Origin of the sequence: uncultured Limimaricola sp. (assembly GCF_964022235.1) — a bacterium.
Taxonomy (GTDB): domain Bacteria; phylum Pseudomonadota; class Alphaproteobacteria; order Rhodobacterales; family Rhodobacteraceae; genus Limimaricola.
In genome coordinates, this window is record NZ_CAXHZL010000011.1 from 54,288 (window position 1) to 155,237 (window position 100,950).

The window sequence follows — 100,950 nt, forward strand, 5'->3', positions numbered from 1 at the left end:
GCTAGGTTGATCCCACTACCAACGCGTGTGCCGCAGTTTGCGAAACGCCTGTTTTTAAAGCCGTCGCCTCGCGTTGCCGCAGCGACACGGCAGTGCAGAAACAAGGTGACAGGAGGTGACGCAGGGAGTAGGAGAGCGGCATATAAGGGGTACGCCGGTCGCGGGGTGGATTTGGGGACCCGGCGCTGGCCCTTCAACGGGAGCACACATGAAAGCCGAGTCATTTCTTACTGACGACTACCGGCCCGCCGAGACCGAGCCGTTCATGAACGAACGTCAGCTTGAGTATTTTCGCCGCAAGCTGCTGGCTTGGAAGGGCGAGCTTCTCTCCGACAGCCGTGACACCATCGAAGGCATGAAGGACGCGACGCGCAACATTCCCGACATCGCCGACCGTGCCAGCGAAGAGACCGATCGCTCGCTCGAACTGCGCACGCGGGACCGTCAGCGCAAGCTCGTCTCCAAGATCGACGCCGCGCTGCGCCGCATCGACGAGGGCGAGTATGGCTATTGCGAGATCACCGGCGAGCCGATTTCGCTGCGCCGTCTCGACGCGCGGCCGATCGCCACGATGAGCCTCGAGGCGCAGGAGCGCCACGAGCGCCGCGAGCGCGTCCACCGCGACGACTGACCTTCTCGTGACGTCCACGCCACCCCGCTTGGCGATCGCCATCGCCGGCGCGGGGATCGGCGGGCTCTGCGCCGGGCTGTGTCTGGCGCGTGCCGGGCATCGGGTCGAGATCTTCGAACGCGCGCCCGCGCTGCGCGAGATAGGCGCGGGCATCCAGATCACCCCGAACGGCGCCGCCGTGCTCGAACGGCTCGGCCTCGGGGCCGCGCTCGACGCAATCTCGATCCGTGCCCATGCCGTGCAGCCGACCGATGGCACCTCGGGCCGCGCCATTGCGCGCTTCCCTCTGGACCGGGGCTCTCACCCCTACCGATTCCTGCATCGCGCCGCCTTGATCGAGCTGTTGGCCAAGGCCGCGCAGGCCTCTGGCGCGCGGGTCACCACCGGACGATGCGTTGTGGGGGCGGACCCCGACGCCGGAATCCTTGCGTTCGACACGGGCCACCCCGCGCAGGCCGACCTGATCGTGGCCGCCGACGGGCTGCGCTCGGTGCTGCGCCCGTTGGTTGCCCAGCCGGAAGCCGCGCAATTCACGGGGCAGGTGGCATGGCGCACGGTGCTGGGCGGCATCGAGGCCGACGCCGACGCCGAGGCGCGAATCTGGATGCTGCCCAACCGACACGTGGTAACCTACCCGCTGCCCGGCAACCGGCTCAACCTCGTGGCGGTACGCGAGCAGTTGGACTGGGCACCGGAGGGCTGGGACCATGCAGAGGACCCGGCCCAACTGCGCGCGGTTTTTGCCGATGCTGCGCCCGAGCTTCGCCGGATGTTGGAGCGGGTGGAGGAGCTGCGGCTTTGGGGGCTGTTCCGCCACCCCGTGCCGACCCGCTGGCACAAGGGGCGGGTGACGCTCCTTGGCGATGCCGCGCATCCGACGCTGCCGTTTCTGGCGCAGGGCGCAAACCTCGCGATCGAGGATGGCTGGGTGCTGGCGCGGGCGTTGGAGGCGTCACCCGATCTCGATGCGGCATTGGACCTCTTCGCGGCGACGCGGGGCCCACGGGTGCGCCGCGCCATCGCCGCGGCGCAGGCTAACGCCCGCAATTATCACCTGTCGGGTCCGGCCCGCCGGATCGCGCATGCCGGGCTCGGGGCCATTGGCCGTCTGGCCCCCGATCGCTTCACGGCCCGCATGGCCTGGCTGCATGCGCATGACGTCACATGCGAAATGCCCGCCGCCTGAAGGGCGACGGGCAAAGCCGGGGAGGGCTTTGACGGGGCGGGACTGGAGACCCGCGCCCGTCTTATCGGATCACTCGACGACGCGGAGCAGTTTGGTCGCGGTCACTTCGCCATCGGCGTCATAGAGCACGGCGAAGACGTGGCTGCGGAACGGCTTGTGCTCGAGGTCGATGCGGACGTCGCTCTCGAGGCCGGCGCGGACATCTTCGCTGCCCAGCAGGGCACCGGTGGCGAGGCTGGAGCCGTCGCGGATCTCGACGCGGCCATCGGTGCTCGAACGCACGATGTCGAGGTCGACATGGGCGGCGCTGGTGACGCTACGCTGGTTGCTGAAGCCGTCGGTGGCGGCCATCGCGGGCATGGCGGTGGCGGCGATCAGGGCGGCGGCGATTGCGAATTTTTTCATGGTTCGTCCTTTCAAGGTGTGCCCCGGGGAGGTGGGGCGAAGTATTTGTCGTGGCGGCCGCCTCTGGCTGCGCGCCTTGCACAAGAGTTAGGGGCCGGGGCCGGGCGCTACCATCGCGGCATTGTCGCGATCTGTCGCAGCACCCGGTCCCGTTACATCCCGCTACAACTTCGCAGTGGCCGGAGCGCGGAACGGCACGAAGCCTGTGCTCCTAAGGCCCGTCTGGTGAAGTCGTGGTGCGAAGTGCATCGGGTGATCCGGTTTGTCTCGTTGCGATGAACAGGAGATAGGGTGGATCTTTCGTAAACTGAACAGTTCAGTATGTGCACCTGTGCCATCGGTGCTGTGCGCAAGGGCGGGCTTGCAACCGGCAGCCTCGGAATCGCGAGGTCCAGGGCCATGAAACAAAGGGCGCGCGGTCGGCACCGCGCGCCCATCGATCCGTCTAGATCCTTGTGATCAGGCGTCGAGTTCGATCCAGACCGGCACGTGATCGGAGGGTTTTTCGCGGCCGCGCACCTCGCGGTCGATCCATGCGTCGCGCAGAAGGTCGGCGGCTTGCGGCGTCAGGAGCAGATGATCGATGCGGATGCCGTTATTGCGCTCCCACGAATTGGCTTGGTAGTCCCAGAAGGAATAATGCCCCGGCCCCTGCACCCGCGCGCGGAAGGCGTCGGTGAAGCCGAGGGTCTCGATCCGGCGATAGGCAGCGCGGGTCTCGGGCAGGAACAGCGCGTCCTCGCGCCATGCATCCGGGCGGGCCGCATCCTCGGCCTGCGGGATCACGTTCCAGTCGCCGGCGAGCAGCGCCGGTTCCTCCAGCGCCAGAAGCGCCTGCGCGCGGGCATGCAGACGCTCCATCCAAGCCAGCTTGTAGTCGTATTTCGGCCCCGGCACCGGGTTGCCGTTGGGCAAATAGAGGCAGCCCATGCGCACGGGCCGCGTCTCGCCGATCACGGTGGCTTCGATATAGCGGGCCTGTTCGTCGCTGTCGTCGCTGGGCAGGCCACGCGTGATATCCTCGAGCGGCAGGCGCGACAGGATCGCGACGCCGTTGAAGCCCTTTTGCCCGTGGGTTTCGACGGTATAGCCCATGTCCTCGAAGTGCTGGCGCGGAAAGCCCTCGTCGACCGACTTGATCTCTTGGAGCAGCGCCACGTCGGGCTGCTTTTCGGCGAGCCAGTCAGACAGCGCGCCGATCCGCGCCTTGACGCCGTTGATGTTGAACGTGGCGAGTTTCATCCGCGCCTCCCTGGGCCAAGCTTGCCCCCGGCTTGTAACAGCCGGGGGCGGGCGGGCAAGCCGCCTAGCGGGTGCAAAGCTTGCGCGGGCCGGAGTAGGGCTGGAAGCTGCAGTCCGAGGCGCGGAACGAGCGATAGGCGCGCGAGCAGGCGCGGACGTCGCAGGAGGCCTGGCCCTGACCTTGGGCCGCGGCTTGACGCAGCCGGTCGCCATTGGTCGTGGTCACCTCGGTACCGCGACGCACCCGCACCGGCGTCTGGCTCTCGGCAGTGGGGGCCTGCTTCGCGCCCGCACCACCCCCCGCCAGCACCACTTCGCGCCAGATCTCCGCCGGAAGGCTGCCGCCGGTGACCGCGTCCATCGGGGAGTTGTCGTCATTGCCGATCCAGACGCCGACCACGAGCTTGTCGGTGAAGCCGATGAACCACGCGTCGCGGCTGTTCTGGCTGGTGCCGGTCTTGCCCGCGGCAAAGCCGTCGATCGCCGCGCGCTTGCCGGTGCCGTCGGTCACGACCGAGCGCAGCATCGAGATCATCGGATCGCGGGTGCGGTTGAGCTCGACCGCGTTCGGATCGGCCCCCGACACCGACAGCGCCACGCCGGTCTCGCCCAGTTTGAGGCTGGCGATGCCGGTGGCGTTGATCGGTGCGCGGCCCGCAAGGATCGCGGCATAGGCCTCGGTCATGTCGAGCAGCGACACCTCCGAGGTGCCCAGCGCGAGGCTCGGCGTTTCGGTAAGCTTGCCCTCGATGCCGAGCTGACGCGAGACCTCGATCACCTGATTGATCCCGACCTCTTGGGCCAGACGCACGGTGGCGGCGTTGAGCGATCGTTGGAACGCCTCGCGCAGCGTCACGACACCGGCGTATTGGCCGTTGAAGTTCTCGGGCTTGTAGCCGTCGATGTCGATCGGCTCGTCCGGCAGGCGGGTGTCGGGATCGGCCCCCATCACGAGGGCGGCGAGGAACACCGGCAGCTTGAACGTCGATCCGGGTTGGCGCAGCGCGTCGGTGGCGCGGTTGAACTGGCTTTGGTTGTAATCGACGCCGCCGACCATGGCGCGCACGCGCCCGTCTGGCGTCATCGCCACGATTGCGCCTTGCGTCGCGCCCGCCTCGGCGCCCCGACCCGCGATGGCGTCCTGCAGGATCTTTTCGGCCTTGGCCTGCAACGCGATGTCGAGCGTCGCCGAGACGGTGAGCGGGCCATCGACTGCCCCAGACAGCTCCTGCGCCTCGCCCAGCACCCAGTCGGCAAAGTAGCTGCCGGCGCGGGCGGGGGGCGGCGAGGGCTCGAGGCTTGCCATCTCGGTCTTGGCGGCCTCGTATTCGGCCGCGTCGATCCGCTCCAGATCGCGCATCACCGACAGCACCACCAACCCGCGTTCGCGGGCGCGGCCGAGGTCCGCCTCGGGGTTGATGACCGACGGCGCGCGGATCGTCGCGGCGAGGATCGCGGACTGGGCGAGCGACAGCTCCTGCACAGGCGTGTCGAAGTAGAGCTGTGCGGCGGCGGGCATGCCCCAAGCCCCCGAGCCGAGGTAGGTGGAGTTGAGATACAGCTCCATGATCCGGTCCTTGCCGAGCTGGCGTTCCAGACCCAGCGCGAGGACCATCTCCTGCAGCTTGCGTTTGTAGGTGCGGTCGGGGTCGAGATAGAGCACCTTCACCAGCTGCTGCGTGATGGTCGAGCCGCCCTCGACCACGCCGCCGGAGGACAGGTTGCGCCACATCGCGCGGCCGATGCCTTCGATGTCGACGCCGGGGTGGTCCCAGAAGCGGCGATCCTCGATCGAGGAGACGGCCTGCGGCAGGTAGTCGGGCATTTCGTCGATGGCGACATAGCCCGCGCGGTAGGCGCCACGGGTGAACAGCGTATCGCCTTCCTCGTCCTGCACGGTGAGCGTCGGCTCTTCGAGCGGTGGCAGCATCTCGGCCAGCGGCAGGTCACGCACCGCCCAGACGAGCACGCCGCCCGCGAGCACGATGCCCAAAAGCAGCAAGAAGGCGAGGCCGAAGATCGTGCGCCAGACCCAGCGCGAGGCCCGCACCGTGGCGGCGGGGTGCAGTTTGCGCTCGTCGAGCCGGGCGCGGCGGCGGGCCGAGGCGTTTCGCCAACCCTGAACCGCACGCTGCGTGATGGGCGGGCGCAGGCCGGTCTCGTCGATCTCGGGGTCGGATTCGGTCGCGGCGCGGTGCGCGCGCAGTTTTTCCTGCGCAGCGGCGAGGCCGGCGGTGGTGCCGCTCACGGCGCGCTTGGACAGGCTTTGCGCCGCGGTGCGGCTCTGACCGACGACGCGGGCACTCGCCCGGCCCAGACCGCGACCGCTACGGCCCAAGGCGCGCATCAAGGCCGCCCAGAAGGCGCGCGCCGCCTGCGCGAGATCGCCGTCTTGCGAGGTCGAGGTGGCGATAGGCTCCCGCCCGGCCCCGTCTGGTGATTGATCGGGGCGGTCGGGCGTCTTGTCGTCGGTCATGGTGTTGGAATTCCGGTACTGTCCGCACCGGAGGGTAGGGGCGCGCGGGGGCGCGTCAAGCCGCCGCAGCCGCCCTTAGATCGAGAAGCTGGTGCCGCAGCCGCAGGAGCTTGTGGCGTTGGGGTTCTCGATCACGAAACGCGCGCCGATCAACTCGTCGGAAAAGTCGATCACCGCGTTGGCGAGAAACGGCAGCGACACGCTGTCGACCACCACTTTTTCGCCCGCGCCCTCGAGCACGAGATCGTCGTCTTTCGGCTCATCGAGCGCGATCTCGTACTGAAAACCCGAACAGCCGCCGCCCTCAACCGCCACGCGCAACGCCTTGCCCTGCGCCGTCGCACCGATTTCCGAAAGGCGATCCCAAGCGCGGGGGGTGACAGTGGGGGGCAGCGTCAGCATGTCGGAACCTATCCATGGGCAGGGTCATTGACCGGGTCCGACGCGGGTCATTCGGGCGAATGTCCTGTGCGGGCGGCCTTCAGACCCATATAGGTAAGGTGAATAGTGACGACAAGCTGGCGGACATGATGATGGCTCCCTACGCCTCCGACCCACGCGACACGCGCGGCAGGCTCCACCCCGAGGAAGAGAGCGCCTTCCGCTCGCCCTTTCAACGCGACCGCGACCGCATCATTCATGCGAGCGCGTTTCGCCGCCTCAAGCACAAGACGCAGGTCTTCATCGAGCACGAGGGCGATTATTTCCGCACCCGCCTCACCCATTCGATCGAGGTGGCACAGGTGGCGCGGACCATTTCCGGCGTCCTTGGCCTCAACACCGAGCTGACCGAGGCGGTGGCGCTGGCGCATGATCTGGGCCACCCGCCCTTCGGCCATACCGGCGAGGACGCGCTGAACGCGCTGATGGCACCCTACGGCGGTTTCGACCACAACGCGCAGGCGATCCGCATCGTCACCTCGCTGGAGCGGCACTACGCCGAGTTCGACGGGCTGAACCTGACGTGGGAGACGCTGGAGGGGATCGCCAAGCACAATGGCCCGGTGACGGGGGAGATCCCCCATGCGCTGGCCGGTTACGTCGCCCAGCACGATCTGGAGCTGCATACCCATGCCAGCGCCGAGGCGCAGGTCGCGGCCCTGGCCGACGACATCGCCTACTCTCACCACGACCTGCACGACGGCCTGCGGGCCGAGCTGTTCTCGACCGACGAACTGGCCGAGCTGCCGATACTGCGCGAGTGTTTCGCCGAAGTGGATCGCAAATATCCGGGCCTGAACTACTACCGTCGCCGCCACGAGGCGCTGCGCCGGTTCTTCGGGGTGCTGGTCGAGGACGTGATCGGCGTGGCGCGCGCCAATCTCGCCGAGGCCGCACCCGCCTCGGCCCAGGAGGTACGCGAAGCGGGGCGGATGATGGTGCGGTTTACCGATGGGCTGTGGAGCGATCTCAAGGTGCTGCGCCGCTTCCTGTTTCACCGCATGTACCGCGCCCCCGAGGTGGTGGTGATGCGCGAGCAGGTTACAGGGGTGATCCACGATCTGTTCCCTCTGTTCATGGCGCATCCCGAAAATCTGCCCAAGCAATGGCGAAAAGACGTTGCGGAGGCGGAGGGCGAAACCGCCTTGGCACGGATCGTCGCGGACTACATTGCCGGGATGACCGATCGATTCGCGTTGCAGGAGCACGCGCGGCTGACCGGCTCGGACATACTTGAAACAACGAATGTGGCGGGAGCTTGGAGTGGCGATTGAAACGGCAACGGGACAGGTGGCGGCGCTGAGCCCTATCATGGCTTTCGCGCTGGTGGGCGCGATCGGGGTGGGTTCGCAATGGCTGGCCTGGCGCCTCAGGCTGCCGGCGATCGTGCTAATGCTGGTGGCGGGCCTCGCCATCGGGCCGGGCTTCGGCTGGTTCGTGCCCGATCGCGACATCGGCGCGCTGGTCAGGCCGATGATCTCGATCGCGGTGGCGATCATCCTGTTCGAGGGCGGGCTCACGCTCAATTTCCGCAGCTTGCGCGACGAGGCGAAGGGGGTGAGCCGGCTTGTCCTCATCGGCGCGCCCTTGGGCTGGCTGTTCTCGACGCTTGCGCTGCGCTACGGCGCGGGGCTGAGCTGGGAAAGCTCGGCGGTGTTCGGCGGCATCATGATCGTCACCGGACCCACCGTGATCGCTCCGCTCTTGCGCACCGCGCGGCTGGCGCGTCGCCCGGCCTCGCTGCTGCAATGGGAGGCGATCGTCAACGACCCGATCGGCGCGCTGGCGGCCGTGCTCGCCTTCGAGGTGGTGCTGGTCATGCGCACCTCGGTCACCGTCGGCAGCGCCGTGTGGGAACTGGCGCTCGGCGTCGGCGTGGCGCTGGCGCTCGGCGCGGCGGGCGCGGCGGTCATTGCCTGGGGCTTTCGCAAGGGCAGGGTGCCCGAATACATGAAGGTGCCGGTGCTGTTCGCGCTGCTGCTGGCGGTCTTCGCGGTGTCCGACACGGTGCTGCACGAAAGCGGGCTCCTGGCGGTGACCATCATGGGCATCGGCATCGCCAATGCCGATCTGCCGTCCTACGCCGAACTGCGCCGCTTCAAGGAGCACGCCACCATCCTGCTGGTCTCGGGCGTGTTCATCCTGCTTGCCGCAGCGGTCGAGTTCGACACGCTGACCGCGCTCGACTGGCGTGCGGTGATGTTCGTGCTGGCGGTGGTGCTTCTGGTGCGGCCGCTCACCGTCTACCTGTCGCTGCTGGGCGCGGGTGTGCCTTGGCGCGAACAACTCCTCGTGGCGCTGACCGGGCCGCGCGGCGTGGTGCTGGTCGCGGTGGCGGGCCTGTTCGGCGAGCGGCTCGTCGATCTCGGCGTGGCCGATGGTGCCCTGGTCGCACCGCTGGCCTTCGTCCTCGTGGCCTTTACCGTGGTGGTACATGGCTTCACGCTCGCGCCTTTCGCGCGGATGCTGGGCCTGTCTGGCGGCGCGGTGCCGGGCGTGCTGTTGATCGGCGGTTCCCGTTTCACCCGCGGGCTGGCCGAGGCGCTGGGCAAGGTCGATGTGCCGGTGTTGATGGCCGATCCCAACCACAATAACCTGCGTGCCGCGCGCGCCGAGGGCATCCCCACCTATTCGGGCGATATCCTGTCGGAATCGGCCGAGCACTGGCTCGAACTCGTCAGCTACGACATCGTCGTCGCCGCCACCGAGAACGATGCCTACAACACGCTGGTCGCCACCGATCTCGGCCCGGAATTCGGGCGCGACAACGTCTATCAGATCGCGCGGCAGAAGATGGAGAGCGCGCGACATGCCCTGTCGTCGAGCCTGACGGGGCGCGCGTTCGGCCCCGAAGAAACCTATGGCGGGCTCGAACAGCTGATGCATGAAGGCTGGAGCTTCCGGGTCACGCGTCTGACCGAGGAATACACCCTCAAGGAATGGCGCGAGAAGCGGCCCCATGCCAAGGTCGTCGCCCGCGTCGGCCCGCAAGGCACGACCGAATTCATCCGCGAGGATGACGACATCCGTGCCGCACCGGGCGTGCGCATCATCTCGATGCTGCCGCCGGGCGAGGAAAAGGGCACCGACCCCGAGGCGGGCCACGAGATCGCCAAGCAGGCCGCCAAGAACAACGGGGCCAAGGGCAGCGGTCGTCCCGCCGGCAAGAGCGGCAGCATGGCTGGCGTCAAGGCCCTTGGCGTGAAGGCTTGGGGTCCGAAGCCGGGCGCGGAGCCGACAGGCGGCAAGAAGTCCAAGGGCGAGCCGCCCCGAGCCGCCTAAGCGTGGCTCCAAGACGGTCCCAGAGCGGTGCCGCGCGTTGACGCGCGGCACCGCCGTGGTAAAGGGTCGCGGGCCGATCTCGCGGCACGACTGGCCGAAAGGACTGCGCATGAACCTCTTCACCGACATCCGGGCTCTGGTGCTCGACACGCTGGACGCAATGGCGCGCGATGGCGCGATCCCCCAAGGATTGCAGACCGGCGCCGTGACGGTGGAGCCGCCGCGCGACGCGGCGCATGGCGACATGGCGACCAACGCCGCGATGGTGCTGGCCAAGCCCGCGCAGAAAAAACCCCGCGAGATCGCCGAGGCTCTGGCCGTGCGCCTTGTCGAGGACGACCGGATCGAGAGCGCCGAGGTGGCCGGGCCGGGCTTCATCAACATCCGTCTCGCAGCCTCGCTGTGGCAGGGCATCGTGCGTGCGGCGCTGACCGAGCAGGGCTTCGGCCGCTCGACCATGGGGCAGGGCGAGAAGGTCAACGTCGAATATGTTTCGGCCAACCCAACGGGGCCGATGCACGTGGGCCACGCGCGTGGCGCGGTGTTCGGCGATGCGCTGGCGCGACTTCTGGATTACGCGGGTCACGAGGTGACCAAGGAATACTACGTCAACGACGGCGGCGCGCAGGTCGACGTATTGGCGCGCTCCTCTTTCGAGCGCTACCGCGAGGCCTGCGGCATGACGCCGGAGATCGGCGAGGGGCTTTACCCCGGCGATTACCTCGTGCCGGTGGGCGAAAAGCTCAAGGAGATCTGGGGCAAGGGCAAGCTCAACGCCCCCGAGGAGGAGTGGCTCGAAGAGGCACGCGAGATCGCCACCGAAGCGATGATGGAGATGATCCGCGAAGACCTCGCCGCCCTCGGTGTCACCATGGACGTGTTCTTCTCGGAAAAGGCGCTCTACGGCACCGGCCGGATCGAGGACGCGATCAAGACGCTCGATGAAAAGGGCCTGATCTATCGCGGCACACTGGAGCCGCCCAAGGGCAAGACGCCCGAGGATTGGGAGCCGCGCGAGCAGACGCTGTTCCGCTCAACCGCGCATGGCGACGATGTCGACCGCCCGATCATGAAGTCGGACGGGGCCTGGACCTATTTTGCGCCCGACATCGCCTATCACCACGACAAGGTGACGCGCGGTTTCACCCAGCTCATCGACGTGTTCGGCGCCGATCATGGCGGTTACGTGAAACGGATGAAGGCCGCTGTCTCGGCGCTTTCCGAAGGGCGCGTGCCGCTCGACGTGAAGCTGATCCAACTGGTGAAGCTGTGGAAGAACGGCGAGCCGTTCAAGATGTCCAAGCGCGCCGGCAACTTCGTGACGCTGCGCGATCTGGTGGATCAGGTCGGCTCGGACGCGGTGCGGTTCCACATGCTGACCCGCAAGAACGATGCGCCGCTCGACTTCGATTTCGACAAGGTGCTCGAGCAGAGCCGCGAGAACCCGGTGTTCTACGTGCAATACGCCAACGCGCGCATCAACTCGGTGCTGCGCAAGGCCGACGCCATGGGCATCGTGGTGGATGACGCGACGCTGGCGGGCGCGGATATGACCAAGCTCGACCACGAGGCCGAGGTGGCGCTGATGCGCACGCTCGCCGAATGGCCGCGCCTCGTCGAAATTGCGGCCAAGGGCCACGAGCCGCACCGCGTCGCCTTCTACCTCTACGACCTCGCCTCGGCGCTGCATGCGCTTTGGAACCGGGGCAACGACGAGCCGTCCTTGCGCTTTGTGCAGGAGGGCAACGCGGTCACGACGCAGGGCAAAATTTCGCTCGCCCGCGCGGTCGGCGTTGTGATCGGGGAGGGGCTTGGTATCCTTGGCGTCACCCCTGTCGAGGAGATGCGCTGAGCGCAGCTTCGGGCGAAGAATGGCAGGAGGGGGCGCGCGCCCCTCGCGACAACAGGCGGCAGAGAGGCTGGGAATGGCACAACCGAGCGATCCACAGGGCCCCGGCCGACTGGCGGCCGGGATGGCGCTGGTGTTCCGCTATGCGGGGGCCATCCTGTCGCTTGCCCTCGTGCTCGGCATCGGGGTCTGGGGCTACAAGCTGTGGATGCGCGACGTGACCGGCATCCCGGTGGTGCGCGCCATGCAAGGCCCGATGCGCGAGGCCCCCAAGAACCCGGGCGGCGAGATCGCGCTGCACACCGGTCTTGCCGTCAACGACATCGCCGCGATGGGCGAGGCGGCCGGACCCGAAGAGCGGCTGGTGCTGGCGCCGCAGCCGCCGGGGCTGACCGAGGACGACCTGCTGGTGCAGCCCACGGCCGAAGCGGGCGAGCTGCGCGCCGGTGAGGATCTCGCGCAGGCGCAGCCGGTGTTCGACCCGACCAAGCCGATGTCGGTCGACGACGTGGCGGCGCTGGCCGACAGCCTCGCGGCGGGCGCCGCGCCGCTGGGCGTGATGGAGCCGCCCGCACCGGGCACCGTCGCGGGGCCCGCGCCTTCGGTGATCGCCGCCGCAGATCCCGCGCAAGCGCCCGCCGCCTCCGCCACCTCCGGCGCGCCTGCGCGCCCGGCACTGCGGCCCAACGCGCTGCGCCCCGCCACCGCCATGGCCGCCGCGGCCGCCCCCGCGCCCGAGCGCGAGATCGCGCCCGTGGCGGTCAGCACCAACGAGATCGCGCCGGGCACCAGCCTCGTGCAGCTCGGTGCCTTCGAGAGCCCGGAGGTCGCCGGGCAGGAGTGGGCACGGCTCATGGGTCGCTTTGGCGAGCTGATGGCCGGTCACGACCGGCTGGTGCAGGAGGCCGTGAGCGGCGGGCGCACCTTCTTCCGGCTGCGCGCCACCGGCTTTGCCGATCTGGCCGAGGCACGGCGTTTCTGCTCGGCGCTCGTCGCCGAGGACGCCGCCTGCATCCCCGTGGTGGTGCGATGACCGCCGCCGCGATCCTCGGGCCCGAGGGGCTTCGGCTCGGGCGCGACGAGGCCGCCTTCTTTCGCGACAGCGATCCTTGGGGCTTCATCCTGTTTGCGCGCAACATCGACACGCCCGAACAGCTGCGCCGCCTCACCGGCGATCTGCGCGCCTCGGTGGGCCGCGACGCGCCGATCCTGATCGATCAGGAGGGGGGCCGCGTGCAGCGGATGCGCCCGCCGCATTGGAACGCCTATCTCCCCGCGCTCGACCAGATGCAGCGCGCCTCCGACCCGCTGCGCGCGCAATGGCTGCGCCACAGGCTCATTGCCGCCGAGCTGTTCGAGGTCGGCATCGACGTGAACTGCGCGCCGCTTGCCGATCTGGTGGAGCCGCAGACGCACCATATCCTGCGCAACCGCCTGTATGGCGACACGGTCGAAGGCGTGGTGGCCGCCGCACGCATCGCCGCCGAAGGGCTTTTGGCGGGCGGTGTGCTGCCGGTGCTCAAGCACATCCCCGGCTATGGCCGCGCCAGCGTCGACAGCCACAAGTCGTTGCCGCGCGTCTCCGTGCCGCTCGAGGATCTGCGCGCGCGCGACTTCGCGCCCTTCGCGGCGCTCAAGGACATGGCGATGGGCATGACCGCGCATATCGTGCTCGACGCCGTCGATCCGGATCGGCCTGCCACCACCTCGGCGCGGGCGATGCGGCTGATCCGCGAAGAAATCGGCTTTGACGGGCTGCTGATGACCGACGATCTGTCGATGGAGGCCCTGTCGGGCAGCATCGGCGAACGCGCCGAAAACAGCATCGCGGCGGGCTGCGACGTGGTGCTGCACTGCAACGGCGACCGCGAGGAGATGGCGGCGGTGATCGCGTCTTGCGGCCTCATGGGGCCGGAGACGACGCGCCGCGCCGATGCGGCGTTGGCGCAGCGCCGGATGCCCGAGCTTGCCGATATCGAGGCGCTGCGCGACGAGCTTGGCGCGCTCACCGGCGAGGACACGTGATGGACGGCGCACAGGACATCGCCGCCGCGCAGCCTTCGGTCGAGGAGCGGCGGAGTGCCGAGGCGCTGATCGTCGACGTCGAGGGCTTTGAGGGGCCGCTCGACCTGCTTCTGGTGCTGTCGCGCAGCCAGAAGGTCGACCTGCGGCAGGTTTCGATCCTGGCGCTGGCCGAGCAGTATCTTGGCTTTGTCGAAAAGGCGCGGGCGCTGCGGATCGAATTGGCCGCCGATTACCTCGTGATGGCCGCATGGCTGGCCTTTCTCAAGTCGCGCCTGCTGCTGCCGCCCGACCCCAAGGGCGACGAGCCGTCCGGCGAAGATCTCGCCGCGCATCTGGCGTTTCAGCTCGAGCGGTTGCAGGCGATGCGCGAGGCGGCGGCGTCGCTGATGGCGAGGCCCCGGCTTGGGCAGGACGTGTTCGCGCGAGGGGCCGCCGAGGCCGTGACCGTGCACCGCTCCTCCGTGCATCACGCCAGCCTGCTCGATCTCATGCAGGCCTATGCCCGCGTGAAGACCCGCGACGAATTTCGCCCCTTCGTGATGGACCGGCGCGACCTGATGACCATGGAGCAGGCGCTCGACCGGCTGCGGGTGCTGGTGGGTGAGGCCGCCGACTGGGCCGATATCTCGGCCTATCTGCCCGAGGATTGGCACATCGCCCCCAAGCGCCGCCGCTCTGCCACCGCCGCGACCTTCGCGGCCTCGCTCGAGCTGGCCAAGGAGGGCCGCATCGAGATCCGACAGGACGAAAGCTTTTCCCGCATCGAGATCCGCCGGAAGGACCGCGCATGACCCAAAGCCCTGAACCCGCCCAGTTCGACGCCCCTCCGCGCGTCGAGGCCGCCCGGATGGTCGAGGCGATGCTGTTTGCCAGCGCCGAGCCGCTCGGGGTGGCCGAGATGGCGCGCCGCCTGCCCGAGGGCACCGACCTGTCCGGCGCGCTCGAAGATCTGCGCGCCCGCTATCAAGGTCGCGGCATCGAGCTATGCCGCATCGGCGAGGCCTGGGCCTTTCGCACCGCGCCGGATCTGGGACACCTGCTTGAACGTCACACCGTCGAGATCCGCAAGCTCAGCCGGGCCGCGACCGAGACCTTGGCGATCATCGCCTATCACCAGCCCTGCACCCGCGCCGAGATCGAGGAGATCCGTGGCGTCTCGGTGAGCCGTGGCACCATCGATCAGCTTGTGGAGATGGGCTGGGTGCGGCTGGGGCGGCGCAAGATGACGCCGGGACGCCCGGTCACCTTTGTCGTGACCGAAGGCTTTCTCGACCATTTCGGCCTGTCCAGTGCGCGCGATCTGCCGGGATTGCGCGAGCTGCGCGCGGCGGGGCTGCTCGACAACCGTCCACCGCCCGAGGCGGGCGGGCAGGAGGCACAGGACGAGGCGCAGGACAGCCTGTTCGGCGATTGATCTCGCGCTCGCCGCGCAGGTCGGACCCCGGCCCCTGCGTGCGTAAATGATGCTTTAAACAGATTGGCCCATATTCTGCGGAAACTGGCGAAGGTTGCGTATTGCATCGCGTCGGTGATCAGACCGGGACCAACACTATGCCTCTCGACACGGCCCGACAGTTTTCGGCACGCAATTTTGGCGAGGTGCGCCATGCGATCCGGATCATCCGCCGGTTCGAACGATATCGCTTTCGCCTTGCTGCCGCCGCGGCCGGGATCTGCGGTCTGGCCCTCGCCGGGTATCTGTTGGATCTGCGCGCGCTGTATCTTCCCGTGGCGGAGGGCGGCGGCACGCATCCACTGACCGCGTTGACGGCGCTGATGCTGGCGCTGGCGCGGCTCAGCCCGCATCGCAAGGCGGAATTCGCCTTCGCGCTTCTGGCGATGCTGCTCCTGAGCTTGCGCGGAGCCGAACTGCTTTGGCCGCAGAGCCCGCTGGCGATCGGACACTGGCTTGGTGCGCTATCGCTGAGCCCGGCGCCATCGGAGGCGGCCGCGATGGGCTACAACTCGTTGATCACCCTCTGTGCCATTTCCGTGGCCGTGCTGGTGGAGCGTCGCTCGGCCATGGGCATGGCCGCCCTCGCGGCGGCCTTCGGTGTGTGCAGCACGGTGATCGTGGCCTACAGCTATGCGCTGCACCCGGCCTTTGGTGGCATGTCTCCTATCACCACGCTGATCGCATTGCTGTTGATGCTGGCCACGGTGGGGCGGCACATCGATCCCTTGGCGCTGCGACTGCTGCTGTCGGACAGCGCGGTCTCGCGGCTGCTCCGCCGCCAGCTTTTGCTGGCGCTCAGCGGGTTCTGGATTGGCGGCCTGCTGCTGTTGCAGTTGCAGCCCGCACAATGGACCACCGCCGCGCCGCTGGTCACCACCGTGATGCTGGTGCTGGCGGTGGCGGGGCTGATGTCGACCGTCGCCATGCTCGCCGGCACCGAAAACGCCCGTCAGCTTCAACAGGCAGCGCTCGAGCGGCTTTCGGTCACCGATGCGCTGACGGGGCTCTCGAACCGCTGGGCCTGCGACGTCTTTGCGGGCCGCGCGATCGCCGCCGCGCAGCGCGAGGGCACCGGCCTCGCCGTGGTGCTCATCGACATCGATCGGTTCAAGTCGGTGAACGATCGGTATGGCCATGCCGCTGGAGACCGGCTTCTGCGCGAGGTGGGGCGCCTTTTGCCGCGCTGGCTGCGCCGGTCGGATCTTGCCGCGCGCTGGGGCGGTGAGGAGTTTCTGCTGATCCTCACCACCACCCGTCTCACCGGCGCAATCGCCTTGGCCGAACGGGTGCGGCACTGTTTCGAAGACAGCCTGTCGCTGCCCGATGGCTCCGAGCCGATCACCGCGTCGATCGGTTGCGCCGAACTGCTGACGGGGGAGGACACGCTCGATGCGGCGATCTCGCGGGCCGATGCCGCGCTCTACCGCGCCAAGAACGGCGGTCGCAATCGGGTCGAGCCGCGTCCGCCCACCTTGGGTCCGGTCACCGAACCGGAGGCACCCGAAGACGAGGCCCGGCAGATCGGTCCCCATAACAGGCGTGCCGCCGACGCGACACCCTGAGGCGCGTCAGATGGCGCGGAACTGCTTGGACAGCTTGAGGCCCTGACCTTGGTAGTTCGAGGCGATGCCCGCACCGTAGAGGCGATCGGGGATCTCGGACATGCGCTCGTAGACCAGTCGGCCCACCACCTGACCATGTTCGAGCACGAAGGGCGCCTCGTGGCAGCGCACTTCGAGCACCCCGCGTGAACCCTTGCCCTGCGCTTCGGCATGGCCGAAGCCGGGATCGAAGAAGCCCGCGTAATGCACACGAAATTCCCCCGCCATGGCGAGATAGGGCGCCATTTCGGCGGCATAGGCCGGGGGGATGGTCACCGATTCGCGGCTGACCAGGATGTAGAACGCGCCGGGGTCGAGGATGATCCTTCCCCGCGCGGCGGTGACCACCTCCCAGAACTCGGCCGGATCGTAGTGGTCGATGCGATCGAGGTCGATCACCCCGGTGTGGGGCTTGGCCCGAAAGCCTGCGCAGGAGGCAAGTTCCGGTGACAGATCGACCGAAAACCCGAGGCCCTCGGAGATCAGCGCCGGGCCATCGACCAAGGGCTCCTGCGCGTGCAGATTGGTCAGCTGCGCATCGTCGAGCACCGCCTGTCCCGCACGAAATCGGATCTGGTTGAGCTTCATGCCGGGCCGGACCAGAACCGAAAAGCTGCGCGGACAGATCTCGGCGTAGAGCGGGCCATCATGCCCCGGCGCAACGCGGTCGAACTCGGTGCCGCCATCGGTGATGAGCCGCGTCAGAAGGTCGAGCCGCCCGGTGGAGCTTTTGGCGTTGGCGACGGCCTGAATGCCATCGGGCAGCGACAACCGCTCCATCAAGGGCACCACGTAGACGCAGCCCTTTTCCAGAACCGCGCCATCGTCGAGGTCGATGCGGTGCATCTCGAATTCGGAGATCCGATCGGCGACCCGGCGGCCATCGCCCGTCAGGAACGAGGCGCGCACCCGGTAGGCGACGCGGCCAAGCCGCAGATCGAGGCTGGCAGGCTGGATCTGGGCGGGATCGATCGGTTCGGACGCCGATATGGCTCCGATTTCGATCAACTCGGCGATCCCCTGGCGGGGCAGAACTCCGGTCACGGGCGGCTCCTCCTGACATGACGACGCCCGCCGCTTTGAGGCGGCGGGCGGTCATAAATGGTCGGGCTAGCAGGACTCGAACCTGCGACCTTCCGTCCCCCAGACGGACGCGCTACCAGGCTGCGCTATAGCCCGACTGAGGCTGCTAATGCCTTATACGGCGGACGGGAGCAAGCCGATTTGCACAAAAAATTTCAGGTTTTCAGAGCGGGCGATCGCGCGCGGCGATCATCCGCAGGCGCAGGCTTTCGATGCGGTGCAGCAGCGGCGCGATCCGTGCCGCGCGGGCCATGAGGCGGGCCGGATCGGCGGCCAGAACGGCCGAAAGCGGCGAGGCGGGCTGCGTTCGGGGCGCGGGGTTCGGCGCGGTGTTCGGCGTCGAATCCTCCTCGCGATCAAGCACGAGGACCGCGTCTTCGACGGCGTCGGCCCCGGACGCGATCCGGGGGCGGGGCGGCAGTGGTTCGGAGGCGGGCAGGCCGTGATCGGCGACGTGGCGCGCGCCTTTTTCCCGCAGCAGCTTCTGCACGCCCTTGATGGTCATGCCCTGATCATGCAGCAAGGCCTTGATGCCGCACAGAAGCGCCAGATCCTCGGGACGGTAATAGCGTCGCCCGCCGGCCCGCTTGACCGGACGCACCTGTGCGAACTTGCTCTCCCAGAATCGCAAGACATGCGCAGGCGTGTCGAGCGCCTCGGAGACCTCGCCGATGGTTCGGAAGGCGTGGGCCGATTTCGCCATGAGTTCTGCCTCAGTCCTTGTTGCCCGAGGCGACCTTGTCCTTCATCAGATGCGAGGAGCGGAAGGTAAGCACCCGGCGTGGGTGTATAGGCACCTCTTCGCCGGTCTTGGGGTTGCGCCCGATGCGCGCGGCCTTGTCGCGCACCGAAAACGTGCCGAAGGAGCTGATCTTCACCTGTTCGCCGGCCACCAGCGCGTCCGAGATATGGCCCAGCACCGTCTCGACAAGCTCGGCGCTGTCGTTTCGGGACAGTCCCACCTCTTCGTGCACGGCCTCGGCAAGATCCATCCGCGTCAAAGTCTTGTCCGCCATTTCGATCTCCCTGAACTTCCGCAACCTTAAGGGCAGGGGCAATTTCAAGTCAATCTCAAGTGGATGGATGACACTGTTGCAGCAGCAGAATGCCGATCACCAGCGCAGGACCAGCGACCCCCAGGCAAGCCCACCGCCAATCGCCTCGGTGACCACGAGATCGCCAGGTTTGATCTGGCCCCGGGCGCAGCCGACGGACAGTGCCAGCGGGATCGAGGCCGCCGAGGTGTTGCCGTGATCCTGAACCGTCACCACGACCCGGTCCATGGACAGCCCAAGCTTCTTGGCCGTGGCCTGGATGATGCGGATATTGGCCTGATGCGGCACGACCCAGTCGATGTCATCCGCACCGAGGCCCGCCTTCTCAAGCGACAGATGCGCGGTCTGGGCGAGCTTTTCGACCGCATGGCGAAACACCTCGCGGCCCTCCATGCGAAGATGGCCGGTGGTGCCGGTCGAGACGCCGCCATCGACATAGAGAATTTCACGGTGACGCCCGTCGGAGTTGAGATCGGCCGACAGGATGCCCCGATCGGCAGAGGTGCCCTCGGCTTCCGTGGCCTCGAGCACCAGCGCGCCCGCGCCATCGCCGAACAGCACGCAGGTGGTGCGGTCGGACCAGTCGATGATCCGGCTGAAGGTCTCGGCCCCGATCACCAGCACGCGCTTGGCCTGACCGGTAAGGATCATCGCGTTGGCGGTGGTAAGCGCGTAGACGAAGCCAGCGCAGACCGCCTGGACGTCGAAGGCGAAGCCATGCGTCATGCCCAGTTCGCGCTGCACCATGGTCGCGGCCGACGGGAAGGTGAGGTCGGGGGTCGAGGTGGCGAGGATGATCGCGTCGATCTCGTCGGCCTCGATCCCGGCATTGTCCAGCGCCGCGCGGGCGGCGCGGGTGGCGAGATCCGAGGTCGACTGCCCTTCGGCGGCGATGTGGCGCCGCTCGATGCCCGACCGCGAGCGGATCCATTCGTCGGACGTGTCGACGAAGCTCTCGAACTCGGAGTTCTGCATCACCCGTTCGGGGAGGTAGTGCCCGACACCTTTGACGACCGCGCGAATGGTCATGCCTTGATCTCCTTCGGAGCGTCTTGATGCGGGGCCGATACGCCGGCGATGCGGTGCGCCAGACGTTCGGAGAAATCCGAGCGGGCGAGCCGCGCGGCAAGGCTCAGCGCCGCGCTGACGCCGGTGGCATCGGCCGAGCCGTGGCTCTTGACCACGAGGCCATTGAGCCCGAGGAACACGCCGCCGTTGACCTGTCGCGGGTCGATCCGGGTCTTGAGCCGCGCCATCGCACCGCGCGTGAGCAGCGCCGCGACCTTGGAGGCGACCGAGGACAAGAACGCCTCGCGCAGCAGACCCGAGATCAGCGTGGCGGTGCCTTCGCCGGTCTTGAGCGCAACGTTGCCGGTAAAGCCGTCGGTGACGATCACGTCGACGCGGGCCGACGGAATATCGCCACCCTCGACAAAGCCGACGTATTCGAAGTCGCCCTTGTCGGCAGCCGAGGCGATCATGTCAGAGGCAACCTTGAGCTCGGCGCGGCCCTTGTGCTCTTCGGTGCCGACGTTGAGCAGGCCGATGCGCGGCCGCGTCAGCCCCAGGCCATTGCGTGCGTAGGAGGCACCCATCATCGCATAGGCGAGAAGATCGTCCTGATCGGCGCGGATATCGGCGCCGACGTCGAGCATGACGTTGAACCCCTGCGGATTGCGCGAGGGCCAGAGACAGGCGATGGCAGGGCGGTTGACGCCCTCGGCCTTGCGCAGCCGGATCATCGAGATGGCCATCAGCGCGCCGGTGTTGCCGCAGCTCACGCAGACGCTCGCCCGGCGGTCGCGCAGGGCCTCGACCGAGGACCACATCGAGGTGGCCTTGCCGCTGCGCATCACGTTGCTGGGTTTGTCGGTCATCGCCACCACGTCGGTGGCATGGACGATCTCGACCCGCGAGGCGACGTCCGAGCCCTTGAAAAGCGGCTCGAGGATCTCGCGCTGACCGTGCAGGAGAACCTGCGCGGCGGGGTCGGAGGAAAGGAATTTGGTCACGCCAGCGGCCACGACAGCCGGACCCTGATCGCCGCCCATGGCGTCGACGGATAGCGTGATGGATCGGTCTTGGGACAAGCCCGTCATCGCGGCCCCGATGCTCTGGGCGCGGTCATTTCAGGCGCGCGCCGGTGTCGATGCGGCAGACTTTCGGGCGGTGCCCCGAGGGGCGGCGCGGTCCGGGTCGAAACCCGTCCCGCGCCAAAGCCCGGCGACGGGCTTACGCCGCGTCGTCGTCCAGCTCGGTCTCGGCGGCCTGCGCGATCACTTCGCGATCGGCATAGCTGCCACAGGACGGGCAGACGTGATGGGGGCGCTTGAGCTCCCCACAGTTGGTGCATTCGTTGGGGTTCGCGCCGGTCAGGCCGTCGTGGGCCCGACGCTGGTTGCGGCGCGACTTGGAGATCTTGTTCTGCGGAACGGCCATGTCACAACCTCGAAGGAATCTGGCTCTAGTCTAAGTGGGCGCGGAAAGTGTTTCCGGCCCGGCTGGCGGGTGGGCACATGGCCCCGGTCAGGGGATCCATCCCGCGACGTCCGGCCGCTCTTAGGCGATAAGAACCGGACTGTCGAGCCGTGGAATGGAAAGAGGCCGCGAAAATACTGCGGTCGCGGCGGAAAGCAAGAGAAACGTATCAATCGGCGGTGTCTTCGTCCCCTTTCAGACGGTCGCGCAATCCCTTCAGCCCGGCAAAGGGCTTCACGTCCTCATCGGTGAGCGGCTCCGCCCCCGGCTCGGCCACAGACAGGTCGCCCGTGCCCGCACCCTCGGCGCGCGGATAGTCGGGCAGGGCCAGCGCCAGCGCCTCGATCATCACCGCGGCGATATCGAGCGCCGATGGCAGAGGCTCGATCGTGTCGTCGCCCGACATCTCGACCTCGGCGGCCTCGGGTTCGGTCACGTCGGCGAGATAGCGGCGGGTCACCTTTTCGTCGATCCGCGTCACCACCGGCTCGAGCGTCACCACGCAGTCCTGCACCACGGTCGCGCCGAGATCGGCCTCGAGCCGCCAGCCGCGGCTGTCTTCGGGGGTCAGCACCGCGCGAAACCGCAGCTTGCGGATGCCGCGGATGTCCAGCTTGGCCGCGATGGCGGCGCGGGCAGGCGCATCGGGCTCGATCGACGTCTCGGTGTCGCGGCGTTGCGACAGGTCACCGAGGCGGATCACGTGTCGCGGCAGGGGGGTCGCCTCGGGCATGGTCCGCTTCCTTCCTTGAAGATATGCATGGCATTGTTGTAAGCGGCTTTAGAAGCCGCAAAGGCTTGAGGCAAGAGCAGGGGCAGGCGCAGATGGGCATGGATACCGGCCGTGACAAGATCGGCCGCGGCATTCGCCGCGGCGCAGCCCTCGTGGGGCTTGCGGGGCTCGTGGCCTGTAGCCCGACCGAACGCTACCACGGCTACGTGCCGGGCGATGCGGTTCTCGAGACGATATCGCTCGGCGAAAGCCGCGACGCCGTGATCGAGAAGGCCGGTGAGCCAACCACCGCGGGCGCGCTTGGCGACAACGACGTCTATTACGTGCGTTCGGTGTTTCGCCATTACGGCTTTTTGGCCCCCGAAGAGGTGACCCGCGAGGTCGTGGCGATCAGCTTTTCGCCAGCGGGCGGCGTGTCGAACGTGGAACGCTTCGATCTGAGCGACGGGCGCATCGTGCCGCTGACCCGCCGGGTCACCGAGGACAGCGTCGAAAGCGGCACGTTCCTGCGGCAACTGGCGGGGGCGGCGGGCAACTTCGACCCGAGCGCGCTGATCAACGACGAATGAGCCGGGGCTCAGGCCGCGGTCTCGTCCGAGGTTGCCGGTTTGAACTCCAGCGCCACGCCGTTCATGCAATAGCGCAGGCCGGTGGGCGCGGGGCCGTCGGGGAACACGTGGCCCAAATGCGATTCGCAGGCGGCGCAATGCACCTCCGTGCGCTTCATGAAGAAGCTGCGATCCACCTGCTCCTCGACCGCCTCGGGCGTCAGCGGCGCATAGAAGCTGGGCCAGCCGGTGCCACTGTCGAATTTGGTCCGGGACTCGAACAGCGGTCTGCCGCAGCCCTTGCACGTAAAGGTGCCGGGCGTCTTGGGGAAATCGTCGTGGCTGAAGGCGCGCTCGGTCCCGTGCTTGCGCATCACCTTGTATTCGAGGTCGGACAGCTCTGCCCGCCATTGCTCGTCGGTCTTGTCGATCTTGTCCATCAGGTCCTCCGTGATCTCGTCTCCCTATGTAGTCAGCCCGGCCCGAGTTGCCAGCGGGGGCCGGCATGAGCGTGATCCTGGCGCGGGGGCGCATGGTAGCGCGAGAGGCTTTGGGCGACGCGCGGGAGCGGGCCATGGCGCTGCGCGAACGCTGTTTCGTGACACTGGGTGGGGCCAAGGCCGATGCCGACGAGTTTGACGCCTTGTGCAGCCACGTTCTGATCGAGGATGCGGCGGGCCGGGCGCTCTGCTCGTTTCGCTGGCGCGTGTTCGAGCCGGGCGCGGTTTCGGGCGCGGCCAGCGCCGAGGCCTATGACCTCGCGTCCCTTGCAGAATGGCCGGGGCGGCTGATGGAGATCGGCCGGTTCTGCACCGCGCCAGAGGCGCGCGACGGCGAGGCGCTGCGCCTCGCCATCGCGGTGCTGACGCGGCTGGTGGTCGAGGCGCGCGCGACGCTGCTCTTCGGCTGTGCCTCGTTTCCCGGCACGGACTCTGAACCGCATGGCCCTTCACTCGCATGGCTGGGCGCGCATCACCTTGCGCCTGCGGGGCTAAGGCCGGATCGGCGAGCGGCGGAGACGCGCGGACTTGCCGGGCCGATGACCGATCCGCGCGCCGCCCGCGCCGGGCTGCCGCCCCTGCTGCGCAGCTATCTCGGCATGGGCGGCGTGGTGAGCGACCATGCAGTGATCGACCGCCGCATGAACACGCTGCATGTGCTGTGCATGGTCGATCTCGCCGCGATCCCGCCGGGCCGGGCCCGGGCGCTGCGCGCGCTCGCCTTTGGCCCTTGATAAGCCGCGCGCCGCCCTCTAGCTGGCGGGCATGGCACGTGCACCCCTTCTTCAGCTCACCGACATTTCCCTCACCTTTGGCGGCGACCCCGTCTTCGACGGGTTGTCTCTCGCGGTTCAACAGGGCGACCGCGTCGCCCTCGTGGGCCGCAATGGTTCTGGCAAGTCCACCTTGATGAAGGTGATGGCGGGCCTCGTGGAGCCCGATCGGGGCATCCGCGCCGTCCCGCCGGCGACCACGGTCGGCTATATGGAGCAGGACCCCGATTTCGCGGGCTTTGCCACCTTGGGCGACTGGGCCGCGCAGAACCTCGACATCGGCGAGGAATACAAGCTCGCCGTGGCTGCCGAAGGGCTCAAGTTCGACCCCGAGCGCGATCCGGCCACCGCCTCGGGCGGTGAGCGTCGGCGCGCCGCATTGGCCCGGCTGATGGCCGAGGCGCCCGAATTGATGCTGCTCGACGAGCCGACCAACCACCTCGACATCGAGGCGATCGCTTGGCTGGAAGCGGAGTTGAAGCAGACCCGCGCCGCCTTCGTTCTGATCAGCCACGACCGCGCGTTTCTCAAGGCGCTGACCCGTGCGACGCAGTGGATCGACCGTGGCACGGTGCGGCGGCAGGAGACGGGTTTCGAGGGTTTCGAGGCCTGGCGCGACAAGACCTGGGAAGACGAGGACATGGCGCGCCACAAGCTTGATCGCAAGATCAAGTCCGAGGGTCGCTGGGCGGTCGAGGGGATCTCGGCGCGGCGCAAGCGCAACCAGGGCCGGGTGCGTGCGTTGCAGGAGCTGCGCTCCGAACGCGCGGGCCAGATCCGTCGTCAGGGCACGGCGGCCATGGCGCTCGGCGAAGGGCCGACATCGGGCAAGAAGGTCATCGAAGCCTTCGACCTGTCCAAGGAATACGCGGGCAAGCGCATCGTGAGCGGCTTTGACCTTACCGTCATGCGCGGCGACCGGATCGCCTTCGTCGGCCCAAATGGTGTTGGAAAAACGACGCTTATCAAGATGTTGCTTGACGAAGTTGAACCGGACAATGGCCGCATCAAGCACGGCACCAATCTCGAGATCGCGGTGTTTGATCAGGCCCGTGCCCGGCTCGATCCCGAGGCGACGCTCTGGGACAGCCTGACCAACGACCCGCTGATGGCGGTGTCGGGCAGTTCGGATCAGGTCATGGTGCGCGGCACGCCGCGCCACGTGATCGGCTATCTCAAGGACTTCCTCTTCGACGAAGGACAGGCTCGCGCGCCGGTCAAGTCGCTCTCGGGTGGCGAAAAGGCGCGGCTCCTGCTGGCGCGGATCATGGCGCAGACCTCGAACGTGCTGGTGCTCGATGAACCGACCAACGACCTCGACATCGAGACGCTGGACCTGTTGCAAGACCTGCTCGGGGATTACGACGGCACCGTGCTTATGGTCAGTCACGACCGCGACTTCCTCGACCGGGTGGCGAGCACGACCATCGCCATGGAGGGCGATGGGCAGGCGGTGCTTTATGCGGGTGGCTGGAGCGATTATCAAAGCCAGCGCAAATTCTCCAACAGCGCCGAACCTGTGACCCACGCGCCCGCACCGCGCGGCAGCGCGCCCGCGCCCAGTGCGCCGAAGCCGAAGGCCGAGGCCGCCAAGCCGAGCCTCAGCTTCACCGAAAAGCACCGGCTCGAAGAGCTGCCCGGTGTGATCGAGCGGCTGGGTCAGGAGATCGCCAAGCTCGAGCAACTGCTCGCCGATCCGCAGCTTTTCACCCGCGAGCCGGTGAAATTCCGCAAGGCGACCGAGGCAATGGCTGAGCGTCAGACAGCGCTCGAGGCGGCAGAAACAGAGTGGCTGGAGCTGGAGGAGAAGGCGGGCGCCTGATCTTCAAGACTATATGACAAAACGTAAAAAGCCCGCCTTCGGAACGAAGGCGGGCTTTTTGTTCGCTTGGGCCGATCAGCCGTCGAAGTTCACTTCTTCCATGATCCGCAGCGCCGCCGGGCGGTGGTCGGCGATGGTCGGAAGGTCGGTCTCGTCGGCGGTGAACTCACCCCAGCTCGCCACCAGTTCAGAGGGCGCGACACCGTTCAGGACGGGGTATTCGTTGTTGGCCTCGGCGTAGACGCCCTGCGCCTCGGGGGAGACGAGGAATTCCATGAACTGGATCGCTTCGTCGCGGTTCGGCGCGGCTTGGGTCAGGGCAACGCCGGAGACGTTCACATGCGTGCCGCCGGCTTCGAAGGTCGGGAAGACGATGCGCACGGAGTCGGCCCATTCAGTCTGCTCGGGGTCGGCGACCATCTGGCCCATGTAGTAGGTGTTGCCGAGCGAGATGTCACACTCACCGGCCCAGATTGCCTTGACCTGCGCGCGGTCGTTGCCCTCGGGCTTGCGCGCGAGGTTGGCCTTCACGCCCTCGGCCCACTCTTTGGCGTACTCTTCGCCGTGGTGCTCGATGACGGCGGAGACCAGCGCGAGGTTGTAGTTGTGCAGGCCCGAGCGGGTGCAGATCCGGCCCTTCCACTTGTCCGAGGCGAGGTCCTCGTAGGTGGTGATCTCACCGTCGGCGACGCGTTCCTTGCTGGCATACACAATGCGGGCGCGGGTGGTCAGGGCGAACCAGTCGTTGTTCTCGCCGCGCAGATTGGCGGGAACGGCCTCGGTGAGCACCTCGCTCTCGACGGGCTGGGTCACGCCCGCGTCGACGATCTGGCGCAGGTTGGCGATGTCGACCGTCATCACCAGATCGGCGGGCGAGCGCTTGCCCTCGGCCTCGAGCCGCTCGACCAGCCCGTCCTCGACGAAGGCGAGGTTCACGGCGATGCCGGTGTCGGCGGTGAAGGCATCGACCACCGGCTGGATCAGCTCGGGCTGACGCGTGGTGTAGACGTTCACGTCGGCCACGGCGGTGGTGCCCACGAGGGCTGCGGCAAGTGTGAGGACGGGGCGAAGGGTCATGTGGCGCTCCAAATCAGCGTTTCTGTTGGCGGCGCTTAAACCCGAGTGATTTGCTAGGGTCAATACCCGAGTTTTTCAGTTGGAAGTTTTTTCGGCGCGTCGAACCTCATTCCAGAGCGTGTCCATTTCGTCGAGGTCGCTCTCGATCGGGCGCTTGCCGCGCTTGTGAAGTTCGCCCTCTATGTATTTGAATCGCCGCGTAAACTTGTCGTTGGATCGACGCAGCGCCACCTCCGGGTCGACCCCAAGATGGCGCGAGAGATTGGCCATGACGAACAATAGGTCGCCCATTTCGGCCTCGACCTCATCGGGGCTGAGGCTGTCGCGCGCCTCGACCAACTCGTGTGCCTCCTCGACCAATTTATCGAGCACCTGCGCCGTCTGCGGCCAATCAAAGCCGACCCGCGCGGCACGTTTCTGAAGCTTGGCCGCGCGCATCAGCGCCGGCAGGCCGAGGGCCACGCCGTCGAGCACGCCGGTCTCCGCCTTGCCCGCGCGCTCGGCGGCCTTGATCGCTTCCCACGCGTGGGTCTGTTCTTCGGCGGTGCGATCGCGGCTTTCCTCGCCGAACACATGCGGGTGACGCGCGATCATCTTGTCCGAGATCGCCCGCGCCACGGCGGCAAGGTCGAAGTGCCCGGCCTCGCTGGCCATCTGCGCGTGGTAGACCGATTGCAGTAGCAGGTCGCCCAACTCGCCGCGCAGCTCGGGCCAATCCTCGCGTGCGATGGCATCGGCCACCTCATAGGCTTCTTCGATCGTGTAGGGGGCGATCGAGGCGAAATCCTGCTCGATGTCCCAAGGGCAGCCGCTTTCGGGGTCGCGCAGCGCCCGCATGATGGCAGAGAGCCGGGCCACCTCATGGGCGGCGTCTCGGTCGGTCTGGAGGATCTCGGGCGAGGTCTGGGGCATTGCGAAAGGCTCCTGTCGGTGGCAAGCCGCAGGCTAGGATTTCAAAGCCCGGAGCGCCAGCCATGCCCGTCGTCAACCGCATCGCCGATTTCGCCACCGAGATGACGGCATGGCGGCGCAAGCTGCACAGCATGCCCGAGATCGGCTTTGACTGTCACGAGACGGCCGGCTTCATCGCCGCGCGGCTGCGCGAGTTCGGCGTCGACGAGATCCACGAGGGCATCGCGACCTCGGGCCTCGTGGCGCTGATCCGGGGTCAGGGCGACGGCCCGGTGATCGGGTTGCGCGCCGACATGGACGCGCTGCCGATGAATGAGGAAACCGGCCTGCCGCATGCCTCGGGCAACAAGGGCGCGATGCATGCCTGTGGCCATGACGGCCACACGACGATGCTGCTGGGTGCCGCGAAATACCTCGCCGAGACGCGCAACTTCGCGGGCACGGTCGCGCTGATCTTCCAACCCGCCGAAGAGGGCGGCGCCGGCGCCGGTGTGATGGTCGAAGAGGGCCTGATGGACCGGTTCGGCATCGGCCAGATCTTTGCGCTGCACAACGAGCCGGGGCTGCCCGTCGGCCATTTTCGGACGGCTCCAGGGCCGATCATGGCGGCGGTCGATGATTTCACCATCACCGTGACCGGCAAGGGTGGGCACGGGGCCATGCCACAGGACGCAACCGACCCGGTCGTCGCCGCCTGCGGCATCGTCACCGCGATCCAGACCATCGTGAGCCGCAACCACGACGCGCGTCAGGACCTCGTGATCTCGGTCACGCAGATCCATACCGGTAGCGCCGACAACGTGATCCCGGCAACCGCCTGGATCAACGGCACTGTGCGCAGCTTTGACAAGGGCGTGCAGGGGATGGTGATGCGGCGGATGCGCGAGATCTGCGAGGGGCAGGCCATGGCCTACAGCGTGCGCGCCGATCTCGACTACAACCTCGGCTACCCGGCGACGGTAAACGACGCTGGGAAAGCGGGCTTTGCGGCGCAGGTCGCAGGCGAAGTCGGTCTGGCGAGCGATCCCGACAGCCCGCGCGCCATGGGGGCCGAGGATTTCTCCTTCATGCTCGAAGCCCGACCCGGTGCCTACCTGTTCCTCGGCAATGGCGAGACGGCGGGCGTGCACCACCCAGCCTATGATTTCAACGACGATACCGCCCCTTACGGCGCGTCGTTCTTTGCGCGGCTGGTGGAGCGGGCGCAGCCTGCGCAGGGCTAGATCGGGCACGGAAGATCGGCTCGGGCCGCACCGCGTCCGAACCTTACAAACGGACGACAGGACATTGAAGATCATGAGTATTCTGGCAACGACTGCCCTCATTGCCACCACCGCACCGCTCGCTTGGGTGCGCATCGCGCCGTCGGATGTCGCGCGGTGGCACGTCGATCCGATGCAGGTCACCCGCGCGCCAAAGCCGCCGCACGAGGGCGGCTGGCTCGTGCGTCCGGGTAAGGCCAATGCGGAGCCGACCGTATTTGCCATGAACCCTGACGCGCTGCTCTCGGCCTTCGACGAGGTCGCGCGCGCCACGCCGCGCACCAAGTTGCTTGCCGGTGGCCCGGACGAGGGACAGGCCACATATATCAGTCGCAGTACGGTGATCGGCTTTCCCGATTATACCAGCGTCAGGGCGATTCCCGATAAGGACGGGGCCGCGCTCGTGATCTGGGCGCGCAACCGTTTTGGCAAAAGCGACTTCGGCGCGAACCGCGCCCGTGTCGAGGATTGGCTCGCTCGGATCGAGACGCACTTGCAGGTGCGTTGAGCCTCCACTTGACGCGTCAAAGGTGATGAAGGATGGGTGATCCATGATCGCACAGGACAAGATCGACCAGATCACCGCCCGCTTCCAGTTTTTGGAGGCGAAGATGTCGTCCGGCGCCTCAGGCTCCGAGATCGCCGATCTGGGCCGCGAGTATTCCGAGCTGAAGCCGGTGGTCGAAACCGCCGCCGAGCACGCGCGCCTCGCCGCCGAGATCGCCGAGGCGCAGGCGATGCTGAAAGACCCCGAGATGCGCGACCTCGCCGAGGAGGAGCTTCCGGGGCTGAAGGCCAAGCTGGAGGCCGCCGAGACAGCGCTGCGCCTTGCGCTGTTGCCTCGCGACGCCGCCGACGCGCGCCCCGCGATGATCGAGATCCGGCCCGGCACCGGCGGCGATGAGGCGGCGCTCTTTGCCGCCGATCTGCTGCGCATGTACCAGCGCTATGCCGACGCGCGCGGCTGGCGGTTCGAGATCATCGAGGAGCAGGCGACCGAACTTGGCGGCATCAAGGAGGTCGTGGCGCGGGTCGAGGGCGAGGGTGTCTTTGCCCGGTTGAAATATGAAAGCGGCGTGCACCGTGTGCAGCGCGTGCCCGAGACCGAGAGCGGCGGGCGTATCCATACCTCTGCCGCCACCGTCGCGGTTCTGCCCGAGGCCGAGGCAGTCGACGTGAAGATCGATCCCAATGACATCCGCATCGACACGATGCGCGCTAGCGGTGCTGGCGGTCAGCACGTGAACACCACCGACTCGGCGGTGCGGATTACGCATATTCCTTCGGGCATCGTCGTGACCTCGAGCCAGAAGTCGCAGCATCGCAACCGCGAGCTGGCCATGGATGTGCTGCGCTCGCGGCTTTTCGACGCCGAGCGGATGCGCATCGACGGCGCGCGTTCGGCCGACCGCCGCGCGCAGGTGGGCTCCGGCGACCGCTCCGAGCGCATTCGCACCTATAATTTCCCGCAGGGCCGCATGACCGACCATCGCATCAACCTCACGCTCTACCGGCTCGACGCGGTGATGGGCGGCGATCTCGACGAGATCGTCGAGGCGCTGACGGCGGAGGCGCAAGCGGCCCTTCTGGCGGAGATGGAAGCATGAGCCCGCTGCCCTCCGGCCCTCTCACCGGTGCGGCGGCGCTGGTCGCGGCGACGCGCCGCCTGGCCGAGGCGGGGGTGCCCGATCCGGGGCGCGATGCGCGGCGGTTGTTTTCGCATACCATCGGCGTGGAGCCGGGACGTCTGACGCTGGTGCTGCCCGAGCCGGTGGATGGCGAGAAACTCGCGATCTTCGAAGCACTTATCGAGCGGCGCGCGGCGCGCGAACCGGTGTCGCATCTGACCGGCAGCCGCGCCTTTTATGGCCGCCGCTTCAAGGTGACGCGCGACGTGCTCGACCCGCGCCCCGAGACCGAGACGCTGATCGAGGCGGCCTTGTCCGAACCCTTTGGCCATGTGCTCGACCTTGGCGTGGGCTCGGGCTGCATCCTGCTGACCTTGCTCGCGGAAATGCCGGATGCCCGCGGTATCGGTGTCGACGTCTCCGAAGCCGCCTGCGCCGTGGCGCGTGAGAATGCCCATGCGCTGGGACTGGATGATCGGGTGCATATCTCGGTTTCGGACTGGATGAGCCGCGTCGAAGGGGTGTTTGACCTCGTGGTGTCGAACCCGCCCTATATCGCACGATCCGAGATGGCCGATCTTGCCCCTGAGGTGCGCGACTGGGAGCCCGCAGGCGCGCTTACCGACGGGGCAGACGGTTTGTCGTGCTACCGCGCGATCCTCGACGGGGCGACCGATGTGCTGGCCCCCGGCGGGCGGCTGGTGATGGAGCTTGGCGCGGGGCAGGCCGAAGCCGTCGGCACGCTGGCCGTGGCGCGTGGTTTCGCGCCGATCGCCCTGATCCCCGATCTCGACGGGCGCGACCGAGTGATCGTGCTGGGGTTGCCGCAGTCGGGCTTTTAGGGACGGAAAAACCCACTTCCGTGGCGTTTTTCACAGTTTCTGCTTGCCCGGAGGCCACGCGCATGGTTAGTCCTTGGCATCGGACGGAGGAAGGCGTGCGCGCCCTCCCGCCCCGACACGCTGCCAGATCATCGCAGGCCCCCTCGTCGCAGCAGCGCGCATCGCGCGCGCAGACCGGGGCACAAGCGCAACGCCTGAGCCAGGCCGGAACCGAAGAATCACATGAGATCATCGAAGTCACGCTCGCGCGGCAACAAGAACCGCAACAACAACCGTCCCACGGGTGGCAACATCGTCAACCGCGTGTTCGACAGCTCGGGCCCGGACGGCAAGGTGCGCGGAACGCCGCAGCAGATCATCGAGAAGTACACGCAGCTGCACCGTGATGCGCAGCTGTCGGGCGACCGCGTCGCCGCCGAGAACTTTGCCCAGCACGCCGAGCATTACCTGCGGATGCTGGCCGAGGCGCAAAAGGAAATCGACGCCAAGCGCGACGAGGTCGAGGCCCAGAACCGCGAGCGTCAGGCCGAGCGGGATCGTCAGGCCGAGCGCGATCGTGAACGGGCCGCGCGTCTACGGGCGCAAGAGGAGGCGGTGCAGCCGCAGTCCGAGCCCCAGCGCGACACGCAGCGGGATGCCCAGCGCGACGCCCAGCGCGACACGCAGCGGGATGCCCAGCGCGACGCCCAGCCGCCGCGCGAGACACGCCAGGACGCCCCCGAAAGCGATCTGGTTGATACGCCGGAGAACCGCGACACCGCCCGCGAGATCCCCGCGCAGCCGGCCGAGGCGCAGCCCGAAGCCGACAAGCCCAAGCGGACCCGCAAGCCGCGCGTGAAGCGCGACACGCCCGAGGGCGAAAAGCCCGCGCCGCGTGCCCGCAAGCCGCGCGCTGAAAAGCCGGCCGATGCCGGATCGGCCACGGGATCGGCCACGGGATCGGCCACCGGATCGGCCGAGGCCGCCGAATAAGCGATCACAGGGTTTGACCTGAAAAGGGCGGCACCATTCGATGCCGCCCTTTTGCTATCTGGCCGCTTCGACCGACCGGGCCAGCGCGCACCATGCCTCGAGCCCGATCTGCTCGGCTCGTTCGGTGGGCGGAATGCCCGCGGCGGCGAGGTGGTCCTCGATCCCCGGTGCCACGCCCTTGAGCGAGGCGCGCAGCATCTTGCGGCGCTGGTTGAAGCCCGCCGCGACGACGCGGCTCAGCACCGCTGGATCGGCGGGAAAGCGCGGCTCGGGCAAGGCGGTGAGGTGGACGACGGCCGAGGACACCTTGGGGGCGGGCACGAAGGCCTGCGGCGGCAGGTCGAGCACGATGCGGGCGCTCGCGCGCCACTGCGCGAGGATGGCGAGGCGCCCGTAGGCCTTGGAGCCCGGCACAGCGACGATCCGCTCGGCCACTTCGCGCTGGAACATCAGCGTCAGGCTTTCCCAGAACGGCGGCCATTCGGGTGGCGTCAGCCAGCGCACCAGAAGCTCGGTACCGACGTTGTAGGGCAGGTTCGCCGCGACGCGGATGGGCGGCGTCAGATGCTCCAGCGGATCGACCTTGAGCGCGTCGCCCTCGATGAGCTGCAGCCGTCCCGGATAGCGCGCGGCGATCTCGCCCAACGCGGGCATGCAGCGCGGGTCCTTCTCGATGGCGAGCACGCGGCGCGCACCCTCGGCCAGAAGCCCGCGCGTCAGCCCGCCCGGTCCGGGCCCGATTTCCAGGATGTCGGAGCCCGCCAGATCGCCCGCCGCCCGCGCGATGCGCGCGGTGAGGTTGAGATCGAGAAGGAAGTTCTGCCCCAGCGCCTTCTTGGCCTGCAGCCCATGGGTGGCGATGACCTCGCGCAGTGGCGGCAGATCGTCGATGGCGGCCATTGGCGTGTCCTACTTTGCTCTGAAAATACTCATGGCGCGCGGGTCAGGGCGCGCATCGCGCAAACGGTTTAGCGCGCTTCGCGGGCCGTGGCCATGCGTGCCGCCATGCGGATCGCGGCAATCATCGACGACGGATCGGCCAGCCCCTTGCCCGCGATGCCGAAGGCGGTGCCGTGGTCGGGCGAGGTGCGGATGAACGGCAGGCCAAGCGTGACGTTGACGCCGCCCGAGAAATCGATGGTCTTGATCGGGATCAGCGCCTGATCGTGATACATGCAGATCGCGGCATCATAGCCGGTTCGCGCCGCCGCATGGAACATGGTATCGGCCGACATCGGCCCCACGAGGTCGAACCCTTCGGCCCGCAGCCGGTCGAGGAGCGGCGTGATCATGGCGATCTCTTCGCCGCCCATCTTGCCGTCCTCGCCCGCATGCGGGTTCAGCCCGGCGATGGCAAGGCGCGGCGCGGCGAGGCCGAAATCGCGGATCAGCGCCGCGTGGGTGATGCGGATGGTGGCCTCGAGCAGTTCGGGCGTGAGGCGGGCGGGCACCTCGGCCAGCGGCACATGGATCGTCGCGGGCACCACGCGCAGCGCCTCGCAGGCGAGCATCATCACTACATCCTCGACGCCCGCCAGCGCCGCGAGATATTCGGTATGGCCGGGATAGGCGAATTTCGCCCCGTCGATCAGCGCCGCCTTGTGGATGGGCGCGGTACACAGCGCCGCGCAGTCGCCGCTCTTCACCAGACCCACGCCGTCGCGGATCGCGTCGATCACACCCTGCGCATGGGCCGGGTTCGGCTGGCCAGGCACCGCAGGCGGCCCGAAGTCGCGCGACAGCACCGGCAATGCCTCGGCCGAGATGGCTTCGGCCTCGGCGGGGTCCGTCACCGCCTGCCATGGCACGAAGCCGGGCAGGTGGCGCGGATCGCCCAGCCAGAGAAGCGGGATCTCGCCGCGCAGGCTTTCCCAAGCGCGGGCCGCGATCTCGGGGCCGATGCCCGCAGGCTCGCCACAGGAGATCGCGATGGGGGTCACGGCGCGATGCGCGCCTGTGCGCGCAGCTCGGCGAGCAGGATGTCGGCGCGCGCGGTCAGCTTGCGCCCGGTGATCTGGTTGCGTGCGGCCTCCCTGTCGGCATCGGCCACCGCCGCGGCCGGGGTGCGGGCACATAGCATGGTGAAGAGCAGCGTGCCGTTGTTGGAGAGGTTCCACGACGCTTCGTTGCGGTCGAGCCGTGCCAGTTCGAGCCCCAGATCCTGCGGTACGGCCGAAGGGGCGACGCTTTGGCGCACGAGGCGTTCGGCGGGCAGGCCCTTGGCGACGCCGTACAGATCGTCGCAGGTGTCGGTCAGGGCGGCAACGCGCGCGGCCTCGGCCAGCGCTTCGGCCGTGCCTGCGCCCGGAATGGCGAACTGGGCATAGTCGATCTCGGCGATCGCGGCGGGGGCCTGCGGCGCTTCGCGAATGTCGCGCAGCTGGAACAGGGCGACGCCGTTCTGGATCGGGATCGGCGGCGTCACCTCGCCCGGTTCGAGCGACAGCAGCAGCCCGTGCAGCCCGGCGGGATAGTTGGTGAGCGGCACCCAATCGAGACGCCCGCCCTGCGTGCGCGACGGCAGCGCCGAAACCTCGCGCGCCTCGGCCTCGAAGGCGGCGGTGGAGCGCAGCTTGGAGATTGCCTCGGCGCGGGCCAGCGCGGCCTGCGCGCGCGGCGGCGGCGCGGCGATGATGATCTCGTTGAGCAGAAGCTCGACCGATTCCGGCCCGCCGGTCTGCGCCAACGCCGCGTCGATCTCGGCCTCGGAGACCTCGATGCCGGAGTTGTAGCGGCGACGGATGTAGTCGCGCCACGAGGTGTTGACCTTCACGAAGTCGCGCAGCGTTTCGCGGGCGACGCCCTGGCTCGCCAGACTTGCCACGAAGGCGTCGAGCGACAGGTTGGTGCGCTGCGCGAACTCCTCCATCGCCGTGGCGAGCCCCTCGTCGGTCAGCTCCATTCCGGCGCGGGCGAGCTCCTGCAGCTTGAGCTTGTCCTCGACCAGCTGCTCGCGCGCCAGCGCGGCGGGATCGCCGGGCGTGTTGAAGGCCGCGAGCAGCTTGACGCGCTGGTCCAGCTCGTAATTGGTGACGGCGCTGCCGTTCACGGTGATGGCGGGTGCGAACAGCCCCTGCGCCACGGCGCCCATCGGCGCGGCCAGAGCGATGGCCAATGCCGCCGCCCCCACGAAATCCAAAGCCCGCATTCCGGCTCCCATCCTCGTCAGATCGTCAGGTCTCATCCCTCGCAATCCCGCGCCGCGGGCACGGCCTGCCGAGCGGCGGAAAAGCCGTTCAGATTGACCGAAAGCCCGAAGCTCGTGGAGGGGTCCACGTCATCGGTATCGGTGTAGCGGCGCGATGCGGAAAGGTCCACCGTGACACATTCGTTGTGCCAGCCGGCGCCGATCTGGGCGCGCACCGGCGCGTCGGCGGCGATGTCATAGCGGGCCTGCGCCACAAGGCTCCAGCGCGGGCCGAGATCCAGCGCCGCGTCGAACGAGACCTCGCTGATCGCTTCCAGATCGGTGCTGCCGGTTTCGGCCTGCAGCCACAGATAGGCCGCCGAGAGGTCGAGGCCGCCGCGATCGAGGCCAAGCCGGGCCTCGGCGCTCGAGACATCCAGCTGATTGTCGAAGGTCGCATAGGCGTTGAAGCCGAGATCCTCTCCGAGATCGGCACGTGCCGACACGAGCCAGTCCGAGCGCGTCTGCCCAAGCCCCGCGCCCTCGGCCAGATCTTCGAGCTCGTCATCGCGCAGAAGCTGGCCCGCCAGCACCGACAGGGTGCGCCCGTCGGTCGTGGTGCGGCTCCAGCGCAGGCCGAGCCCGGCGCTGAACCCGGTTTCCTGCAGATCCTCGCCGGGCAGCCGATCAAGCGTGTGCAGGCTGGTCGAGCCGAACTCGGGCAGGCGCGAATCCTCGTTGGCGGGGGCCGTGCCCTGTTGCGTCGCATAGGACAGGCTCGCCACGGGTTCGATCACCTGCGTGGCGTCGCTGCCCGCTTCGTGGCGGATCAGTGGCCAGCGCAGCGTCACGCCCGCGGCCTCCCAGGCGCGCGGCGACAGCGTATCGCGCGCGGGGTCGTCGGTGACCACATAGGCGTCGACGCGGCTTTGCAGCTCGGTGCCGAGGATCAGCCCGGGGCCGATGAGCCTGTCCTGCCGCCAGCCGGCAGAGATCCCCGCGCGCACCACGTCGCGGGCCTCGGGCGGCGTCGGGCCGTCGCGCCACAGCGCATCGGCATCCGCGCGCAGCGTCAGCTGGCCGCCGAAGGGGCCGGGACGCAGCACCGTCTCGCGTTCGAGCCGCGCCACCAGCGGCGGCAGCGAGGTGCTGGATTCGCCGTCGCGCAGGCTTTCGTAATAGGTGATCTGCCCCAGCGCATAGCCGCCGTCCTGCAGCCGGTAGGCGCGCAGGCGGCTGTCGAGACGGTCGGCGTCCGACAGGTCGTAATCAAGCAGGAAGGCCGCGTCCGAGACCGCCTCGAGATCGAATTCGAGACGCACGTCGCGCGGCAGGGAAAATGCGCCTTCGCCCAGAATGGCGTAGCGCAGACCCTCGGTTGCGTCGTCCTCGGCCAGATGCGTGTCGAGCTTGACCCAGCCGCTGCGCCAGGCCTGACGATAGCCCAGTTCGAGGTTGCGCGCCTTGGTGGCGATCCACGGCGTCACCGTGAGGTCGCGGCGGCCGCCGAGCCGCACGAAATAGGGCAACTTCAGCCCAAACCCGAGCGCGTCGGAGGAGAACAGCTGCGGCACCAGAAGCCCCGAGGCGCGCTCCAGCGTCGGGTCGGGCAGGCGCATCCGGGGCAGCCAGATCACCGGCACGCCGCGAATGCGGAACGTCGCATTGTCGAAATAGAGCTGCTGCTCCACCTCGTCATGCACCACCCGGTCGGCGCGGATTTCCCACAAAGGAGGGTTGTCGCCGCAGACCTGGCACGAGGTGGCGGCGGTGCGGGTCAGCGCGGTAAGTCCGCTGTCGGTGCGGTCGATGCGCGAAGCGGCAATCTGAAGCTGGCGGTCGAGCACCAGCCGCGCGCCGCGCAGCAGCCCCGATTCGAGCTTGGGGTCGATCGCGGCGGCTTCGGCGGTGAACACCTCGCCGTCGGGGGTGGTGATCAGGATCGGCCCGGTGACGGTGAGCCGATCGAGGCCGCGGTCATAGGCGATCTCGGAGGCGGTGAGGCGGGTGCCGTCGTAGAAGGCCTCGACATGACCGCGCGCCACCAGCGTCTCCTGCGCGGTGACGGTGACGCTGTCGGCCACGAGCTGGGCGAGGCCCTGCGCCGCGCCGACGCCGGGCAGGAGACACAAAAGCGCCGAGAGCAGGCGGATCATCCGTCCTCCAGGTGAAGCAACAGGCCAAGCGATGACAGGATCGCCGCGACGGGCGGGGCCCAGGCCGCGAGCGCGGGCGGGATCTGCCCGTTCTCTCCAAGGATCTGCGCGAAGTTGCGCAGGAAGTACACGCCGAAACTCAGCAAGATCGCACCCAAGACCATGACGCCGACGCGGCCGCCGCGCTGGTGGCGCATGGTAAAGCCCGCCCCGATCAGCAGCATCGCGGTCAGAAAAGCGGGCTGCGCCAGCTCGGTCTGCAGGAACACCTGATGGCGACGGGCGCTGAAGCCCGCCGCTTTCAGCCTCTCGATGAAGCCCGGCAGCTTCCAGACCGAGATCGCCGCCGGATCGCCGAAGCTGTCGCGGATCTGGGTGGCGGTGAGCGAGGAGACCAGCGTCATCTGCGGCAGCCGCTCGGCTTGGGTCTCGGGGTTCTCGGCCGAAAGCGGCCATCGCTTGACCCCGCGCAGCAGCCAGTGGCCCGCTTGCAACTCGGCGAGGTTCGCCTCGACCCTCTCTTGGGGGCTGCCCGAGGCATCGTAGGTCAGAAAGCTCGCCTCGCGCAGCACGGTGCCGTCGAGGTTGCTGCTCACGGCGCGGATCACCGTCTGCGCTCCGCTTTCGCCCTGACGCAGCCAAAGGCCGTCGTCCGACAGCGCGATAACCCGGTTTTCGCCGCGCAGGATGTCCGTGCGGGCCTCGTAGGCGCGGTTCGTTGCCGCCACCAGCGGGTTGAACAACGCGACCGTCGTCACGCCGATCACCACGGTCATCAGAACCGGCGCGGTCAGCGCCGAGAGCGCCGAGCGACCCGCCGCGCGCGTCACCACCAGTTCGGAGGAGCGCGCGAGGCCCAAAAACAGCGCGATGCCGGAGATGATCACGATCAGCGGCAGGATCTCGTAGAGGTCCGACGGCACGTTGAGCAGGCTCAGCGTCACCAGATCGCCGGCGCTGGCGGTGCCGCCGTAGCGGCGCGCCTGATCGACGAGATCGAGCATCAACAGCATGGTGAAGAACGCGCCCAGCGTGCCGAGGAACGCCACGACATAGCGGCGGGCGTAATAGCGGTGCAGGATCATGCCAGACGCTCCTCCCGCCGCCGTCGTCCGATGCCGCGCCGCGCCGGACGCCCGGCCAGAACCAGCTCGATCGATGCGATGGCGAAGGCCGCGGCCCCCGGCAGGTAGATCAACAACCATTGCGTCGGGTTGCTGCGCAGCATCGAGGTGGCGACCGATTCGAGCGCCTGTATGACAATGATCAGCCCGATTGCGCCGAGGATCTGACGCCAGACGCCAAAGCGCGAGAACCCGCCCAAGAGCAGCGTGGCAAAGCCGATCAGCGGGGCCGCGGTGGCCAGCAACGCGGCCGCGATGCGGTCATGCGCCTCGCTGGCGAGCCGGGCCGCGCTGCGGTCGGTGGCGGCGAGCAGTTCGGGCGTGGGAAAGAACAGGTCAAGCGTGGAGACCTGCTGCGTGCGAAGGCGGCCCTCGCCAGCACCTTGGGTCAATGGGGCGAGATCATAGGCGAAGTCCTCGAACCGCGTGGTCGACAACCGGTTGGTGCCACGACGCAGCACCTGCACCAGCCCGTCGATCATCACCAGCTGCGGCGCCGCGGCAGTCTCGACGAGATAGGCGCTGGCGGCGGTGTAGGTGATGCTTTCGTCCGGGCTGCGGGTGTCGGAGATAAGAAGATCGCGCAGCTCGCCCTCGGAGGTGATGTCGCGGATATAGAGCGTGATGCCCGAGATCGGCGACATGAACTGCCCCTCCTGCAACAATCGCGCCGTGGCGGTGCGCGCGATCTCGGATTGCCGGGCGGCAAGCCGGGCTTGGGCTATCGGGTCGATCACCACCGTCAACGCTCCGGTCAGCAGACCCGCCACGAGGCCGAAGACCAGCACCGGCCGCGCCAGCCGGAACGGCGAGAACCCGGTCGCCCGCATCACCGTGAGCTCGCTGTCGGCGCTCAGCCGGTTGGTGACGTAAAGCGCGGCAGCAAAGGCCGCGAGCGGCAGCACCAGACGGATCAGCGAGGGCAGGGTGAGCATGGTCAATTCGAGGAAGACCGAGAGGTTCTGACCGTCGGCCACGAGCTGGTCGAACAGCTGCACGGCGCTGTTGACCCAGTAGACCAGCACAAGCACCAGCGCGAAGAAGCCGAACAGCATCATCAGCTGCGACAGCATGTATCTGTCGAATCGGGACACCGGCGCCTCGCTCGTGATGGCCGCCGAGCTGGCCGCCTGCCTGCGCGCATCCTAGCCGAGCGGGCGGGCAGGTTGAACCGCGATCTGGCCAAGCAGGCGCGCGGCGGCTAGGCTCCGCCGCCAAAGCCAACGACCCCCAAGGAGCCGGCATGTCCCGCACCCCTCGCATCGATTTCCTTCCCCATGACGCGCAGGCGCTGACCGAGGAGGCTGGCCGCATCGCCGTGTTTCTCGGCCACGACGGTCCTGACAGCGATGTCGCGCGCGACCTCGACGAGGTGATGGGCGGGGCGCTGTCGCGGCTGGCCTCGGGTCATCGCTGGGGCCGGGCCCGTCCCGGCGAGGTGGTCGAGATCGCGGTGCCCGCGGGTCTTGCTGCCGCGGCCGTGCTCGCGGTTCGGCACGATGTCGAGGCCGACCGGCTGGCGATGCGCCGCGCCGGGGGTGCCATCGCCAAGAGCGCCGGGCGCGGCGATCTCACTGTGCTGGCCAGCGGCCTGCGCCACGCCGAAGAGGTTGCATTGGGGCTGGCGCTGCGCGCCTACCGCTTTGACGCCCACCAGAAGGCCGACGAGACCGAAGAGCCCGAGGGCCGCGTGCGCGTGATGTCCGAAGATTCCGAGGCGCTGGCGCGGGTCGCCGGGCCGATGGCCGCGATCGCCGAAGGTGTGGCCTTCACCCGTGACCTCGTGAACGAGCCTGCCAACGTGCTCACCACCGATGACTTTGCCGCGCGTCTCGCGGCGATGCAGGAGCTGGGGCTCGAGGTCGAGATCCTCGAAGAAGATGAACTCAAGCGTCTTGGCATGGGCGCGCTGCTGGCCGTGGGCCAGGGCTCGGACAGCCCGTCCAAGGTCGTCGTCATGCGCTGGCAGGGTGGTGGCGATGAAGCGCCCTTGGCGCTTGTGGGCAAGGGCGTGGTGTTCGACACCGGTGGCATTTCGCTCAAGCCCGCGGGCGGCATGGAGGACATGACCATGGACATGGGCGGTGCCGGCACCGTCGCGGGCACGATGCGCGCGCTGGCGTTGCGACGGGCGAAGGCCAACGTCGTGGGCCTCGTCGGGCTGGTCGAGAATATGCCCTCGGGCAATGCGACCCGCCCCGGAGACGTGGTGCGTTCCATGAAGGGCGACACCATCGAGGTGATCAACACCGACGCCGAGGGCCGCCTCGTTCTGGCCGATGTGATGTGGTACGCGCAAGAGCGGTTCAAGCCCTCGGGCATGATCGACCTCGCCACGCTCACCGGCGCGATCATCGTGGCGCTGGGCCATGAGAACGCGGGCGTGTTCTCGAACGAGGACGGCTTTGCCGAGGCGTTCCTCGCCGCCGCCGAAGGCGAGGGCGAGGGGGCCTGGCGGCTGCCGATGGGCGACGCCTACGACAAGACGCTCAAGAGCCGGATCGCGGATGTGCGCAACGTCGGCACCGGCCGCGAGGGCGGCTCGATCACGGCGGCGCAGTTCCTCAAGCGCTTCGTGCAGGACGGCACGCCCTGGATCCACCTCGACATCGCGGGCACCGCGTCGCTGAAGTCCGAGTCGGCTCTGGCCCCCAAGGGGGCGACGGGCTGGGGCGTCATGGCGCTTAACCGTCTCGTGGCCGACCGCTACGAGGGCTGAGAGCGATGGGCGCGGCCTTTTTCTACCACCTGACCGACGGTCCGGCCGAGGAGCTGCTGCCGCAGCTTCTCAAGCTTGCGGGCAAGCAGGGCTGGCGCGTGGAGATCCGGGGCCGCGCCGCGCGCGCCATGGACCGGCTCGACGCCGCGCTGTGGCGCATGGGCCCGCCCGAGAGCTTTCTCGCGCATGGCCGGGCCGGTGGGCCGCAGGACGCGGCGCAGCCGATCCTGCTCACAGCCGAGGGCGAGACGGCGCCGGGCGTGCCTTGCGTGATCTGCCTCGACGGCGCCGAGGCAGATCCGCAGGAGGTGCAGGCCGCCGAGCGGGTCTGCATCCTGTTCGACGGCTTTGACGAGGCGGCGGTGCAGGCGGCACGGGGGCAGTGGAAGCGGCTCACCGGGGCGGGGTGTTCGGCACAGTACTGGGCACAGCAGGACGGGCGCTGGACCAAGAAGGCCGAGGGCTGACGCCCGAGGCGGGCCGGGTCATGAGTATTTGAAGAGTAAAGTAGCCAGCTCAGCGCGTCAGCATCAGCTTGCCGCCCTCGATCTCGATGCGGCCGAAGAGGCGCAGGTAGCCCATGCCGAGAAGCGATCCGGCAAGATCGCCGTCAGTGACGACGGCGCTCAGTCCCGTATCCTCGATTTGCCCCAAGGCGACGCTGTCGAGCGTGACCCGCGCGGTGCGCACGGTACCGTTGGCGGTGACGGCGGAGCCGAGGTAGTGCAACTCCTCGGGGTCGATCCCGGCGCGGCGCGCGTCCTCGCGGCCCAACACCATGTCGGTGGCTCCGGTATCGACCACGAAATCGACCGGCGCGCCGTTGATGTCGAGCGTGAGGTAGTAATGCCCGTCGCGCGCCAGCGGCACCTCGATGCCTTGGGCGCCGATCATGGTCTGGCGGGGCACCACGTCGTCGCGGATGTCCGACCAGAGCCCGGCGGCGGCGATGACACCAATGAAGATCAGCGCCCAGAGCGCCGCCTGTTGGGCGACCTGACCCAGCCGGTCGCGGTTTTGCACGATGAACCACCCGGCGACGGCGGCACCGAGAAGTCCGAGATAGGCGAGGCTGGCAAGGTTGTCTGGGCTCATGCCCTTAATATGGTGTCAATTCGCGCCGGGGAAAGGCAGGCCGAAGCCGGAACCGTGCAGACCGTCGATGATGAACTGCACCGCCAGCGCCGCGAGCAGCATGCCGAGCACCCGTGTAATGACGTTGAGCCCCACCGGCCCCATCACCCGCGCCAGCGGCCCGGCGAGCGCAAAGGCGATCCAGACGGTGGCCAGCACCGCCAGCGCCACGCCGTAGATCGCCGCATAGCCCGCGGGGCTTGCCTCGGCGGTGAGCAGGATCAGCGTGGTGATCGCGCCCGGCCCGACGATCAGCGGCAGCGCCAGCGGAAAGATCGACGGGTCCTGGTCAGGCTCGGCCTCGACCGCTTCCTCGGCATTGTCGCGCCGCCGCGCCTGACGGCGTTCGAACAGCATGTCGAGCGCGGTGAGGAACAACAATACGCCGCCCGCGATGCGAAAGGCTGGGACCGAGATGCCGATGAAGCGCAGCACCGCGTCGCCCAGCAGCAAAAACAGCAGCATCAGCCCCGCCGAGGTCAGCAGCGCCCGTGCCGCGACCTTGCGCCGCTGCGTCGCCGTCATGCCCGCCGTCATCGCCACGAAGAGCGGTGCGAGGCCGATCGGATCGACGATCACGAACAGGGTGGTGAAGGCGGTGATGAGGGTGGCGATGTCGATCATGGCGCGATCCTCGCATCGTCGGCGGTGGCGGGTCGATACATGATGTGCAGTCCGACCCGGCCCTCGGCCGGATGCGCGAAGCCGCCCGGCACGGTGCCCAAGATTTCGAAGCCCAGATCGTGGTAGAGCCGGATCGCGCCGCGGTTGGTCTCGGCCACGGCGTTGAACTGCAGCCCGGCAAAGCCCTGCCGCGCCACCCAGGCCAGGGAATCGCACACCAAAGCGCGGCCGACGCCGCGGCCCTGCGCCTCAGCCGCCACCATGTAGCTGGCGTTGGCCACATGCGCGCCGGGGCCGGGGCGGTTGGGACCCATATGGCCGGTGCCGAGGATGCGCCCGTCGATCTCGGCGAGGCTGACGCGCTGGGTCGGCGGGCCGATCCACATTTCGCGTGCGGCGGCCTCGTCCATGTCGGGCGGCAGGCAGTAGGTCTCGCCCGCGCGGATGATCGGGCGCAGGATATCCCACACTGCCGGCCAGTCCGCGGGGCGATAGTCGCGGATCATGCGGCCTCGGCCTGCTCGAGCTTTTCGAGCGCGGCCATCCACAGCGCCTCGGCCCGGCCGAGCGCCTCCATGACTTCGGCGTATTTCTTGTTCCAAGTCTCGAGTTCGCCCTTGCGGGTGTCCTCGTAAAGCGCGGGATCGGCCAGCTTCTTGGCGAGCTTGTCGCGCATGTCGTTGATCTTCTTGACCCGCTCCTCGGCCTTGCGGGCTTCGGATTTAAGCGAGAGGATCGCCTCGCGCGACGGCTTCTCGGCCTTGGGCTTTTCGACCTTGGGCTTGTCGGCGGGCTTGTCGCCGGTGAGAAGCATCTTGCGATAGGTCGGCAGGTCTTCGTCGTAAGCCGAGACGCGCCCGTCCTTCACCAGCCAGAGCCGATCGGCGACCATCGACAAAAGGTGCATGTCGTGGCTGACCAGGATCACCGCGCCCGAATAGGCGGTGAGCGCCTCGACCAGCGCCTCGCGGCTTTCGATGTCGAGGTGGTTGGTCGGCTCGTCAAGGATCAGCAGATGCGGCGCGTCGATGGTGGCGAGCAGGAGCGAAAGCCGCGCTTTCTGACCGCCCGAGAGGCGGCCCACCTCGGTGTCGGCTTGCGCCGCGCCAAGGCCGAAGCCTGCGAGGCGCGCGCGCAGCTTGGGCGGCATCACGTCAGGCAGGGCGCGCTGGATGTGCTGGATCGGCGTCTCTTCGACCCGAAGCTCGTCGACCTGATGCTGCGCGAAGAAGCCGATACGCAGCTTGTTCGAGCGGATGATCTTGCCGCCCATCGGCGCAAGCCGGTCCGACAGCAGTTTCGAGAGCGTCGACTTGCCTTCGCCGTTGCGACCCAGGAGCGCGATGCGGTCGTCCTGATCGATGCGCAGGTCGAGCTTCGACAGCACGATCTTGCCGTCATAGCCGACCGAGACATCCTCGGTCGCGATGATGGGGGGCGACAGCTCTTCGGGCTCGGGGAAGGTGAAGACGGTGCGCGCCGCATCCTCGGGTACGCGGATCGTCTCCATCTTTTCGAGCATCTTGACCCGGCTCTGGGCCTGCTTGGCCTTCGAGGCCTTGGCCTTGAAGCGGTCGACGAAGCTTTGCAGGTGCGCGCGCTGCGCGTCCTGCTTCTTAGAGGCCGCGACCAGCACCGCGCGTTGGGCGGCGCGGCTTTTGGCGAATTGGTCGTAGTTGCCCGACCAATAGGTCAGCGTGCGGTTTTCCAGATGCAGGATGCCCCCGACCGAGCGGTTCAGAAGCTCGCGGTCGTGGCTCACGATCAGCACCGTGTGCGGGTACTTCACGAGGTAGCTTTCGAGCCAGAGCGCGCCTTCGAGGTCGAGATAGTTGGTCGGCTCGTCGAGCAGCAGCAGGTCCGGCTCGGCAAAGAGCACGGCGGCGAGCGCCACGCGCATACGCCAGCCACCCGAGAAGGCGGAGCAGGGCATGAGCTGCTCTTCATGGGTAAAGCCCAGACCCTTGAGGATCGTGGCGGCGCGGGCCTCGGCCGACCAGGCGTCGATATCGGCAAGCCGCATCTGCACCTCGGCGATCCGGCCGGGATCGGTGGTTTCTTCGGCCAAAAGCGCCGCGCGCTCGGTGTCGGCGGCCAGCACGGTGTCGATCAACGACACCTCGTTGCCGGGGACCTCCTGGGCGACGCCGCCGATCCGGGCGCCGCGCGGCAGCTCGATCTCGCCGGTGTCGAGCGTGAGCTCGCCGCGGATCAGCTTGAACAGCGTGGATTTGCCCGTGCCGTTGCGACCCACGACGCCGACCTTGTGGCCGGCCGGGATCACGGCGGAGGTGTGTTCGAGGAGCGGTCGGCCCTCGACGGAATATGAGATGTCTGTGATGCGCAACATGGCAGCGCCTTGCCCGAAGCCGAGGCGCGCGTCAACGGGCGGCGCGCCGCCGGGGTCCGGGGCAGGCCCGGGATCGCCGGTTCGGTGCTGCCCGCGACGACCCCTGCCGCAGATGGCGCGATGTCGCGCCTTTTCAGGACGCGGCCCCCGTGCTAGGGCGCAGCCCGACCGGGACCGCGCCGCGTGGTCCCTGCTGCAACCTGTTCAAATGAGGGACATCATGGCCACCGAACGCACGCTCTCGATCATCAAGCCCGACGCCACCAAGCGCAACCTGACCGGCAAGATCGCCGCCAAGTTCGAAGAGGCGGGCCTGCGCATCGTCGCCTCCAAGCGCATCCAGCTCACCCAGGAGCAGGCCGGCAAGTTCTATGCCGTGCACGCCGAGCGCCCCTTCTTCGGCGAGCTGACCGAATTCATGGCTTCCGGCCCGGTCGTCGTTCAGGTGCTCGAAGGCGAGGGCGCAATCGCCAAGAACCGTGAAGTCATGGGCGCGACCAACCCCGCCGACGCCGCTCCCGGCACCATCCGTGCCGAGTTCGCCGAGTCGGTCGGCGAGAACTCCGTGCACGGCTCGGACGCCCCCGACGCCGCCGCCGAAGAGATCGCCTTCTTCTTCTCGGGCCTCGAACTGGTCGGCTGAAGCCGCCACGCTTCGTAGCGACCCAAGGGCCCGCCATCGCGCGGGCCCTTTTTCGTTCGTGGGCCGGGCAAGGCGCGTCGGTCCATGCAACGGATCAAACACGACCGCGCCGCTCGCGTTTCGATGTCCGCTTCCCGACCTATCGCATCCAGTGAGCCCTTACCTGAGAGAAGAAGCTAGTCCTGAAGGCCGTCGCTGAATCTTAACTCGCCGCGTGGCCGGGTACCTTGGAAGGCCAGCCATTGGATGTGCTTTGCAGGGGTGCGCTGGTAGGTCACCGCGCCATCGGCAACGAAGCCGAAGCGCCCGTAATAAGCCGGGTCACCCGTCAGCACGCATCCGTTGGCACCTTGGGCCCGAAGCCTTTTCAGACCCTCTTTCATCAGGGCCGTGCCGATGCCCATCCGTTGGCGGCGGGGCGTGACGGAAACCGGACCGACCCCGAACCAGCCTTCGCTTTCGGACCCGATCGTGGCAGGGGAGAACGCGATGTGCCCAACGATGTCGTGATCGTCATGCGCCACCAGAGAAAGTGTCAGATCGCCGTCTCGTCGCAGCCTGTCCAATGCCTCCGCCTCGGAGCCATCGCTGAACCGCATCGGCTCAAAGGCAGCAGCCGTAAGGCTGCGTAGCCTGTCCACATCACTTGGTTCTTCCGGGCGAATGAGCATGGCCCAAGATAGACCGAGGCAGGATGGACAGGATAGAGGCCTGTGCCATCATGCCCCGATCGATCCGAACGTTGCCTCGCAAGGGTTTCATCCTGACACCACACGCGGCCAACATGGGCCGAAAACGAACCGACAGCGTCCGTCGGCCACCGATTGCTCTCTTATTTCGGTGCGAAGACAGACCAGCCGGTGCGATCGGCCAGCATCTCCAGCGCCATCGAGGCAAGGTGCGAGTTGCCCACCGCGTTGAGACCCGGCGACCACGCCCCGATCGAGGCGCGCCCCGGCGCCACGGCGAGGATGCCGCCGCCGACGCCGCTCTTGCCCGGCAGGCCGACGCGAAAGGCGAATTCGCCCGAGCCGTCGTAATGACCGCAGGTCAGCATCAGCGCATTGATCTGGCGCGCCATGCGCGGCGCGATGGCGCGAGACCCGCCCGGAGACAGCGCGCCGTCGAAGGCCAGAAACCGCCCCGCATGGGCCAGTTGGCTTGTAGTCATCGCGATAGCGCATTGGTGAAAATAGGTGCCGAGCGTCTTGTCAGGATGCCTCTCTATCGTGCCGAAGCCGCGCATGAAGTTGGCCAGTGCTGCGTTGCGCCAGCCCGTGGCGGTCTCGGACTTGGCGACCGCCGGGTCGATGGCGATGTCGTCGTCGCCCGCGAGGTAGCGCACGAATTGCAGGATCTGGCCCAGCGCCTCGCGCGGCTCGGAGCGTGCGAGGATCGCGTCAGTCACGGCGATGGCGCCCGCGTTGATGAACGGGTTGCGCGGGATGCCGCGCTCGTGTTCGAGCTGCACGATAGAGTTGAACGGATCACCTGACGGCTCACGGCCCACGCGGGTCCATAGCGCATCGCCGATGCGGCCCAGCGCCACGGCGAGGGCAAAGACCTTGGAGACGCTCTGAATGGAGAACCGTGTATCGGCGTCGCCGCCTGCGATCACCTCGCCCTCGGCGGTCACGAGCGTCAGGGCAAATCGGGCGGGATCGACGCGGGCCAGCTCGGGGATATAGTCGGCCACTGTGCCGCGATCCGTCTGCTGCGCCATGTGATCGCAGATCTCGGCGACGATCTCGCGCAGGCGCTCGGGGTCGTTGACGCTCACCGGCTCAACACTTCACTTCGCTGTCGCGCAGGCCGGTCTCGACCAGAAGGCAGCGGTTGCGCGCCTCGTAGTAATAGCCCCGGCTATACCATTGCACCGCCTTGTCACGATTGCCGTTCGACACGATCCACGCCCCGCGCAGGTAGCGCACGGCGTAGCGCAGATTGGTTTCGGCATCGAGAAGATCGGACGGGTTGCCACGATGGCCCATGGTGCGGGCCGTCTCCGGGCTGATCTGCATCAGCCCATAGTAGGAGCCGTTGCGCGCGCGCGGGTTGTAGGAGCTTTCGCGCTGCACCACCCGGTGCACGAGATCGCGCGGCACCTTGTAGGCATCCGCATAGGCATTGATGAGCCGCCGGATCTGCGGCGACTCGTTTGGATAGAGATCGGGGGGCGACGGCTGGCGTCGTCCGCAGGCGGCGAGGGCCAAAAGGCCCGCGAGGGCGGCGCGGCGGGTATAACGCATCGGGTAACTCCGTCAGGGAGGCAGTCCGACGTGTTCTAGCCCGCCGCGCCTGAGCGCGAAAGGGCGCGGCTCAGATCGCCGCGAAATCGCGGAAGATCGGCTTCGACGGAGATTGCTGAGCGCCTTGGCGCGGTTGTGCGGGTGCGTCCTTGGACGGGATATTGCTTGGCATGTCGCGTTCCTTGTCTGCGGCCTTCACAAAGCCGCCTCTCGGGCGCTGCTTCACTCCGGCGGTTGCGATTCTTCAAGCCTGCACGTGCAAGGCGTTCGCAGCCGGGCAAGAAAGCGGCACCGCATGGGCGACCTTTCGCCAATTCAACCCATGTTTCGCGGTCAGGGTCCCTCAACAGGGCGTGAGGTGCAGGGCTTCGCCGGGGGCCGTGCCAATTTCGCGACACTGCCCATCGGCGCAAAGCGTCCATCCCGCACCCGTCGCGCCGGACGCCGCGAGGTCGAGCGCGGGGATGGTCAGCCTAGGCGCCCAGACCCACCAGTCGTCTTCGAGGCTGGCCTCCGGGCCCGGCTCCATCCCCGCGCCCGAGCCGCGCACCCAGGCCCGGGTGAGGTGCAGCGCGCCGCCTTCGACGCGCCAGCGCTCGCGCCATTCGACCTTTTCGACCGAATGGGTCCAGCTGAGGTCGAAAACCCCGGTGGCGAGGCTCAGCGCCGTGGCGCCAATCATCAGGCAGGCGCTCATGCGGGGGCCGCGACGGGACGGCGGCGGATCAGCAGGGCGGTGAGCAGGGCAAGTCCGAGACCGATCCAGTCGGTGACGGGCCATGCGGCAACTAGCGTGAAGGCCGCGATCATGGCGAGGGTGCGCAGCCATGCGGGCAGGGGTCGTCCAACCCAACCGATCACGGCAGCCCCCCACAGACCGATGGCGAGAAGCGATTTGAGGATGATCCAGCCCACGGCGGGCCAGTAACCGATCGCCTCGGCCAGCGGCCCGCCGGGCTGCAGCATCAGCGCCGGAGAGTAGACCGCCATGAAGGGGATCACGAAGCCCGCCGCCGCAACCTTGATCGCCTCGATCGAGATCTTGAGCCCGCTTTCCTTGGCGATGGGAGCCGCGGCAAAGCAGGCCAGCGCCACAGGGGGTGTGAGGTCCGCGAGAATGCCGAAGTAGAACACGAACATGTGGCTGACGATCAGGGGCACGCCCAGCGCCAGCAGCGCCGGTCCCGCGATCGAGGAGGTGATGATGTAGTTGGGGATGGTCGGGATGCCCATACCCAGCAGCAGGCAGGTGATCATCGTGAGAACGAGGCTCAGGAACAGGTTGTTCTGACCCACGGCGACGATGAACTGCCCAAAGGTGTTGGCCGCCCCCGTCAGGGTCATCGCGCCGATGATCACGCCCACCAGCGCGCAGGCCACACCCACGGGAAGCGCGGTGCGCGCGCCGTCGGCGAGGCTGTCGCGGCACAGGATCAGCGTCTCGCGTCCGCCCTTGAAGAAGGCGCAGGCGACGACAAGAGCCACGATCGCGGCGACCAGTACCTCGATGCCCCATTGCAGGAATGCCGCGGCGATGAGGCCCAGCCCCACCCAGACGATGCCGCGCAGCACGGCGCTGGGCAGGCCCAGCGCGATGGAGCCGCCCAGGATCAGCAGCACGGTAAGGCCAAGGCCGACGGTGCCCGCGAAGAGCGGCGTATAGCCGGTGAACAGCAGGTAGATGAGGATGCCCAGAGGGACGATCAGCATCCAGTTTTTCTTGAGCGCGCCCAGCGCCGAGGGCAGCTCGGCCTTGGAGAGCCCGCGCAGCCCGTGCTTTCCGGCCTCCAGATGCACCATCCAGAAGGCGGAGACGAAGTAGAGGACCGCGGGCACGATGGCGGCCTTGACCACCTCGACGTATTCGACGCCCAGCGTCTCGGCCATGATGAAGGCGACCGCACCCATCACGGGGGGCATGATCTGCCCGCCCATCGAAGCGGTGCTCTCGACCCCGCCCGCAAAGGCCGCGCGGTAGCCGAAGCGCTTCATGAGAGGGATCGTGAACTGGCCGGTGGTGACGACGTTGGCCACGCCCGAGCCGGAGATCGTACCCATGAGGCCCGAGGAGACCACGGCGACCTTGGCGGCGCCGCCCTGACGGTGGCCGAACAGCCCGAGTGCGACGTCGGTGAAGAGCCGGATCATCCCGGCCTTTTCGAGGAAAGCGCCAAACAGGATGAACAGGAAGATATAGGTCGAAGAGACGTAGATCGGGATGCCGTAGATGCCTTCGGTTCCGAAGGCCATGTGGTCGATCACCTGCTCGAAATCATAGCCGCGGTGAATGAGCGGCGGCGGCAGGTATTGCCCGAACATCGTATAGGCAAGGAATGTGCCCGAGATGATCGGCAGCGCCGGGCCCATCAGCACCCAAGCGGCGGCAAAGACGGTGACAAGCGCCATGACCCCGATCACGAGATCCATGGTCAGAGGCCGACCGGCGCGCATGATCAGGGGTTGGTACTGCCACCACTGGTAGAGGGCGACCGCGACGCCCGCGGCCGCAAAGGCCCAGGCGATGGTCTTCCACCCCGTCCCGCGCCCGCGTGCGGCGGCCACGAGCGGGAAGGTCATCAGCATCAGAAAGCCCACGTGCAGCGCGCGGGTCACCTGGCTTGGCAGATCCACGAGATGGGCGGCGGTGACGATCTGGAAGGTCGAGAAGGCGACCGCGATCCAGAACAGCAGCCGCCCCGTCGTGCCGGGCGGAAAGGCCGAGATGTGGTGATCGGGGCCCCCCGCCTCGGCGGGGATATCGGTAAGCGGGTCTGAATGCGCGGTCATGGGGCGGGCCTTCGGGTCTGTCAGGGCAAAACGCCCCGTCTTCCGGCGGGAGGACGGGGCGCGCTCAGGATGGAATCGGTGCGGGGTCGGCCCCCGAGGGGGCCGGGCCGATCACTCGATCATGCCCTGCTCGCGGTAGTAGCGCTCCGCGCCCGGATGCAGCGGGATTGGCATGCCGTTCAGCGCGTTCTCGAGCTTGATGTCCGCGGCGGCCATGTGGTTGGCCTCGAGCGCGTCGAGGTTCTCGTAGAGCAGCTTGGTCATCTCGTAGGCGAGATCGTCCGACACGCCCGCATGGGTAACGAGGAAGTTCGACACGGCCACGGTGGGCACGTCCTCATCCTGACCGTCATAGGTGCCCGCCGGGATGGTCGCGGCGATGTAGGGGGCACCGAGCGCCTCGGCGGTCTCGGCCGGGATCGCCACCACGTTGATGTCGATCGAGGAGGCGAGGTCGCGGATCGAGGCGACGCCAAGGCCCGCCGACTGCAGCGTGCCGTCGAGCTGGCGGTTCTTGATCAGCTCGACCGATTCCGCGAAGGGCAGGTATTCGGTCTTGCCCAGATCGTCGTAGCTCATGTCCATCGCACCAAAGATGGCACGGGCGTTGAGCTCGGTGCCCGAGGCCGGTGCGCCGACCGAAAGGCCCTTGCCCTTGAGCTCTTCGAAGCTGGTGATGCCGCTTTCGGCGGAGGCCACGATCTGGATGAAGTTGGGATAGATCGCGGCGATGCCACGGATCTGGTCGAGCGGCGCGGTAAAGCCCGCGTCGGCGTTGCCCTCCCAGGCCATCGCCACAGTGTCGCCCAGCGCGAAGGCCAGCTCGCCGCGTCCGTCCTGCAGCAGGTTCATGTTCTCGACCGAGGCCTTGGTCGATTGCACCTGCGTGCGCGCGCCTTCGATGTTCTCGCCGTAGATGTTCGAAAGACCGACGCCGAGCGGGTAATAGACGCCCGAGGTGCCGCCGGTGAGCACGTTGATGAATTCCTGCGCGCTGGCGGCCAGCGGCGCGGTCAAGAGCGCCGCACTCGCGGCTGCCCCTTTGAGAATTGTGGTGATCGTCATGAAGTCCTCCCGTTGCGGCGGCTCTCCCCGGCCGCCGTTCCGAGGGTGAGACTGCCTCAGGGTGGGCGGTCTGGCAAGACGCGCGGTCAGGTTTCCAGACCGGTTCGACCGGAGCGGGGCCAGCGCTCGGGTGGGCCTTTGACGTTTCGCCGCCGATCCGGGTGCACTGGCCATTTCCCGCGCCGCGCCAAGGCTGTATCGCAGTGGCATGGACATCGTCATCGCCACCGTCATCCTCGCCTCCTTCTTCCTGCTGATCGGTTTGGGAGAGCCTTTGGCCGCGCGCATGCGGCTGCCGTTCAACGTGATCCTCGCGGGTGTCGGCCTGCTGGCGGGCGCGGGCGCGGCGTTCTTTCTCAACACCCAGATCACCGACGCTTTGAACCCGGTGGCCGAGGCGATCCTGAACCTGCCGATCCGCTCGAACGTGTTCCTCTACGTATTCCTGCCGACGCTGCTGTTTCAGGTGACGCTGGGGGTGAACCTGCGGCGCATGATCGACGACTGGGTGCCGATCCTGACGCTTGCCATCGTCGCGGTGGTGGTGGCGACCCTGTCGGTGGGCTACGCGCTGTTCCTCACCGGGGTGCTGCCGCTGATGGCCTGCCTGCTGATCGGCTCGATCGTGTCGACCACCGATCCTTCGGCCGTGGTCTCGATCTTTCGCAACCTCGCGGCCCCGCGCCGTCTGAGCCGGATCATCGAGGGCGAGAGCCTGCTCAACGACGCCGCCGCCATCGCGCTGTTCGGCCTGTTCATGGGCTTCGTGATGCGCGGTGTGCCCAACCCTGAGCTGGGGGCCGCGCTGGCGCAGTTCCCCTGGCTTTTGGGCGCGGGCGGTCTCACCGGCTGGATCATGGCGCAGCTTGCCGTGCGGCTGATGAGCTGGCTGGGGCGGTTTCCGCTGGCGCAGATCTCGGTTTCGGTGGCGCTGCCTTACCTGGCCTACATCGTGGCCGAAAAGCTCGTCGGCGCCTCGGGCGTCATCGCGGTGGTGGGGGCGGGGCTGACGCTGAACCTCGCGGCCCCCGGTCGGCTCTCGCCCATGTCCTGGATCAACATGCGTGAGGTCTGGGATCTTCTGGCGCATTGGGCCGGGGCCTTCATCTTTCTGCTCGCGGCGCTCTTGATCCCGCGGCTCCTGCATGGGGCGCAGCTCATGGACTTCGCGCTCGTCGCCGTGGTCACGCTGGCCGCGCTGGGCGGGCGCGTGGCGATCCTGTGGGGGCTGTTGCCGCTCCTGAGCCGTCTGCGCCTGTCGCCGCCGGTGGAGCGGCCTTACCGCATGGCGATCCTTTGGGGCGGACTGCGGGGCGCGATCACGCTGGCGCTGGCGCTCGCCGTGACCGAAAGCCTGCGGGTGCCCGAGGAGGTGCGTCGCCTCACCGGCATCCTCGCCACCGGCTTCACCCTGTTCACCCTGATCGTGCAGGGCGTCACCCTGCGCCCGCTGGTCAAGCGGCTGGGTCTCGAGAAACTGTCGCCCCTCGACGCGGCGCTGGCCCGTCAGGTCGTCGCCGTGGCGCTTCAGAGCGTTCGTGAGACGGTGAGCGAGGCGGCCGAGAACTACGGGCTGACGCGCGAGACGGTGCGCTCGGAGGCCAAGAGCTTTGCCGAGCGGCTCGACGAGGCCGTGGCCAAGGCCGAGGAGGGCGAGGCGATCTCGGATCGTGATCGGATCACGCTGGGGCTGATCGCGCTGGCAGGTGCGGAACGCGAGCACGTTCTGCAATTGTTCCGGGACCGGGCGATCTCCAACCGACAGGCCGAGCGGGCCTTGGCCGAGGCCGACCGGCTTATCGAGATGACGCGCACCGGCGGGCGCACCGGTTATCGGCGTGCCGCGCGCGAAAGCCTCGGGCAGGGCGGGCCGACGCGTCTGGCCGCCTTTTTGCACAACCGGCTGCACATCTCGGGGCCACTGGCGCGGCTCACCGCCGACCGGTTCGAGCTGTTGCTGACCCAAGGGCTGGTGCTGCGCGATCTCGACGGTTTCATCGACAGCCGCATCCGCCGCATCCATGGGCGCCGCGTGGCCGAGCTTCTGCACGAGCTGATTGGTCGCAGGGGCGAGCAGGTGGCGCAGGCGCTTGATGGTCTCAGGCTGCAATATCCGGGCTATGCCGAGGAGCTGGAGCGTCGCTTCATCCGCCGCACCGCGCTTCGGATCGAAGAGCGCGAATACGCGGCGCTGCGCGAGGACGGCCTGATCGGGCCGGAGCTGCACGCGACCCTGCTGGCGCAGCTCGAGGCGCAGCGCGGCGAGGCCGAAGCCCGGCCCAAGCTCGACCTCGCGGTGCAAAAGGCGGTGCTGGTGCAGCAGTTCCCGCTCTTTGCCGATCTCGACGAGGCGGTGCGACAGCGGCTCTCGAAGGCGCTCGTGACACGGTTCGTCGCCGCAGGAGAGGTGTTGCAGCATCGCGACGCCACAGCCCGCGCGGTCAGCTTCATCGCCTCGGGTGCGGTCGAGATCGAAACGGCGGGGCAGACGGTGCGGCTTGGTCGGGGCGAGATGTTCGGCCAACTGGCGCTGCTCAGCCCGCGCAGGCGGCGCGCCGAGGTGCGCGCGCTCAGCCACGGGGTGCTGCTCGAGCTGGATGAGGCGCGGTTCCTGCGGCTGATGCGCCGCAGCTCGGCGCTGCGCGAAGCGGTCCGCGACAGCGCGGTCAAACGCGGCATGGACCCGGAGAAGGCCGCCGCGCTGGGCGGGGAGGAGATCGCGGCCTAGCCGCGCGCCGCCTCCCAGACCGCGAATTCAGCCTCACGCTTGCGCCGCAGCTTGGAGGCGACGTGATCGGGCAGCTCCATCGGGTGCTCCGGCGACACGTTGAGCCGAGGCAGCTCGATCGTGGTGGCGAGACGCTCCTCGAGAAACCCTATGAGACTTTCCATCGCCTCGTAGCGAAACAGGTGATCGACGCCGATGCTGCCTTCGCCGCAACCGACAAAGCGGGCCTGGCTGCCGACCGAAGCATAAGGCGCGGGCTTGCCGCGCGCGTATTGGTCGACGAACTCCTCGAAGGGGATGCCGCGCGTCGAATTGGGATGTCCCGCGAGATCGTCGCGCTGTCGGTAGCGCCACCAGCTGCCGAGCCAATCCACCGGTTCGCGCACCGCGGCCACCGTCTCGAAGCCTTCGCCCCCGGCCGCTTCGATCAGGGGCACCACGAAGCGGCGGGCTCGGTAGAGCGGCGCGTGCTTGATCTGCGGCGGGTCGCGCAGCACGAACTGCGCGCGCGGCGCCAGCGCCCCCTCCAGCGCCGTGGTTCCCGTCTTGGGCACCGCCAGCAGGATCAGGCGCTCTTTCCAGAATACCAGCATGAAGCTCTCCGTGACGTGATCGCGGTAACCTTACATTAACCGCACCCGAGGGAAACTGATCGCAGGTTTCCCTTGCAATGTTCCCCTTATGGTCTCATATCCACCGTAGTGAACAAGACAAGAACGACGCAATGATTGCCGCCATGTGGCGGGTGTGGGATAAGGATTGCGAACAATGGCAATGGCAGATCTTCTCCAGATGAGCGACAAGCGCACGGCAGACCGGCAGAAGGCGCTCGACAGCGCCTTGGCCCAGATCGAACGGCAGTTCGGCAAGGGCTCCATCATGAAGCTCGGTGGCGAGAACAAGTTTCCCGACATCGAGGCAACCTCCACGGGCTCGCTCGGCCTCGACATCGCGCTGGGCATCGGCGGCCTGCCGAAAGGTCGGATCATCGAGATCTACGGCCCCGAAAGCTCGGGCAAGACGACGCTGACGCTGCATGCCGTGGCCGAAGAGCAGAAGAAGGGCGGCGTCTGCGCCTTTGTCGACGCCGAGCATGCGCTCGACCCGCAATACGCCAAGAAGCTCGGGGTGAACCTCGATGAGCTGCTGATCTCGCAGCCCGACACCGGCGAGCAGGCGCTCGAGATCGTCGACACGCTGGTCCGTTCGGGCGCGGTTTCGATGGTCGTGGTCGATTCGGTCGCGGCGCTGACGCCCAAAAGCGAGCTCGAAGGCGACATGGGCGACAGCTCGGTCGGCGTGCACGCCCGCCTGATGTCTCAGGCGATGCGCAAGCTCACCGGCTCGATCTCGCGCTCGAACTGCATGGTCATCTTCATCAACCAGATCCGGATGAAGATCGGCGTCATGTTCGGCTCGCCCGAGACGACCACCGGCGGCAATGCGCTCAAGTTCTACGCCTCCGTGCGTCTCGACATCCGCCGCATCGGTGCGATCAAGGACCGCGATGAGGTCGTGGGCAACGCCACCCGCGTCAAGGTCGTAAAGAACAAGGTCGCGCCGCCGTTCAAGCAGGTCGAGTTCGACATCATGTATGGCGAGGGCATTTCCAAGACCGGTGAGCTTCTCGACCTCGGGGTCAAGGCGGGCGTGGTCGACAAGTCCGGCTCGTGGTTCTCCTACGGCGATCAGCGGATCGGGCAGGGGCGCGAGAACGCCAAGACCTTCCTCAAGGAGAACGCCCCGATCGCCAACGAGATCGAGGACAAGATCCGCGCCGCGCATGGCCTCGAATTCGCCATGTCCGACGAGGCGGGCGGCAGCAGCGACGAGGACGACGATCTCGTCGACATGTGATCCAAGCTCCGCATGAAAATCGCGTGGTGCTGACGGGCCGGGGCGCAAGCTCCGGCCCTTTGCGTTTCGGGGCGTTCACGGGCCTCGGTGCGCGCGGGACTTTACGCGCAGCGAGGCCGGGGATAGGACGTCTACGCCGCGACCCGAAGGAGACGTCATGACCAGCCTCGCCGATATCCGCTCCACCTTTCTGGATTTCTACAAGCGGCAGGGCCACGCCGTGGTCTCCAGCTCGCCTCTGGTGCCCCGCAACGACCCCACCTTGATGTTCACGAACTCAGGCATGGTGCAGTTCAAGAACCTGTTCACCGGGGTCGAGACGCGCGACTACACCCGCGCCACCACCGCGCAGAAATGCGTGCGCGCGGGCGGCAAGCACAACGATCTCGATAACGTGGGCTACACCGCGCGGCATCACACCTTCTTCGAGATGATGGGCAACTTTTCTTTCGGCGACTACTTCAAGGAAGAGGCGATCCGCTATTCCTGGGAGCTGCTGACCAAGGACTTCGGCCTCAACCCCGACAAGCTGCTCGTCACGGTGTATCACACCGACGAGGAGGCTGCGGATCTGTGGAAGAAGATCGCCGGTCTGCCCGACGAGCGGATCATCCGCATCGCGACTTCCGACAACTTCTGGATGATGGGGCCGACCGGCCCCTGCGGTCCCTGCTCCGAGATCTTCTACGATCACGGCCCATCGATCTGGGGCGGCCCTCCGGGTTCGCCCGAGGAGGATGGCGACCGGTTCATCGAGATCTGGAACATCGTCTTCATGCAGTACGAGCAGTTCGAGGACGGCACGCGTCGCGATCTCGAGCAGCAGTCGATCGACACCGGCATGGGGCTGGAGCGGATCGGCGCGCTCTTGCAGGGTAAGCACGACAACTACGACACCGACCTGATGCGGTCGCTGATCGAGGCTTCGGCCCATGCCACCTCGACCGACCCCGATGGCGACGCCAAGACCCATCACCGCGTGGTGGCCGACCACCTGCGTTCGACCTCCTTCCTGATCGCCGATGGCGTCATGCCCTCGAACGAGGGCCGCGGCTACGTGCTGCGCCGGATCATGCGCCGCGCCATGCGCCACGCGCACCAGCTTGGCGCGCAGGATCCGCTGATGCACCGGCTGGTGCCGGCGCTCGTCAACGAGATGGGGGCGGCCTACCCCGAGCTGGGTCAGGCCCGCGCGCTGATCGAGGAGACGCTGCGCGCCGAGGAAACCCGGTTCCGCCAGACGCTCGATCGCGGCCTGCGGCTTCTGGACGACGAGCTTTCGAACCTGCCCGAAGGCGCGGCGCTGCCCGGCGCTGCGGCGTTCAAGCTCTATGACACCTTCGGCTTCCCGCTCGACCTCACGCAGGACGCGCTGCGCGAAAAGGGCCGCACGGTCGATACCAGCGGCTTTGACGCCGCCATGGCCGAGCAGAAGGCCAAGGCGCGCGCCGCATGGTCCGGCTCGGGCGAGGTGGCCGATGCGAGCCACTGGTACGACCTCGCCGATCAGCACGGCGCGACCGAATTTCTGGGCTATGACACCGAAGAGGCCGAGGGCCAGATCCTCGCCGTGCTCGATAGCGCGGATCAGGTCGAGAAGGCCGAGGCCGGCACCAAGGTGCAGGTCGTGCTGAACCAGACGCCGTTCTACGCCGAAAGCGGCGGTCAGGTCGGCGACACCGGCACCATCCGCACCGACACCGGCCTCGTGCGCGTCTCCGATTGCCGTCGCATCGCCGGGCTCTTCGTCCATGTGGGCGAGGTGACCGAGGGCCATGTCGATCGCGGTCAGGGCGCCGAACTCAAGGTCGATCACGCGCGCCGCACCGGCATTCGCGCCAACCATTCGGCCACGCATCTGCTCAACGAGGCGCTGCGCGCGGCACTGGGTGATCACGTGGCGCAGCGCGGCTCGCTCAACGCGCACGACCGTTTGCGCTTTGACTTCAGCCACAGCGCCGCGCTGACCCCTGCCGAGATCGAGAAGATCGAGGACGAGGTCAACGACATGATCCGGCAGAACTCCACCGTCGAGACGCGGGTGATGACCCCGGACGAGGCGCGGGAATTGGGCGCGCAGGCGCTGTTCGGCGAGAAATACGGCGACGAGGTGCGCGTCGTGTCGATGGGCAAGCTCGAGGGTTCGGGCAAGGGCACCGATCAAGCGACCTATTCGATCGAGTTGTGCGGCGGCACCCATGTGCGCCAGACCGGCGACATCGGCGCCTTCGTGCTGCTGTCCGACAGCGCGTCGTCGTCGGGCGTGCGCCGGATCGAGGCGCTGACGGGGCGCGAGGCGCTCAAGCATCTCGCGCAGCAGGGCCAGACCCTCTCGGAAGTGGCGCAGGTGCTCAAGACGCCGGTATCGGAGGTAATCGAGCGCGTGAAGGCGCTGGCCGAAGAGCGCCGTGCACTCGCCAACGAGGTGGCGCAGCTGCGCCGCGACATCGCCATGGGCGGAAGCTCTGGCGGGGCCGGCGCGCAGGCGGTCGAGGTCGGCGGCGTGAAGTTCCAGGGCCAGGTGCTCAAGGGCGTCACCGGCAAGGACCTCCCGGCGCTGATCGACCAGATCAAGGGCCAGATCGGCTCTGGCGCGGTGCTGCTCATCGCCGAGGCCGGTGGCAAGGCCGCCGTGGCGGCGGGTGTCACCGATGACCTCAAGGACAAGATCTCGGCGGTCGATCTGCTGCGCGCGGCGGTGGCGGAACTCGGTGGCAAGGGCGGCGGTGGCCGTGCCGACATGGCGCAGGGCGGCGCGGCCAGCGCCGACAACGCCGAAGCCGCGATCAAGGCGGCCGAGGCCGTGCTGGCGCAGGCCGTGGAGGGCGTGGCATGAGCGCGCTCTGGATCGCCCATGTGAGCGTCTCCGACGAGGCGGCCTATATGGAGTACGCCAAGCGGGCGACTGGTGCGATCGCCGATCACGGCGGCGTCTTTCTCGCGCGGGGCGGCGCTTACGAGCAGCTCGAGGGCCGCGATCGCCCGCGCAACGTCGTGGCGCGTTTCCCAAGCCTTCAGGCGGCGCATGACTGCTACCACTCGGCGGCCTACCAAGAGGCCTTGAGCTTTGCCAAGGGCGCGGCCGAGCGTGATCTTGTGATCGTCGAGGAGGTCTGAGGCTGGAAACGGTCGCAAGCCTCACCTCGCGGTTTCCACGACCCGGCCGGGTCGACTGGATCGGAACAAGGCCCGCGCGACGCGCGGGCCTTGTTGCCGTCGATGGGGTGGAGATCACCGCCTCGGGCCTCGCGGGCGATCATGCCCGGCCCGGCAAGCGGGCGGTAACGCTCATTCAAGCCGAGCACCTGCCGGTCATCGCGGCACTCAGCGGGCATGGGGCGGTATCGCCCGAGGCCCTGCGCCGCAACATCGTCGTTTCGGGCGTGAACCTCACCGCCGCGCGGCATCGCGATCTGCGCTTGGGCACGGCGGTGCTGCGGTTTTCGGTGCCCTGCGCGCCGTGTTCGCGCATGGAGGCGGCCTTGGGGGCAGGCGGCTACAACGCGATGCGTGGTCATGGCGGCTGGTGCCTGGAGGTGCTGGAGCCCGGCTGGGTCGGCTTGGGCGATACCGTCACACCGATCTGAAACCCCGCCCCCATGAGACGAAAAACGCCCGGTCTTTCGACCGGGCGTTTTCCTGTTCAAGAGGCGTCGATCAGCTCGCGCGCGCCTGACGCTTGCGCTCGTGCGGGTCGAGGAACCGCTTGCGCATGCGCACGGCAAGCGGGGTCACTTCGACCAGCTCGTCGTCGTCGATATAGGCGATCGCCTGCTCGAGGCTCAGCTCGACGGGAGGCGTCAGGCGGACCGCTTCGTCGGTGCCCGAGGCCCGCACGTTGGTCAGCTTCTTGCCCTTGAGCGGGTTCACTTCGAGATCGTTGTCACGGCTGTGCTCGCCGATGATCATGCCCTCGTAGACCGGCGCCTGCGGGTGGATGAACATCTTGCCGCGATCTTCGAGGTTCCACAGCGCGTAAGCCACCGCGGTGCCGTTCTCCATCGAGATCAGCACGCCCTGACGACGGCCCTGGATCGGACCCTTGTGCGGGGTCCAGCCGTGGAAGATGCGGTTGAGAACGCCCGAGCCGCGCGTGTCGGTCAGGAATTCGCCGTGATAGCCGATCAGGCCGCGCGAGGGCACGTAGGCGATGATCCGGGTCTTGCCGGCGCCTGCGGGCTTCATCTCGGCCAGTTCGCCCTTGCGGGCACCGGTGAGCTTTTCGACGACCGCGCCGGTGTACTCGTCATCGACGTCGATGGTGACTTCCTCGACCGGCTCCATGCGGACGCCGTCCTCGTGCTTGAAGATCACCTGCGGACGCGAGATCGACAGCTCGAAGCCCTCGCGGCGCATGTTCTCGATCAGCACGCCCATCTGAAGTTCGCCGCGACCGGACACCTCGAAGGCCTCGCCGCCGGGGGTGTCGTCGATGCGGATCGCGACGTTCGATTCGGCTTCCTTGTGCAGGCGCTCGCGGATCACGCGGGACTGCACTTTCTTGCCGTCGCGGCCAGCCAGCGGGCTGTCGTTGATGCCGAAGGTCACGGTGATGGTCGGCGGATCGATCGGCTGTGCGGGGATCGCATCCTCGACCGAAAGGTCGCAGATCGTATCGGCCACGGTGGCCTTGGACATGCCCGCGAGGGTCACGATGTCACCGGCTTCGGCGACCTCGATCGGCTGCTGGCCAAGGCCGCGGAACGCGAGGATCTTGGAGACGCGGAACTGCTCGATCTTGTCGCCATTGCGCGACAGCGCCTTGACGGTCTCGTTGGCCCGCAGCGTGCCGCTCTCGACGCGGCCGGTCAGGATCCGGCCCAGGAACGGGTCGGCCGACAGCGTGGTCGCCAGCATGCGGAACGGCTCGCCCTTGGCGGCCTGCTGCTTGGGGGCCTCGACGTGGTTCACAATCAGGTCGAACAGGGCCTTGAGGTCTTTGCGCGGGCCGTCGAGTTCCATGTCGGCCCAGCCGGAGCGGCCGGAGGCGTACATGGTCGGGAAGTCGAGCTGCTGATCGTCGGCGCCGAGGTTGGCGAAGAGATCGAAGCATTCGTCGAGCGCGCGGTCGGGCTCGGCGTCCTGCTTGTCGACCTTGTTCAGGACCACGATCGGCTTCAGGCCGAGGGCCAGCGCCTTGGAGGTCACGAACTTAGTCTGGGGCATCGGGCCTTCGGCGGCGTCGACGAGGAGAACCACGCCATCGACCATCGACAGGATCCGCTCCACCTCACCGCCGAAATCGGCGTGACCGGGGGTGTCGACGATGTTGATGCGGGTATTGCCCCATTCGACAGAGGTCGCCTTGGCGAGGATGGTGATCCCGCGCTCGCGCTCGATGTCGTTGCTGTCCATGGCGCGCTCGGAGACGGCTTGGTTCTCGCGGAAGGCGCCGGACTGTTTCAGGAGCTCGTCCACCAGCGTCGTCTTGCCATGGTCAACGTGCGCGATGATCGCGATGTTGCGGATTTCCATTCAATTCACTCTTTCAGGGGTCAGCGCGCCTCTACACCAAAAAAGCGCGGTTGGCCAGCCTTGTCGCCGCATCGCGGCGTCATGGCAGGGATGCGCCTAGTGCGGGTTGGCGCCGGAGAAGACATTGATCACCACGATGCCCGACAGGATCAGCGACATGCCGATCACCGCCGCCGTGTCGAGCTTCTGCCCGAACAGGGTCCAGCCGATCGCGGCGATGAGCACGATGCCCAAACCCGCCCAGATCGCATAGGCGATGCCCACGGGGATCGCTTCGAGCGCAAGCGACAGCAGGTAGAAGGACAGACAATAGCCCAGCACCGCGACCACGGACGCGCCGGGGCGGGTGAATTGCTGGCTGGCGTGCAGCGCCGTCGTGGCGACGGTTTCGCTGGCGATGGCGAATAACAGGACGATCCAAGGCATGGGCAGCCCCTCAGGTGGCGATGTAGCGGTCGCGGCGGTGGTTGAACGCGATCACCGTGTTGAGGATCACCGCGCCCAGAAGCGACCACAGAACGGTGGTCGTGTCGAACAGCATCAGGGCCGTGGTGAAGATCACCGCATCAGCCCCCAGCTGCACATAGCCCGCGCGAAAGCCGAGGCGATCCTGAACGAGCAATGCGACGATGCCCAAGCCCCCGAGGCTGCCGTTGTGGCGAAACACGCCCAAAAGCCCGAGGCCGGTGAGCACGCCGAAGGCCACGGCACCGAGCCACGGATCGAGGCGCATGATCTCGAAGTGCTCGGGCAGGAACTCGGTCAGGGCCGAGAGCAGCGTCACCGAAATGATCGATTTCAGCGTGAACTCGGGCCCCAAGCGCACCCAGGCCAGCCAGTAGAACGGCAGGTTGATCGCGAAGAAAACCGCGCCAAAGGACCAGTCGGTCAGATAGGAGATGATCACCGCGATGCCCGCGGTCTGCCCGGTGATCAACCCGACCTGCGTCAGGATGTGCAGGCCGATCGAGCAGGCAAAGACGCCGATGCCGAGGCCTTGGAGGTCCTCGACGATGGAATGGCGGGTGGGGGTGGACACGCTGCGCATCTCCTCCACATAGGGCAGAGTTGCTGACCTGTCCAGTGGGCTCAGTCGCCGCGCAGGCGTGGCGGCAGCTCGCAGCCCCAGACCCGCGCGCCGGGGATGAACCGATGCGGCAGCTGCGTGGGCAGGTTCGGCAGTTCGCAGGCGTGAAAGGGCGATTGCGCATCGCGCGGCAGCGCCTGATCGGGCCGCAGCCAGATCCGGCGCCCGGTGGCCGCGTCACCCGCATGCACCACGAGGTCCATATCGCAGCGGTTGGTGCGCACCGCCGAGATGCACTCATCTGCCACGGGCAGGCGCTCACCGCCGAGAAAGTCCCGGGCGGCGGAGACGAGGACGGCGGCCCCGATCAGGACCGCCGCCAACAGGATCAATTTGCGCTTGAAGCGCATGCCGCTCAGGCGAGCGACTTGTTGAGGTATTCGTCGATCTTCTCGAGGAAGCCCATGGTGGTGAGCCACTTCTGATCCGGTCCGACGAGCAGCGCGAGGTCCTTGGTCATGTGACCATCTTCGACCGCCCGCACGGTGACCTTCTCGAGCGTGTCGGCGAAGGTCATCAGCTGTTCGTTGCCGTCGAGCTTGGCACGGTGCTTCAGACCGCCGGTCCAGGCGTAGATCGAGGCGATCGAGTTGGTCGAGGTGGCCTCGCCCTTCTGGTGCTGACGGAAGTGACGCGTCACGGTGCCATGCGCGGCTTCGGCTTCGACGATCTTGCCGTCCGGGGTCATCAGCTGCGAGGTCATCAGGCCAAGCGAGCCGAAGCCCTGCGCCACGGTGTCGGACTGCACGTCGCCGTCGTAGTTCTTGCAGGCCCAGACGTAGCCGCCCGACCACTTCATCGCCGCGGCGACCATGTCGTCGATCAGGCGATGCTCGTAGGTGATGCCGGCTTTCTTGAAGTCTTCGGCGAACTCGGCGTCGAACACCTCCTGGAACAGATCCTTGAAGCGGCCGTCATAAGCCTTGAGGATCGTGTTCTTGGTCGAGAGATACACGGGCCAGCCGCGGGCGAGGCCGTAGTTCATCGAGGCGCGGGCAAAGTCGCGGATCGAATCGTCGAGGTTGTACATCGCCATGGTGACGCCGGAGGAGGGCGCGTCGAACACCTCCTTCTCGATGGTCTCGCCGTCTTCGCCGACGAACTTGATCGTCAGCTTGCCCTTGCCGGGGAAGCGGAAGTCGGTGGCGCGGTACTGGTCGCCGAAGGCGTGACGGCCGACGACGATCGGCTGGGTCCAGCCCGGCACGAGGCGCGGCACGTTGCGGCAGATGATCGGCTCGCGGAAGATGACGCCGCCGAGGATGTTGCGGATCGTGCCGTTGGGCGAGCGGTACATCCGCTTGAGGCCGAACTCCTCGACGCGGGCTTCGTCAGGGGTGATCGTCGCACATTTGACGCCGACGCCGTATTTCTGGATCGCGTGGGCCGCGTCGACCGTGATCTGGTCGTCGGTCTCGTCACGCGCCTCGATGCCGAGGTCGTAGTACTTCAGGTCGATGTCGAGATAGGGCAGGATCAGTTTCTGCTTGATGAAGTCCCAGATGATCCGGGTCATCTCGTCGCCGTCGAGCTCGACGACCGGATTTTCGACTTTGATCTTGGTCACGGGGGCCTCCGCGTTGGTTATGCTGTCTCGTCGCGGGGCATAGCGCGTCTCGCGCCGGTTTGGAAGACGGCATACACTCGTATACGGTCGAACTTCGCGAGGTTTCGCGGGTTGTGGGCCTAAAGGAGCCCGATCATGCCGAAAGACACCAACGGATCCATCCGCCACGCCGAGGAACTGGCCAAGCTCGATCGCATGGCGCATCTGCTCGACGCGCGTTTCAAGTTGTTCGGCTTTCGCTTTGGCTATGACAGCCTGCTCGGGCTGATCCCGGGCATCGGCGATACGATCTCGCTGGCCCCTTCGGCGTGGCTGGTCTGGCGCGCCCACCAGCTCGGCGTGCCGCGCCGCAAGATCGGGCGCATGGCGCTGAACACCGGCGTCGATTACGTCGTGGGCTCGATCCCGCTGGTCGGCGATTTGGTGGACTTTGGGTTCAAGGCCAACCTGCGCAACGCGGCGATCCTGCGCGAGCATCTGGAGACCGAGGCCGCGATACCGCGCGATGTGACGCCGCGCGCCTGAGTTCTGCGGCCGGATCCGAGTATTTTCAGAGTAAAGTTGCCGAGGTCGGCGCTATGGTCAGCTTGCGGAAAACCATGCGTCGATGCGGGATCGCAGACCGGACCACACGGCGGGTGCGCCGCGCGTGACCTTTACGCCGACGCGGGATTCGAGCTGGTCGGGCGTGACGTTGTATTCGGGCCAAGTGCCGCCGTCGGTGGCGAGATTCGACAATACCGGCTGCACGCGGTCGATGGATTTCGCAAAGATCGCGTCGTCGGTCTCGGCGGCCTCGAACTCTTCCCAGATGGCGCGCATGGTTTCGCGTTGATCGTCAGGGAGCAGGCCGAAAATGCGGTCGGCGGCGGCCTGTTCCTTGGCCTCCTGCTCGGCGGGGTCGTGATCGCCGTGAATGGGCGTGTCGCCTGCATCGATTTCCACGAGATCATGCAGCAAGAGCATCGTCAGCACGCGAGTGGTGTCGACGGGGCGCACCGCGTGCTCGGAAAGCACCAGCGCGTGCAGCATCACGTGCCAGCTGTGCTCGGCCGAGTTCTCACGGCGCGAGCGGTCATGAAGAGACGTGGCGCGCAGCACCGATTTCAGCCGGTCGGCCTCCGCGAGAAAGGCCAGCTGCGCGTCGAGACGGCTCACGACGGGCGCCCCTGTCGCAGCCTCTCGTCGAGAAGCCGCCGCGCGCGTTGTTCGGCCAGACGCACCCGTACCATTGTCAGGAACGCCTCCTGCGTCGTCGTCGACGACGCGCCGAGCGCTTCGGACACCTCGGAGATCACCTCGTCATCGCCGAGCTTTTCAGCCGCTGCGATGACGTCGCGGGCCAGCGCGTCGGCGAGATCCTCGGTGATGCCCATCAGCGGGTGTTCTCGGTCAGGCGGCGGCCGACATAACCCTTCACCGAGCCGATGAGCGTGTCCATGTGCGGGTCTTCGAAGAAGTGCCCGGCGCCATCGACCACCTCGTGGGTGATGGTGATGCCCTTTTGGTCGTGCAGCTTGTTCACGAGACCCACCGTATCGGCAGGCGGGGCCACCCGGTCGGCCGAGCCGTTGATGATCAGGCCGGACGAGGGGCAGGGGGCGAGGAACGAGAAATCATACATGTTGGCCAGCGGCGCCACCGAGATGAAGCCGGTGATCTCGGGGCGGCGCATCAGCAATTGCATGCCGATCCACGCGCCGAACGAGAAGCCCGCGACCCAGCAATGCTTGGCGTTGTTGTTCATCGATTGCAGGTAATCGAGCGCCGAGGCCGCATCGCTAAGCTCGCCGATGCCCTGATCGTATTCGCCCTGACTGCGGCCGACGCCCCGGAAGTTGAAGCGCAGCACCGTAAAGCCCATCTCGTAGAAGGCGTAGTGCAGGTTGTAGACGACACGGTTGTTCATCGTGCCGCCAAACTGCGGATGCGGATGCAGCACGATGGCGATCGGCGCATCGCGGTCCTTCTGCGGGTGGTAGCGGCCTTCGAGCCGGCCTTCGGGACCGGGGAAGATGACTTCGGGCATGGAGGTCCCTTGCGGCTGCGGTGCGTATGACAGTTTCTTGACAGAAACCATCAGACACCTTAGAACGGTTCTAACTCCGAGAGCGGTTGCATCGGAGCGGCTGTAGGGGAGTTAACCAGACCCCCCATCGGCGTCAATCACAATGGCCCGGTGCGGGCGTTTGAACGGAGCGGGAGAGCTATGAAGCTGTCGACCAAGGGGCGTTATGCCATGGTGGCGCTGGCCGATCTCGCGCTGCAGCCGCCGGGCACTTTGGTCACGCTGGGTGAGATATCCAAGCGTCAGGACATCTCCTTGCCCTATCTCGAACAGCTTTTCGTGAAGCTGCGCCGTGACGGTCTGGTCGATAGCGTGCGCGGTCCGGGCGGCGGCTACCGTCTTGCGCGCTCGCCTTCCGACATCCGCGTGGCCGAAATCCTCGGAGCCGTCGACGAGACGGTGAGCGCCATGCACAAGGGGGCGGGCGTCTCGGGCGGCGCCTCTGGCAGCCGCGCGCAATCTCTCACCAATCGGCTGTGGGAGGGGCTTTCGGCGCATGTCTATGTGTTCTTGCACCAGACGCGGCTCTCGGACGTGACCGGCAACGGGCTTGCCCCGTGTCCCGCCGTGCCGACGCTCTTTCACGTGGTGGACGAATGAGCCGCATCTATCTCGATCACAACGCAACCGCGCCGCTGCGCGTAGAGGCGCGCGACGCGATGATCGCGGCCATGGAGATCACCGGCAACCCGTCCTCGGTCCACGCCGAAGGCCGCGCCGCCAAGGCCATCGTCGAGCGTGCCCGCGCCGAGATTGCCGAAGCGGCGGGGGCGGCCTCGGCCGACGTGGTTTTCGTTTCCGGCGCCACGGAGGCGGCGTCGCTGGCGCTCGAAGGACGCGGGCTCGACGGCGCGGCGGTCGAACACGATGCCGTCGCGGCATGGGTGTCCGACGCGCTGCCGGTGGACAGGCAAGGCCGGGTGAACGTGGCCCATCCGGGCCGTGCGGTGTTGCAACTGGCTAATTCTGAGACCGGCGTCGTTCAGTCGCTGCCCTCGGGTCTCGCGCTATCGGACATCACTCAAGGCTTCGGGCGCGTGCCTTTCGCATTCGACTGGTCCGGCCTCGACATGGCGATCCTCTCGGCCCACAAGTTCGGCGGGCCCAAGGGCGTGGGCGTGCTGATCCTCAAGCGTGGCACCGATCTTGCCGCGCGCATCCGGGGCGGCGGACAGGAGATGGGCCGCCGTGCGGGGACCGAGAACGTCATCGGCATCGCCGGTATGGCGGCGGCGGCCAAGGCGGCGCAGCGCGACCTCGAACAGGGTGTCTGGTCAGGAGTGGAAACTCTGCGCGACCTGCTGGAGCAGGCGGTGGAAAACGCCGCCTCCGATCTTATCTTTGCGGGCAGGGGTGCTACGCGCCTGCCCAACACGAGCTGCTTTGCCGCAACGGGCTGGAAGGGCGAGACGCAGGTGATGGCGATGGATCTCGCCGGCATCGCGATCTCGGCCGGGTCCGCCTGTTCGAGCGGCAAGGTCCGCGCCAGTCGGGTGCTGACCGCCATGGGATACGAGAGCGATGTCGCGCAATCCGCGATCCGCGTCTCGCTTGGAGTAGAGACGACCGAAGAACAGGTGCTGCGTTTCGCGGATGCCTGGGGCGCGGCCTACAGGAAAATGCGCGCCCGCGCGGCGTGAGTGACAAAAGGAGACCGTCATGGCGATCCTCGAAAAGGACATGACCAACGAAGCCAAGGAAGGCGTCGACCAGGATACGGTCGATGCCGTGGCGAAGCTGTCGGGCGCCTACAAGCACGGCTGGAACACCGAGATCGAGATGGATTACGCCCCCCGCGGCGTGAACACCGACATCGTACAGCTGATCTCGGACAAGAACGAAGAGCCCGAGTGGATGACCGAATGGCGTCTGCAGGCCTTCGCCCGTTGGGAGCAGCTCGACGAGCCGAACTGGGCAATGGTCAACTATCCCAAGATCGATTTCCAGGACATCTTCTACTATGCCCGCCCCAAGAGCATGGAGGTAAAGCCGAAATCGCTCGACGAGGTCGATCCCAAGCTCTTGGAAACCTACAAGAAGCTCGGCATTCCGCTCAAGGAACAGATGATCCTTGCCGGTGTCGAAGGCGCCGAGACCATGCCCGCCGATGGTGAGCGCAGGGTCGCCGTGGATGCCGTGTTCGACAGCGTTTCGGTCGGCACGACCTTTCAGGCCGAGCTGAAGAAGGCGGGCGTGATCTTCTGCTCGATCTCCGAGGCGATCCGCGAGCATCCCGAACTGGTGAAGAAGTATCTCGGCACCGTGGTGCCGCAGTCCGACAACTTTTATGCGACGCTGAACTCGGCCGTCTTTTCGGATGGCTCCTTCGTCTACGTGCCGCCGGGCGTGCGCTGCCCGATGGAGCTCTCGACCTATTTCCGCATCAATGCCGAAAACACCGGCCAGTTCGAGCGGACGCTGATCATCGCCGACAAGGGCTCCTACGTGAGCTACCTCGAAGGCTGCACCGCGCCTAAGCGCGATACCGCACAGCTGCACGCGGCCGTGGTGGAGATCATCGTCGAGGAAGACGCCGAGGTGAAATACTCCACCGTCCAGAACTGGTATCCGGGCGACGAGAACGGCAATGGCGGCATCTACAACTTTGTCACCAAGCGCGCCGATTGCCGGGGTGACCGGGCCAAGGTGATGTGGACCCAAGTGGAAACCGGTTCCGCCGTCACTTGGAAATACCCCAGCTGCATCCTGCGCGGCGACGACAGCCAGGGCGAGTTCTACTCGATCGCCATCGCCAACAACCACCAGCAGGCGGACACCGGCACCAAGATGGTCCATCTGGGCAAGCGCACCAAGTCGCGCATCGTCTCCAAGGGCATCTCGGCCGGTCAGGCGCAGAACACCTATCGCGGCCTCGTCTCGATGCATCCCAAGGCCAAGGAAAGCCGCAACTACACCCAGTGCGACAGCCTTCTGATCGGCGACAAGTGCGGGGCGCACACCGTCCCCTACATCGAGGTCAAGAACAACTCGTCCCGCGTCGAGCACGAAGCGACCACTTCGAAGGTTGATGACGAGCAGCTGTTCTACTGCCGCCAGCGCGGCATGGACGAAGAGGAGGCGGTGGCTCTCGTGGTCAACGGCTTCTGCAAGGAGGTGCTGCAGGCGCTGCCGATGGAGTTCGCGATGGAGGCCCAGAGCCTCGTGGCGATCTCGCTCGAAGGCTCGGTCGGCTGATGGATCAGGTTGCGCCCCCGGAATTCGCCTTTCCCGAGGCGGAGGCGCGCGCTCTTGGCGCGGCCTACGAGGGTGCGACCACGATTCTGGAGTACGGCTCGGGCGGTTCGACCGCGATGGCGGCGCTGCTGCCGGGCCGGACCGTCTTTGCCGTCGAAAGCGACCGCGCCTACATCGCGGAGCTGACCCGCTGGTTCGAGGCCAGCCCGCCGGAGGCCCGAGTGCATCTGCACCACGGCGATATCGGCCCCACGGGCAAGTGGGGCCAGCCGGCGGACGAGGCGTCGACGTGGCGGCGGTTTCACCGCTACCCGACGACCGTCTGGGACCGGGACGATTTCGTCCATCCCGACGTGGTGCTGGTCGACGGGCGGTTTCGCGCAGCGTGCTTTCTGACCACGCTGTTCCGGATCACCCGCCCGGTGCGGCTGTTCTTCGACGATTATGCCGAGCGTCCGATCTATCACGAGGTCGAACGCTACGGTGCCCCGGTGGCGATGCATGGCCGCATGGCCGAGTTCGCCCTCGACCCCAAACCGATCCCGTCAGCCGATCTGACCTGGATCCTAGAGACATTCACCCGCAGAAAGTAATGCGGAAGGAGAAAATATGCTTAAGATCAGCGGCCTGAAGGTCAAACTTGAAGAAGAAGACAAGCAGATCCTGAAAGGCGTCGACCTCGAAGTCGGCCCCGGTCAGGTGCATGCGATCATGGGGCCGAACGGCTCGGGCAAATCGACGCTGTCCTACGTGCTGTCGGGTCGCGACGGCTACGAGGTCACCGAAGGCTCGGCCTCGCTCGAAGGCGTGGACCTGCTCGACATGGAGCCCGAAGAGCGCGCCGCCGCCGGTCTCTTCCTTGCGTTCCAGTACCCGGTCGAAATCCCCGGCGTCGGCAACATGACCTTCCTGCGCACTGCCTACAATGCGCAGCGCAAGGCCCGCGGCGAGGACGAGGTTTCGGCCGCCGAATTCCTCAAGCTGGTGCGTGAGAAAGCCAAGGATCTGAAGATCGACGCCGAGATGCTCAAGCGTCCCGTCAACGTCGGCTTCTCGGGCGGTGAAAAGAAGCGTAACGAGATCCTGCAGATGGCGGTTCTCGAGCCGAAGATGTGCATCCTCGATGAGACGGATTCCGGCCTCGACGTCGACGCGATGAAGCTCGTCTCCGACGGCGTGAACGCGCTGCGCAGCGAGGGCCGCTCGTTCCTCGTGATCACGCACTACCAGCGCCTGCTCGACCACATCGTTCCCGATGTCGTGCACATCATGGCCAACGGTCGCATCATCAAGACCGGCGGTCCCGAGCTCGCGCTCGAGGTCGAGAAGAACGGCTACGCCGACCTGATGTCCGAGGTTTCCTGATGGCTCTTCTGAAAGCGAAAACCGACGCCACCGAGGCGCGTCTGTCGGGGATGCAGATCCCCGAGGGCGGCGCGAACTGGGCTGTCGAGGCACGGCGTGACGCGCTGAACCGCCTGACTGCCATGGGGATGCCGCATCGCCGCGACGAATACTGGCGCTTCACCAACCCGGCGGAGTTTCTTACCGCCGAAACACCCCGTGCCGAGATCGCTCTCGACGCGCCGGGCTTCGAGGATACCGAGGTTCTACGGGTCGTCTTCACCGACGGCGTGTTCGATGCCGAGGCCTCCGACGATCTCGCCCAAGAGGGCCTCGAAATCGAGCGTTTCGCCGATGCCGTGACCAAGGACATCCATTGGATCAAGGGTTTGCTCGGCGTTCTTGAGATCGCAGGGCAGGACCGTGTCGACCGTCCTCTCGCGACGCTCAACACCGCATTCGCCGAAGACGGCCTCGTGCTGCGCGCGACCGCCAAGGTGTCGAAGCCCGTGCATGTCGAGTATCGCCGCCAAGCGGACAACGCCGAAGCGGTGCTGCGCCACATGGTGCGTGTCGAGGACGGTGCCGAGCTGACGCTGCTCGAAAGCGGCGTAGGCGCCGCGCGCCTCAACACCGGCATGGAAGTGGACATCGCCGACAACGGCGCGTTCCACCACGTGCGCATGCAGGGCCGCGACCATGAGCGCCGCGCCGCCACGCATGTCTTTGCGCGGCTCGGGACCGAGAGCACCTTCAAGAGCTTCACCCTCACGCTCAATGGCGTGATGACCCGCAACGAGGTCATCATCACGCTAAAGGGTGACGATGCCATCGCGCATGTGGCTGGTGCCGCCCTCGGTGACGGTCGCGACTTCCACCATGACGACACGGTCTTCGTGACCCATGACGCGGTAAATTGCGAAAGCCGTCAGGTGTTCAAGAAGGTGCTGCGCAACGGTGCCACCGGCGTGTTTCAGGGCAAGATCCTCGTGCAGCCCGGCGCGCAGAAGACCGACGGTTACCAGATCAGCCAGTCGCTGCTGCTCGATGAGGACGCCAACTTCCTCGCCAAGCCGGAGTTGGAAATCTATGCCGACGACGTGCAGTGCAGCCACGGCTCGACTTCGGGCGCCATCGACGACACGGCGCTGTTCTACCTGAAATCGCGCGGCATTCCCGAGGACAAGGCGCAGGACCTTCTGGTTCTGGCCTTCGTCGCCGAGGCGCTGGCCGAGATCGAGGACGAGGATCTGGCCGAGACGCTGCGCACGCAGCTCGCGGGCTGGCTCGAGCGGCGCCGCTGAGATGGCGGTGTCCTCGGACATTCTGAGGACCTGGCGCCATCCGCGCCGGGTCGTGGCCGACCTGCTCGACCAAGGGCAGCGCGAGGACCGGGCCATCGCCTTCCTGATGGCCGGTTGCGGGCTGATCTTCGTCGCGCAGTGGCCGCGGCTGGCCCGGGTGGCGCATGAAACCGGCGACGAGCTGTCCAAGCTCGTCGCCTATGAGCTGGTGGCGTGGATCTTCTTCTGGCCGCTGATGTTCTATGCCGTGGCGGGGCTGAGCTGGCTGGTGCTGCGCATGGCAAAGCGTCGCATCTCTGCCTATTCGGCGCGGCTCGCGCTGTTCTGGGCGTTTCTCGCGGCGACGCCTGCGGGGTTGCTTTACGGGCTTCAGACCGGGCTCAACGGGCCGGGGCCTGCGGCGCATGTCGTGGGCGCGATCTGGATCGCGGCGTTTTTCTGGTTCTGGGCGCAGGGCCTGCGCGCTGCCGTCGCGCATCAAGGCTGAAACCATGTGGACCTATCTGACAGACCTTCTGCGCCTGAGCCTGCGCGCCCCCGGCGATGCCGCAGCGCGGCTGCTCGGCAGCTTTCCGGGCGCCGCCGCCACATGGCAGGCGCTCATCCTCGTCATCTGCCTGAGCGTGGTGCTTACCGCGCTGATCCAGGGCGCGATGCCGATGATGCCGGTGGACGCCACCGGCGCGTCCTTTGGCCTGTCACCCTTCGGCTACGCAGGGCTCTTGGGCGTGTCGCTGGTGTTGCTGGCGGGCGGGGTGACGGCGACGGGGCGGATCCTGGGCGGCGTCGGGCGCTTCGCCTCGGCGCTGGCGCTCGTGGTCTGGCTCGAGGTGCTGGCCATGGCGCTGCGGCTGGTGCAGGGGGTGCTGATCCTCGTGCTGCCGCCGCTTGCGGGGCTTGTGGGCCTCGCGGGGCTGGTCTGGCTGTTCTGGTGCCTCGCGCGTTTCGTTCAGGTGCTGCACGGCTTTCGCGGCATCGGTCGCGCCATGGTCGCGCTGTTTCTTGCCTTCATCGCCATTGGCACGGCGCTCGCGCTGTTGCTGGCGCTCACCGGGCTGACCGCCCAGGGAGGACTGCCCAATGTATGACGTGGACGAGGTCCGGGCCCAATTCCCGATCCTGTTGCGCAAGGTCAACGGCGTGCCGTTGGTCTATCTCGACAACGGCGCCTCGGCGCAAAAGCCGCAGGTGGTGATCGACGCGATCACCCGTGGCTATGCCGAGGAATACTCAAACGTGCACCGCGGCCTGCACACGCTCTCGACCATCTCGACCGAGAAATACGAGGGCACCCGCGACGTGGTGCGCAAGTTTCTTGGCGCACCGAGCCAGGAGGAGATCATCCTCAACACCGGCACGACCGAGGGCATCAATATGGTCGCCTATGGCTGGGCCATGCCGCGCATGGAGCCGGGCGACGAGATCGTGCTGTCGATCATGGAGCACCACGCCAACATCGTGCCGTGGCATTTCCTGCGCGAACGGCAGGGCGTGGTGATCAAATGGGTCGAGACGGATGCCAACGGCGACCTCGACCCGCAAGCGGTGATCGACGCGATCGGCCCGAAGACCAAGCTCGTCGCCGTTACCCACATGTCGAACGTGCTGGGCACGGTGGTCGACGTGAAGGCGATCTGCGACGGCGCGCGCGCCAAGGGCGTGCCGGTGCTGGTCGATGGCAGCCAGGCCGCCGTGCACCAGCGCGTCGACGTTCAGGAGATCGGCTGCGACTTCTACGCGATCACCGGCCACAAGCTCTATGGCCCCTCGGGGGCGGGCGCGATCTTCGTGAAGAAGGAACGCATGGCCGAGATGCGTCCCTTCATGGGCGGCGGCGACATGATCGATCATGTCGGCCGCGACGAGATCACCTACAACGTGGCCCCGATGAAGTTCGAGGCGGGTACGCCGTCGATCGTGTCGACCATCGGCATGGGCGTGGCACTCGACTGGATGATGGCCCTCGGCATGGATGACATCGCCGCCCACGAACGCCGTCTGCGAGACCGGGCGATCGAGCGGTTCAAGGGGCTGAACTGGCTCAATGTGCAGGGCACTTCGGCGGGCAAGGGGGCGATTTTCTCGCTCACCATCGAGGGCGGCGCGCATGCGCATGACATCTCGACCGTGCTCGACAAGAAAGGTATCGCCGTGCGCGCGGGCACCCATTGCGCGATGCCGCTGATGACGCATCTGGGCGTCGGCGCCACCTGCCGCGCCTCCTTCGGCCTCTACAATACCGAAGCCGAAGTCGACCGCCTCGTCGAGGCCTTGGAGCTGTGCCACGAGTTGTTCGGCTGAGATGGAATTGACGCGGGGGCGGTGGCGAAAAGCCGTTGCACCCGCGCCCGGTTTCGCCTATCGAACGCCCATTGGCACCCGTAGCTCAGCTGGATAGAGCGCTGCCCTCCGAAGGCAGAGGCCACAGGTTCGAATCCTGTCGGGTGCACCAAATTTCCCTCTTAAAATTAAGCTTTTTATGACAGCGCTGAGCGTCGAAGCGCGCTTGCGCAGCTGCTTGCACCTCCAATGCGTTTCGCTTTCGGTACAAACCCCGTACAGGCCCGTCGCAGGGGTCGAGCAGGTAGTCGTACTGCGGTCATGCTTCCAATCCACCAGCTGTGGCTGGCGTGACTCGCTATAGGCAGCATCCCGAGATTGAGCCGAGGAGGACGGCTGGTCGCGCATGCCGTTATCGTGGGACCGAAGGACCAGACACGTTGATGATCGCGCCACTATTGTGGTTACAACCAACCACAAGCCGTTTGTCCTCTTCGAGCCTGAACTGACCGCGACGTGGGAGGACATCTCCGCAGGCGTGACATCGGCGCGTTTGTCGCAGCTGACCTGAAGTAGCATGGTTAAATCCCTGCCGAGACCAGCCATTGGCTCCGGGAGGTCTTCCACCGCGCATATTTCCCAAAGCTGCCGTTCAGGATGAGCGCAGCAAGACAAACACCGGAAGGCCCGCTGAGCGGACCTTCCGGACCTTCGCTGCACCTGTGTAATATCCGCCGCACCTGCAAGGGCCCTTTGGAAGAAGGGCAAGAAGCGGCGGTTCGCGCGAACGGCCGCTTCGATGGTAGGGCTTAGACGTGCTTCCGGGAGGCCTCGAAGTCGGCCCTCAGAGGCGCGGTGTCGTAGATGATGGTCATCCGGGCGAAGCGCTGCCGGTCCTCGGCCAGCTCAAAGACATCGACGCATTCGAACTCCACGACCTTGCCGCTGGCCAGGGTCCAGACGTAGCGGAAATGCAGCGCGACGGACCGGCCCCCGGCCGATCTGTCGAAGACGTTGAGGAGCGTCGTCTCCGACCGGGAGGTGTCCGCGAAAAGCGCGGCATAGAAATCGTGCGCGGGCCGGACGCCGTAGAGCGGCGACACGATCTCGGCGTCGGAGGTGAATAGGGCGCGCACGCCCTCCAGATCGCCCGTGTTCAGGGCGTCGAGGTAGCGGTGGCAGAGGTCATCGAGGGTCATTCCGGTCTCCTTTGGGGAACCAAGCCCGGACGCCTCTGAACTGATCGAGCCGCCCATGGGCGGCGGCTTCTCTGATCGTCACGCATCATCGAGCCGCCGTCAGGGACGGCGGTAATAGCTCGAGGTCTGATGGCAACGGATCATCGGGCCTCGGTATCTGTCCCATCGAGACCTGTCAAAACTATTCGCCGTTGCCAGAAGATTGGTGACGACTTTCTGGGAGCTTCCGCGACAGGCGACAGCTTATTCGCTCCATACCACCTGACCCGACAGGCGGGCGATCAGGAAGTCCATGAAGATCCGGGTTTTCGGGGTTAGCACGTTGGTGCGCGGATAGACCAGCCAGAGCACCGAGCGGTCGTTCATTTTCCACTCCGGCAGAACCCGGACAAGCCGGCCCGCGGCCAGTTCATGGGCGACGTTCCACAGAGAGTTCATCGACAGCCCGGCTCCCGCAAGGGTCGCTTCGCGCTGCGCATCGCCGTCATCCACGATGGTCCGGCAGCTCATGCGGGCGGGGTCGAGCAGGGCTTGCTCTCCGGCAGCATTCACCAGTTCCCGTGGCTCGAGGTTGCTCCAGGCGATGAGCTGGTGGCCCGCCAGATCCGCCGGCGTGGCCGGGGTGCCGTGCGCCTCGAGATAGGCCGGCGACGCGCAAAGAACCCGGGTGTCGTCGGCGAGCTTGCGCCCCTTCAGGCTGCTGTCGCTCAGCGGCCCGCTGCGCAGGGCCAGATCGAAGCTGCCCTCGATCGCGTCGAAGCGCGTGTCGGACAGGCGCAGGTCGAGGGTGAGATCGGGATAGAGCTCGTGGAACTCGGGCAGCAGCGGCATGATGTGCAGCTGCGCGAAGCTGCTGGGTGCTGCGAAGCGCAGCGTGCCCTTCGGGCCGGCATCGCTGCCTCCCATGGCAGCCCGGGCCGCATCGGCTTGGGCAAGGATCTCGCGGGCATAGGGCAGGAAATCAGACCCCTCCAGCGACAGCGACACCTTGCGGGTGGTCCGGCGCAGAAGCTCCACGTCGAGCTCCTGCTCCAGTTTGGCAAGACGCGCGCTCGCGACCGCGGGGGCGAGGCCCAGCTCGCGCCCTGCGGCGGAGATATTGAGCCGTTCGGCCGCCATCACGAAGAGACGCAGGTTGTCGGTGTCCATGGTGATTATATCCCAATTCCGAATAATCAAATCCGGAAACTGCCGGTTTCGCAGGAAATCGCAAGAGATATCTTGGGGACAACGGAATGACGTCATCAAGGACATGACAGATGAAGGCGATCGGCTATCGCGCAGCGGGCGCGGCGGACACTCTTGAGATATTCGACGCGGACCGGCCCGAGGTGCGGCCGCGCGACCTGCTGGTCGAGGTCAGGGGCGTCTCGGTCAACCCGGTGGACGTCAAGCTGCGCGCGGCAGTGCAGCCCGAGGGCGGTATGCGGATCTTGGGCTTCGATGCAGCCGGGGTCGTGGTGGAAATCGGCGACGAGGTCACGGGCTACGCGGTGGGTGACGAGGTCTTCTATGCCGGTGACGTCACCCGTGCCGGCACGAATGCCGCGCTTCATGCGGTCGACGAACGGATCGTCGGGCGCAAGCCCGCCAGCCTCGATTTCGCCGAAGCCGCCGGCCTGCCGCTGACCACGATCACGGCGTGGGAGATGCTGTTCGAGTCCTTCCGCCTGACCGAAGGGGGCGGCACCGGTCAGACCCTGCTCGTCATCGGTGGGGCCGGTGGCGTGGGGTCGATCCTGATCCAGCTCGCCAAGGCGCTGACCGGTCTCACGGTGATCGCGACCGCCTCGCGTCCCGAGACGCAGGATTGGGTGCGCGAGATGGGCGCCGATCACGTGGTGGATCACCGCGGCGATCTCGCGGCGCAGGTGGCCGAGCTGGGTCTGACGCCTGGCTATGTGGCCGCGCTGACCGCGACGGATCAGCACTGGCCCGCAATCATCGAGCTGATCGCACCGCGCGGCCAGATCGCGCTGATCGACGACCCCGAGGCGCTGGATATCAAGCCTGCGAAGCCCAAGGCATTGAGCATCCACTGGGAGTTCATGTTCACCCGCTCGATGTTCGGGACCGGGGATATCGGCGCCCAGCGGGAGCTGCTCAACCGCGTGTCGGAGATGATCGACGCGGGCAGGTTGCAATCCACGGTGACCGAGCGGCTGGGCCCGCTCAGCATTGAAGCCTTACGCGCCGCGCATCTGCGGCAGGAAAGCGGCCGGGTGATCGGCAAGCAGGTTCTGGACGGGTTCTGAGGCTGTGCAACAAGGAGACCTGAGGTGTTGGACGAGACCGGACCCGCAGCCTTTCCGAGCCTGAACCGCGCCTACAACACCGTCTTCAAACCGGGACGGATGAGCATCGGGCTGGTCGTTCCGCTCGAAGCCTACCCGAATGCTGCCGTCCCCGATATGGCGCGTCACATCGAGCGGGCGCGGCTGGCCGACAGCCTCGGCTTCTCGGCGCTGTGGCTGCGGGACGTGCCGTTCAACGTGCCCTCCTTCGGAGATGCCGGGCAGGTCTTCGATCCCTTCGTCTATCTCGGGGCACTGGCCGCCTTGACCCACGACATTGCGCTCGGCGTGGCCAGCATTGTCCTGCCACTGCGCCACCCGGCCCATGTGGCCAAGGCCGCCGCTTCCGCGGATGTGCTTTCGGGCGGGCGCCTTCTGCTCGGTGTCGCCTCGGGTGACAGGCCGGAGGAATATCCGGCGCTCGACATGAGCTTCGAGGATCGTGGCGAGAGGTTCCGCGACAGCGTGGGCTACATCCGGGCGATGGCCGAGGATTACCCGGGCCGCGACACAGCGCATGGAACGCTGTCGGGCGGAATCGACATGTTGCCCAAGCCCGCGAGCGGCCGCCTGCCGCTTCTGATCACGGGTGGCAGCCAGCAATCTCCCGACTGGGTCGCGCGGAACGGCGACGGCTGGATGACCTATCCGCGCGACGCGGCGACGCAGGGCCGCGTGGTCGACGAGTATCGCCGCCGGATCGCCGAAGCCGGTCTGCCCGACAAACCGGTGATGCAATCGCTCTACGTGGATCTCGCCAGCCAGGCGGGTGCGCCGCCCCAGCCGATCCATCTCGGCTTTCGGTCGGGCACGGACCACCTGCGGCGCTACCTGACGCAGATCCGCGACCTCGGCATCAACCACGTTGCCCTGAACCTGCGGTTCAACGGCGCGGAAATCGAGGACACCATGCGGCGGCTGGCGGACGAGATCCTGCCGGACGTTCACAGCTGAGGAGACACCAATGACCAAGACGATCCTGATCACCGGCGCGACCGACGGCATCGGCCTGCTGACCGCAAAGACGCTGGCCGCCCAAGGCCACACCATCCTGCTTCACGGGCGCAGCGCCGAAAAGCTGGAAGCTGCCGCGCGGGAGGTGGACGGTGCCCCCGAGACGTTCCGTGCCGACCTGTCCCGCCTCGACGAGGTCGCGGCGCTTGCCGAAGACATCCAGAGCCGCCACGACCGCATCGACGTGCTGATCAACAACGCGGGCGTCCTCAAGACCCCCCGGGCCCGGACGCCCGAGGGGCTCGACACCCGCTTCGTCGTCAACACCCTCGCGCCCTATCTGCTGACTCGGCGGTTGCTGCCGATCATCCCGAAGGATGGACGCGTCGTAAACCTGTCCTCGGCGGCCCAGGCGCCGGTGGATACGAACGCCCTGCGCGGCAGGCATGCGCTCGATCACATGGCCGCCTACGCCCAGAGCAAGCTCGCCCTCACGATCTGGACGCAGGAGATGGCCCGTGCCCATCCAGACGGCCCGGCCTTCATCGCCGTGAACCCCGGCTCCCTGCTGGCCTCGAAAATGGTCAAGGAGGGCTTCGGCGTTGCGGGCAACGACCTGTCGATCGGGGCCGACATCCTGAACCGCGCCGCGCTGTCGGACGAGTTCGCCAAGGCCTCCGGCCGCTATTTCGACAATGACAGCGGCCGCTTCGCGCAGCCCCACTCGGCGGCAAGTGACAAGAGCCAGGTCACCGCGGTCATGGAGGCGATCCGCGACCTCACCGGCGAAGCAGGACGCGGCTGAAAATAGGTTTGGAGATCGCGGCAGGGCCGCCTTAACATCCGCGGCGGAGGAGAAATGACGGTAGGCACCCCAGACGCCCGGGCAGAGATCGCGGCCTCGTGGGAGCGCTGCGCGCGGCGGCACGACCGATCCTGCGCCTGCGCCTGCGAAAGGGTGCCGGGCCCAAAACTCTCGACGCGAGACAGGCGCAGACAGGTCGCGGCAGCTGAAGACGGGGAGCTGCCGACAAAAGGATTATATCCCGCTCCCGAAAACTGAACTCCGATCTGGGTGGATTATATCCTTAGTGCCGTTCGCGTATCTCCTGACCAACGCAACACTCGGCAGGAGATACCGATGAAAGCCATGACTCTGAACGACTACGGCACCGAGGCGTCCTTCCAAGAGGCCGACATGCCGCGCCCGCAGCCCGCCTCCGGCCAAGTCCTCGTCCGCGTCAAGGCGACAAGCGTCAACACGATCGACACGATGATCAAGGCCATGGGCAAGGATCTGCCCCTCTCACCTGATCTGCCGGCCGTGCTGGGCATGGATTTCGCCGGCATCATCAAGGAGGTCGGTGAAGGCGTGACCGGCTATGCCGTGGGCGACGAGGTCTATGGCTGCGCGGGCGGGTTGGCCTCGCTTCAGGGCGCGCTGGCGGAGTTCATCCCCGCCGACGCCCGGTTGATCGCGCCCAAGCCCAAGACGCTGTCGATGCGCGAGGCCGCTGCCTTGCCGCTGGTCGGCATCACGGCCTGGGAAGGGCTGGAGCGCGCGGGCGTCGGCGCCGGTCAGAAGGTGCTCGTGCAGGGCGGGGCGGGCGGCGTCGGGCATCTCGCCGTGCAACTGGCGCGTCACCTCGGGGCCGAAGTCTCCGCGACGGGCACCGGCGATAGCCAGCTTTCGGTGATCGAAGGCTACGAGGCCCGGCCCATCGACTTCATGGCCGAAAAGATCGAGGACTACGTCGCGGCCCACACCGGCGGAACCGGCTTCGACGCGATCTTCGACACGGTCGGCGGGGCCAACCTCACGAACTCCTTCGCGGCCGCGGCGCTGAACGCCCATGTGGTCACAACGGTCGCCCTGTCGGAAATCGACCTGTCACCCGCCCACTTCAAGGGGCTCTCCCTGCACATCGTCTTCATGCTGCTGCCCATGCTGCACGACGTCCGGCGTGAAGTTCATGGTGAGATCCTCGCGAAGCTCTCCAAACTGGTCGATGCCGGTGCAGTGAAGCCGCTGCTGGACGAACAAACCTTCGCTTTGACGCAGGTCGGCGAGGCCTATGCTCGGCTGCAAAGCGGTCAGGCGATCGGCAAGGTGGTCGTGGAGGTCTGATCCTCATGTGCGGGCCGGGCGTCCAGGCGCCCGGTCATTCCTTCTGCAAAGCACGTCGCCCCACATTAGGTGTATGGTCCCGGGAAGCGGTAGTACGATATCCGCCTCTGAGATGGAGACGGTATGGGATAGGTTATCTACGGCAGCGCCCGAACGACAGCGGCAGGTCGTCGAGCAATCCAAGGTAGTGAAGCGAGCGTAAGGCAGCTTGCCCGGCGATCTCGACGACGTCGCCTGGTCCCAAACCACCAAGCTGTTCCAGCGGATGAGCGGCGCTTTGGACCCGCAGCGCGGTCGGGGCATGTTCAGCACCTTCCATGCCGGTCATCTCCTCCTGAAGTGGCCGCTCGATCATGTCTTCCACGACAACTCATTCACCTCGGTGGAGCTAAAGCGCCTTCTCAACATCGGGTCGGATCACTTCCCAGTTCTCGTCGAGCTTCAGTACGAGCCGAGGGCCGAAGCGGAGCAGGAAGCGCCTGAAGCTGACCAAGCAGATCGCGAGGAAGCGAAGGAAATGATCGAAGAAGGGCGCAAGGCCGTGGGCTGAGGCCCGCGCCAATCGCCGATTGCAGGCCGAAGCATTCGGGCGGCGGCCGGGCCGGAATGCCTTGCAGACCTGTCCGGCCGGGATATCCTTTGGTTTCGCAGGCATTTTTCGCCAATCAGACGCCAAGGGCCGTTTTCGCCGCCACCCGGAACCCCGGGCGGCGGCGGAGGATCAGCGTTTCTTCATCGCCTCGAGCAGGGCCGAGCCGAACGCGCCGGGCTGGTCATCGCTCTTGGGCGATCCGCCCTTCGGGCCGGATTTGCGGGGCGGGGGCCCGGACTTTCGTGGAGCGTCCTGCCGCGGCTCCTGCCGCTGAGCGCCGCGCGCGTTGCGATCTTCCTTGGCCGAGACGCGGCTGTCCTTGCGCATCGTCAGGCCGATGCGCTTGCGCGCCACATCCACCTCGGTCACGCGCACCTGCACCACGTCGCCCGCCTTCACCACCTCGTGCGGGTCTTTTACGAAACGATCCGCCAACTGGCTCACATGGACGAGCCCGTCCTGATGCACGCCGATGTCCACGAAGGCCCCGAAGGCGGCGACGTTGGTCACCGTACCTTCGAGCTTCATGCCCTCGCGCAGGTCGCCGATCTGCTCGATCCCTTCGGCGAAACTCGCCGTCTTGAAGGTGGGGCGCGGGTCGCGACCGGGTTTTTCCAGTTCGGCAAGGATGTCGCGCACGGTCGGAAGGCCGAAATGGTCGTCGACATAGGCCTCGGCGCGCACGTCCTTCAGCACCTTGGGATCGGCCTGAAGATCGCGTAGATCGCGGCCACAGTCGGCCACGATCCGCCGCGCCACGCCGTAGGCTTCGGGGTGGACCGCCGAGGCGTCGAGCGGCTCGCGGCCGTCGCGAATCCGCAAGAAACCGGCGCATTGCTCGAAGGCGCGGGGGCCGAGACGGGCGACCTTCAGAAGGTCCTTGCGCGTGGTGAAGGCCCCGGCCTGATCGCGATGCGCGACGATCGAGTCCGCCAGCCCCGGGGTGAGACCCGAGACATGCGCCAAAAGCGGCGCGGAGGCGGTGTTGAGATCGACCCCGACCGCGTTCACGGCGTCCTCGACGACCGCCTCGAGCGATTTCGACAGGCGACGCTGATCGACGTCGTGCTGATATTGGCCGACGCCGATGCTCTTGGGCTCGATCTTCACGAGTTCGGCGAGCGGGTCCTGAAGACGGCGGGCGATGGACACCGCCCCGCGCAGCGACACGTCAAGATCTGGAAACTCCCGGGAGGCCAACTCTGAGGCGGAATAGACCGAGGCCCCCGCTTCGCTGACAATGACCTTGGTCGGTTTTTTCACGTCACTTGGCAGCAGGGCGAGCGTGTCGGTGACCAGCTTTTCGGTCTCGCGCGAGGCGGTGCCGTTGCCGATCGCGATGAGTTCGATCCCGTGCGCCTTGATAAGCCGCAGGATCGTTGCTTGCGCGCCAGTCACGTCCTTGCGGGGCTGGAAGGGATAGAGCGTGTCGGTGGCCAGAACCTTGCCGGTGGCGTCGATCACGGCGGCCTTCACGCCGGTGCGAATGCCCGGATCGAGGCCCAAGGTAGGCCGGGCCCCGGCGGGGGCGGCCAGCAGGAGATCCTTGAGATTGCGCGCAAAGACGTTCGTGGCCTCTTCGTGGGCGCGGGCGCGCAATTCGGCCACGAGTTCGGTCATCATGGTGGTCGAGAGTTTCACCCGCCACGCCCAGCTTGCGACATCGCGCAGCCAGCGGTCGCCAGGACCGTTTCCCGTGGGCTGCAGGCGCGCGGCGACCATGGCTTCGCAGCGCGGCTCGCCGACCTCCTTGTCGGGGCCGATGTCGAACCTCAGGACACCTTCCTTCATCGCGCGCATCAGTGCGAGGGCGCGGTGCGACGGCATGGCCGCCCATTTTTCGGAGTGGTTGAAATAGTCGGAGAACTTGGCCCCGGCCTCTTCCTGACCGGGCACGACCTTGGCCGTCACGATGGCGTCGCGGCGCAAGAAGCTCCGCAGGTCGCCAAGCAGATCGGCGGTCTCGGACAGCTCTTCGACGAGGATGTCGCGCGCCCCGTTCAGCGCCTCCTTCACGTCTGGCACCGTCTCGTTCACATAGGGCTTGGCGAGCGTCTCTGGGTCGCGGCTTCGATCCGCCATGATCGCGTCGCGCAGGGGTTCGAGCCCATTTTCGCGTGCGATCATCGCCTTGGTGCGGCGCTTGGGCTTGTAGGGCAGGTAGATGTCTTCGAGCTGCACCTTGGTTTCGGCGGCGTCGATCGCGCGGGCCAGCGCCTCGGTAAGCTTGTCCTGCTCGCGGATCGACTTGAGGATCGCGTCGCGCCGGTCGTCGAGCTCGCGCAGATAGGTCAGCCGTTCGGCAAGCGTGCGCAGCTGCGCGTCGTCGAGCCCGCCCGTGGCTTCCTTGCGGTAGCGCGCGATGAAGGGGACCGTCGCACCCTCGTCGAGAAGCTTGATCGCGGCCGCGACTTGGGTCGCGTTCGCCCCGATGTCCTGGCCGATGGTCCGGTTGATACGGGTGGTGCGATCCATGGTGGTCCTTTCATCCCTAGAGCGGTCTTCTTACGCCTGCGGATCGGCTGGCAAAAGGGTCGCGTCGATGGCTTTGGTCGCGTCAGCGTCGCGCCGCACGGGCCATCCCATGCCCGCCCGTGCCCGCGCGCAGGTTGAGGTAGTTGCCCGCAAGGATCAGCGCGGCCCCGAGCACCACCCAGACCCCGATCGGCTCGCCGTAGGCCAAAAACCCGACCACCGCGATCACCGGCAGGCGCAGAAAGTCGAAGGGCATCACCAGCGTCGCCGGAGCGAGGCGCAGCGCGCTCGCGATGCAAAAATGCGCCGACAACCCCGCAGCCGCGATCAGGGCAATCCACGGCAAGGTGGTGGCCGAGGGCAAGGCTATGTCGCCGTCGAGGGCGGCACAGGCAAATCCGAAGACAGCTTGGCTCAGCGTCATCCACCACAGGATTTCGGCGGTGCTCACCTGCACGGTGAGCTTCTTGGTCAGGATGTAGGTGAAGGCAAAGCCCACGGCGCAGCCTGCGGCCGCAAGCAGGGCAGGCGAGATCGGAGCAGCACCGGGGCGCGCGACCAGCAGAATGCCTGCAAAGCCCAGAAGGGCGGCCAGAGCGCGCGGCCCGGTCAGACGTTCGCCAAGCAGCAGGGGCGACAGCACCAGTGCCCAGAGCGGGGCCGTGAATTCGAGCGCGAAGACCTGTGCCAAGGGCAGGGAGATGATGGCGTAGAACCACAGGTTCTGGGCCGTGAAATGCGCGAGGTTGCGCGCAAGGTGCAGCTCGGGCCGCCTCAGGCCGACCATGCCCCACCGACCGCGCAGGCCGAGCGTGGCGGCGACGATGCCGGCCCCGATGACCGAACGGTAGGCCATGATCTCGAAGGTATCGAGTTCGAACGACACGGCACGGCCCGCCACGGCCATCGAGGTGAAGGCCGCCACGGCCCCCATCATCCATGCCGCCGCCCGAAGCGCCTGCGATCCGGTCTCCGTCGCGATCCGCGTGCTCATCCCGCCCTCCCGTGCTCCCGATCGATTGCTAGCGCAGCGATACGCGCTTGCCCATGGCCCCCGGGCGCGCCTCGGCACCCCTGCGCGAACCGGGGGTAAGGTCGAACCCGTTTGACCCGTCGGCGCGGGCGGCCTAGAAGTCGACAACACTTCCGATACAGCGGGACACGCCTTGACCGACGCCAGCATCATCCGCCACGACTGGACCCGCGCCGAGGCGCAGGCGCTCTTCGACCAGCCGTTCAACGACCTGCTGTTCCAAGCCCAGACCGTGCACCGGCAGAACTTCGACCCCAACAAGGTCCAGCGCAGCCGGCTCAGCAACATCAAGACCGGCGGCTGCGCCGAGGATTGCGCCTATTGCAGCCAGTCGGCGCGCAACGGCTCGCATCTTCCGGCTTCCAAGTTGATCGAGGTCGAACGCGTGCTGTCCGAGGCGCGCCGCGCCAAGGAGCAGGGCTCGACCCGCTTTTGCATGGGTGCGGCCTGGCGCTCGCCCAAGGAACGCGACATGGACCAGCTCGTCGCCATGGTCGAGGGCGTGCGCGCCATGGGCATGGAGACCTGCATGACGCTGGGCATGCTCGAGGACGATCAGGTGATCCGCCTCAAGGGCGCGGGGCTCGACTATTACAACCACAACATCGACACCTCGGAGCGGTATTACCCCGAGGTGATCACCACCCGCACCTTCGCCGACCGGATCGACACGCTGAACCGCGTGCGCGAGGCCGGGATCAAGGTCTGCTCGGGCGGCATCCTCGGCATGGGCGAGACCGAGATGGACCGGATCGACATGCTTCTGGCGCTGGCCAATCTGGCCGAGCACCCCGACAGCGTGCCGATCAACCAACTGATGCCGATGCCCGACACGCCGCTGGCGGATGCCGAGCCGGTGGACGGGATCGACTTCGTCCGCGTGATCGCTCTGGCGCGGATCCTGATGCCGAAAGCGCATCTGCGCCTCTCCGCCGGACGCACCGCGATGAGCGAGGAGACGCAGGCGCTGTGTTTCTTTGCAGGCGCCAACTCGATCTTCTCGGGCGACGTGCTGCTCACCGCGCAGAACCCCGGCGAGGATCGCGACAGCGTCCTGTTCGGTCGGCTCGGGCTCGAGCCGATGGAGCTTGGCGAGACCGGGGCGCGATGAGCCCGGCGGCCTCACGGGGCCGCCCCGGATTTGCGCGCCACGCCGAGGCGCTCGACGCGCTCGGAGCGCGCGGCCGCAGGCGGGTGCTGATGCCCCGCGCGGGGCGGGATTTTTCCTCGAACGACTACCTCGGGCTCGCGGGCTCCGATCTCTTGCGCGTGGCCGCGCGGGAGGCGCTCGACCGGGGCGTCGCGCTGGGATCGGGCGGCTCGCGGCTGCTGCGCGGCAACGATGCCGAGCACGAGGCGCTGGAGCGCGAGGCGGCGGCGTTCTTCGACGCGCCTGCCGCACTCTACATGGGCGCGGGGTTTCCGGGCAACGTGGCGATTTTCTCGAGTCTGCCGATGCAGGGCGATCTGGTGTTGCACGACGCGCTGGTCCACGCCAGCGCGCATGACGGGATGCGGCTTGGCCGGGCCGAAACGCTTGGCTTCGCGCACAACGACGCAGACGCCGCGCGCGACGCGCTGCGCGGCTGGCGCGCGCGGGGCGGCATGGGCCGGGTCTGGATCGCTTGCGAGAGCCTCTATTCGATGGAGGGCGACCTTGCGCCGCTCGATGACCTCGCCGCCGTTGCGGCCGAGGACGGCGCGGTGCTGGTGGTCGACGAGGCGCATGCCACCGGGCTTTACGGTCGCCGGGGGCAGGGCCGGGCGCACGGGCTCGACCCGTCGGTCGATGTGGTAACGCTGCACACCTGCGGCAAGGCGCTCGGCGGCGCGGGCGGGCTGGTCTGCGCCGATGCGGTGCTGATCGACACTCTGGTGAACCGGGCGCGCAATTTCGTATTCTCCACCGCACCTTCGCCGCTCGATGCCGCCGTCGTGCGCGCGGCGCTGCGGCTTATGGCCGAGCGGCCCGACCTGCGCGAGACGGCGTGGCACGGCATCCGCCATGCCCATGACGCGGCCCGGCGAGCGGGGATTGGCGATTTCGACACGCAGATCCTGCCGGTGATCGTGGGCGAGGATGCCGAGGCACTGGCCTTGGCAAACGCGCTTCAGGCGCGCGGCCACGACGTGCGCGCGATCCGACCGCCAACCGTGCCGCGCGGCACGGCGCGGCTTCGGATCTCGATCACCCCCAATGTCACGACCGACGAGATCGACGCGCTCCTTGCCGATCTCACGGATATCCGAAAGGCCGCAGCATGACCCCTATCGTCGTCACCGGCACCGACACCGGCATCGGCAAGACCGTGGTGTCCGCCGGTCTCGTGCAGGCGCTTGGCGCGCTGTACTGGAAGCCGGTGCAATCCGGGCTTGAGGAAGAGACCGACAGCGAGATCGTCGCGCGCCTTTCGGGTGCGCGCGTGCTGCCCGAGGCGGTGCGCCTGTCGCTGCCGGCAAGCCCGCATATCTCGGCCGAGGCCGAGGGTGTGCGAATCGACGTGCACGCGCTGCGCCTGCCTGAAACCTCCGGGCCGCTGGTGGTCGAGGGCGCGGGCGGTGTCATGGTGCCGCTCGACAACGACACGACTTTCCTCGATCTCTTTGCCCGCTGGCGCGCGCCGGTGGTGCTCGTTGCACGCACGGCTCTGGGGACGATCAACCACACGCTGCTTTCGCTTGCGGCGCTGCGCGGGGCGGGTGTTCCGGTCGCGGGCGTGATCTTCGTGGGCGAGGCCGCGCCGCGCGTGGAGCGGACCATCGCCGAAATGGGCGAGGTGGCGCATCTGGGTCGGCTCGAGCGGCTCGACCCGCTTGACCGCGACACGCTGCGCGAGGGGGTTCGCGGCATCGACATTTCCGCGATCCGCGCCGCGATGGAGGCCGCATGACCGACGCCGAGTTCGACCGCGATCATCTTTGGCATCCCTATACCAACGTCATGGCCCCGGGGCCGACCTACATGGTCGAAAGCGCCGAAGGGGCCTGGATCACGCTCAGCGACGGCACACGGATGATCGACGCCATGTCGTCGTGGTGGTGCACCATCCACGGCCACCGCCACCCGGCGATCACGCGCGCGATGCACGATCAGATCGACCGCCTGCCGCATGTCATGTTCGGTGGGCTGACCCATGCTCCGGCGGTCGAGCTGGGCCGCAGGCTGGTGGCGATGACGCCCAAAGGCCTCGACCATGTGTTCTACTGCGACAGCGGCTCGGTCGCGGTCGAGGTGGCGATGAAGATGGCGGTGCAGCACCAGCTCGCCGCAGGCTATCCCGGACGCGTTCGCTTTGCGACACCGCGCGGCGGCTATCATGGCGACACTTGGAAGGCGATGAGCGTCTGCGACCCGGTGAACGGGATGCACCACCTGTTCGAGGGCGCGCTCAACGTCCAATACTTCGCGCCGCGCCCGCCCGTGGCGTTGGGCGAGGACTGGCCCGAGGACGATGAGGCGAACGGCATCGCGGCGCTGTCGCGGCTCTTGCACGAACATGGCGACAGCATCGCCGGGTTGATCCTCGAGCCGATGGTGCAAGGCGCGGGCGGCATGCGGTTCTACCACCCCGAATACCTGCGCCGGGCGCGCGGGCTGTGCGACGAACTGGGCATCCTGCTCATCTTCGACGAGATCGCCACCGGCTTTGGCCGCACCGGCGAGATGTTCGCCGCCGATCTCGCGGGCGTGGCCCCCGACATCATGTGTCTGGGCAAGGCGCTGACCGGCGGGCATCTGTCCTTCGCCGCCGTGATGGCCTCGGGCGAGGTGGCGCGCATGATCGGTTCGGGCACGCCGGGGCTGTTCATGCACGGCCCGACCTTCATGGGCAATCCGCTGGCCTGCGCCGCCGCCTGCGCCAGCCTTGACCTTTTGGCCGACGGCGCATGGCGCGACCGCGTCGCCGCCATCTCGCGGCAGATGCGAGGGGCGCTGGCGCCCGCGCGCGATCTGCCGGGCGTCGCGGATGTGCGGGTGCTCGGGGCGATCGCCGTGATCGAGATGGATCACGAGGTCAGCGCCGACACCGCGCATCCGATCTCTCGCGACACCGGGGTCTGGCTGCGCCCCTTCGGGCGCAACATCTATGCGATGCCACCCTTCATTCTTAACAGAGATGAGGTCGCCCGCGTCTGCGCCGCGATGATCCGCCTCGCGGGCGAGCTATAGCGGCATGCGGGTGCGGTGGCTGGCCGGGCCAAGCGATGCGTCCGAGGTGGTCGTCGTCTTTGGCGGCTGGGCCGCCGGGGCGGGGCCGCTGGCGCATATTGCGGGCCGGTGCGACGTGGTGTTCTGCGACGACGGGCGCGATCTCGGCACCGATCTGCCGCCACTCGAAGCCTATTCGACCCGCAGCCTCGTCGCATGGTCCTTTGGCGTCGCGGCCTATGCCCATTGGCAGGCTGGGCGGTCGCCCCGATTTCACCGCCGCGTCGCGCTGTGCGGCAGCCCCGCACCGGTGGACCGCCATCTCGGTATTCCTCCGGCGATCTTTGCGCGCACCCGCGACCGGCTCGACCAAACCACACTTGCCGCTTTTCTCGATCGGGCCGGGGCCCCGCCGGTGGTCGGGGCCGACATCGCCGCCCTGCGCAGTGAACTCGACGCGGTGGCGGCGCGCGGGGCGGCACCGGCCATCGACTGGGATGCGGCGGTGATCGCGGCGCGCGACCACGTGTTCCCCGAGACCAACCTGCGGCGGGCCTTCGCGGACGTGCCCCTGCGCGTCATCGACGCGGCCCATTGCCCCTTCGCGCTCTGGCAACGCTGGGACGAGGTGATCGGGTGAGCCCGGCCAAGGATCGCGTGGCGCGCGCCTTTCGGCGTGGCCTGCCGAGCTATCACGCCGAGGCGCGGGTGCAGGCCGCGAGCGCCGCGCGGCTGGCCGCGATGCTGGTCGAGGATGGGGTCGGGCCACGGATCACGCGCGCCTTCGAGTTCGGCTGTGGCACCGGGCTGCTGACGGATGCGCTGCGGGCGCGGTTCGCCATCGACCGCTTCGAAACCAACGACCTGCTGCCGGAGGCGGCGGCGCATCTGCCTGCCGAACTGCGCGCCGGGTTCCGGCCCGGTGCGGTCGAGGATCTGCCGCTTGAGGGGCGATACGATCTCATCGCCTCGGGGGCCACGATCCAGTGGGTCGCCGACCCCGCAGCATTGTTGGCACGGCTGTCGCGGCACCTCGCGCCGGGGGGGCGCATGCTGATCGGCGGCTTCGGGCGTGGTCATTTCGAGGAACTGGCGGCGCTGGCGGCCCCTGCGCCGCTTTTTTACGCCGATCCCGACGACTGGCCGGGGCTCTTGCCCGCGGGGCTCGACCTGCGCATGGCCGAAACCCGGCGGGAGGTGCTGACGTTCGACGACCTGCAACAGCTCTTGCGACATCTGCGCGCCACCGGCGTCACCGGCAATGCGCGCGCGGGATGGGGACGCGGCGCGATGCGGGCCGCCGAAACGCGCTGGCGCACCGAGCACCCCCGCCCCGACGGACGGTTAGGGTTGAGTTACGTTTCGGTACATCTCCTCATGAGCGTTGGTGACGGGGGCGGGCGGTGCTAGGCTTGGCGCGTCGGAAACCCGCGGCGCCGGGTCGACCGCAACGGGGGGCAGCGGCATCGTCAGCAGGACACCGGGTCACGGAAACCGCCTGATCGAACGGCTCGACCCCTCGCACCCGATCCGGTGCGACGGCCTGCTAGATTATGTCGACCTCCCTCAGGGCACGCGGATCGAGAACGCCGGTCAGGCGATCACGCAGGTGGTGTTCCCGGTCTCGGGGGTGGTGTCGGTCGTGGCAACCGGGCCGGGCGGGCAGGCTGTCGAAGCCGGTCTGGTGGGCCGCGAAGGCATGACGGCCCACACGCTCGTGCTCAACGGCGACCGGGCCGCCAACGACATGATGATGCAGATCGCGGGCGCGGGCTGGCGCATCGACGCGGCCGCGTTATGCAACATGCTCGATGATAGCTCGATGATAGCTCGATGCGCGACATGCTGTTGCAATACGTGCAATCGATGATGGTGCAGCTCAGCCAAAGCGCTCTGGCCTATGGGACTGCCACGATCGAGGTGCGTCTCGCGCGCTGGCTGCTGATGTGCCACGACCGCATCGGCTGTGACACGCTGGAGCTGACGCATGAGTATCTCGCGATGATGATGGGGGTGCGGCGCTCGGGCGTGAGCCTCGCCTTGGGCAAGCTGGAGGCGGTGGGCCTAGTGCGGGCGATGCGCGGATGCGTGGTGATCCGCAACCGGGCGGGGCTCGGGCGCGTGGCGCAGGATTTCTACGGCGTGCCGGAGAAGCATTATCGGCGACTTTTGGGCGATGCCCCGGCGCAGGGTTAGGCGCGTCTCAGCCCAGAATATAAAGCTCGGGGTGCTGCAAAAAGTGCTCGATCATCAGGGCCGGAGCCGGATCTGCATCCAGGTCGGCGCTGCGGGACAGATGCGCGCCCATCGCGCGCCGCTTGGCCGCGATGGAGAGGGGCGGGGCCGTCAGCAGCCGCAGGCCGTGTGGGACCGCCGCCTCGGTGCGGAACCGGCCTTCGACGGCATAGCACAGCGCGCGCTGTTCGTCGTGCAATGCCGCGCGGCCCAAGTGATGCCCGCGCTGCAGATCCACCAGCGGCTCGCCCTCCCACGGCAATAACACCAGCGCCTGCGCGGGGATCAATGGCCGCAGTCGGGCCGCAAGCCGCGCGGCGGGCCGGCCCCGTGCGGGCAGGTCGCCCGCGGTCTCGCCGATCCAGTGCAACCGGGCCTCGGGAGCGAGCCGCGACAGCGCCTGCGCGGTTTCCTCCTGCTTGGGGTCGTTGAGAGGTGGGGCCGCGTCTTGGGTGAGGCAGATCACGTCGATCCCGGCGCCCGCACGACCCGCTGTGTGGAGCAGCGCGCCGCAGGCCAACGTCTCGTCACCACCGCGCGCCACGATGCAGACCAATTGGCACGCTCTGCCCAGAAGCTCTGTTGCGGTGATGGAGAGCGCGTCGTGAGCGGCGCGCAGCAAGCCATCGGCTTGGGCATCCGTGGGGGGAATCGAGAACCGACGGCTCAACCGCGCGGCATCCGTTGGGGCACGGCGTCAAAGCCGGGCAGGTGGCCACGGTTTACCGATGGGTCCGGCGGCATCGCTGCGATCATCGACCTCTCCGTAGCACTCCTGTCCACGACCTCGACCCCGTGGCCCGGTTCCGGCCCTCTGCCGCCAAGCGTGCACCGCCCGATCTTTCCGCGCCAGCCCGGTGTGACGCTCCAATTGGCGGCAGCCCGAGCAGCGGCGCTCAATTTTGCGACATCTCGTCATCGAAGCGCCGCCGAAACAGGCAAGTCACGCCGCGCGACGAAAATGCATCCAGCCTGAATTGCGCCGACGGCGGCTCTGACGGAACCGTGAGCCATCCCGACCATCCGCCCCGAAGGGCCGGCAGGCGGGAGGGAGACGGCCACTGGACTTGGACCTCGCGGCGGCCGCCCCCCGGATGCAACACAGTTGCGGATACCGAGCTAGGGCGCGCAGGGCCGAGAGGCAATCCCCGCCCCGCCGTATCCGCCAGGAGACCGACAGATGACCAGACTTTCGACTTCACTGGCCGCCTTCCTCGCGATCGGCGCGCTGAGCGCCCCTGCCGCGGCACAGGAGGCATCCTGCCCGATCAAGGTGGGCGTGCTGCATTCGCTCTCGGGCACCATGGCGATCTCGGAGACGACGCTGAAGGACACGATCCTTATGCTGGTCGAGGATCAGAATGAGAAGGGCGGCCTCCTGGGCTGCGATCTCGAAGCGGTGGTGGTCGACCCGGCCTCCGACTGGCCGCTCTTCGCCGAAAAGGCGCGCGAGCTTTTGACGGTGCACGACGTTGACGTGATCTTCGGCAACTGGACGAGCGTGTCGCGCAAGTCGGTGCTGCCAGTGATCGAGGAGCTGAACGGGCTGCTGTTCTATCCGGTCCAGTACGAGGGCGAGGAATCCTCGAAGAACGTGTTTTATACCGGCGCCGCGCCGAACCAACAGGCGATCCCGGCGACGGACTACATGATCGAGGAAATGGGCGTCGAGAAGTTCGCGCTTCTGGGCACCGACTACGTCTATCCGCGCACCACCAACAACATCCTTGAGGCCTATCTCAAGGATCAGGGCGTCGCCGACGCCGACATCTTCGTCAACTACACCCCCTTCGGCCATTCCGACTGGTCGAAGATCGTCTCGGATGTCGTGGCCCTTGGTGCCGACGGCAAGAAGGTGGGCGTGATCTCGACCATCAACGGCGACGCCAACATCGGCTTCTACAAGGAGCTGGCGGCACAGGGCGTTTCGGCCGAGGACATCCCCGTCATCGCCTTCTCGGTGGGCGAGGAGGAGCTTTCGGGCCTCGACACCTCGAACCTCGTCGGCCATCTCGCGGCATGGAACTACTTCCAATCCGCCGAGGGCGAGGCGAACGAGGCCTTCGTCGCCAAGTGGAAGGAAAAGATGGGCGAAGAGCGGGTGACCAACGATCCCATGGAGGCCCATTACATCGGCTTCAACATGTGGGCGCAGGCGGTCGAAGAGGCCGGCAGCACCGAGGTCGATGCCGTGCGGGACGCGATGTACGGCCAGACCTTCGCGAACCTCACCGGCTCGATGGCCGAGATGCTTCCGAACCATCACCTGACCAAGCCGGTGCTGATCGGCGAGATCACCGAGGACGGGCAGTTCGACATCCTGACCCAGACCGACCCGGTGCCCGGCGATGCCTGGACCGACTTCCTGCCCGAGAGCGCGCTTCTGACCTCGGATTGGAAGGATCTCGGCTGCGGCATGTACAACACCGAGACCGAGACCTGCGTGCAGACCAAGTCGAACTACTGACGACGGACCGGTCGGGGCGGAACACGCCTCGGCCACCCACGGGGGCGGACCAATGACACGGATATTCAAGACGGCGCTGGCGGCGCTGTGGCTGAGCTTCGGCGCGGGGCTGGCGCAGGCGGGGCCGGTGCAGGATCTGCTGCAAGAGCAGGGCGATCTGATCGAGCAAAGCTCGCGGCGCACCATTCAGCCCGCGATCGAAGCCATCGTCGCAAGCGGGCTGGAGCGCGTCCAGCCGGTGCTTCAGGCGTGGCAAGACAAGGCGCTCTGGCGCGATGCCGAAGGGCGCTTCTGGCGGGTGATCGAAAGGGACGGGGCCGAAACCCTCGTCGATGTCGACACCGGCGAGGAGACCGGCCCGGCGGACACCGACGCGATGGAGCAGATCAAGCCCAACAGCGGCATTCGCGCGCTGATCGGCACCGCTTTGGTGCAGTTCCAGCTTTCCGACCCCGAGCCGCGCCGCCGCCGCGAGGCGCTCGTGTCGATCTCGCGCGATCCCGAGCCCGAGCTTCTGGCGCCGTTGCGTGCCTCGATCGAGACCGAGGACGACGCCGACCTGCGCGCCCGCAAGATCCGGCTGGAGCGGCTGTTGACCATGCGTTTCGGCGCAAACGAGGCCGAGCGCGTCGCCGCCATCGAGGCGCTGTCTACCGACACCGCCGTCGAGGTGCGCGCCGCCCTGAACCCGCTTCTGGCCACCCGCCTTGCCGTGGTGCCGGCGGGTGCCACGCCCGAGGGCAACGTCGCACGCGCCCTGTCACCCGGAGGCGAGCGGCTTTCGATCACCGCCGCCTATGCGCGGCTGGTCGAGGAAGACCTCGCACCCGCGCGCCCTACCAACTCCGACATTCGCGCAGCCCTCGAGGCCAACCGGGCCGAGGGCCGGGTCGGTGGCGTGCCTCTGGGCGCGCTCGGCGATCCCGCCGCCCGCGCCCGCGCCTATGACGCATTGGCCGGCCAAGGTCTGGTACCGCCGCGCGTCGAGGACAGCGACGTGGAGGCCACGCTTGAGGCGCATGATTTCTTCGACGTCTATACCGAGCCGTCGGAGGCGGTCACCGACGCCGCCCGGGCCGCGATCACCTCGATCGGCATCCGCGTCGGCGCGATGAGGGGCGTGGACATCGGGCTCGACGCGCTGAGCCTCGCTTCGATCTACTTTCTCGCCGCCATCGGCCTCGCCGTCACCTTTGGGGTGATGGGCGTGATCAACATGGCGCATGGCGAGTTCATCATGATGGGGGCCTACACCGCCTATCTCGTCCAGCAGATCGTGCCCGACCGCACCTTGTCGATCGTCCTCGCCCTTCCGGCGGCCTTTGTGGTGACCTTTGCCGCCGGCGTGGCGATGGAGCGGCTGGTGATCCGGCACCTCTACCACCGCCCGCTCGAGACGCTGCTGGCGACCTTCGGCATCTCGATCGCGCTGCAGCAGCTCGCCAAGATCATCTTCGGCACGCAGGCCCGCCCGCTCACCGCACCCGATTGGCTCGGCGGCGCATGGGTCCTCAACGACGTGGTGGGGATCAGCTACATCCGCATCGCGATCTTCGTGCTGGCCCTGCTGTTCCTGGGCTTCTTCCTGTTCTTGATGAAGCGCACGCGGTTGGGGCTCGAGACCCGCGCCGTGACGCAGAACCCCGGCATGGCCGGATCGGTCGGCATCGATCCGGGCCGGGTCAACATGCTGACCTTCGGGCTGGGCTCTGGCATCGCGGGGATCGCGGGCGTGGCGATCGGGCTTTATGCCAAGGTCACCTCCGAGATGGGCGCCGACTACATCGTGCAGAGCTTCATGACCGTGGTCGTGGGCGGCGTCGGCAACATCTGGGGCACGCTTGCGGGGGCTGCGATGATCGGCGGTCTGCAAAAGGGCATCGAGGTGCTCAACCCGTCGAACACGCTGGCGGCGCAGACCTACATGATCGTCGCCGTGATCATCTTCATCCAGTTCCGGCCGCGCGGCATCATCGCGCTCCGGGGCCGCGCGGCGGGAGACTGACCATGACCTCCACCTCGAACCCAACGGAGGCCCCATGACCGGCTCCTTTCTCAAGCGCAATCCTTCGGTCCCCGTGGTCCTGGGCGCGCTGCTCCTCGTCACCTTCCTCGTCTCGATCCTGTCGGAGGCGGCTGGCGGCGGGCTCTCGACCAGCTTCGTGAAAACGCTTGGAATGACGCTGTGTCTGGCGCTCGCGGCGCTCGCCATGGACCTCGTCTGGGGTTACGCGGGCATCCTGTCCTTGGGCAACATCGCCTTCTTCGCGCTTGGCGGCTACATGATCGGCATGTGGCTGATGACGGCGCGGACCGAAGCCATCGTCGCCGAGAGCCTGTCGGGATCGGTGATCCCGCCGACGCCGGACGAGATCCGCGACGCCGTGGGCGGGCAGATCTTCGGCGTCGTCGGCTCCTCGGATTTTCCGCTGATCTGGAGCCTGTCGGGCAGTCTCTGGGCGCAGCTCGCCCTCGTGGTGCTGGTGCCGTCGCTGCTGGCGCTGGTCTTCGGCTGGCTGGCATTCCGCAGCCGCGTCACCGGGGTTTACCTGTCGATCCTGACGCAGGCGATGACCCTCGCGCTGGCGCTCTACCTGTTTCAGAACGACAGCGGATTGCGCGGCAACAACGGGCTGTCGGGCCTGCAGAACCTGCCGGGGCAGGGTGACGTGCCGCAGGCGCAGGTGGCGCTGTGGTTCCTGTGGGGATCGGCCGTGGCCTTGGGTCTGGGCTACGTGCTCTGTTCTTGGGTGGTGTCGGGCAAGTTCGGCGCGATCCTGCGCGGTATCCGTGACAACGAGGCGCGGGTGCGGTTCCTCGGCTACCCGGTCGAGGGCTTCAAACTTGCCATCTTCACCCTCTCGGCGGCGATCACCGGCATCGCGGGCGCGCTCTATTATCCGCAGGCGGGCATCGTGAACCCGGCCGAGATGATGCCCATCGCCTCGATCTACCTCGCGGTCTGGGTGGCGATCGGCGGGCGCGGGCGGCTCTATGGCGCGGTGATCGGTGCCATCGTGGTGAGTCTCGTGTCCTCCTTCTTCACCTCCGGGCAATTGCCCGACCTCGGCCTTGGACCTGTGCGCATCGTCTGGGTTGACTGGTGGTTGGTGATCCTCGGCCTCAGCTTCGTCGCCGTAACGCTGTTCGCGCCGCGCGGGCTTGGTGGTCTGGTCGATCTGTGGACCCAGCGCCGCAGGCCGGCGCGCCACGGTGCCGATCTCGGCCCCGACAGGGGTGCATTTCGCGAAGAGGAGGCAGAGGCATGAGCACGCTTCTTGAAGTGTCCGGCGTCTCGGTGAGCTTTGACGGCTTTCGCGCCATCAACAACTTGTCGTTCCGCATCGGACAGGCCGAGCTTCGGGCCGTGATCGGGCCGAACGGGGCAGGCAAGACCACCTTCATGGACATCGTCACCGGCAAGACCCGGCCCGACAAGGGCCGCATCAGTTGGGGCGAAAAGGGGCTGTCGCTCCTGGGGCTGTCGGAGGCGCGCATCGCCCGCGAAGGCGTCGGGCGCAAGTTCCAGAGGCCCACGGTGTTCGAGGACCAGACGGTGCAGTCGAACCTGATCGTGTCGCTGAAGAACCGGCGTGGGCCGTTCTCGGCGCTGTTCTACCGACCCGACAAGGGCGATCTCGCCCGCGTCGAGGCGCTGGCCGAAAAGATCGGCCTCTCCGCGCATCTGGCGCGCAAGGCCGGTGAGCTCAGCCACGGCCAGAAGCAATGGCTCGAGATCGGCATGCTGCTGGCGCAGGAGCCGCGGCTGCTGCTCGTGGACGAACCCGCCGCCGGCATGACGCTCGAAGAGCGCGAGAAGACCACCGATATCCTCGTCGAAGCCGCGAAGACCCGCGCGGTGGTGGTGGTCGAGCACGACATGGAGTTCGTGCGGCGGCTGAACTGCCGCGTGACGGTGCTGCACGAGGGTGCGGTGCTGGCCGAGGGCAGCCTCGACCACGTGACCTCCAACCCCGACGTCATCGACGTCTACCTGGGACGATAGACATGCTCGACGTGACCGATCTCGACCTTCACTATGGCCACAGCCAGATCCTCGACGGCGTCTCGATGAGCGCGCGGGCAGGAGAGGTGACCTGCGTGATGGGCACCAACGGTGTCGGCAAGACCAGTCTGCTCAAGGCGCTCTCGGGCCGCCACCCGGCCAGCCGGGGGCGCATAACGCTTGACGGCGACGACATCGGCGGTTTGTCGGCGCATGGTAAGGCGCGGGCGGGCGTGGGCTATGTGCCCCAAGGGCGCGAGGTGTTTCCGCTCTTGACCGTGCGCGAAAACCTCGAGACCGCCTTTGCCGGTCTGCCGCGCGCCGAGCGGCGGGTGCCCGACGACATCTTTGATCTGTTTCCCGTGCTGCATCAGATGCAGCACCGGCGCGGCGGCGACCTTTCGGGTGGCCAGCAACAACAGCTCTCGATCGCGCGCGCGCTGATCCTCAAGCCGCGTCTGCTGCTGCTCGACGAGCCGACCGAGGGCATCCAGCCCAACATCATCCAGCAGATCGGCCGGGTCATCGCCAAGCTGCGCAACCGGGGCGACATGGCGATCGTGCTGGTCGAGCAGTACTTCGACTTTGCCTATGAGCTGGCTGACAGCTTCGTGGTGATGCGGCGCGGTCAGGTGACGCTCACCGGCACCCGTGACGGGGTAAGCCGCGACGAGCTGGTGCGCGGCGTTTCGGTCTGAGGCGGGCAACCGCCATCGCCTCGAACACGACGCTGGAACTGGCAGGCCCGAATGCGAACGGCCGGGACATCGCTCCCGGCCGTCGTCTTTCAAGGTCACCCGCGCGGCAACCCATGCGATGATCCGCCCGATCAGTGTGCCTTCGACTTGACGGGCAGCACCGACATGATCGTGACGAGCACGGCCCCGACGGCGAGACCGACCACGCCCATCATCGCCGCACCGGTCAGCCAGCCGAGCACCTCGGTCAGGAGCGGCGCGTTATGCGCCACGTATTCGGAGGCCGCTTCGATGAAATGACCGGGCCCGGAAATATGGTAGTTTTCCAGACCATGGACCAGAATGCCGCCGCTCACCCAAAGCATTGCCGCCGTGCCGACGATCGACAGCAGATCGAGCACATAGGGCATGCCCTTGACCAAAAGCCGCCCGAACGCTGGCAAAAACCCGTCCGGCCCGCGCGCCGCCAGCGCCGCGCCGACATCGTCGGCCTTCACGATGATCGCGACGGCGCCGTAGACGATGAACGTGATGAACACGCCGACGACCCCGAGTACCACGGCTTGGGTAACGAAGGGTTTGCCCGCCACGGTCGATAGTGTCAGCGCCATGATCTCGGCCGAAAGGATGAAATCCGTGCGGATCGCGCCCTTGACGGTGCTCTCCTCGTCGAGCGGCGCCTTGTCCGCCGCGCCATGCCCATGCCCGAGCAGCACCTCGGCGATCTTCTCGGCGCCCTCGTAGGCGAGATAGAGCCCGCCCAGCATCAACAGCGGCGTGATCGCCCAAGGTGCGAGGAAGCTCAATGCGAGTGCCGCGGGCAGCAGCACCAGCAGCTTGTTGCGCAGCGAGCCGATGCCGATCTTGCGGATGATCGGCAGCTCCCGGTCGGCCATGAAGCCGAGGACGTATTTGGGCGTGACGGCGGCGTCGTCGATGACGATCCCCATGGATTTGGAGCCCGCCTTTACCGTGGCGGCGGCCACATCATCGAGCGATGCCGCGGCGGTTCGGGCGATCAGGGCGACGTCGTCGAGAAGAGCGAAAATTCCGGAACTCATGGGCCTGCCGATGTTGTGGGACTGATGTTCATGCGTCGGGTGTATCCCCTCCCAACGACCCATGCATCGAATGGGTCGCCTGGGTGCGAAGTTTTTTGTCACGGCCGCCACGTCGGTTCTCGATCAAAGCCGCTTTGGACCCGCACAACCTCGCCCAAACTCGCAATCTGCTTTCGTTGGTCAGGATGGGCTGAGCACCGAAAAGCGACCGAAAGGCACAGTAATGGGTCAGGTCCGACATTGCTTTTCGCAGGCGCGGCAGACCGCCTCAGGAGCAAAGCGACGCTGCGGGGGGCGATGTTGCACAAAGCAGCCTCGGGCATGACTGCCCCCTTTCCCGCCTTTCTTCAGCGGACGGCTTCGATCTCGGCCCTGCCGAGGGCCGAGAAGCGGTTCATGATGGCGATGCGGATCTGGATTTCGGCGGTTTGGCGGTCCGGTGGCGCTGTTGCACATATCGGTGAAGGGAATTCACTGAGCGTGTTCTGACCGGTAG

At 67.2% G+C, this 100,950-nt stretch carries 99 protein-coding genes and 2 tRNA genes; 55 read left to right on the top strand and 46 right to left on the bottom strand.

Annotation, left to right across the window (positions count from 1 at the left end; genetic code table 11):
• Nucleotides 1-208 precede the first annotated feature (208 nt).
• Both dksA and AADJ02_RS13825 read left to right on the top strand, forming a co-directional pair.
• Nucleotides 209-631, top strand: coding sequence for an RNA polymerase-binding protein DksA (gene dksA / locus AADJ02_RS13820; RefSeq protein WP_341213602.1), 423 nt, complete (start codon nucleotides 209-211; stop codon nucleotides 629-631).
• A 28-nt stretch (nucleotides 632-659) separates the two neighbouring features.
• Nucleotides 660-1,817 carry an FAD-dependent monooxygenase gene (locus AADJ02_RS13825; RefSeq protein WP_341213603.1) on the top strand — a complete coding sequence of 386 codons (1,158 nt, stop codon included), beginning with the start codon at nucleotides 660-662 and terminating at the stop codon, nucleotides 1,815-1,817.
• Nucleotides 1,818-1,886: 69 nt separating this feature from the next.
• On the opposite strand, the gene AADJ02_RS13830 is transcribed toward AADJ02_RS13825, so the two are convergent.
• The 4 genes from AADJ02_RS13830 to AADJ02_RS13845 all read right to left on the bottom strand — a co-directional run bounded on the left by AADJ02_RS13830 (nucleotide 1,887) and on the right by AADJ02_RS13845 (nucleotide 6,339).
• Nucleotides 1,887-2,222 carry a hypothetical protein gene (locus tag AADJ02_RS13830; RefSeq protein ID WP_341213604.1) on the bottom strand — a complete coding sequence of 112 codons (336 nt, stop codon included), beginning with the start codon at nucleotides 2,220-2,222 and terminating at the stop codon, nucleotides 1,887-1,889.
• A 459-nt stretch (nucleotides 2,223-2,681) separates the two neighbouring features.
• A complete protein-coding gene (gene xth / locus AADJ02_RS13835; RefSeq protein WP_341213605.1) occupies nucleotides 2,682-3,464 on the bottom strand; it encodes an exodeoxyribonuclease III in 783 nt (260 codons plus the stop codon).
• A gap of 64 nt (nucleotides 3,465-3,528) precedes the next feature.
• Nucleotides 3,529-5,940, bottom strand: coding sequence for a PBP1A family penicillin-binding protein (locus AADJ02_RS13840; RefSeq protein WP_341213606.1), 2,412 nt, complete (start codon nucleotides 5,938-5,940; stop codon nucleotides 3,529-3,531).
• A 75-nt stretch (nucleotides 5,941-6,015) separates the two neighbouring features.
• Nucleotides 6,016-6,339: an iron-sulfur cluster assembly accessory protein gene (locus tag AADJ02_RS13845; RefSeq protein ID WP_341213696.1), complete on the bottom strand. Its 324-nt coding sequence runs from the start codon at nucleotides 6,337-6,339 to the stop codon at nucleotides 6,016-6,018.
• Between the two features lie 131 nt (nucleotides 6,340-6,470).
• On the opposite strand from AADJ02_RS13845, the gene AADJ02_RS13850 reads away from it, so the two are divergent.
• From AADJ02_RS13850 to AADJ02_RS13885, 8 genes are all read left to right on the top strand, one after another.
• The gene (locus AADJ02_RS13850; RefSeq protein ID WP_341213697.1) at nucleotides 6,471-7,655 is read left to right on the top strand and encodes a deoxyguanosinetriphosphate triphosphohydrolase; all 1,185 of its coding nucleotides are present in this window, start codon (nucleotides 6,471-6,473) and stop codon (nucleotides 7,653-7,655) included.
• A gap of 37 nt (nucleotides 7,656-7,692) precedes the next feature.
• Nucleotides 7,693-9,663 carry a cation:proton antiporter gene (locus AADJ02_RS13855; protein ID WP_341213698.1) on the top strand — a complete coding sequence of 657 codons (1,971 nt, stop codon included), beginning with the start codon at nucleotides 7,693-7,695 and terminating at the stop codon, nucleotides 9,661-9,663.
• A 109-nt stretch (nucleotides 9,664-9,772) separates the two neighbouring features.
• Complete coding sequence (gene argS, locus AADJ02_RS13860; RefSeq protein WP_341213607.1) at nucleotides 9,773-11,515, top strand: arginine--tRNA ligase; 1,743 nt, start codon at nucleotides 9,773-9,775, stop codon at nucleotides 11,513-11,515.
• 73 nt (nucleotides 11,516-11,588) lie between these two features.
• The gene (locus tag AADJ02_RS13865) at nucleotides 11,589-12,545 is read left to right on the top strand and encodes an SPOR domain-containing protein (RefSeq protein ID WP_341213608.1); all 957 of its coding nucleotides are present in this window, start codon (nucleotides 11,589-11,591) and stop codon (nucleotides 12,543-12,545) included.
• Nucleotides 12,542-13,537 carry a glycoside hydrolase family 3 N-terminal domain-containing protein gene (locus AADJ02_RS13870; protein ID WP_341213609.1) on the top strand — a complete coding sequence of 332 codons (996 nt, stop codon included), beginning with the start codon at nucleotides 12,542-12,544 and terminating at the stop codon, nucleotides 13,535-13,537. The genes AADJ02_RS13865 and AADJ02_RS13870 overlap by 4 nt, the downstream gene beginning before the upstream one ends.
• Nucleotides 13,537-14,328: a ScpA family protein gene (locus AADJ02_RS13875; protein WP_341213610.1), complete on the top strand. Its 792-nt coding sequence runs from the start codon at nucleotides 13,537-13,539 to the stop codon at nucleotides 14,326-14,328. Before AADJ02_RS13870 ends, AADJ02_RS13875 begins: the two co-directional genes overlap by 1 nt.
• Nucleotides 14,325-14,951: an SMC-Scp complex subunit ScpB gene (gene scpB / locus AADJ02_RS13880; protein ID WP_341213611.1), complete on the top strand. Its 627-nt coding sequence runs from the start codon at nucleotides 14,325-14,327 to the stop codon at nucleotides 14,949-14,951. The genes AADJ02_RS13875 and scpB overlap by 4 nt, the downstream gene beginning before the upstream one ends.
• A gap of 137 nt (nucleotides 14,952-15,088) precedes the next feature.
• The gene (locus AADJ02_RS13885) at nucleotides 15,089-16,555 is read left to right on the top strand and encodes a GGDEF domain-containing protein (RefSeq protein WP_341213612.1); all 1,467 of its coding nucleotides are present in this window, start codon (nucleotides 15,089-15,091) and stop codon (nucleotides 16,553-16,555) included.
• Nucleotides 16,556-16,561: 6 nt separating this feature from the next.
• Here the strand turns inward: AADJ02_RS13885 and AADJ02_RS13890 are convergent, their stop codons facing one another.
• From AADJ02_RS13890 to AADJ02_RS13925, 8 genes are all read right to left on the bottom strand, one after another.
• Entirely contained in the window at nucleotides 16,562-17,638 is a 1,077-nt protein-coding gene (locus tag AADJ02_RS13890) for a 2'-deoxycytidine 5'-triphosphate deaminase (protein WP_341213613.1), read from the bottom strand.
• A gap of 58 nt (nucleotides 17,639-17,696) precedes the next feature.
• Nucleotides 17,697-17,773 (bottom strand) — tRNA-Pro (locus AADJ02_RS13895).
• 67 nt (nucleotides 17,774-17,840) lie between these two features.
• On the bottom strand, nucleotides 17,841-18,380 hold the full coding sequence (locus AADJ02_RS13900; protein WP_341213614.1) for a MerR family transcriptional regulator: 540 nt from the start codon (nucleotides 18,378-18,380) through the stop codon (nucleotides 17,841-17,843).
• A 10-nt stretch (nucleotides 18,381-18,390) separates the two neighbouring features.
• Nucleotides 18,391-18,693 (bottom strand): integration host factor subunit alpha, encoded by a 303-nt coding sequence (ihfA, locus tag AADJ02_RS13905; RefSeq protein WP_341213615.1) that lies wholly within the window; start codon nucleotides 18,691-18,693, stop codon nucleotides 18,391-18,393.
• Nucleotides 18,694-18,789: 96 nt separating this feature from the next.
• A complete protein-coding gene (locus AADJ02_RS13910) occupies nucleotides 18,790-19,761 on the bottom strand; it encodes a beta-ketoacyl-ACP synthase III (RefSeq protein WP_341213616.1) in 972 nt (323 codons plus the stop codon).
• Nucleotides 19,758-20,831 carry a phosphate acyltransferase PlsX gene (gene plsX, locus AADJ02_RS13915; protein WP_341213617.1) on the bottom strand — a complete coding sequence of 358 codons (1,074 nt, stop codon included), beginning with the start codon at nucleotides 20,829-20,831 and terminating at the stop codon, nucleotides 19,758-19,760. Before plsX ends, AADJ02_RS13910 begins: the two co-directional genes overlap by 4 nt.
• 133 nt (nucleotides 20,832-20,964) lie before the next feature.
• Nucleotides 20,965-21,171, bottom strand: coding sequence for a 50S ribosomal protein L32 (gene rpmF / locus AADJ02_RS13920; protein WP_021693001.1), 207 nt, complete (start codon nucleotides 21,169-21,171; stop codon nucleotides 20,965-20,967).
• A 208-nt stretch (nucleotides 21,172-21,379) separates the two neighbouring features.
• Complete coding sequence (locus AADJ02_RS13925; protein ID WP_341213618.1) at nucleotides 21,380-21,943, bottom strand: DUF177 domain-containing protein; 564 nt, start codon at nucleotides 21,941-21,943, stop codon at nucleotides 21,380-21,382.
• A gap of 65 nt (nucleotides 21,944-22,008) precedes the next feature.
• On the opposite strand from AADJ02_RS13925, the gene bamE reads away from it, so the two are divergent.
• Nucleotides 22,009-22,512, top strand: a complete 504-nt coding sequence (gene bamE, locus AADJ02_RS13930; RefSeq protein ID WP_341213619.1) for an outer membrane protein assembly factor BamE — start codon at nucleotides 22,009-22,011, stop codon at nucleotides 22,510-22,512.
• 8 nt (nucleotides 22,513-22,520) lie between these two features.
• Here bamE and msrB read toward each other — a convergent pair whose 3' ends face one another.
• Nucleotides 22,521-22,931 carry a peptide-methionine (R)-S-oxide reductase MsrB gene (msrB, locus tag AADJ02_RS13935; protein WP_341213620.1) on the bottom strand — a complete coding sequence of 137 codons (411 nt, stop codon included), beginning with the start codon at nucleotides 22,929-22,931 and terminating at the stop codon, nucleotides 22,521-22,523.
• A gap of 65 nt (nucleotides 22,932-22,996) precedes the next feature.
• Here msrB and AADJ02_RS13940 point away from each other — a divergent pair, with 65 nt between their 5' ends.
• Both AADJ02_RS13940 and AADJ02_RS13945 read left to right on the top strand, forming a co-directional pair.
• Nucleotides 22,997-23,725: a GNAT family N-acyltransferase gene (locus AADJ02_RS13940; protein ID WP_341213621.1), complete on the top strand. Its 729-nt coding sequence runs from the start codon at nucleotides 22,997-22,999 to the stop codon at nucleotides 23,723-23,725.
• 31 nt (nucleotides 23,726-23,756) lie between these two features.
• Nucleotides 23,757-25,586 (top strand): ATP-binding cassette domain-containing protein, encoded by a 1,830-nt coding sequence (locus AADJ02_RS13945; RefSeq protein WP_341213622.1) that lies wholly within the window; start codon nucleotides 23,757-23,759, stop codon nucleotides 25,584-25,586.
• Nucleotides 25,587-25,661: 75 nt separating this feature from the next.
• Here AADJ02_RS13945 and AADJ02_RS13950 read toward each other — a convergent pair whose 3' ends face one another.
• Both AADJ02_RS13950 and mazG read right to left on the bottom strand, forming a co-directional pair.
• Nucleotides 25,662-26,663: a Fe(3+) ABC transporter substrate-binding protein gene (locus AADJ02_RS13950; protein WP_341213623.1), complete on the bottom strand. Its 1,002-nt coding sequence runs from the start codon at nucleotides 26,661-26,663 to the stop codon at nucleotides 25,662-25,664.
• Nucleotides 26,664-26,738: 75 nt separating this feature from the next.
• Nucleotides 26,739-27,575, bottom strand: coding sequence for a nucleoside triphosphate pyrophosphohydrolase (gene mazG, locus AADJ02_RS13955; RefSeq protein ID WP_341213624.1), 837 nt, complete (start codon nucleotides 27,573-27,575; stop codon nucleotides 26,739-26,741).
• Between the two features lie 62 nt (nucleotides 27,576-27,637).
• On the opposite strand from mazG, the gene AADJ02_RS13960 reads away from it, so the two are divergent.
• From AADJ02_RS13960 to AADJ02_RS13980, 5 genes are all read left to right on the top strand, one after another.
• Nucleotides 27,638-28,798, top strand: coding sequence for a M20 aminoacylase family protein (locus AADJ02_RS13960; RefSeq protein WP_341213625.1), 1,161 nt, complete (start codon nucleotides 27,638-27,640; stop codon nucleotides 28,796-28,798).
• Nucleotides 28,799-28,871: 73 nt separating this feature from the next.
• Nucleotides 28,872-29,345 carry a DUF1499 domain-containing protein gene (locus AADJ02_RS13965; protein ID WP_341213626.1) on the top strand — a complete coding sequence of 158 codons (474 nt, stop codon included), beginning with the start codon at nucleotides 28,872-28,874 and terminating at the stop codon, nucleotides 29,343-29,345.
• A 43-nt stretch (nucleotides 29,346-29,388) separates the two neighbouring features.
• Complete coding sequence (gene prfA, locus AADJ02_RS13970; RefSeq protein ID WP_341213627.1) at nucleotides 29,389-30,444, top strand: peptide chain release factor 1; 1,056 nt, start codon at nucleotides 29,389-29,391, stop codon at nucleotides 30,442-30,444.
• Nucleotides 30,441-31,307: a peptide chain release factor N(5)-glutamine methyltransferase gene (gene prmC / locus AADJ02_RS13975; protein WP_341213628.1), complete on the top strand. Its 867-nt coding sequence runs from the start codon at nucleotides 30,441-30,443 to the stop codon at nucleotides 31,305-31,307. Before prfA ends, prmC begins: the two co-directional genes overlap by 4 nt.
• Before the next feature lie 222 nt (nucleotides 31,308-31,529).
• Nucleotides 31,530-32,279 carry a DUF4167 domain-containing protein gene (locus AADJ02_RS13980; RefSeq protein WP_341213629.1) on the top strand — a complete coding sequence of 250 codons (750 nt, stop codon included), beginning with the start codon at nucleotides 31,530-31,532 and terminating at the stop codon, nucleotides 32,277-32,279.
• 54 nt (nucleotides 32,280-32,333) lie between these two features.
• Here the strand turns inward: AADJ02_RS13980 and rsmA are convergent, their stop codons facing one another.
• The 6 genes from rsmA to lptF all read right to left on the bottom strand — a co-directional run bounded on the left by rsmA (nucleotide 32,334) and on the right by lptF (nucleotide 39,759).
• Nucleotides 32,334-33,179, bottom strand: coding sequence for a 16S rRNA (adenine(1518)-N(6)/adenine(1519)-N(6))-dimethyltransferase RsmA (gene rsmA, locus AADJ02_RS13985; protein ID WP_341213630.1), 846 nt, complete (start codon nucleotides 33,177-33,179; stop codon nucleotides 32,334-32,336).
• Between the two features lie 68 nt (nucleotides 33,180-33,247).
• Nucleotides 33,248-34,219: a 4-hydroxythreonine-4-phosphate dehydrogenase PdxA gene (pdxA, locus tag AADJ02_RS13990; protein WP_341213631.1), complete on the bottom strand. Its 972-nt coding sequence runs from the start codon at nucleotides 34,217-34,219 to the stop codon at nucleotides 33,248-33,250.
• A complete protein-coding gene (locus tag AADJ02_RS13995) occupies nucleotides 34,216-35,427 on the bottom strand; it encodes a peptidylprolyl isomerase (RefSeq protein WP_341213632.1) in 1,212 nt (403 codons plus the stop codon). Before AADJ02_RS13995 ends, pdxA begins: the two co-directional genes overlap by 4 nt.
• Nucleotides 35,428-35,459: 32 nt before the next feature.
• Nucleotides 35,460-37,562: an LPS assembly protein LptD gene (gene lptD / locus AADJ02_RS14000; RefSeq protein ID WP_341213633.1), complete on the bottom strand. Its 2,103-nt coding sequence runs from the start codon at nucleotides 37,560-37,562 to the stop codon at nucleotides 35,460-35,462.
• Entirely contained in the window at nucleotides 37,559-38,647 is a 1,089-nt protein-coding gene (gene lptG, locus AADJ02_RS14005; protein WP_341213634.1) for an LPS export ABC transporter permease LptG, read from the bottom strand. Before lptG ends, lptD begins: the two co-directional genes overlap by 4 nt.
• On the bottom strand, nucleotides 38,644-39,759 hold the full coding sequence (gene lptF / locus AADJ02_RS14010; RefSeq protein WP_341213635.1) for an LPS export ABC transporter permease LptF: 1,116 nt from the start codon (nucleotides 39,757-39,759) through the stop codon (nucleotides 38,644-38,646). Before lptF ends, lptG begins: the two co-directional genes overlap by 4 nt.
• Before the next feature lie 170 nt (nucleotides 39,760-39,929).
• Between lptF and AADJ02_RS14015 the strand changes: the two genes are divergently transcribed.
• On the top strand, nucleotides 39,930-41,405 hold the full coding sequence (locus AADJ02_RS14015; protein WP_341213636.1) for a leucyl aminopeptidase: 1,476 nt from the start codon (nucleotides 39,930-39,932) through the stop codon (nucleotides 41,403-41,405).
• Between the two features lie 5 nt (nucleotides 41,406-41,410).
• A complete protein-coding gene (locus AADJ02_RS14020) occupies nucleotides 41,411-41,872 on the top strand; it encodes a DNA polymerase III subunit chi (protein ID WP_341213637.1) in 462 nt (153 codons plus the stop codon).
• A 49-nt stretch (nucleotides 41,873-41,921) separates the two neighbouring features.
• Here the strand turns inward: AADJ02_RS14020 and AADJ02_RS14025 are convergent, their stop codons facing one another.
• Genes AADJ02_RS14025 through AADJ02_RS14040 form a run of 4 tightly spaced genes read right to left on the bottom strand, consistent with a single transcriptional unit; the run spans nucleotide 41,922 to nucleotide 45,513 of the window.
• Nucleotides 41,922-42,500, bottom strand: coding sequence for a TIGR02281 family clan AA aspartic protease (locus AADJ02_RS14025; protein WP_341213638.1), 579 nt, complete (start codon nucleotides 42,498-42,500; stop codon nucleotides 41,922-41,924).
• 15 nt (nucleotides 42,501-42,515) lie between these two features.
• Nucleotides 42,516-43,163, bottom strand: a complete 648-nt coding sequence (locus tag AADJ02_RS14030; protein ID WP_341213639.1) for a MarC family protein — start codon at nucleotides 43,161-43,163, stop codon at nucleotides 42,516-42,518.
• Nucleotides 43,160-43,669: a GNAT family N-acetyltransferase gene (locus AADJ02_RS14035; protein ID WP_341213640.1), complete on the bottom strand. Its 510-nt coding sequence runs from the start codon at nucleotides 43,667-43,669 to the stop codon at nucleotides 43,160-43,162. Before AADJ02_RS14035 ends, AADJ02_RS14030 begins: the two co-directional genes overlap by 4 nt.
• Entirely contained in the window at nucleotides 43,666-45,513 is a 1,848-nt protein-coding gene (locus AADJ02_RS14040) for an ABC-F family ATP-binding cassette domain-containing protein (protein WP_341213641.1), read from the bottom strand. Before AADJ02_RS14040 ends, AADJ02_RS14035 begins: the two co-directional genes overlap by 4 nt.
• 220 nt (nucleotides 45,514-45,733) lie before the next feature.
• Between AADJ02_RS14040 and ndk the strand changes: the two genes are divergently transcribed.
• Nucleotides 45,734-46,156, top strand: a complete 423-nt coding sequence (ndk, locus tag AADJ02_RS14045; RefSeq protein ID WP_341213642.1) for a nucleoside-diphosphate kinase — start codon at nucleotides 45,734-45,736, stop codon at nucleotides 46,154-46,156.
• 176 nt (nucleotides 46,157-46,332) lie between these two features.
• Here ndk and AADJ02_RS14050 read toward each other — a convergent pair whose 3' ends face one another.
• The 6 genes from AADJ02_RS14050 to AADJ02_RS14075 all read right to left on the bottom strand — a co-directional run bounded on the left by AADJ02_RS14050 (nucleotide 46,333) and on the right by AADJ02_RS14075 (nucleotide 52,257).
• Nucleotides 46,333-46,827, bottom strand: a complete 495-nt coding sequence (locus AADJ02_RS14050; protein WP_341213643.1) for an N-acetyltransferase — start codon at nucleotides 46,825-46,827, stop codon at nucleotides 46,333-46,335.
• 161 nt (nucleotides 46,828-46,988) lie between these two features.
• Nucleotides 46,989-47,936 (bottom strand): glutaminase, encoded by a 948-nt coding sequence (locus AADJ02_RS14055; protein ID WP_341213644.1) that lies wholly within the window; start codon nucleotides 47,934-47,936, stop codon nucleotides 46,989-46,991.
• Nucleotides 47,937-47,940: 4 nt separating this feature from the next.
• Nucleotides 47,941-48,405 carry a lytic transglycosylase domain-containing protein gene (locus AADJ02_RS14060; protein ID WP_341213645.1) on the bottom strand — a complete coding sequence of 155 codons (465 nt, stop codon included), beginning with the start codon at nucleotides 48,403-48,405 and terminating at the stop codon, nucleotides 47,941-47,943.
• 343 nt (nucleotides 48,406-48,748) lie between these two features.
• The gene (locus AADJ02_RS14065) at nucleotides 48,749-49,102 is read right to left on the bottom strand and encodes a DUF1850 domain-containing protein (RefSeq protein WP_341213646.1); all 354 of its coding nucleotides are present in this window, start codon (nucleotides 49,100-49,102) and stop codon (nucleotides 48,749-48,751) included.
• Complete coding sequence (locus tag AADJ02_RS14070; protein WP_341213647.1) at nucleotides 49,099-51,192, bottom strand: TRAP transporter permease; 2,094 nt, start codon at nucleotides 51,190-51,192, stop codon at nucleotides 49,099-49,101. Before AADJ02_RS14070 ends, AADJ02_RS14065 begins: the two co-directional genes overlap by 4 nt.
• Before the next feature lie 111 nt (nucleotides 51,193-51,303).
• Nucleotides 51,304-52,257 carry a TAXI family TRAP transporter solute-binding subunit gene (locus AADJ02_RS14075; RefSeq protein ID WP_341213648.1) on the bottom strand — a complete coding sequence of 318 codons (954 nt, stop codon included), beginning with the start codon at nucleotides 52,255-52,257 and terminating at the stop codon, nucleotides 51,304-51,306.
• Nucleotides 52,258-52,465: 208 nt separating this feature from the next.
• On the opposite strand from AADJ02_RS14075, the gene AADJ02_RS14080 reads away from it, so the two are divergent.
• On the top strand, nucleotides 52,466-54,985 hold the full coding sequence (locus AADJ02_RS14080; RefSeq protein WP_341213649.1) for a cation:proton antiporter: 2,520 nt from the start codon (nucleotides 52,466-52,468) through the stop codon (nucleotides 54,983-54,985).
• On the opposite strand, the gene AADJ02_RS14085 is transcribed toward AADJ02_RS14080, so the two are convergent.
• Complete coding sequence (locus AADJ02_RS14085; protein WP_341213650.1) at nucleotides 54,982-55,578, bottom strand: gamma-glutamyl kinase; 597 nt, start codon at nucleotides 55,576-55,578, stop codon at nucleotides 54,982-54,984. The genes AADJ02_RS14080 and AADJ02_RS14085 overlap by 4 nt on opposite strands.
• 175 nt (nucleotides 55,579-55,753) lie before the next feature.
• Here AADJ02_RS14085 and recA point away from each other — a divergent pair, with 175 nt between their 5' ends.
• The 4 genes from recA (at nucleotide 55,754) to AADJ02_RS14105 (ending at nucleotide 60,429) form a co-directional block, all read left to right on the top strand.
• A complete protein-coding gene (recA, locus tag AADJ02_RS14090; protein WP_341213651.1) occupies nucleotides 55,754-56,842 on the top strand; it encodes a recombinase RecA in 1,089 nt (362 codons plus the stop codon).
• Nucleotides 56,843-56,999: 157 nt separating this feature from the next.
• Complete coding sequence (alaS, locus tag AADJ02_RS14095; protein ID WP_341213652.1) at nucleotides 57,000-59,678, top strand: alanine--tRNA ligase; 2,679 nt, start codon at nucleotides 57,000-57,002, stop codon at nucleotides 59,676-59,678.
• Nucleotides 59,675-59,959 (top strand): DUF1330 domain-containing protein, encoded by a 285-nt coding sequence (locus AADJ02_RS14100; protein ID WP_341213653.1) that lies wholly within the window; start codon nucleotides 59,675-59,677, stop codon nucleotides 59,957-59,959. The genes alaS and AADJ02_RS14100 overlap by 4 nt, the downstream gene beginning before the upstream one ends.
• A gap of 107 nt (nucleotides 59,960-60,066) precedes the next feature.
• Nucleotides 60,067-60,429: an MOSC domain-containing protein gene (locus AADJ02_RS14105; RefSeq protein ID WP_341213654.1), complete on the top strand. Its 363-nt coding sequence runs from the start codon at nucleotides 60,067-60,069 to the stop codon at nucleotides 60,427-60,429.
• Between the two features lie 70 nt (nucleotides 60,430-60,499).
• Here AADJ02_RS14105 and typA read toward each other — a convergent pair whose 3' ends face one another.
• From typA to AADJ02_RS14130, 5 genes are all read right to left on the bottom strand, one after another.
• Nucleotides 60,500-62,317, bottom strand: a complete 1,818-nt coding sequence (typA, locus tag AADJ02_RS14110) for a translational GTPase TypA (protein WP_341213655.1) — start codon at nucleotides 62,315-62,317, stop codon at nucleotides 60,500-60,502.
• 96 nt (nucleotides 62,318-62,413) lie between these two features.
• Entirely contained in the window at nucleotides 62,414-62,743 is a 330-nt protein-coding gene (locus AADJ02_RS14115; protein ID WP_341213656.1) for a multidrug efflux SMR transporter, read from the bottom strand.
• A 10-nt stretch (nucleotides 62,744-62,753) separates the two neighbouring features.
• A complete protein-coding gene (locus AADJ02_RS14120) occupies nucleotides 62,754-63,365 on the bottom strand; it encodes a YitT family protein (protein WP_341213657.1) in 612 nt (203 codons plus the stop codon).
• Between the two features lie 41 nt (nucleotides 63,366-63,406).
• A complete protein-coding gene (locus tag AADJ02_RS14125) occupies nucleotides 63,407-63,754 on the bottom strand; it encodes a hypothetical protein (protein WP_341213658.1) in 348 nt (115 codons plus the stop codon).
• Nucleotides 63,755-63,759: 5 nt separating this feature from the next.
• Nucleotides 63,760-64,971 (bottom strand): NADP-dependent isocitrate dehydrogenase, encoded by a 1,212-nt coding sequence (locus AADJ02_RS14130; RefSeq protein ID WP_341213659.1) that lies wholly within the window; start codon nucleotides 64,969-64,971, stop codon nucleotides 63,760-63,762.
• A gap of 135 nt (nucleotides 64,972-65,106) precedes the next feature.
• On the opposite strand from AADJ02_RS14130, the gene AADJ02_RS14135 reads away from it, so the two are divergent.
• On the top strand, nucleotides 65,107-65,496 hold the full coding sequence (locus tag AADJ02_RS14135; RefSeq protein ID WP_341213660.1) for a DUF4112 domain-containing protein: 390 nt from the start codon (nucleotides 65,107-65,109) through the stop codon (nucleotides 65,494-65,496).
• Nucleotides 65,497-65,553: 57 nt separating this feature from the next.
• On the opposite strand, the gene AADJ02_RS14140 is transcribed toward AADJ02_RS14135, so the two are convergent.
• The 3 genes from AADJ02_RS14140 to AADJ02_RS14150 are packed head-to-tail and all read right to left on the bottom strand — an operon-like array spanning nucleotide 65,554 to nucleotide 67,000.
• Nucleotides 65,554-66,129: an HD domain-containing protein gene (locus AADJ02_RS14140; RefSeq protein ID WP_341213661.1), complete on the bottom strand. Its 576-nt coding sequence runs from the start codon at nucleotides 66,127-66,129 to the stop codon at nucleotides 65,554-65,556.
• Nucleotides 66,126-66,347 (bottom strand): hypothetical protein, encoded by a 222-nt coding sequence (locus AADJ02_RS14145; protein ID WP_341213662.1) that lies wholly within the window; start codon nucleotides 66,345-66,347, stop codon nucleotides 66,126-66,128. Before AADJ02_RS14145 ends, AADJ02_RS14140 begins: the two co-directional genes overlap by 4 nt.
• Complete coding sequence (locus tag AADJ02_RS14150; RefSeq protein WP_341213663.1) at nucleotides 66,347-67,000, bottom strand: alpha/beta hydrolase; 654 nt, start codon at nucleotides 66,998-67,000, stop codon at nucleotides 66,347-66,349. The genes AADJ02_RS14145 and AADJ02_RS14150 overlap by 1 nt, the downstream gene beginning before the upstream one ends.
• A gap of 180 nt (nucleotides 67,001-67,180) precedes the next feature.
• Between AADJ02_RS14150 and AADJ02_RS14155 the strand changes: the two genes are divergently transcribed.
• The 10 genes from AADJ02_RS14155 to AADJ02_RS14200 all read left to right on the top strand — a co-directional run bounded on the left by AADJ02_RS14155 (nucleotide 67,181) and on the right by AADJ02_RS14200 (nucleotide 75,334).
• Nucleotides 67,181-67,639, top strand: a complete 459-nt coding sequence (locus AADJ02_RS14155; protein WP_341213664.1) for an Rrf2 family transcriptional regulator — start codon at nucleotides 67,181-67,183, stop codon at nucleotides 67,637-67,639.
• Nucleotides 67,636-68,679, top strand: coding sequence for an aminotransferase class V-fold PLP-dependent enzyme (locus tag AADJ02_RS14160; protein ID WP_341213665.1), 1,044 nt, complete (start codon nucleotides 67,636-67,638; stop codon nucleotides 68,677-68,679). The genes AADJ02_RS14155 and AADJ02_RS14160 overlap by 4 nt, the downstream gene beginning before the upstream one ends.
• 19 nt (nucleotides 68,680-68,698) lie before the next feature.
• Nucleotides 68,699-70,234 carry a Fe-S cluster assembly protein SufB gene (gene sufB / locus AADJ02_RS14165; protein ID WP_341213666.1) on the top strand — a complete coding sequence of 512 codons (1,536 nt, stop codon included), beginning with the start codon at nucleotides 68,699-68,701 and terminating at the stop codon, nucleotides 70,232-70,234.
• On the top strand, nucleotides 70,234-70,827 hold the full coding sequence (locus AADJ02_RS14170) for a hypothetical protein (protein WP_341213667.1): 594 nt from the start codon (nucleotides 70,234-70,236) through the stop codon (nucleotides 70,825-70,827). Before sufB ends, AADJ02_RS14170 begins: the two co-directional genes overlap by 1 nt.
• Before the next feature lie 16 nt (nucleotides 70,828-70,843).
• The gene (gene sufC, locus AADJ02_RS14175; RefSeq protein WP_341213668.1) at nucleotides 70,844-71,599 is read left to right on the top strand and encodes a Fe-S cluster assembly ATPase SufC; all 756 of its coding nucleotides are present in this window, start codon (nucleotides 70,844-70,846) and stop codon (nucleotides 71,597-71,599) included.
• On the top strand, nucleotides 71,599-72,882 hold the full coding sequence (gene sufD, locus AADJ02_RS14180; protein ID WP_341213669.1) for a Fe-S cluster assembly protein SufD: 1,284 nt from the start codon (nucleotides 71,599-71,601) through the stop codon (nucleotides 72,880-72,882). The genes sufC and sufD overlap by 1 nt, the downstream gene beginning before the upstream one ends.
• Before the next feature lies 1 nt (nucleotide 72,883).
• On the top strand, nucleotides 72,884-73,369 hold the full coding sequence (locus AADJ02_RS14185; protein WP_341213670.1) for a hypothetical protein: 486 nt from the start codon (nucleotides 72,884-72,886) through the stop codon (nucleotides 73,367-73,369).
• 4 nt (nucleotides 73,370-73,373) lie between these two features.
• A complete protein-coding gene (locus AADJ02_RS14190) occupies nucleotides 73,374-73,970 on the top strand; it encodes a YIP1 family protein (RefSeq protein WP_341213671.1) in 597 nt (198 codons plus the stop codon).
• Nucleotides 73,963-75,183 carry a cysteine desulfurase gene (locus AADJ02_RS14195; RefSeq protein WP_341213672.1) on the top strand — a complete coding sequence of 407 codons (1,221 nt, stop codon included), beginning with the start codon at nucleotides 73,963-73,965 and terminating at the stop codon, nucleotides 75,181-75,183. Before AADJ02_RS14190 ends, AADJ02_RS14195 begins: the two co-directional genes overlap by 8 nt.
• Before the next feature lie 74 nt (nucleotides 75,184-75,257).
• A tRNA-Arg gene (locus AADJ02_RS14200) sits at nucleotides 75,258-75,334 on the top strand.
• A gap of 637 nt (nucleotides 75,335-75,971) precedes the next feature.
• On the opposite strand, the gene AADJ02_RS14205 is transcribed toward AADJ02_RS14200, so the two are convergent.
• Together AADJ02_RS14205 and AADJ02_RS14210 are read right to left on the bottom strand one after the other, a co-directional pair.
• Entirely contained in the window at nucleotides 75,972-76,361 is a 390-nt protein-coding gene (locus AADJ02_RS14205; protein WP_341213673.1) for a nuclear transport factor 2 family protein, read from the bottom strand.
• Between the two features lie 243 nt (nucleotides 76,362-76,604).
• Nucleotides 76,605-77,510, bottom strand: a complete 906-nt coding sequence (locus AADJ02_RS14210; RefSeq protein WP_341213699.1) for a LysR family transcriptional regulator — start codon at nucleotides 77,508-77,510, stop codon at nucleotides 76,605-76,607.
• 110 nt (nucleotides 77,511-77,620) lie between these two features.
• Here AADJ02_RS14210 and AADJ02_RS14215 point away from each other — a divergent pair, with 110 nt between their 5' ends.
• The 5 genes from AADJ02_RS14215 (at nucleotide 77,621) to AADJ02_RS14235 (ending at nucleotide 82,287) form a co-directional block, all read left to right on the top strand.
• Nucleotides 77,621-78,616 (top strand): zinc-binding alcohol dehydrogenase family protein, encoded by a 996-nt coding sequence (locus tag AADJ02_RS14215; RefSeq protein ID WP_341213674.1) that lies wholly within the window; start codon nucleotides 77,621-77,623, stop codon nucleotides 78,614-78,616.
• 24 nt (nucleotides 78,617-78,640) lie between these two features.
• Nucleotides 78,641-79,609, top strand: coding sequence for an LLM class oxidoreductase (locus tag AADJ02_RS14220; RefSeq protein WP_341213675.1), 969 nt, complete (start codon nucleotides 78,641-78,643; stop codon nucleotides 79,607-79,609).
• A gap of 10 nt (nucleotides 79,610-79,619) precedes the next feature.
• Nucleotides 79,620-80,414 carry an SDR family NAD(P)-dependent oxidoreductase gene (locus AADJ02_RS14225; protein WP_341213676.1) on the top strand — a complete coding sequence of 265 codons (795 nt, stop codon included), beginning with the start codon at nucleotides 79,620-79,622 and terminating at the stop codon, nucleotides 80,412-80,414.
• A 336-nt stretch (nucleotides 80,415-80,750) separates the two neighbouring features.
• On the top strand, nucleotides 80,751-81,737 hold the full coding sequence (locus tag AADJ02_RS14230) for a zinc-dependent alcohol dehydrogenase family protein (RefSeq protein ID WP_341213677.1): 987 nt from the start codon (nucleotides 80,751-80,753) through the stop codon (nucleotides 81,735-81,737).
• Between the two features lie 208 nt (nucleotides 81,738-81,945).
• Complete coding sequence (locus AADJ02_RS14235; RefSeq protein ID WP_341213678.1) at nucleotides 81,946-82,287, top strand: hypothetical protein; 342 nt, start codon at nucleotides 81,946-81,948, stop codon at nucleotides 82,285-82,287.
• Between the two features lie 171 nt (nucleotides 82,288-82,458).
• Here the strand turns inward: AADJ02_RS14235 and AADJ02_RS14240 are convergent, their stop codons facing one another.
• Both AADJ02_RS14240 and AADJ02_RS14245 read right to left on the bottom strand, forming a co-directional pair.
• Nucleotides 82,459-84,804: a Tex family protein gene (locus AADJ02_RS14240; RefSeq protein ID WP_341213679.1), complete on the bottom strand. Its 2,346-nt coding sequence runs from the start codon at nucleotides 84,802-84,804 to the stop codon at nucleotides 82,459-82,461.
• Between the two features lie 82 nt (nucleotides 84,805-84,886).
• Nucleotides 84,887-85,798: a DMT family transporter gene (locus AADJ02_RS14245; RefSeq protein WP_341213680.1), complete on the bottom strand. Its 912-nt coding sequence runs from the start codon at nucleotides 85,796-85,798 to the stop codon at nucleotides 84,887-84,889.
• 172 nt (nucleotides 85,799-85,970) lie between these two features.
• Between AADJ02_RS14245 and bioB the strand changes: the two genes are divergently transcribed.
• Genes bioB through AADJ02_RS14285 form a run of 8 tightly spaced genes read left to right on the top strand, consistent with a single transcriptional unit; the run spans nucleotide 85,971 to nucleotide 92,183 of the window.
• Complete coding sequence (gene bioB / locus AADJ02_RS14250; protein ID WP_341213681.1) at nucleotides 85,971-86,948, top strand: biotin synthase BioB; 978 nt, start codon at nucleotides 85,971-85,973, stop codon at nucleotides 86,946-86,948.
• Entirely contained in the window at nucleotides 86,945-88,102 is a 1,158-nt protein-coding gene (locus AADJ02_RS14255; protein ID WP_341213682.1) for an 8-amino-7-oxononanoate synthase, read from the top strand. The genes bioB and AADJ02_RS14255 overlap by 4 nt, the downstream gene beginning before the upstream one ends.
• On the top strand, nucleotides 88,099-88,728 hold the full coding sequence (bioD, locus tag AADJ02_RS14260; protein ID WP_341213683.1) for a dethiobiotin synthase: 630 nt from the start codon (nucleotides 88,099-88,101) through the stop codon (nucleotides 88,726-88,728). Before AADJ02_RS14255 ends, bioD begins: the two co-directional genes overlap by 4 nt.
• The gene (gene bioA, locus AADJ02_RS14265; RefSeq protein ID WP_341213684.1) at nucleotides 88,725-90,008 is read left to right on the top strand and encodes an adenosylmethionine--8-amino-7-oxononanoate transaminase; all 1,284 of its coding nucleotides are present in this window, start codon (nucleotides 88,725-88,727) and stop codon (nucleotides 90,006-90,008) included. Before bioD ends, bioA begins: the two co-directional genes overlap by 4 nt.
• A 4-nt stretch (nucleotides 90,009-90,012) precedes the next feature.
• Nucleotides 90,013-90,627 carry a pimeloyl-ACP methyl esterase BioG family protein gene (locus AADJ02_RS14270; protein ID WP_341213685.1) on the top strand — a complete coding sequence of 205 codons (615 nt, stop codon included), beginning with the start codon at nucleotides 90,013-90,015 and terminating at the stop codon, nucleotides 90,625-90,627.
• Nucleotides 90,624-91,397, top strand: coding sequence for a methyltransferase domain-containing protein (locus AADJ02_RS14275; RefSeq protein WP_341213686.1), 774 nt, complete (start codon nucleotides 90,624-90,626; stop codon nucleotides 91,395-91,397). Before AADJ02_RS14270 ends, AADJ02_RS14275 begins: the two co-directional genes overlap by 4 nt.
• Nucleotides 91,375-91,857 carry a hypothetical protein gene (locus tag AADJ02_RS14280; protein ID WP_341213687.1) on the top strand — a complete coding sequence of 161 codons (483 nt, stop codon included), beginning with the start codon at nucleotides 91,375-91,377 and terminating at the stop codon, nucleotides 91,855-91,857. The genes AADJ02_RS14275 and AADJ02_RS14280 overlap by 23 nt, the downstream gene beginning before the upstream one ends.
• Nucleotides 91,821-92,183 (top strand): helix-turn-helix domain-containing protein, encoded by a 363-nt coding sequence (locus tag AADJ02_RS14285; protein ID WP_341213688.1) that lies wholly within the window; start codon nucleotides 91,821-91,823, stop codon nucleotides 92,181-92,183. The genes AADJ02_RS14280 and AADJ02_RS14285 overlap by 37 nt, the downstream gene beginning before the upstream one ends.
• Before the next feature lie 7 nt (nucleotides 92,184-92,190).
• On the opposite strand, the gene AADJ02_RS14290 is transcribed toward AADJ02_RS14285, so the two are convergent.
• Nucleotides 92,191-92,892: a hypothetical protein gene (locus AADJ02_RS14290; protein ID WP_341213689.1), complete on the bottom strand. Its 702-nt coding sequence runs from the start codon at nucleotides 92,890-92,892 to the stop codon at nucleotides 92,191-92,193.
• 510 nt (nucleotides 92,893-93,402) lie between these two features.
• Between AADJ02_RS14290 and urtA the strand changes: the two genes are divergently transcribed.
• Genes urtA through urtE form a run of 5 tightly spaced genes read left to right on the top strand, consistent with a single transcriptional unit; the run spans nucleotide 93,403 to nucleotide 99,393 of the window.
• Nucleotides 93,403-94,689: an urea ABC transporter substrate-binding protein gene (urtA, locus tag AADJ02_RS14295; protein WP_341213690.1), complete on the top strand. Its 1,287-nt coding sequence runs from the start codon at nucleotides 93,403-93,405 to the stop codon at nucleotides 94,687-94,689.
• Nucleotides 94,690-94,741: 52 nt separating this feature from the next.
• A complete protein-coding gene (gene urtB, locus AADJ02_RS14300; protein WP_341213691.1) occupies nucleotides 94,742-96,694 on the top strand; it encodes an urea ABC transporter permease subunit UrtB in 1,953 nt (650 codons plus the stop codon).
• Between the two features lie 34 nt (nucleotides 96,695-96,728).
• Nucleotides 96,729-97,958, top strand: a complete 1,230-nt coding sequence (gene urtC / locus AADJ02_RS14305) for an urea ABC transporter permease subunit UrtC (protein ID WP_341213692.1) — start codon at nucleotides 96,729-96,731, stop codon at nucleotides 97,956-97,958.
• Nucleotides 97,955-98,695 (top strand): urea ABC transporter ATP-binding protein UrtD, encoded by a 741-nt coding sequence (urtD, locus tag AADJ02_RS14310; RefSeq protein WP_341213693.1) that lies wholly within the window; start codon nucleotides 97,955-97,957, stop codon nucleotides 98,693-98,695. Before urtC ends, urtD begins: the two co-directional genes overlap by 4 nt.
• 2 nt (nucleotides 98,696-98,697) lie before the next feature.
• The gene (urtE, locus tag AADJ02_RS14315; RefSeq protein WP_341213694.1) at nucleotides 98,698-99,393 is read left to right on the top strand and encodes an urea ABC transporter ATP-binding subunit UrtE; all 696 of its coding nucleotides are present in this window, start codon (nucleotides 98,698-98,700) and stop codon (nucleotides 99,391-99,393) included.
• Between the two features lie 131 nt (nucleotides 99,394-99,524).
• Here urtE and AADJ02_RS14320 read toward each other — a convergent pair whose 3' ends face one another.
• Entirely contained in the window at nucleotides 99,525-100,454 is a 930-nt protein-coding gene (locus AADJ02_RS14320) for a DUF808 domain-containing protein (RefSeq protein ID WP_341213695.1), read from the bottom strand.
• Between the last annotated feature and the right edge of the window lie 496 nt (nucleotides 100,455-100,950).

Bases quoted from the DNA above. Each gene is read 5' to 3' on its own strand.
- dksA (WP_341213602.1), top strand. From the start codon at position 209: ATGAAAGCCGAGTCATTTCTTACTGACGACTACCGGCCCGCCGAGACC.
- AADJ02_RS13830 (WP_341213604.1), bottom strand. From the start codon at position 2,222: ATGAAAAAATTCGCAATCGCCGCCGCCCTGATCGCCGCCACCGCCATG.
- xth (WP_341213605.1), bottom strand. From the start codon at position 3,464: ATGAAACTCGCCACGTTCAACATCAACGGCGTCAAGGCGCGGATCGGC.
- AADJ02_RS13840 (WP_341213606.1), bottom strand. From the start codon at position 5,940: ATGACCGACGACAAGACGCCCGACCGCCCCGATCAATCACCAGACGGG.
- AADJ02_RS13850 (WP_341213697.1), top strand. From the start codon at position 6,471: ATGATGGCTCCCTACGCCTCCGACCCACGCGACACGCGCGGCAGGCTC.
- AADJ02_RS13855 (WP_341213698.1), top strand. From the start codon at position 7,693: ATGGCTTTCGCGCTGGTGGGCGCGATCGGGGTGGGTTCGCAATGGCTG.
- argS (WP_341213607.1), top strand. From the start codon at position 9,773: ATGAACCTCTTCACCGACATCCGGGCTCTGGTGCTCGACACGCTGGAC.
- AADJ02_RS13865 (WP_341213608.1), top strand. From the start codon at position 11,589: ATGGCACAACCGAGCGATCCACAGGGCCCCGGCCGACTGGCGGCCGGG.
- AADJ02_RS13870 (WP_341213609.1), top strand. From the start codon at position 12,542: ATGACCGCCGCCGCGATCCTCGGGCCCGAGGGGCTTCGGCTCGGGCGC.
- AADJ02_RS13875 (WP_341213610.1), top strand. From the start codon at position 13,537: ATGGACGGCGCACAGGACATCGCCGCCGCGCAGCCTTCGGTCGAGGAG.
- scpB (WP_341213611.1), top strand. From the start codon at position 14,325: ATGACCCAAAGCCCTGAACCCGCCCAGTTCGACGCCCCTCCGCGCGTC.
- AADJ02_RS13885 (WP_341213612.1), top strand. From the start codon at position 15,089: ATGCCTCTCGACACGGCCCGACAGTTTTCGGCACGCAATTTTGGCGAG.
- AADJ02_RS13900 (WP_341213614.1), bottom strand. From the start codon at position 18,380: ATGGCGAAATCGGCCCACGCCTTCCGAACCATCGGCGAGGTCTCCGAG.
- ihfA (WP_341213615.1), bottom strand. From the start codon at position 18,693: ATGGCGGACAAGACTTTGACGCGGATGGATCTTGCCGAGGCCGTGCAC.
- AADJ02_RS13910 (WP_341213616.1), bottom strand. From the start codon at position 19,761: ATGACCATTCGCGCGGTCGTCAAAGGTGTCGGGCACTACCTCCCCGAA.
- plsX (WP_341213617.1), bottom strand. From the start codon at position 20,831: ATGACGGGCTTGTCCCAAGACCGATCCATCACGCTATCCGTCGACGCC.
- rpmF (WP_021693001.1), bottom strand. From the start codon at position 21,171: ATGGCCGTTCCGCAGAACAAGATCTCCAAGTCGCGCCGCAACCAGCGT.
- AADJ02_RS13925 (WP_341213618.1), bottom strand. From the start codon at position 21,943: ATGCCCGAGGCGACCCCCCTGCCGCGACACGTGATCCGCCTCGGTGAC.
- msrB (WP_341213620.1), bottom strand. From the start codon at position 22,931: ATGGACAAGATCGACAAGACCGACGAGCAATGGCGGGCAGAGCTGTCC.
- AADJ02_RS13940 (WP_341213621.1), top strand. From the start codon at position 22,997: ATGAGCGTGATCCTGGCGCGGGGGCGCATGGTAGCGCGAGAGGCTTTG.
- AADJ02_RS13945 (WP_341213622.1), top strand. From the start codon at position 23,757: ATGGCACGTGCACCCCTTCTTCAGCTCACCGACATTTCCCTCACCTTT.
- AADJ02_RS13950 (WP_341213623.1), bottom strand. From the start codon at position 26,663: ATGACCCTTCGCCCCGTCCTCACACTTGCCGCAGCCCTCGTGGGCACC.
- mazG (WP_341213624.1), bottom strand. From the start codon at position 27,575: ATGCCCCAGACCTCGCCCGAGATCCTCCAGACCGACCGAGACGCCGCC.
- AADJ02_RS13960 (WP_341213625.1), top strand. From the start codon at position 27,638: ATGCCCGTCGTCAACCGCATCGCCGATTTCGCCACCGAGATGACGGCA.
- AADJ02_RS13965 (WP_341213626.1), top strand. From the start codon at position 28,872: ATGAGTATTCTGGCAACGACTGCCCTCATTGCCACCACCGCACCGCTC.
- prfA (WP_341213627.1), top strand. From the start codon at position 29,389: ATGATCGCACAGGACAAGATCGACCAGATCACCGCCCGCTTCCAGTTT.
- prmC (WP_341213628.1), top strand. From the start codon at position 30,441: ATGAGCCCGCTGCCCTCCGGCCCTCTCACCGGTGCGGCGGCGCTGGTC.
- AADJ02_RS13980 (WP_341213629.1), top strand. From the start codon at position 31,530: ATGAGATCATCGAAGTCACGCTCGCGCGGCAACAAGAACCGCAACAAC.
- rsmA (WP_341213630.1), bottom strand. From the start codon at position 33,179: ATGGCCGCCATCGACGATCTGCCGCCACTGCGCGAGGTCATCGCCACC.
- AADJ02_RS13995 (WP_341213632.1), bottom strand. From the start codon at position 35,427: ATGCGGGCTTTGGATTTCGTGGGGGCGGCGGCATTGGCCATCGCTCTG.
- lptD (WP_341213633.1), bottom strand. From the start codon at position 37,562: ATGATCCGCCTGCTCTCGGCGCTTTTGTGTCTCCTGCCCGGCGTCGGC.
- lptG (WP_341213634.1), bottom strand. From the start codon at position 38,647: ATGATCCTGCACCGCTATTACGCCCGCCGCTATGTCGTGGCGTTCCTC.
- lptF (WP_341213635.1), bottom strand. From the start codon at position 39,759: ATGCTGTCGCAGCTGATGATGCTGTTCGGCTTCTTCGCGCTGGTGCTT.
- AADJ02_RS14015 (WP_341213636.1), top strand. From the start codon at position 39,930: ATGTCCCGCACCCCTCGCATCGATTTCCTTCCCCATGACGCGCAGGCG.
- AADJ02_RS14020 (WP_341213637.1), top strand. From the start codon at position 41,411: ATGGGCGCGGCCTTTTTCTACCACCTGACCGACGGTCCGGCCGAGGAG.
- AADJ02_RS14025 (WP_341213638.1), bottom strand. From the start codon at position 42,500: ATGAGCCCAGACAACCTTGCCAGCCTCGCCTATCTCGGACTTCTCGGT.
- AADJ02_RS14030 (WP_341213639.1), bottom strand. From the start codon at position 43,163: ATGATCGACATCGCCACCCTCATCACCGCCTTCACCACCCTGTTCGTG.
- AADJ02_RS14035 (WP_341213640.1), bottom strand. From the start codon at position 43,669: ATGATCCGCGACTATCGCCCCGCGGACTGGCCGGCAGTGTGGGATATC.
- AADJ02_RS14040 (WP_341213641.1), bottom strand. From the start codon at position 45,513: ATGTTGCGCATCACAGACATCTCATATTCCGTCGAGGGCCGACCGCTC.
- ndk (WP_341213642.1), top strand. From the start codon at position 45,734: ATGGCCACCGAACGCACGCTCTCGATCATCAAGCCCGACGCCACCAAG.
- AADJ02_RS14050 (WP_341213643.1), bottom strand. From the start codon at position 46,827: ATGCTCATTCGCCCGGAAGAACCAAGTGATGTGGACAGGCTACGCAGC.
- AADJ02_RS14060 (WP_341213645.1), bottom strand. From the start codon at position 48,405: ATGCGTTATACCCGCCGCGCCGCCCTCGCGGGCCTTTTGGCCCTCGCC.
- AADJ02_RS14065 (WP_341213646.1), bottom strand. From the start codon at position 49,102: ATGAGCGCCTGCCTGATGATTGGCGCCACGGCGCTGAGCCTCGCCACC.
- AADJ02_RS14070 (WP_341213647.1), bottom strand. From the start codon at position 51,192: ATGACCGCGCATTCAGACCCGCTTACCGATATCCCCGCCGAGGCGGGG.
- AADJ02_RS14075 (WP_341213648.1), bottom strand. From the start codon at position 52,257: ATGACGATCACCACAATTCTCAAAGGGGCAGCCGCGAGTGCGGCGCTC.
- AADJ02_RS14080 (WP_341213649.1), top strand. From the start codon at position 52,466: ATGGACATCGTCATCGCCACCGTCATCCTCGCCTCCTTCTTCCTGCTG.
- AADJ02_RS14085 (WP_341213650.1), bottom strand. From the start codon at position 55,578: ATGCTGGTATTCTGGAAAGAGCGCCTGATCCTGCTGGCGGTGCCCAAG.
- recA (WP_341213651.1), top strand. From the start codon at position 55,754: ATGGCAATGGCAGATCTTCTCCAGATGAGCGACAAGCGCACGGCAGAC.
- alaS (WP_341213652.1), top strand. From the start codon at position 57,000: ATGACCAGCCTCGCCGATATCCGCTCCACCTTTCTGGATTTCTACAAG.
- AADJ02_RS14100 (WP_341213653.1), top strand. From the start codon at position 59,675: ATGAGCGCGCTCTGGATCGCCCATGTGAGCGTCTCCGACGAGGCGGCC.
- typA (WP_341213655.1), bottom strand. From the start codon at position 62,317: ATGGAAATCCGCAACATCGCGATCATCGCGCACGTTGACCATGGCAAG.
- AADJ02_RS14115 (WP_341213656.1), bottom strand. From the start codon at position 62,743: ATGCCTTGGATCGTCCTGTTATTCGCCATCGCCAGCGAAACCGTCGCC.
- AADJ02_RS14120 (WP_341213657.1), bottom strand. From the start codon at position 63,365: ATGCGCAGCGTGTCCACCCCCACCCGCCATTCCATCGTCGAGGACCTC.
- AADJ02_RS14125 (WP_341213658.1), bottom strand. From the start codon at position 63,754: ATGCGCTTCAAGCGCAAATTGATCCTGTTGGCGGCGGTCCTGATCGGG.
- AADJ02_RS14135 (WP_341213660.1), top strand. From the start codon at position 65,107: ATGCCGAAAGACACCAACGGATCCATCCGCCACGCCGAGGAACTGGCC.
- AADJ02_RS14145 (WP_341213662.1), bottom strand. From the start codon at position 66,347: ATGGGCATCACCGAGGATCTCGCCGACGCGCTGGCCCGCGACGTCATC.
- AADJ02_RS14150 (WP_341213663.1), bottom strand. From the start codon at position 67,000: ATGCCCGAAGTCATCTTCCCCGGTCCCGAAGGCCGGCTCGAAGGCCGC.
- AADJ02_RS14155 (WP_341213664.1), top strand. From the start codon at position 67,181: ATGAAGCTGTCGACCAAGGGGCGTTATGCCATGGTGGCGCTGGCCGAT.
- AADJ02_RS14160 (WP_341213665.1), top strand. From the start codon at position 67,636: ATGAGCCGCATCTATCTCGATCACAACGCAACCGCGCCGCTGCGCGTA.
- sufB (WP_341213666.1), top strand. From the start codon at position 68,699: ATGGCGATCCTCGAAAAGGACATGACCAACGAAGCCAAGGAAGGCGTC.
- AADJ02_RS14170 (WP_341213667.1), top strand. From the start codon at position 70,234: ATGGATCAGGTTGCGCCCCCGGAATTCGCCTTTCCCGAGGCGGAGGCG.
- sufC (WP_341213668.1), top strand. From the start codon at position 70,844: ATGCTTAAGATCAGCGGCCTGAAGGTCAAACTTGAAGAAGAAGACAAG.
- sufD (WP_341213669.1), top strand. From the start codon at position 71,599: ATGGCTCTTCTGAAAGCGAAAACCGACGCCACCGAGGCGCGTCTGTCG.
- AADJ02_RS14185 (WP_341213670.1), top strand. From the start codon at position 72,884: ATGGCGGTGTCCTCGGACATTCTGAGGACCTGGCGCCATCCGCGCCGG.
- AADJ02_RS14190 (WP_341213671.1), top strand. From the start codon at position 73,374: ATGTGGACCTATCTGACAGACCTTCTGCGCCTGAGCCTGCGCGCCCCC.
- AADJ02_RS14195 (WP_341213672.1), top strand. From the start codon at position 73,963: ATGTATGACGTGGACGAGGTCCGGGCCCAATTCCCGATCCTGTTGCGC.
- AADJ02_RS14205 (WP_341213673.1), bottom strand. From the start codon at position 76,361: ATGACCCTCGATGACCTCTGCCACCGCTACCTCGACGCCCTGAACACG.
- AADJ02_RS14210 (WP_341213699.1), bottom strand. From the start codon at position 77,510: ATGGACACCGACAACCTGCGTCTCTTCGTGATGGCGGCCGAACGGCTC.
- AADJ02_RS14215 (WP_341213674.1), top strand. From the start codon at position 77,621: ATGAAGGCGATCGGCTATCGCGCAGCGGGCGCGGCGGACACTCTTGAG.
- AADJ02_RS14225 (WP_341213676.1), top strand. From the start codon at position 79,620: ATGACCAAGACGATCCTGATCACCGGCGCGACCGACGGCATCGGCCTG.
- AADJ02_RS14230 (WP_341213677.1), top strand. From the start codon at position 80,751: ATGAAAGCCATGACTCTGAACGACTACGGCACCGAGGCGTCCTTCCAA.
- AADJ02_RS14240 (WP_341213679.1), bottom strand. From the start codon at position 84,804: ATGGATCGCACCACCCGTATCAACCGGACCATCGGCCAGGACATCGGG.
- AADJ02_RS14245 (WP_341213680.1), bottom strand. From the start codon at position 85,798: ATGAGCACGCGGATCGCGACGGAGACCGGATCGCAGGCGCTTCGGGCG.
- AADJ02_RS14255 (WP_341213682.1), top strand. From the start codon at position 86,945: ATGAGCCCGGCGGCCTCACGGGGCCGCCCCGGATTTGCGCGCCACGCC.
- bioD (WP_341213683.1), top strand. From the start codon at position 88,099: ATGACCCCTATCGTCGTCACCGGCACCGACACCGGCATCGGCAAGACC.
- bioA (WP_341213684.1), top strand. From the start codon at position 88,725: ATGACCGACGCCGAGTTCGACCGCGATCATCTTTGGCATCCCTATACC.
- AADJ02_RS14270 (WP_341213685.1), top strand. From the start codon at position 90,013: ATGCGGGTGCGGTGGCTGGCCGGGCCAAGCGATGCGTCCGAGGTGGTC.
- AADJ02_RS14285 (WP_341213688.1), top strand. From the start codon at position 91,821: ATGCGCGACATGCTGTTGCAATACGTGCAATCGATGATGGTGCAGCTC.
- urtA (WP_341213690.1), top strand. From the start codon at position 93,403: ATGACCAGACTTTCGACTTCACTGGCCGCCTTCCTCGCGATCGGCGCG.
- urtB (WP_341213691.1), top strand. From the start codon at position 94,742: ATGACACGGATATTCAAGACGGCGCTGGCGGCGCTGTGGCTGAGCTTC.
- urtC (WP_341213692.1), top strand. From the start codon at position 96,729: ATGACCGGCTCCTTTCTCAAGCGCAATCCTTCGGTCCCCGTGGTCCTG.
- urtD (WP_341213693.1), top strand. From the start codon at position 97,955: ATGAGCACGCTTCTTGAAGTGTCCGGCGTCTCGGTGAGCTTTGACGGC.
- urtE (WP_341213694.1), top strand. From the start codon at position 98,698: ATGCTCGACGTGACCGATCTCGACCTTCACTATGGCCACAGCCAGATC.
- AADJ02_RS14320 (WP_341213695.1), bottom strand. From the start codon at position 100,454: ATGAGTTCCGGAATTTTCGCTCTTCTCGACGACGTCGCCCTGATCGCC.